Below are 115,343 nucleotides of genomic sequence, written 5' to 3'. Positions count from 1 at the left end.
AGGGGTTTCAAATTTACAAGCTGGAGGGGAGTTTGGTCGAGTTTGGAAGATTACCGCCTTGAGTTGTGTGACCACTACAACGCTTGCACTGATCTTAGGAATCAGTTGTGCACATCTTTTTGATGTTGGGAAGGGCGTTGATATCACACTTTTTCAGTCAGCAATGCAAAATCATCAAACGCCTGATACGCTTACACCTTCTAGTTTTCTTACCAATTTTATTCAAAATACCTTAATCAATCCTTTTAAAGCATTTAGTGAAGGGAATGTACTCGCTGTTGTGGTTTTTGCACTTTTCTTAGGCGTTGCTCTCGTTAAAGGTGGTGAGCGTTTTAATACAGTTCGTCAACTCAGCCAACAATTCTTTGAAATGATGATGATGCTTGTCAGTTGGGTAATGAAACTCGCGCCGCTTGGGATTTTTGCATTATTGGCGAAGTTGATTGCGACTGAGGATTTATCTGTATTAAGTCGTCTTGCTGAGTTTGCATTTGTGGTGACTGGAACAACGATTTTTCATGGTTTAGTAGTTTTGCCTACACTGCTTTGGATTTTTGGAAAAATGAATCCTCTGACGTTCTTCAGAGGTGCGCGAGCTGCATTGGTGACGGCATTTGCAACAAGCTCTAGTTCAGCGACCATGCCACTGAGTATGCGTTGCGCACAAGAGAATTTAGGGGTAAGACCGCAAACGGCAGGCTTTGTAATTCCTTTGGGTACGCAGTTAAATATGGACGGTACCGCACTTTATGAGGCTGCAGCTGCACTTTTTATTGCCAATTTAATGGGTTTGGATTTAACCCTAACCCAACAGTTTATCGTTTGTCTCACCGCAATGATTGCATCATTAGGTGCGCCAGGGATTCCAAGTGCGGGCATGGTAACGATGATAATGGTGTTGCAATCAGTTGGTTTACCTGCGGAAGCGATTGCAATTTTACTGCCGATAGATCGGTTGCTGGATACCGTTCGAACGGTAGTTAATGTACAGGGAGATATGATGATCAGTGTGGTTGTCGATCGTTATGCAAAGCAAACGGAAATAGAGCCAAGTTAATCGAGTTGTACGGACATAAAAAAAGCAGGAGAAAACTCCTGCTTTTTCTTTCTCTTCACTTATGCAGCATGTTGTAGTGCACGCTTAGCAGCAGGTGAATTATTTAAATAATTCACAGCATCTTTGGTACTTCCTTCTTTCACAGGATCATACCAAGGCATCAAATAATCAATTTGTTGTGATACTAACCAGATTGGATTTGGAAGAATTTGATTGTCTTTACGACTAATCTTATACCATTCCAACCATATCCAAGGTTTGAATATACTTGTTTTTTTATCTGCAAAACGAGGATCTTGGCTCATGATGTGAGCAGCACCATCTACCCACAAACCAAGTACCAGAACGATTACCGCAACGCTGAGGTAGTAACGTGCAATATAGCTACCACCTAAATGACGATAAAGATCAAATGCTACGGTACGGTGTTCGATTTCTTCAGAACCATGCCATTTAATTAAATCGATCATCTCAGGATCAGCACCAAGTTCTCCCCAACGTTTGTTGTAGAGTGCGTATTTACCAAGAACACACGTCATGTGCTCAACGGTTGCAATCACACCTAGACGGAATAAATCCCATTGATGATCTAATATTTTAGGAACTTCTTTACCAAAAGGCTTATCAGCTAAAGCTTTGGTAAATAAGAAATCCATGATGTCTAAGTTGCGTTGAATATCGATGTTGCGTTGGCTGAGATATTCTTTATTCGCAGAGGTGTGAGCAACAGCATGCATCGCTTCTTGACGAATAAAAGCTTGTACATCTTCTTTTAATTTTTCATCAGTGATTTCAGGAAGTACTTTGTTGTACAAACGACAAAACCAGAACTCACCAGCAGGCAAAATATTATTAATTTCGTTAATAAAATAGCTAGCAAAAGGTTGATTTGGAATCCAATCTACAGGGGTTTTTTCCCAATCAAATTTTACTTTTCGAGGGAGAATTTTATAGTCAATCGAAGAACCAAGAACTTTGTTCTTCACAAATGATAGTAATTTCATCTTTAGTCCTAATCGATAGTGCAATGAACCAACACTAAGCAGTATATGAAAACTACCTAGTGTTTGTGTTTAGCAATTCAGGACAATTAAAAATTATTTTATGCATCAAGTTGCATGAAATGCATAATTTATTCTTTATCGTCAGTTTCTGATGCTTCTGGGATTTGATCGAGGTCAAATTCCACCGTTTGATCAAGTGTGTAATTTAAACGACCACCCATTACACTCGCTAACTCCTCTAGACCAATACGGTTAAGAGAAGAGAATAGTTGTATTGAGAAGTCGAGCTTCATTTTTTTCAATTGTTGTTTAACGTCGAGCAAGGTTTTATTTGCTGGACCTCGATTCAGTTTATCCGCTTTAGTGAGAAGAATATGAACAAACAAATGACGAGAATGCGCCCATTCCAACATCATTAAATCAAAGTGTTGTAAAGGATGGCGGATATCCATCAATAAAACTAAGCCTTGTAAGCTTTTGCGATGAATCAAATAATTTTCTAGTTCTTTTTGCCAAACAATTTTCATTGCTTCTGGTACAGCGGCATAGCCATAACCAGGTAAGTCTACCAAACGTTGATCAGGATTACCCAAGCTAAAAAAGTTGATCATTTGGGTACGACCTGGTCTTTTTGAAGCACGTGCCAATTGCTTTTTATTAGTTAAGGCATTAATCGCACTCGATTTTCCCGCATTTGAACGACCTGCAAATGCAATCTCATAGCCTGTATCTTCAACGCACAAAGCAAGTTTTGGTGCACTCATTAAAAATTCAGCTTGGCGTAACCAATTCAAAGACTGTACTGCATAAGCGGTTAATGCAGGATCAGTCTTTTTCTCATAACTGATTTTTTCTTTAGGTGCGAGTCTAGCTTTGGTGTCTTTCGATTTTTCACTACGGTGCATAGAAGCTTACTTTTGAATTTGAATAGCAATAAGCATTATAAAGGATGTATTGGATTCGTGCGAATCTTCATCCTAAATCTAAGCTTTTTGGACCAGTTCTAAGAATGTAATATCTGATCGAGTGGAAGATGGGAGTATACCGTGTTGAACCACTTCACCCAAAGTATATTGATCTAAGCTATGATAAAAGCTTTCAAGTGCTTGATCGAGAATGCCTTTCAGACCACATTGAGAGCGCAAGATGCAAGGGGGGGTATTGCATTCCACAATTTGCTGATGACCTTGTAAAACACGGACAATTTCACCAAGTCGAAGTGTCCGTGCTGACGGATTTAATCGAATTCCACCGCCTTTGCCTCGTGTAGTAACAATCCATTGTTGTTTACCCATGAAATGTACAATTTTAACGAGGTGGTTTTGTGAAACATGCAAATCTTTTGCAATATCAGCAATAGTGTAGGGTATCTCTCTCGGGCGGGCGACATACATCAGGATTCTGAGTGCATAATCTGTAAATTTATTGAGTTGCATTGTTTCACTCAATCTATTGCGATAAATAGAAAAGGCTAGTCTATCATAGGCTAGCCTTATACAAAACGCAGCATTAATTAGCTAAGTTTTACACCACCTGTGCCAAATGCTTCGCTATGAATATTTTCAGCAGGGATGCCTCGTGCAACAAGTGCTTTGTGTTGTTCAGCCATAAATGGCATCGGACCACATAAATAATAATCAGCAGTTGTTGGTAATAGTGCTGCATCCATAGACCCTAAATCTAAACGACCAGCTGCTTCATAATCCACGCCTAATACATCCCCATCATGTGGAAATTCATACGCCGTAAATGTGCTTAGACGAGGAAATTTAGCTTTAAGATCATGAATATGTTGTTTCATAGCATGAACTTGACTGCTACGACATGCATGTATAAACGTTACTGGTTGTGGCATATCTAAAGTAACTAATTGATTCAGCATAGCTATCATTGGGGTTAAACCTACACCACCACTGATAAATACATTACGTTTTTTACTATCTATCAGATAAAAGTTACCTGTAGGAGCAGAAACTTCGATTTCAGAACCTTCCGCTAAACTATGTAATGTATTTGATACCCAGCCTTCGGCAAGCTCACCTTTCGCATCTTCACGTTTCACTGAAATACGTAAATAGTCTGCTTGTGGACTTGTTGATAAAGTGTATTGACGAGGTTGTCTCAAATTGAGTTCTGGGACAAAAACACGTACTGAAATATATTGGCCAGCTTCGTAGTTTGGTAAATCACCGCCATCGACAGGTGCTAAATAAAACGACGTAATTTCGTCACTTTCAATCACTTTTTTAGCGATTTTAAAATTACGCCACCCTAACCAACTGCCTTTAGTTTGTTGATGTTGGTCGTAGATCGCTTTTTCAGTGCTGATAAACAAATCTGCTAGTTGTCCATAAGCGGCAGCCCATGCCGCAATCAAGGGATCTTCCATTGAGATATTCAGTACTTCACTGATCGAATGTAATAAATTTTCACCCACAATATTGTAATCAGGCGCTTGGATATTGAGGCTGACATGTTTATGAGCGATCAGTTCCACCACAGGCAAAAGCACAGATGGATCTTCAATATTTTCTGCGTACGCTAAAACAGCTCCTGCGAGTGCTTGAGCTTGAGCACCACTGCGTTGATGACCCATGTTAAAGGTTTCTTTGAGTGCAGGATTATTTCCTAACATACGATTATAGAAATAACCTGTTAATGCGACACCATTTTCACGTAAGACAGGAACAGTTGCTTTTACGAGTTCAATTTGCTGTGGAGTCATGAGTGATCTCTCTGGACTATCATTTTATAAGATATATTTAAAATACACCTTATAAAATGTATTTGCAATACATCTTATAATAAAAACCATAAAAAAGATAAGGGATAATTAATTATCCCTTATTTTTGAGATTTTTTTATTTTCCGAATAATGAGCCGAGTAATCCACGCACTATTTTTTGTCCAGTGCTACCACCTAAGCTTCGGGCAGCACTTTTTGCAAATGTACCGACAATGTCTTGTGTGAGCTTTTCACGATCACGTTGCGCTTTTTCTGCCGCTTTTTGTTGCTCTTTGGCAAATCGCTCTTGTTCTTTTGCTTGTTGCTTTGCGAGGGTTTCTTGTTCCTTTACTTGCTGCTTAGCGAGTTCGTCAGCTTGCTTTTGCTGAGACTGTTGTAATACTTTTTTCTGTAAAAGTTCGTAAGCGCTGTCACGATCTAAGGCTTGATCATAAACCCCAGCAACAATACTTTGCCCCATCATCACCTGTCGTTCTTCAGGGGTGATTGGGCTAAAAGAGGAATATGGGGGCATCACCCAACCACGCTCAACAATCTGAGGGGTGCCTTGTTCATCCAAACAACTAATCAAAGCCTCACCTACAGCTAGTTCAGTAATCGCTTGATCAACCTTAAAATCAGGATTGGCTCGGAAAGTGTCAGCTGCGGTTTTGACCGCTTTTTGATCTTTAGGTGTAAAAGCACGTAAAGCATGTTGTACTCGATTTCCGAGTTGACCTAGAACACTTTCTGGTAAATCAAGTGGGTTTTGAGTGATAAAGTAGATTCCTACACCCTTCGAGCGAATTAAACGAACCACTTGTTCAATTTTCTCTTGCAAAGCTGGACTAGCATTGGAAAACAATAAATGTGCTTCATCAAAGAAGAAGACAAGTTTAGGCTTATCCATATCGCCAACTTCGGGTAGTTGCTCAAATAATTCTGAGAGCATCCAAAGCAAGAATGTTGCATAAAGTTTTGGGGTATTCATCAACTTATCTGCAGCGAGAAGATTGATATAGCCATGACCTTGAGTATCTGTTTGAATAAAATCTAGAATATTCAAACTTGGTTCACCAAAAAACTGATCTCCACCTTGATCTGCTAACGCAAGCAGATTGCGTTGTATCGCACCAATACTGGCAGGAGAGAGATTGCCATACTCATTTTTCAGTTCAGCAGCATTTTCACTGACATAAGTTAGCATCGCCTTTAGATCTTTAAAGTCGATGAGGAGAAGCCCTTGATCATCTGCGATTCTAAATACTGCGGACAATACACCTTCTTGTGTATCGTTTAAATTTAGCATCTGCGCTAATAATAAAGGGCCTATTTCAGAAATTGTGGTTCGAATAGGGTGTCCTTGTTGACCAAATAGATCCCAGAAAATAACAGGTGAAGCTGCAAATGGAACAGAATCCAGATGCAGACTTTTAATGCGTTCATCAAATTTGGGGCTGCTTGAACCTGCTTTGGCTAGGCTTGAAACATCACCTTTCGCATCTGCTAGAAAAACAGGGACACCGATACGAGAAAAACTCTCAGCAAGTACTTTTAGAGTTACTGTTTTTCCTGTACCGGTTGCACCAGCAATCAGACCATGGCGGTTAGCAAATTGAGAATGTAGAACAATATCTTGTGTTGTATCTGTGGTTTTTTTTGCAATTACGATGGTTGTACTCATTCTTCACCTATTATAAGAGTCATTCCAGTTGTTTTAATGCGTTTTGAATATCTTGAATTAAATCCGCAGGATCTTCTAGTCCTATACAGAAACGAACCAATAAACCTTGTTGTAAATGTGTATTTTCCAATGCACGCATCTGTTTTAAATCATAGAGCATCACCAAACTTACAGGTCCACCCCAACTAAAACCAAGTTTGAATAGTTTTAAGTTATCGCAAAATCTACGAACTGCATGCATATCATATCTTGAATCAAAGATTACACTTGCCAAGCCAGCACTCTTGCCTGTGGTGCAAACCTCTTTCCAAAATTGATGTCCAGCTGAATCAGAAAGACTTGGGTGTAAAACTTGAGTAAATTGAGGCTGTTGTTTTAGCCAATCTAATAATCTTAGTGTGCTTTGAGATTGCTGTTCATAACGTAGCGACATATGCGCCAAACTACGTTGAATTTGCGCAGTATCATCACCTGAAACAGATATGCCTTGGATTGCATGCATGCGATAAAGTTTATGATGTAAATTTTGATCGCGTGTTACAACCGAGCCCATGAGGATGTCTCCACCACCACTTGGATATTTGGTAAGAGCGTGTACTGTTACATCAACCGATAAATGTTCATCAGAGAAATCAAATGCATTAAATGCCAGACCAGCCCCCCAAGTGTTATCTAGGGCGGTGAGGAGATTAAATTGCTTGGCTTTTTTGACTAGTTTTTTTAAATCAGGAAATTCTAAACTGACAGAACCAGCTGCTTCGAGCCAAATTAGCTTCGCTTTTTCTGAAGGTGTGAAACTATCAATATCAATCGGATTATAAACTTTAACTTGAATGCCATAACGAGTTTGAAGGTTGTTGAGGTGCTCTAAATTTGGACCATAAATATTATCTGCAATCCATACCTCATCGCCTGAATTTAAAAGAGTACTATTGACTAAATTGATCGCAGATAAACCACTCGGTGCAAGTAAGCTAAACAAACCGCCTTCAATTTGAGCGATGTTATCGCCTAGCGTAAATGTTGTTGGTGTGCCATGTGTGCCGTAGCTATAGTCATAGGGATCTGTCCAATGACGATCAAAAAGGTGCGATGTGCTTTTAAAAATAATGGTAGATGCACGATATAGGGGAGGTTGAACAGTTTCTATATATTGAGGGGCTTTTCTTGGTGCGTGAATAAGGTTGGTTTGTGCATTTTGGTGCTTAGTCATGGTGCTAAATCAAATCAATAGATGGATTTAGGTTAAGAGAAAAACAACAATTCTGCTAGTTGTTCAGGTGTTTTGTACACAATCGTTACAGATCAAATAGATTGAATGAAACTGGCTTTATTTTTGCTAAGACTTAATATCATTCTAACGATAATAGGTTTTAGCGCATGAAGTCGCATTTAAGAGTGCATTATTTTCAGCACATCGCAGGTGAAGGTTTTGGTAGTTGTTACAATTTCTTGAAAGCACATAAAGCAAAAATCACGGCAACAGAGTTTTTTGCTTTGCCCGTCGACCTGCCATTGGAATTGGAAGCATTGCCACATGTAGATGAGGTGGATTTGTTAATTATCATGGGTGGTACGATGAGTGTGAATGATGAAGCAAATTACCCATGGTTAAAATTGGAAAAAAGATGGTTGCGTCGTTATTTGGCATCAGGAAAGCCTGCTATAGGCTTATGTCTCGGTGGGCAGTTAATTGCAAATGCACTTGGTGCTGCGGTTAGCCGTAATCAATATCAAGAGTTGGGGTGGATGGATGTTGGTCGAGCTTCACACATACCTGAAAATTGTTTTCAAATTCCAGAGAAAATTAACATTATGCAATGGCATAGCGAGACCTTTGAAATACCTAGAGGTGGTATCCGTTTAGCAGAAAATGAAGTATGTAGAAATCAACTTTATCAAATCGGTCGTAATGTTTTAGGTTTTCAGTTTCATCCCGAAATGACGCCACATGCATTGCAATTGTTGATCGAAAATGAAGAAGACATGGCTGTGTTTAATGGGGAATTTGTTCAATCAATCGCTGAGCTCAAAAAAACAAACCAAAATAAATTTCAACAAGGCAACGATTTGCTTAATCAAGCAATTGAATATGTTGTAAGCGCTTAAATTGATTTTTTAACGGTAAAAAATAAAAGAAGAATTGCATAAGACTTAAACAATCGCTATAATGGGCGACCCTCAAATGGAGGGCGTTTTCTACGAAGAAAGTAGTTAACGCATTACAGTCGTGGCATCGATCACGACCATAGTGATTTTCACTGCCCTTGACACTTGCCAAAAGGTGAGGTGCGTCATGGGTGATTCTTTATATATTTGGCTTGGAGTTTACTGGTATGTCTAACCAGAGAATTCGTATCCGTTTGAAGTCTTTTGATCATCGTCTGATTGATCAATCTGCTCAAGAGATCGTAGAAACCGCTAAGCGTACTGGCGCACAAGTGTGTGGTCCAATTCCGATGCCTACTCGCATCGAACGCTTCAACGTTCTTACTTCACCACACGTCAACAAAGACGCTCGTGATCAGTACGAAATCCGCACCTATAAGCGTTTGATCGACATCGTTCAACCTACAGATAAAACTGTTGATGCATTGATGAAGTTGGATCTTGCTGCTGGTGTTGATGTTCAGATCGCTTTGGGTTAAGGCTTTCGGTTAATTAACTCTAAGTTAATTAAGCCGCTTTTTTAGAGGTTTATGCACATGGCTATTGGTTTAGTCGGTCGCAAATGTGGTATGACTCGCATCTTTACAGATGCTGGTGTATCTGTACCTGTTACAGTTATCGAAGTCGATCCAAACCGCATTACGCAAATCAAAACACTTGAAACTGATGGTTATCAAGCAATTCAAGTAACTACTGGTGAACGTCGCGAATCGCGCGTAACTAGCGCTCAGAAAGGTCACTTTGCGAAAGCTGGTGTTGCTGCTGGTCGTTTAGTTAAAGAGTTCCGTGTTACTGAAGCTGAGCTTGAAGGTCGTGAAGTTGGTGGTTCTATCGGTGTTGACTTGTTCACTGTTGGTCAAATTGTTGACGTAACTGGTCAGTCTAAAGGTAAAGGCTTCCAAGGTGGTGTTAAGCGTTGGAACTTCCGTACGCAAGATGCTACACATGGTAACTCTGTATCTCACCGTGTTTTAGGTTCTACAGGTCAAAACCAAACACCTGGTCGCGTGTTCAAAGGCAAGAAAATGGCTGGTCACTTAGGTGATGAACGCGTAACAGTTCAAGGTCTTGAAATTGTATCTATTGACGCTGAACGTTCAGTTTTAGTTGTTAAGGGTGCTATTCCTGGTTCAACTGGCGGCGACGTTATCGTGCGTCCTACCATCAAGGCCTGAGGGGAAATACTGTGAATTTAAAAACTGTTTCCGGCTCTGCTGTTGAATTGTCTGAAGTTGCTTTCGGACGTGAATTTAACGAAGCTCTTGTACACCAAGTTGTTACAGCTTACTTAGCTGGTGGTCGTCAAGGTACTCGTGCTCACAAATCACGTGCAGATGTTTCTGGCGGTGGTAAAAAGCCATTCCGTCAAAAAGGTACTGGTCGCGCTCGTGCTGGTTCTATTCGTAGCCCAATCTGGGTAGGTGGTGGTAAAACTTTTGCTGCTCGCCCACAAGATTGGTCTCAAAAAGTTAACCGCAAAATGTACCGCGGTGCAATGCAATGTATCTTAGCTGAACTTGTTCGCCAAGATCGTCTTGTATTAGTTGAAGAGTTTGCTGTTGCGGCTCCAAAAACTAAAGAATTGCTTGCAAAACTTAACGACTTAAATGCAACTCGTGCATTGATCGTTACAGATGCTGTAGATGAGAACTTGTATCTTGCAGCTCGCAACCTCCCACATGTAGATGTGGTGGACGCAACTGCAATTGATCCTGTTAGCTTGATCGCATTCGATAAAGTTGTCATGTCTGTAGCTGCTGCTAAGAAAATTGAGGTAGAACTCGGATGAACAACGAACGTTTATATCAAGTCCTACAAGGACCAGTATTCTCAGAAAAAGCACAAGTTTTAGGTGATACTGCTGGTGTTCAAGTATTTAAAGTTGCATTAAATGCAAACAAGCTTGAAATCAAGAAAGCAGTTGAGCAGCTCTTTGGTGTTGAAGTTGTGAAAGTAAATACAACGATCACTAAAGGTAAAACAAAACGCTTTGGTCGTACATTAGGACGTCGTTCTGATGTTAAAAAAGCATACGTCACCCTGAAAGCTGGCCAAGATGTAGAAATGGCTGACTTGGGCGATACCGCTGAAAACGCAGCGGAGTAAGGACGAAAATTATGCCGATTCAAAAATGTAAGCCAACGTCTCCAGGACGTCGCTTTGTAGAGAAAGTGGTTCATGACCATCTTCACAAAGGCGCACCTTATGCACCGTTGGTTGAAGCTAAAAAACGTACTGGTGGTCGTAACAACAACGGTCACATTACGACTCGTCACGTTGGTGGTGGACACAAACAACACTATCGTCTCGTTGACTTTAAACGTAACAAAGATGGTATTCCAGCGACTGTAGAGCGTATTGAATATGATCCTAACCGTACTGCACACATTGCATTAGTTTTGTATGCTGACGGTGAGCGTCGTTACATCATCGCACCTAAAGGTTTGCGTGCTGGCGATAAAGTACAATCTGGTAACGATGCTCCAATTCGTCCAGGTAACTGCTTACCGCTTCGTAATATGCCTATCGGTTCTACACTTCACAACGTTGAACTTAAAATCGGTAAAGGTGCTCAATTAGCACGTTCTGCTGGTACTTCAGTTCAGTTGTTAGGTCGTGATGGTTCTTACGCAATCGTTCGTTTACGTTCTGGTGAAATGCGTAAAATCCACGTTGAATGTCGTGCTGTAATTGGTGAAGTTTCTAACCAAGAAAGCAACCTTCGTTCATTGGGTAAAGCTGGTGCTTCACGCTGGCGCGGTGTTCGTCCTACTGTTCGTGGTATGGCGATGAACCCGGTTGACCATCCACACGGTGGTGGTGAAGGGCGTAGCAAAGGTATTCAACCTGTAAGCCCATGGGGTCAAAAAGCTAAAGGGTACAAGACACGTACCAATAAGCGTACGACTAAGATGATTATTCGCGACCGTCGCGTCAAGTAAAGGAATCTGAATAATGCCTCGTTCATTAAAAAAAGGTCCATTCGTCGACGCACACTTGTTCGCTAAAGTTGAAGCAGCAATTGCAGCTAACAACCGTAAGCCGATCAAGACTTGGTCACGTCGTTCAATGATCCTTCCAGATTTTGTTGGTTTAACAATTTCTGTTCACAATGGTCGTAACCATGTTCCAGTAATTGTTACTGAGCATATGGTTGGTCATAAGCTTGGTGAATTCGCACCAACTCGTACCTATCGTGGTCACGGTGTTGATAAGAAGTCTAAACGTTAATAGGTGCTATGATGGAAGTAACTGCAAAATTACGCGGTGCCGCTATCTCGGCACAAAAAGCACGTTTAGTTGCTGATTTGATCCGTGGTAAATCGGTTGCGCGCGCGCTAGATATTTTGAACTTCAGCAACAAAAAAGCAGCTGTGCTTGTTAAAAAAGCGCTTGAATCTGCAATTGCAAATGCTGAACACAACAACAGCTTAGATGTTGACGATCTTAAAGTAACTACGATTTACGTTGATGAAGGTATGAGCCTTAAACGTATTTTGCCACGTGCTAAAGGCCGTGCGGATCGTATTACAAAGCGTACTTGTCACATCACCGTTAAGGTAGGGGTTTGATATGGGTCAGAAGGTTCATCCAATCGGTATCCGCCTAGGTGTTGTGAAACGCCATAACGCTAACTGGTATGCGAGTCCGAAACAATACGCTGAATACTTGCTTAAAGATCTTCAAGTTCGTGAGTTTTTAACTAAAAAACTTAAGAATGCGATGGTAAGCAATATTCTTATCGAACGTCCTACAGGCGCTGCTAAAGTAACTATTAGCACTGCTCGTCCTGGTATCGTTATCGGTAAAAAAGGCGAAGATATTGAGAAATTACAGCGCGAACTCACCAACATTATGGGTGTTCCAGCGCAAGTTAGCATCAACGAAATTGATCGCCCAGACTTAGATGCTCGTTTAGTTGCTGAAGCAATCGCTTCTCAATTAGAAAAGCGTGTAATGTTCCGTCGTGCTATGAAGCGTGCGGTTCAAAACACTATGCGTGCTGGCGCGAAAGGTATCAAAGTTGAAGTTTCTGGCCGTTTAGGTGGTGCAGAGATTGCTCGTACTGAATGGTATCGTGAAGGTCGTGTTCCTTTGCATACTCTTCGTGCTGATATCGACTATGCAACTATGCGTGCTGAAACAACTTACGGTACGATCGGTGTTAAAGTTTGGATTTTCCGTGGCGAGATCTTAGGTGGCATGAAACAAGTCATGAACCCTGCTCCTGCTGAAGAGCGTCCAGCTAAACGTGGTCGTGGTCGTGGTGAAGGTCAAGAGCGTCGTGGTCGTCGCGGTGACCGTGCTGCTGACAAGGGAGAATAATCCATGTTGCAACCTAAACGTACCAAATTCCGTAAAGTGCACAAAGGCCGTAACACTGGTCTAGCGCATCGTGGTAGTACAGTATCATTTGGTTCGATTGCGATTAAAGCGACTGAACGTGGTCGTATGACTGCGCGTCAAATCGAAGCTTGTCGTCGTACCATTAGCCGTCGTATTAAGCGTGGTGGTAAAATCTTCATCCGTGTGTTCCCGGATAAACCAATTACCGAAAAACCATTAGAAGTTCGTATGGGTAAAGGTAAGGGTAGCGTGGAATACTGGGTTTGCCAGATTCAGCCAGGTAAGATCCTGTACGAAATTGAAGGTGTGAACGATGAATTAGCGCGTGAAGCTTTTGCTTTAGCTGCTGCTAAACTTCCGTTTAAAACCACTATCGTGACTCGGACGGTAATGTAATGAAAACTAAAGATCTACGTGAAAAATCGGTAGAAGAGTTGAAAGCGATGCTTGATGAGCAACAGCTTAACCAATTCCGTCTTCGTATGGCGAAAGCAACTGGTCAGTTGGGCAAATCGCACGAAGTGCAAATTGCTCGTAAGACAATTGCTCGTATCAAGACACTCCTTACCGAAAAACAGGGGAACGGACAATGAGTGAAAAAACAGTCCGCACGTTAACCGGCAAAGTCGTAAGCGACAAAATGGACAAATCTATTGTTGTGCTTATTGAACGCCGCGTTCAACACCCGTTGTATGGCAAATCAATCCGCCGTTCAACTAAATTACACGCTCATGATGAGAACAATGTTGCTAAATTAGGCGACTTGGTAACCATCAAAGAAAGCCGCCCAATTTCTAAAACTAAAGCTTGGACTTTAGTGGAAGTAGTTGAAGCTGCTGCTGAGTAATTAGACGTTCTTGTTGCATCATCGGACAATTTCGAGTACTCTTTGAGCCTTTCGAAATTGTGACCGGTGATGCTCGGTTTTGGAGTAGGGCAATGATTCAAACCGAAAGTATGCTCGACGTAGCAGACAACAGTGGTGCACGCCGCGTACAATGTATTAAAGTACTAGGTGGTTCACATCGTCGTTATGCTTCTGTTGGCGACATTATTAAAGTTACTGTAAAAGAAGCAATCCCACGCGCACGTGTTAAAAAAGGTGACGTGATGAATGCTGTAGTTGTTCGTACAAAATTCGGCATCCGTCGTCCAGATGGTTCAGTTATTCGTTTCGACGATAACGCAGCTGTTATTTTGAATAACAACAAAGCTCCGATTGCTACTCGTATCTTCGGACCAGTGACTCGTGAACTTCGTACTGAACAGTTCATGAAAATCATTTCATTGGCTCCTGAAGTTCTATAAGAGGCAATCATGGCTAAGATTAAAAAAGGCGATCAAGTAATTGTGATCGCAGGTAAAGAAAAAGGCAAACAAGGTGTTGTTTTGTCTGTTTCTGAAGATCGAGTTAAGGTCGAAGGTCTTAACTTGGTGAAGAAGCATCAAAAGCCAAACCGTGTAACAGGCGCTGAAGGCGGTATCGTTACTCAAGAGGCGACGCTTCATATCTCTAACGTGGCAATTTTTAATGCTACAACCCAAAAGGCTGACCGTGTTGGTTACCAAGTGATTGATGGCACGAAAACTCGTGTTTATAAATCAAATGGTGAATCAGTGGCGGCAGCGAAGTAATAGGTTGAAAAGGCAATGGCCAGACTTAAAGCACGTTACAATGACGAACTTAAAGCAAAGTTAAAAGAAGAACTTGGCATTAAGAATGTGATGGAAATTCCACGCATCACAAAAATCACTCTTAACATGGGTGTAGGCGCAGCTGCAACTGATAAGAAATTATTAGACGGTGCTGTTGCTGATATGCAACTCATTGCTGGTCAAAAACCAGTTGTGACACTTGCTCGTAAATCAATCGCTGGTTTCAAAATCCGTGATGGTTGGCCAATTGGTTGTAAAGTTACTTTACGTGGCGACCAAATGTACGAATTCTTGGACCGTTTGATCTCTATCGCGATTCCTCGTATCCGTGACTTCCGTGGTTTTTCTTCAAAATCATTTGATGGTCGTGGTAACTACTCTATGGGTTTAAAAGAGCAAATCGTTTTCCCTGAAATCGATTTTGACAAGATTGATCGTATTCGTGGTTTAGATATCACAATTACGACAACTGCTCGTAGCGATGACGAAGGCCGTGCGCTTATGCGTGCATTCGGCTTCCCGTTCAAATAAGAGGTCGATATGGCTAAGAAAGGTATGATTAATCGCGAATTGAAACGCGAAAAGACAGTTGCTAAATACGCTGCAAAACGTGCTGAATTAAAAGCAACGATTGCAAATGTAAACGCAAGTGACGAAGAACGTTTCGAAGCGATGTTAAAGTTACAAGCATTGCCACGTAATGCATCTCCAGTACGTCTTCGTAACCGCTGTGGTTTAACTGGTCGTCCTCATGGTTACTTCCGTAAGTTCGGTTTAAGCCGTAACAAATTACGTGACACAGTAATGCAGGGTGATGTACCAGGCGTTGTTAAGGCAAGCTGGTAAGGAGCGACTAAATGAGTATGCAAGATACCGTTGCCGACATGTTAACACGTGTTCGTAACGCACAAATGGCGAAGAAACAAGTTGTTTCTATGCCTTCTTCTAAGTTGAAAGTTGCAATTGCAAACGTACTTCAACAAGAAGGTTATATTTCAAATGTAGAAGTTGCTCAAGATGATGCAAAATCTACTTTGACTATTACGCTAAAATATTTCGAAGGCAAACCAGTTATCGAAACGGTTAAGCGCGTAAGCCGTCCAGGTCTACGTCAATACCGTGGTAAAGATAAACTTCCTAGCGTTAAGCAAGGTTTGGGTATTGCAATTGTTTCTACAAGCAAAGGCATCATGACTGATCGCGCTGCACGTGCTGCGGGTGTTGGTGGTGAAGTTATTGCTTTTGTTTCTTAATAGGTGATTCCTCATGTCTCGTGTGGCTAAAGCCCCAGTAACTGTACCTAATGGTGTAACAGTTACTCAGAACGGCCGGCAGGTCGAAGTGAAAGGCAGCAAAGGTACATTGTCTTTCAACCTGCATGCGCTGGTCGAGCTAAAACAGGAAGAAGGTAAACTTCAACTTGCTCCAGTAAAAGAATCGAAAGATGCTTGGATGCAAGCTGGTACTGCTCGCGCTGTATTGAACAACCTTGTAAAAGGTGTTAGTGAAGGCTTCGAACGTAAACTACAACTTGTTGGTGTAGGTTACAAAGCTGCTGTTAAAGGTACTGTTGTTAACCTAGCATTAGGTTATTCACACCCGATTGACTACGCTTTACCTGAAGGTGTAACAGCGGAAACTCCAACTGCAACTGAAATCATTTTGAAATCAGCAAACAAGCAGTTGTTAGGTCAAGTGGCAGCGGAAATCCGTGCATACCGTTCTCCTGAACCATATAAAGGTAAAGGTGTTCGTTATTCGGATGAAGTTATTCTTCGTAAAGAAGCTAAGAAGAAATAAGGCGCGAGGTTCTTATGAACGAAAAGAAACAAACCCGTTTGCGTCGTGCGAAAAGCACACGCTTGCACATCCGTGCATTGGGTGCGACTCGTTTGTGTGTAAACCGCACTCCGCGTCACATCTATGCTCAGGTTATTTCAGCAGATGGTGGCAAAGTTTTAGCGCAAGCTTCAACTTTAGATGCATCTTTACGTAGTGGTACTACTGGTAACGTTGAAGCGGCTACTAAAGTAGGTGCTTTGATCGCAGAACGTGCTAAAGCAGCTGGTGTTACTAAAGTTGCATTTGACCGTTCTGGTTTTAAATATCATGGTCGTATCAAAGCCTTGGCTGATGCTGCTCGTGAAGGCGGCTTGGAGTTCTAATCATGGCGAAAGTTGAACAAAACGAAGGTCTCGTTGAAAAGCTGGTTGCCGTTGATCGTGTAGCCAAGGTTGTTAAAGGTGGTCGTATCTTCTCTTTCACAGCATTAACTGTTGTGGGCGATGGTAATGGTCGTGTAGGTTTTGGTCGTGGTAAAGCACGTGAAGTTCCAGCTGCTATTTCTAAAGCACTTGAAGCTGCTCGTCGCAACATGATTACTGTAGACCTTGCTGGTACTACTTTACAACACCCTGTGAATGCTCGTCATGGTGCAAGCCGTGTATACATGCAACCTGCTTCTGAAGGTACTGGCGTAATTGCTGGTGGTGCTATGCGTGCCGTTTTAGAAGCTGCAGGTGTACATAACGTACTTGCTAAATGTTATGGCTCTACTAATGCTGCTAACGTAGTAAACGCAACTTTCAAAGGTTTGCGTGATATGACTTCTCCTGAGAAAGTCGCTGCGAAACGTGGTCTTTCAGTAGAACAAATTCAAGGGTAATCAATCATGAAAACGATTAAAGTTACCCAGACTAAATCTTCTTCGCATCGTTTAAAAAATCATAAACTTTGCCTACAAGGTCTAGGTCTGCGTCGTATTGGTCATACTGTAGAAGTGCAAGATACGCCTTCTAACCGTGGTATGATCAACAAAGTTTACTATATGGTTAGTGTAGAGGAATAAGCCATGACTCTGCGTTTAAATGAACTTTCACCTGCTGAAGGTGCAAAGCGTGAAAACCGTCGTTTAGGCCGTGGTATCGGTTCTGGCGTTGGTAAAACTGGTGGTCGTGGTATCAAGGGTCAAAACTCACGTAAAAGTGGTGGTACTCGTCCAGGCTTTGAAGGCGGCCAAACTGCGTTATATCGTCGTTTACCTAAATTCGGTTTCACTAGCCAAATCGCTTTGAAAACTGCTGAAGTGCGTTTGTCTGAGTTGAATAAAGTGGAAGGCGACATCGTTAGCCTTGAAACTTTAAAAGCTGCGAATGTTGTTCGTCGTGACCAGATTCGTGCTCGCATCGTGCTTTCTGGTGAAATCACTCGCGCGTTCACTGTACAAGGTGTTGCGTTGACTAAAGGCGCTAAAGCTGCTGTTGAAGCTGCTGGCGGTAAAGTCGAGGAGTAATCTCGAGTGTCTATGACTCCTAGTTCTACTGGTCATGTTAACATGATGAAAGGCCAGCCGTTTCATGTGAAATATCGTGAAATTATCCGCCGATTAATGTTTTTAATTGGCGCGTTATTGGTCTTTCGACTAGGAGCGCATATTCCGTTGCCGGGTATTGATAATGTAGCGCTGGCACGTTTTTTTAAAGCTAATGAAGGTACCTTCTTAGGTTTATTTAACATGTTTTCTGGCGGTGCATTAGAACGCATGTCGATTCTAGCGTTAGGTATCATGCCGTATATTTCTGCTTCGATTATCGTGCAGTTAATGTCGACAGTGATCCCTTCGTTAGAGGCTTTGAAAAAAGAAGGCGAGCAAGGCAAACGCAAGATTAATCAATATACACGTTACGGAACTTTATTCCTTGCACTAGTGCAAGGGGTGGGGATGTGTGCTGGTCTCATTAGTCAGGGTATTACTTTGACTTCGGGATTGGCATTTTATGTTCCAGCGGTAACTTCATTGGTTGCTGGAACAATGTTCTTGATGTGGTTAGGGGAGCAAATTACTGAACGTGGTGTCGGTAATGGTATCTCAATGATCATTTTCGCAGGTATTGTGGCAGGCTTACCAAACTTGGTAATTCAGTCATTTACAACAGTACAAAATGGTCAAGGTAGTTTAATTGGTTTAGCTGTATTTGGATTATTATCTTTAGCAGTTTTAGCTGCGATTGTGTTTATTGAAAAAGCACAACGTCGTATTCCAGTGAACTATGCTCAAAAACAGCAAGGGCGTCGTGTATTTACTGCACAGCAAACACATTTGCCATTGAAAATTAATATGGCAGGTGTAATCCCAGCAATTTTCGCAAGCTCATTGTTATTATTTCCAGCGAGTTTGGGGCAATGGCTAGGTAGTGCTGATCCTAATGCAGGGATTATTAAGCGTAGTCTGCAAGACTTGGCATTGGTGTTATCGCCTGGACAGCCGTTATATTTAATGCTCTTTGGTGCGTTAATTATTTTCTTCTGTTATTTCTATACCGCGCTTGTTTTTAGCCCGAAAGAAGTTTCAGAGAATTTGAAACGTAGCGGAGCGTATGTGCCTGGTATCCGCCCAGGTGAGCAAACGGCTCGTTATTTAGATCATATCCTTAATCGTTTGACGTTTATTGGTGCAATCTACATCACCGTTGTGTGCTTAATGCCGATGGTTTTACAAAGTTCATTTGGTATTCCATTCCATTTGGGTGGAACATCATTGCTTATTGTAGTTGTTGTAGTGATGGATTTTATGGCGCAACTTCAAGCGCATCTAACTTCGCATCAATATGATAATCAAACGTTAATGAGAAAAACGACTGCTCATCCTCAGGGATAAGCGCACTTAGAGGTTTCATCATGAAAGTACAAGCTTCTGTAAAGAAAATCTGTGGTAGCTGTAAAGTTATCCGTCGTAATGGGGTTATTCGCGTGATTTGTAGCGCAGAACCTCGTCATAAGCAGCGTCAAGGTTAATTTAATTAAGACCTGTTGATTTCAGTAGGCTAATTAGGTTATTATCCGCCCCTCAAGATTTTTGTGGGGCGGTTGATTATCTTGACTGCCTTTTTGGAGAAAATTGAATGGCTCGTATTGCCGGTGTAAACATTCCGGATAACAAGCATGCTGTTATCTCTCTCACGTATATTTTTGGTATCGGCCGCCACACTGCTAAGAATATCTTAGCTGCTGTAGGTATCACTGAGACTACAAAAATTCGTGAATTAGATGATGCTCAGCTTGATGCGATTCGTGCAGAAGTTGCTAAGGTTCCGACCGAAGGTGATTTACGTCGCGAAATTTCCATGAACATTAAACGTTTAATGGATTTAGGCTGCTACCGCGGTCTTCGTCATCGTCGCAGCTTGCCTGTTCGCGGACAACGCACCAAAACTAACGCACGTACCCGTAAAGGTCCGCGCAAACCGATTAAAAAGTAAGATTTCTGGAAGCTAAAAGATGGCTAAAGATACTCGCACACGCAAGAAGGTCACTCGTACCGTCTCTGAAGGTGTTGCACACATTCACGCGTCTTTTAATAACACCATTGTAACGATTACCGATCGTCAAGGTAATGCATTGGCTTGGGCTACCTCAGGTGGACAAGGCTTCCGTGGTTCACGTAAATCAACTCCGTTCGCTGCTCAGGTAGCTGCTGAAGTTGCTGGTAAAGCAGCTTTAGATTACGGTTTGAAAAACCTAGACGTCCTTGTAAAAGGTCCTGGTCCAGGTCGTGAGTCTGCGGTTCGTGCATTAGGCGCAGTGGGTTATAAGATTAACAGCATTACCGATGTGACTCCAATTCCTCACAACGGTTGCCGTCCACCTAAAAAACGTCGCGTGTAAGGAGAAACATTCATGGCTCGTTATATTGGTCCAAAATGCAAACTCTCTCGCCGCGAAGGGACAGACCTGCAACTTAAATCTGGCGTTAAACCATTTGACGTCAAAACAAAAAAAGCTAACAAAGCACCTGGTCAACATGGTCAGGCACGCGGTGGAAAGCAATCTGAGTACTCACTACAATTACGTGAAAAACAAAAAGTACGTCGTATGTACGGTGTGTTAGAGCGTCAATTTAGTAATTACTATAAAGAAGCAGCTCGTGTTAAAGGCGCAACAGGTGAAAACTTGTTGAAATTGCTTGAAAGCCGTCTTGATAACGTAGTTTATCGCATGGGTTTTGGTTCTACACGTGCAGAAGCTCGTCAGTTAGTAAGTCACCGTTCTATTACTTTAAATGGTCGTCGTGTAAACATTGCGTCTATTCAAGTTAAAGCGGGCGATGTAATTGCAGTGCATGAAGGCGCTAAACAACAATTGCGTATTAAAAACGCGATTGAATTAGCTGCTCAACGTGGGATCCCTGCTTGGATGGAAGTTGACCATTCTAAGTTAGAAGGTACGTTCAAAGCTGCTCCAGATCGTTCTGATTTACCTGCTGAAATCAACGAAAGCTTGATTGTAGAATTGTATTCTAAATAATCCTTGAGGTAGCAATAAATGACGCGTACTGCAAACGAGTTTCTAACTCCGCAAGCGATCAAGGTCGAAGCGGTGAGCGGGACCTCGGCAAAAGTGATTCTGGAACCTTTAGAGCGTGGCTTTGGTCATACTCTAGGTAATGCTTTACGTCGCATTCTATTGTCTTCTTTACCTGGCGCTGCTGTGGTTGAAGTAGAAATAGAAGGTGTCGAGCACGAGTACAGTACTTTAGAAGGCTTGCAGCAGGACATCGTCGAGCTCTTGCTGAACCTAAAAGGATTGTCTATTAAGCTGTTCGATCAAAACGAAGCATATTTAACATTAGAGAAGCAAGGTGCAGGTGACGTAACAGCAGCTGACCTTCGTTTACCTCATAATGTTGAAGTGGTTAACCCTGATCATTTAATTGGTACTTTGAGTTCTAGTGGTTCATTAAAAATGCGCCTTAAAGTTGCTCAAGGTCGTGGCTACGAAACTTCTGATTCACGCTTCCCAGAAGGCGAAACTCGCCCTGTAGGTCGTTTACAATTAGATGCTTCATATAGCCCGATTAAACGTGTTTCTTATACCGTTGAAAATGCGCGTGTAGAACAACGTACTGATCTTGACAAGCTAGTGATCGATCTTGAAACAAACGGTACTGTTGATCCAGAAGAAGCAATCCGCAAAGCGGCAACAATCTTGCAACAACAAATTGCAATTTTTGTTGATCTTCAGAAAGATCAAACTCCAGTTGCTCAAGAACCTCGCGAAGAAGTTGATCCAATTTTGCTTCGTCCAGTAGATGATCTCGAGCTAACTGTTCGTTCTGCTAACTGTTTGAAGGCAGAAAATATTTACTACATTGGTGATCTTGTTCAACGTACCGAAGTTGAGTTGTTAAAAACTCCTAACTTAGGTAAAAAATCGTTAACTGAGATCAAAGATGTTTTGGCATCGAAAGGTTTACAACTCGGCATGCGTTTAGAGAACTGGCCACCTGCTAGTCTCCGTATGGATGACCGTTTTGCCTATCGTAGCCGTTAATTAAGTAGGACTATCACCATGCGTCATCGTAATAGTGGTGTGAAATTAGGCCGTACAAGCAGCCACCGTAAGGCGTTGTTCCAAAACTTAACAAATGCTTTAGTTGAGCATGAGTTAATTAAAACAACTTTGCCTAAAGCGAAAGAACTTCGCCGCGTTGCTGAGCCTTTAATCACTTTAGCTAAAAACGATACAGTAGCAAACCGTCGTTTAGCGTTTGCTCGTACTCGTTCTGCAGCAACTGTTGGTAAATTATTTACCGTTCTTGGCCCTCGTTACAAAGAGCGTAACGGCGGTTATCTACGTGTTCTTAAAGCGGGCTTCCGTGCAGGTGATGCTGCACCGATGGCTTACGTTGAACTCGTTGACCGTGAAGTAAAATAATACTTCTACGTGTAGAACAGTCAGTTGTTCCAAAAAAGGTCGGTGTAATAACCGACCTTTTTTATTGTTTAAGGTTAAGGACATTGTATTCAAATGTATTGATGGAGCATTAAGTGTAAGCGTCCGCTGAACACACCTTATGAATTCGTCCTATAAGCCTTAATTTAGTCCTGACTTAAAAACAAGTGGGAACTTAAATTTATGACTACAAATAACCAGACATCCATCGCATCTCTTACGATAAAACTAAGAACATATAGTGCTGAATTTAAACAGCAGATCGTTCAGGCGTGTAAAGCATCGGAGGTTTCAATTGCTTCGGTCGCTTTGCAACATGGATTGAATACAAATCTTGTATCCAAATGGATTCGCTTAATTGATGCTAAGCCAGGGAATGATCGCTCACTACTACCGAATAAACCTGCATTTATTACCTTATCTTGCTCCGCACCATTAGATCCTATCCCTACTGGCATGTTAACGGTTCAAATTACTTTACCCCACTCAAAAGCAGAAATTGGCTTGAAATGGCAAGTATCAGAAATATCTGCTTTAGCAGAATTACTCAAGGCACTTACAACATGATCCGTATCGATGAAATCTGGTTGTCTACTCAGCCCATGGACATGCGTGCAGGTATGGATACGGCCATGGCTCAGGTGGTGAGAGCCTTTGGCTACATCAAACCGCATTGTGCTTACCTGTTCTGTAATAAACGTGGCCATCGCATGAAAGTGCTGGTACATGATGGACTGGGCATCTGGCTGTGTGCCCGGCGGTTGGAACAGGGAAAATTTCACTGGGCTAAAGTTCACCAGGGTGAAAGCGTAGCCCTCAGCCCAGAACAGTTACAGGCACTGATCCAGGGTTTGCCTTGGCAGCGCATTGGACGACAGCAGGTGGTGACGATGCTCTAAACTAGCTTGGTCCATTCTGCTATTCTCCAAACGTTCTATTTCCTCTGCGTCATGACCTCAGGCATACTGCGGTCATGAATACGCTGCCTGATTTAAGCCAACTGACCCATGAACAACTGCTGGAATTTACCCGGCAGTTGGCAATGCAGCATCAGTCTTTGGCACAATCAAATCAAGAATTAGAAAAATCAAACCAGCAATTGGATGCCAAAGTTCAACATCTTTCCATTCTCACGCAAAAATACGAGCATGAGCTCGCACTATTTAAACAGCACAAATTTGGCAGTAAAAACGAACATCTCACCGCAAAACAAATCCATCTGTGGGATGAAGCGGTCGAAGAAGATATTGCCGCTGTTGATCTGGAACTGGAACGGCTGAATGCAGATAAAACTGATGCAGCGACACACAAAGCCACAGTCAACAAACCTAAACGTCGACTGCTGCCCGATCATCTACACACCATCCGTATCGAGCATGAACCAACATCAACCCAATGTGCTTGTGGCTGCACCTTGCGTCGTATCGGCGAAGATATCAGTGAAAAACTACATTTCAGACCGGCACAGTTCTATAAGGAACAGCATGTGCGTGGCAAATGGGTCTGTGATCAGTGTGACACCCTGACTCAGCAAGCGATGCCTGCCTATGTGATTGATAAAGGCATTGCTTCACCTGAACTGCTCAGCCATGTGCTGGTATCGAAGTATGCCGATCATTTACCGCTGTACCGTCAACGTCTGATCTATCAGCGGGCGGGAATCGAGCTTTCTAGATCAACGTTATCTGACTGGATAGGTCGCTGCGGTGTGGAACTGGAACCTCTGGCCAATGCCTTAAAACAGGTGGTGCTGCAACAGCGGGTGATCCATGCCGATGAAACGCCGGTCACCATCATGCGGATGGGTGATGATGAGAAAAAACCGAAGAAAGGTTATGTCTGGGCCTATGCCACTACACAGTACAATCCAGTTCAAGCGGTGATCTATGACTTTCAGGATAGCCGTTCAGGTCAGCATGCAGAAGAGTTCCTGAATGGCTGGCAGGGCCATCTGGTCTGTGATGATTACAGTGGTTATAAAGCACGCTTTAAATCAGGCGATGTCATAGAGGTGGGCTGCATGGCGCATGCACGTCGTAAATTCCATGAGCTACATGTGACCGGGAAAAGTCAGATCGCTGAACAGGCATTACTGATGATTCAGAAACTGTATGCGATAGAAGCAGAACTCAGGAAAAAGACCGATGGTACAGCAGAACACCGCCGCGAATACCGACAACAGCACAGCCAACCGATGATGCAACAACTGTGTGAATGGCTCAACCAACATTATCTGACGGTGCCATCGAGTTCTCCAACCGCCAAGGCCATCAATTACAGTCTGAAGCGTTGGCCAGCCTTAAGCCGCTATCTGGATGATGGCAATCTACCCATTGACAATAACTGGGCAGAGAACTCAATGCGTCCCTGGGCATTGGGCCGTAAGAACTGGTTGTTTGCAGGTTCGCTGCGCAGTGGACAGCGAGCGGCAAATATCATGACTTTAATCCAGTCAGCAAAGCTGAATGGGTTGGATCCGTATGCCTATCTCAGTGATGTGCTGAAAAGGCTGCCGACGCATAAAGCGACCCAAATAGAAGAATTACTACCACATCGCTGGAAATCCAACTCAAATTAAAAAATAGGCATGGGGTTCAGCGGACGCTTACCATTAAGTTAAGCAATTATTTTTAAATTATTCCTTTCAATTGGCGGTAAGTAGATCAAGAAACCTTGAATAATTTGGTCTGAATATTCTTCTGAGTACGCTATTCTGTAGTTTGTTTCTATCTCAACAGGAATAATTTCTCCAGCCAGGCTACTATCTTCCGTATATTCAAGATAATGTCTATCACCTTCAAATTGAAAGTTATATTGAATTTTGACTGAATCTAACCGATCTCCTATTCCTAACAAACCTAATAATTTTCCACGATATCCTTCGCCTACATAGATGAATTCTAGTCTATTTGTATCTGCATTGAATGTTAGCGTAATGCTTTTATTCCAATAACAACATATTTCACTAATAGGATGTTCACTTGGCTGTACTAAATTTCGGTGTAAAACTAGCCATTTATTTTGCTCATAAGATAAGTTGTCTGATTCTTCATAATCATGAATGATTTGAAAATCTGAAACTGCTTTAAAGGTGTTGAAATTTAACCCTAATGCAATTCCTGCAGCAGATTGAGCTGGTATAATTTCAGCAAATAAATTCGGAATCAATGGTACACACTCTTCACGGTTTGTTTATAGGATTATTCGCTTTCAAAACAAGGTATATGAATTATTTAAGCTTCCTATTTACATTAAAATTTCATTATAAATTGCCTCTACATTTGATGTGCTTAATCTATTTTATGTTCTATAAATATTAATTAGTTAAATTAATTTTTTTGTAATAAAGTAAGGATGTATTCTTAATTTCCAGTTTCAGAAATTAGCAAATCCAAGCAAAAATCTCAGGATTTTTTTACCCTCTTTTTTTCAAAATGTCCCGAACTGATATAAAAAAACCTATGAATGACTAAACTTGACATTGTGTATTGTCAAATTTGTGCTTTAATAAAGACATGGTTTATACAGGGTATAAAAAAAATGGAAAAGCAAGTTGATGTTTTAATTATTGGTGCAGGTATCTCTGGGATTGGGTTAGCTGTGCATCTTTCTAAGAACTGCCCGCAACGCCAATTTGAAATTTTAGAGCGTCGTGATAGCTTTGGCGGGACTTGGGATTTATTCCGTTATCCTGGTATTCGTTCTGATTCAGACATGTCTACTTTTGGTTTTAACTTTAAACCATGGGCAAAAGAAAAAGTTTTAGCAAGCGGTCCTGAAATTAAAGGTTATTTAGGTGAAGTCATCTCTGAAAATAAATTAAAAGAGAAAATTCACTTTGGTCATCGTGTACTTTCTGCAAACTATGATTCTGCTAAGAAAAAGTGGTTGGTTGAAATTGAAGACAACAACAAGAAGAAGCAGACTTGGTCAGCTAATTTTGTGATGGGATGTACTGGTTACTATAATTATGACCAAGGTTATGCACCACAATTCCAAGATCAAGATAAATTTAAAGGGCAATTTATCCATCCACAACACTGGCCTGAGAATTTAGATTATAAAGGCAAAAAAGTTGTAATTATCGGTAGTGGTGCAACTGCAATTACACTTGTTCCTTCAATGGTAAAAGGTGGGGCAGGTCATGTAACCATGTTGCAACGTTCTCCAACTTATATCGCAACAGTGCCTTCAATTGACTTTATTTATGAAAAGACACGTCGATTCATGTCTGAAGAAACAGCATATAAATTTACTCGTGCTCGTAACATTGGCATGCAGCGTGCAATTTATGCATTAGCACAAAAGCATCCTAAAACTGTTCGTCGTTTGCTGTTGAAAGGAATCGAGTTGCAGTTAAAAGGTAAAGTGGATATGAAACACTTTACTCCAAGCTATAACCCATGGGATCAGCGTTTGTGTGTTGTTCCTGATGGTGATTTATTCAAAGCTTTACGTGAAGGTCAAGCAAGTATTGAAACAGATCAAATTGAAAAATTCACCGCAAATGGTATTCAGTTAAAATCTGGTAAACACTTAGAAGCAGATATTGTGATCTCAGCAACTGGTTTAGAGATCCAAATCTTGGGTGGTGTGCAAGGTTCAATCGATGGTAAGCCACTTAATACCTCTAAACACATGTTGTATCAAGGTGTGATGGTGAGTGATGTACCGAATATGGCAATGATTATTGGTTATATCAATGCTTCTTGGACATTAAAAGTTGATATCGCAGCTGATTATATTTGCCGCTTGATTAATCATATGGATAAGAATGGCTATGATGAAGTGATTGCTCATGCTGACCCAAGTCAGTTTGAACAGGATACTATTATGGGTAAATTGTCTTCTGGTTATATCGCACGTGCAGCTGATGTTATGCCAAAACAAGGTAAGCAAGCGCCTTGGAAAATTACCAATAACTATCTTGCAGATCGTAAAGATCTAAAAGATGCTAAGTTTAACGATGGCGTATTGCAATTCCATAAACGTGGTGAGCAAGCGGATCGTAAGCCTAAATTAGTTTCATAAATTTTTTGTTTGATAAAAAAAACCTATGTTAATACATAGGTTTTTTTATTTCTAAATTTTAATTTCTGTTAAGAATTCGAGTATATTGATTCAAAATTTAAATAACGATCAAGGAATAAATCATGAGGTTAGGCTTGCTTTTAATAACTTTAATGTTAAGCACAGCGACTTTTGCAGACGATATTAAAAAGAAAGAGACGGTTGCACAGAAGCTAGTATCCATGGACGGAACTGAACAAGGTTTACAGAACACTGATAAAATGATTATTGAGCAAATTCGTATGCGACTGCCGAAAGATATTCCTGAGCAGTTTTATGTTGATTTGAGTAAGAATTTGAATAGTGAAAAACGAAAGCAGTTTATCGTTCAACGTTATGTGGAAACTTTTAATCAAAAAGAATTAGAAGCAGCATTGAAATTCTATGAATCTGCTGAGGGAAAGGCTTGGGCGAAGAAAGCAAGTGGTATTGGTGGTGAGATTGCTCATTTCACAACTCAAGATGCTCGTGCAGCACTGAATACTACGATGCAACAAAATGCTGATCATGCCACTATAAAGAAGATCATGATGCGTATGAATGCTCAAGATGCACAACACTCAGAAAAAACAGAACAGAGGTGATTTAAAAAGGGATAGCATTATCGATAGTGCTATCCCTTTAGATCTTATTATAGGGTGCGAGAAATCAGCTCTTTCATGATTTCATTGGTTCCAGCATAAATACGGTTTGCACGGTTGTCGATGTAGGCACGTGCGATTGGGTATTCAAGCATATAACCGTATCCGCCATGCAATTGTAAGCATTCATCTACAACTTTAGAGAACATGTCTGAAATTTTGTATTTGGCAGCCGCAGCAGCATCGACACCTAGACTTTCTTCTAACTGTAATTCCATGCAACGATCTAAATAGGTACGACAGAAATCAATTTCAGTTCTTAGTTCAGCTAGTTTAAAGCGAGTATTTTGGAAAGTCCCAATTGGTTTTCCAAATGCTTTACGGTCCTTAGTATATTGAACTGTATGTGCAAAAGCTGCTTCAGCACCTGCTTGGCAAATAATCGCAACTAACATACGTTCCCATGCTAATTCTTTCATGAGCATGATAAAGCCCATGCCTTCCATACCTAGTAAATTTTCTTTTGGTACGCGGACGTTGTCAAAGAAGAGTTCGCATGTATCTTGTCCTTTCATACCAATTTTGTTTAAAGGTTTACCTTTACTAAAACCTGCACGATCTGCTTCGACAATAATTAATGAAAGATTGGCTGAACCTTTGTCGCTGTTACCTGTTTTGCAAACTACAATTGCCATGTCGCAAAGATAGCCATTGGTAATGAAAATTTTAGAACCATTGATAACGTATTCATCACCATCAAGTACAGCCGTTGTACGAACAGCTTGCAAATCTGAACCTGTGCCTGGTTCTGTCATAGCAATAGCTGTAACCGTTTCGCCTGATGCCATTTTTGGCAACCATTTTTGCTTCTGATCTTCATTACCAAAATTATTAATGTAATTAGCAACGATATCTGAATGTAAAGAAAAACCTGTGCTTGAATCCATCGCATATGCTTGTTCTTCTATCAGAATCATACTGTAGAGTCGATCAACACCTGAGCCACCATATTCTTCAGGCATCGTTGTGCATAACAAACCTAGCGCACCAGCTTTGTTCCATAAATCGCGATCTACGTGCTGCTGTTTCTCATACTTTTCGATATTGGGAACAACTTCTTTTTCGTAGAACTTACGAACAGTTTCACGGAATGCTTCATGGTCTGGAGTAAAAAGTTTACGTGGAAGCATGTTTGGAATTGGACGAATTGCACCTGATTGCATTTGTTATTTTTTCCCTAGTTCATTGGATTAAATGATCATCATGAAGATACAAGAAAGCTGAATTATTCAACAATGTGATCAATGCTCATTTTGATTGATGTATTTGGTCACCTTATAAAAATCTATGCGCAGATAAAACTGGATCAGGTACACTATGCTGTCTTTGTTGCAAGTGGAATAAGTAATGTCTGATGAAATGACACTGGAAGAGCGCAAGGTGATTTATCGTGCACGTCGTGGGTTAAAAGAAATTGATGTGTACTTTGATCCTTATGTTAAACAATATTATTTGACTGCAGACCCAACAGAAAAAGCATTATTTGCAGAGTTGGTGGATCAAGAAGATCCTGATTTGTTGGATTGGTTCATGGAGGTGGGTGAGCCACCACGTGAAGAGTTAAAAGCGTTTATTTTAAAATTAAAAAAATATGTACACGGCTAAACGTATTTTTGAGCTGCAATCTAGTCGATTTTCGCTAGGATTGCAGCTGTTTTGTTTTTTGGGTATCAATATCCTACTTTATCAATTATTGTCAGCTTTTTTATGGTTAGTGTGCTTGTTGATTATGGGATGGGCGGGCTGGTCGGCATTAAACAAACCGAAAATAAATCAAATTGAGTATCTCTGTGACGATGATTGGTCGATTCGTTTTGATGGAGTAGAGCCTAATATCGAGCAAGGAAAATTACTCAAAATTGTTGATCATCATTTATATATTGTGCTGCATTTTTCTAATATTGAATCAAAAACATGTGTAATTTGGTGGGATCAATTGTCTTTAAATCAATGGAAAATGCTCAAATTACTCTCAAAAATTGCATAATTGTTAGACAGGTCTACATTTGTATAATTAAATTAATTTAATATAAATCATTTAGATAGTGTTTTTTTACTCAAATTTAAAAACAATTGTTAGATTAAATACTCTAAAAATAATGAAAATTATGATTGTCAGACAATCTGAGCATCAAGATCGTTACCTTTTCGCTAAAGTACAAACACCAACGTAAAGTGTGGTGGAGGTCCTAAAATGATGGAAATTCCAACATGGTCGTTTCTGGTGATTGCAATCGTTTTTGCAATTGTAATAGGAAGAGCAGGAACTTTACTCAGGGAACTTCTTGAATCACATCAACGTAATGTTGCAGTGACCAAGAGAAAGAGATTGAAGGTGTCATCAATATATCACAATCCCGTTAATGCTGATGTCGAACGTCGATCTAGTATCTATCAAAAGTAGATACAAAAAGTGTAGGAGGTCTCTATGGAGATTTCAATGTGGATGTTTCTAGTAATTGCAGTCGTTATGGCGATTGTTATAGGAAGAGCTGAAACATCACTCAAGGATTACTTTCAACAAAACTAAAAGATAAAGAGTTTCAAGTTTTTACCAGTTAATAAGTAGCATGTGCTGAACCGTCGCAATGCTACTTTTTTTTGCCTAAAATTTTTGTATTTTCAACTCTCTGTCAATTCTCTTATCTGTGAATTGTGTCAGAATGCACATGTTAAATTAGAGCAATTACTCTTTAATTCAAGTATTGCATCTGATAAGGTACGTCTAAAAGGAAAAACAAATTAATTAGAGGACAGGAAGAATGTCTAAATTCCAAAAAATGGGACAGGGTGTGGCGGTTGCGTTACTCACAACATCAATATTATCAGGGTGTTCACAAATCATTAAAACAGGGGCTAATGTCGCATTAAGTTTTAGTGAAAATCATATTGTTCCACCAATTTTGGCGATGGATGACGCCGAAATGGTGTGTAATTCAGGTAATGCCTTAACTCCAGCGGTGATGTCAACCAAGGATATGGGTGCTGATCCAACACGTATGGCGGTGTTATTGTATACCTCAGCAGGTATTTGTGCTGAAAATAAAGCCTTAGAAGCGGAACTCCGCTATTTGCGTGCTTCGAAAGCAGGTCAAGTTTCTGAAGCTCAAGATGCTCGTATTGAACAAAAACGTTGGGCGGGGATTGCTGCTGAACGTCAATATGCAGGTTATCAACTTTTTGCAAATCGTTGGGAATCAAAATATAAATATAAATTGGGTGATTCATGCCCAACAATGCGCAATGATTTAGATCAGACAGTTTACCTTTTAGGGATGGTAAGTGGTCTGCAAGCGATGACCAATGATATTAACTCTGGTGGTGCAATCAATGTACCGAAAGATATTGCGGGTATTGTAGAACGTGGTATGGCATGTCTAGATAATGAAAAGTTCTGGGGCGCTCCAATGGCGACTCGTGCTGTGATTTGGACATTATTACCAGGTGCTGGTGATGGTAAACCTGAACCTTATGCAACGATGAAAGAATCGATGCAAATTGGTGAGAAAAAAGGTGTTCGCTTAGCACATGCACTTTATGCTGTTGCTGCACAAGCAAGTGGTGATGATGCAAAACTTAGAGATGCATTCCGTTCATATGCTGCTGCAACAGGGGAAGATAAACCTGCAAACCCTCAATTTAGATTAATTGACAAAATGGCAGGTCTAATGGTTCGTGGAATTGCGGATCGTTACTGGACAGAAAATACTGGCATACGTGCTACCGATGAAGGTCTATCAACATTCTGGGATGATAAACAAGAAAGTTCTTCAGAATTAGATGAGCTATTTGATGGTGGTGGGGATGGTGCGTCTGCTCCTGCAGAAGAGACCCCACCTCAGTAACCTAGATTAAACGACCTTTTACATTATTTAAGTAGATTACTGGTTAATGTTGAATGTAAAAGGTTCGTTTTAAAAGAGGGGTACGTAAATGAAAGATCAAATATGGATACGGAAAGTCATATTGATCGCAGTATGTATTTCGATCTCTGCAAGTCTGCAAGTTTTTGCTGATCATTTCATCTATTGGAAGCCTAGTGTACTGGTCGAAGTCTGGCGTTTATGGACAGCCCATTGGGTACATGTTGGATGGATGCATTTCTTTTTGAATATGCTTGCATTTGCTTGTTTACCTTTTATTTTTCCACATGCGCGTAATAGACATCTAGTTTGGTTGTTATTACTGTTACCACCATTTATCAGCCTCATTTTTTATTTTTACTTTCCTTATATTGAAGCTTATGCAGGTTTATCAGGCGTATTGCATGGTCTTTATACAGCGGTAAGTTTGGTTTATCTAAAATATCCAAAGGAAAGAACATTCGCAATTTTAGTTTTAGTGCTCATATTTGCCAAACTTGTTTGGGAAAATACCTTTGGTCAAACAGGTACAGCACAATTAATAGGAAGTCCTGTACTAACAGAAGCACATTTGATTGGAGCAATTGGAGGTGTATTTTGTGGACTTGGTTATTTGCTATTAAAAAGGATTAAGAAATAAAAACATTAAGTCACTTTCATACAAACTTATCAACAACTTAGACGGTTTAAATAGGGATTGGTTATCAAGAGGGTGTTATTTCTCTATCAACCATATACATCGCATGATTCAACATCTTTGGATGGATGTTGAGAACAATAAAGTGGAATAGACATGCAACATGATCAAGAGAAAAAATCTGGATTAGGTCTGCTCAGCCATATATGGACAGAGTGGATTTCGACCTTTGTCATACTTTTCTTGCTTCTAATGACATTGGTTATTGGAACAGGTGAGATGATTCATGGTCAGCTTTTACGTATGGGGGAGCGCCTTTATGGTGATCCTGATACTGGAATGCAATATTCATTTCTACGTGCTGAACCAGAGAAACCAACCTGTGACAGAAATCCAAATATAGATGCACAAGTTCAAGAGCAAATGAAAATCAATGCTGCTGATGAGTTTGCGAGTATGTTTGGTGTAGCCTCTGAGGCAGATGTTCGAGCTTCGCTGATAGCGGCTCAGCAACAATGTGATGAGAAATACCAATTCTACGATAAGGCAATGAAGCATATCGAAGCCAATCCTAGTGTTCGTACTTATCGTAAAATTGAAACTAGTTTCTTTGGTATCTTTAAATTAGGTGCAGAGAACCGCGCGTTATTCCTCGTTATTATGGTTGTATTTGCTGCAATCAGTGCAACATTGAAAGCGCATCACATTGGTTTACGTAGTCCTGCTACTAAAACTGATTTCCGTGTTTATGGTATTGCGATGTTGTTGGGTAATGCATTACTCACATCATCTGTGATTAGCCAATATAAATCGGTCATGAATTCAGGTGTTCCGATCACACCAGAAATGAACGTGATTTATTGGTTGTGGATGATATTGTTTGGTGTGCTGACACTCATCAGTTTATTTCAAATGATCAAACCACCAGCTGCAACTCGTGAAGGTGGTAATGTCGGTTTAGCCATCCTCAGTATTCCTTTATATGCCTATATGGCGATTATCACCGGGGTTGCATTTACTTTCTTCATGGATTATCCAATGGGGCAAGGTATTTATCTGGGACAGTTGGTTGAATTGTCGAATATTTTCTTGAATCTAGCCTTGTTTATTTGGGCTGGTATGTTGCTCAAGCAAACACGTATTGTTGATTTATTCCTCAATATCTTACGTCCTTGGAATCTGGCTCCAGAGACTTTAACTTGGTTGATCCTTCTTGCAGCGGCATTACCAACAGCCTATACAGGTGCATCAGGTATTTTCGTTATCGCTGCGGGTGCGATTATTTATAAAGAAGTGTGGAATGCGGGTGGACGCCGTCAGTTTGCTTTAGCAGCAACGGCGCTATCGGGTTCAATGGGTGTAGTTCTACGTCCATGTTTATTGATCGTAGTAGTCGCTTCACTGAACAAAGAAGTAACGACTGATTTGCTTTATAAATACGGGATGTACACATTCCTATTAACCTCAACGTTATTCTTGGTGATTGCATTATTCTTTGCAGAACAAAAATTCCGTATTGCACCATTTAAAGTTGCATTGCCTAAATCATTACGTGCATTCGTACCTGTATCACCATATATCGTGATCTTTGTTTTGATTTGGTTATTCTACAAACATGCATTAGCAACTGATCTCAATGAATTTACTGCACCTGTAATGATGCCTGTGATTCTATTGATGATGGTATTGTTTGATAAGTTACGTAAAGAACCTGCACCGTTGGCGCCTGTTGGTCATTGGGACAGTACTTTGAATAGCTACACATTGCCTGCGGATGGTAGTCAACCTGCACCAAAAATTAATCCAGAAGATGACCCACGCAAACCAGAGCGTAATATCTCCTTTGCTAAAGCATTGCATGCTTCTTCAAGTGAAACAGTAGGGCATATCGGTGCACTTGTGATTCTGATGGCGCTTTCAGTGAGTGTCGGTGGTTTCCTTGAGCAAATTCATATCATGGAAGCATTCCCGCAAGATATTAATAATATTGTTGTCGTGATTACGTTGATTGTATTATTGATGATCTTCGTAGGTATGATCATGGATCCATTTGGTGCTGTGATTCTGATCACGGCTACAGTCGCACCTGTTGCATATCAATATGGTATTGATCCTGTTCATTTCTGGATGATTGCGCTTATTGGTTTTGAGTTGGGTTACGTCACACCTCCAGTTGCGTTAAACCATCTCTTGGCTCGACAATCGATTGGTGATGCGGAAGTGGCTGAAGCAGATGCAGAAGTTCGTCATTTGTCTTTCTACTATCGATATGAACGTTGGATATTGCCTTTATTGGTGATGGTACCTGCAATCTTAATTATTGCTTACGTTCCGTATTTCTTTAAATTATTTGGTTGGTATAACTAAACTAACAATAAAAAAAGCACCTTCGGGTCACTGCTGTCCCACAAATATCACAAGAAGAACCTCAATTGAGGTTCTTCTTGTTTTCGCCATTTTTTATCAGGCACAAAGAGTGACCTTAAAAGTTTCCTTTCAAATAAATTGACCTGAATAATTCTCAGTAAACGCTGAACACTCCATCCTTCTTGTGCCATGTGTTTAGCGAAGTTCACCAGCAAATAGGCAATTAATGCAATCCATATTTGCGTTTGTATCGCATTGCGGCTTCGACCTAGAAATGACTTCAGTTTTAAATTCTGCTTGATGGCTTTAAAGAATAACTCAATCTTCCAGCGGTCTTTATAAATTGCAGCAATGGTGGATGCTGCCAGATGAAAGTTGTTGCTCAGAAATTCGAATGTTCTTTTCTTATCTGTATCATAAAACTCTATACGTCTTAATAATTCAGGTGCGCCTCTTTTCTTGGCATACGCACTGCTCAATTCAATACATTCATCCGCAATAATCCCTTTAGTCGCTAATACGCTGCGGCTTGATTTAACTTGATAAACTGTCTTTGGGCGTAGCCGGGTTACAAAGCTGACGTTCTGAAGTGTCAACTGAGCAAACCATTGATAATCAACATATCCTTTATCAAAGACGATAATGCTGCCAGCAGGAAATTTAAATGCTCTGCCTTGCACCATATCATTTTCAATACCATCCCCAAGCGCTACAAATTCAGGAATGGTATTGTTGTGATTTAAGCCAACACTGAGTTTAATACTGGCTTTGGATTCATGCACTTTTGCCCATGCGCACAATGACAGTGAAAGATCAATATGACTGGCATCTAGTGAATACAGTGGATTCTTGAATCTAAATTTATGTGCAGTTTTAGAGTTTTCACAGCGCTGAAGCAGCTGTGTGAACAATTGCTGATACAGGCTGGCGGGCTGTTCTTCGTTGAGTCTTGCTAAGGTGCTTCGCGCAATTCTCTTCGCGCCAAGATGATAGAGCTTTTCCTGCTGGGATTCGAGATTGGATTGAATGTCTCTTAAGCTTTGCCGACAAGAAAGTTGGGACATCAATATGGCAACAAACTGATCCCAGCGGGTGGCTGATCTTAATTTTTGCCCAGAGTGGTGCAGTTTAGCCAGACGTTCAAAATCTTGTCTTAGAATGGGTTTGAGTAATTGATGAAATACGGTATTCTGATGTGACAAAACCTGAGTCCTTTATAGTTAAAGTGTTTGTTTGCACTCATATTTTAACTATTTAGACTCAGTTTTTTTTATTTAGAGCAAACTATGGGACAGTAGTGCCTTCGGGTGCTTTTTAATTTGTGCTTTATTAGAGACTTTTTCTTTGCCTTTGACTCAAAGGACTACATAAAATAATTGCCAGTAATATTAATCCAAAACCGAATAAACTATAAAAATCAGGTGTTTCTTGCCATAGAAAGAAGCCCCAAACACCCGCAAAAATGATCGCCATATAATTGACTGGTGCTATCTGTCCCGCTGGAGCAAGGCGATAAGCATGAGACATAAAAATTTGGCTTACATTTGCAAGTATTCCTGCAGCAATAAGAAAAAAAAGTTCTTTCAATGCATATGGTCGCCAAACCCAAAACATCGGTATGGCTGAAAGTACGGAGCCGATCAAGCAAAAATAAAACACGATACGTTCTGGAGGTTCAGTTTTGGTTAGTGCTCTTACGGTTACAAATGCCATTGATGCAAGTAGGCTAGATGCTATGCCTATCGCAGATACCCAATTCCACAATCCTTGATCAGGTTTTGCAACACAAAATACGCCCAAGAATCCTAATGCAGCTGCCATTAACATTGCTTTAGTAATACGTTCTTTTAAAAATAGCCAAGCAATCAATGGAATAAAAATAGGTGAGGAATACGTAAATACCATGGCATTGGACAATTTCAAATGTGCAATCGCATAGAAAAAACCATACATTGCTGCAAGCCCAACCAGACTTCGCCAAGTATGCATCCACAATTTTTCTGTTTTAACAAAGCTTGTACCTTGTTTCATAATAAATGGTAGGAAAAGCATCAACCCAACGAAATTACGGAAAAAAACAATCGTGTAATTATCTACAGTTTGAGATGCGTATCTGATGCAGATGCCCATGATGGAGAAAAGAAAAGCCGAGATGGTCAGGCAGCTAATCGCTAAGAAGAGCTTACGATTAGGTTGATTCAGCGTCATAATCATTGTGAGAGCAAGGATGCAGCTTGTATTCTAAGCCTCTGCTGCCTTTAAAGAAATGTACGATTATTATTTTCGATTGAATTATATAAAGTAGAGAGGTTAAGACCTCACATTAAGGGATGAACTAAATCAAGCATGGCCAACAAATCATCGAAGACGTTAAGGCTATAACCCATTTTAAAGCCTTACTTATTTATGATTTATTTTGTGCTGCAAGTTGAGCTTCAAGAAGCTTAATTTGATCTTCTTTCAGTTTTACTAAAGTATCAACATCAGTGTGTTGTTGCTTTAGCTCATTTTGCTGATCTTTAAGTTGTTGATGAATATCATCCAGTTTAGCAATTTCTTCTTTGGCTAAAGTGTCATTTGCAGGAATTGGATCTTTGATAATTGACTCTTCAACTAGTTGGATAGGTGCAGTAACTTCGCTTGCAGCTTGTACAGTTTCAGTCGTTTCGACTGGACGTGCTGACGGTGCAGCTTTACTAATCGTTGGCACCGTTGGTGTAACAGTTGCCTCATGATTTTTTTGAGATAGAAACCACTGTACTGCAAAAATCAGCACCACGACGATACTGATTACACCGATGATCATCCATAATAATTTAGAGTTTTCATTTTGATACGAGGACATCATTTTTTAACCTTTCTAGTCAAAATGACGAGGCTTGAATTGTATCACCCCAATTTCATCTGGCTCAGCGGGTTCAGCTGGTTCTACGTGAGTAGGACGCTGTTCACTATAAGCACATTCGATACATTCAATCCATTCGTCATCCACAGAGATGATCTTAACCACACGATCTAAGGCTCCACATTTTGGGCATTTAGCACCCGCGATGAACTGTCTTTTCATGTCAGTTAATTACATCCTGTGAACAATAATGACGTAGTTTAAGCGGTTTTATGCGTATTCGTCCAACCTTGATGACGTAATAATGCATCTATTTTTGGTTCTCTTTTTCGGAAATTGCGAAACGCATCAAGTGCTGTATCTTTTCCGCCAACTGCTAGAATAAACTTTCTAAATTCTTTTCCAGTCTCGGTGTTAAAAATACCTTCATTTTCGAAACGATCAAAGGCGTCGCTCGCCAAAACTTCCGCCCATTTATAAGAATAATAACCTGCTGCATAACCGCCAGCAAAAATATGACTAAAGCTGTGTTGGAAACGGTTATAAGGAACAGTCGGAACAACCGCAAATTTAGCACGAATTTCATCTAATGTAGTTTGGATTTGCTCGCTGTTTAAAGCGGGTGTTTGACGGTGAATGGTTAAGTCAAACAGAGCAAATTCAATCTGACGCAGAGTTTGCATACCTGACTGGAAGAAACGTGCATTCAACAAAGCAGATAGCAATTCTTGCGGTAAAGTTTGCTTAGTTTCAGTATGTTCGCTGAGTACATCCAAACTTTCATTATCCCAAGCCCAAAATTCCATGAACTGGCTTGGTAATTCAACGGCATCCCATGCAACACCATGCGTACCTGCAACTGAGATATTATCCACTTCGGTCAGCATGTGATGTAAGCCATGACCAAATTCATGAAATAGCGTAATCACTTCATCATGAGTCAATAGCGCAGGCTGATCGCCAATCGGTGGGGTAAAGTTACATACCATATAACAAATTGGTTTTTGTAGACCATTCGCAGTTTGCACACGAGAACGGAAACCACTCATCCATGCGCCACCACGTTTGCCATTACGTGCATAAAGGTCGAAGTAGAAACCACCAACGACTTGACCTTGATCTTCAATTTCAAAATAACGAACATCATTCTGCCATACAGGAGCATGGCGCTCGATGATTTGAATACCATAAAGACGTTGAACGATTTGGAATAAACCATCCACAACTTTGGGTGCTGGGAAATACGGTTTAAGCGCTTCTTGAGACAAATTGAACTGTTGTTGTTTCAATTTTTCAGAATAGTAGGTTGCATCCCATGGTTTTAATTCTTCAACACCATCTTGTTGTGCAATTGCTTTCAGTTCAGCGATTTCAGCAAGGGCTGGTGTGCGGGCATGTTCTGCCAAGTCGACCAAAAACTTATCGACGGTATCAACATCAGGTGCCATTTTGCTAGCCAATGAATATTCAGCAAAATTATTGAAGCCAAGCAGTTGAGCCATTTCTTGACGCAAGCTCAGAATTTCTTCCATCACAGGAGTATTATCGAATTCAGTTTTTTCTGATTGTTCTGAGGCACGAGTCACGTAGGCTTTGTAGAGTTCCTCTCTAAGTTCTCGATCATCGGCATAGGTCATAATCGCAAAATAAGCAGGGAAGTCGAGTGTGGCAACGGCTTGCTCAAGCTCACGTTGTTGACCGTATTGCTTTAATAATTCAACACTACTTTGTGGTAGGCCTTTGAGCTGTTCCTCGGTTAATGGTTTGAAGTAGGCTTGTGTTGCATCGAGTACATGGTTAGAAAAATCTGAAGATAATTGTGATAAACGTGCTGAGATTTCGGCATAACGTTTTTTGGCTTCGCCTTCAAGAGCAACGCCTGATAGTTTGAAATCACGTAAAGCGAGTTTAATTGCACTTTGTTGTGCTTCGCTCAGCGTTTGAAATACTGCACTATCATGAATATGTTGATAAGTTTGATACAACGCCGTGTGCTGTCCAAGCTGAGTGTAGTATTCGCTTAAACTTGGTAAAAGTGCCTGATACACCTCACGGGTTTCGGCATTGTTCATGACCGCATTGAGGTGTGACAAGATTCCCCATGATTCACTCATATTATTTTCAAGCTGATCGACTTCCGCCAAGGTTGCCAGTTGGTCTTCAGGAGCTTGTGGAACTTCTTTGAGTTGATTTAAGAAGTTTTGACCATTTTGAATAGTCTGTTCAATCTGTTGTTTTAATTCTGCAAGTTGAATTTGATCAAACTGGGGAGTGGGGAGTGTCGCTTGCTGTAGTGTCATTGTATTTTTGCCATATTCATCTTTAAACATAGTTATAGATGTAGGGCTTAGCGGGGGAGAAATCAAGTGTAACTATGCTTCATCTCTTATATCTAGATTCATTTTTTATTTATAAATGCCTGTATGTGGTTTAGGATTGTGGTTTGAAATATTGATAAGCAATTATAATTTAAAAGAAATTTTATCTGCGGTGTAAATGTCTTGATGAAAGCCGATTTCTTGCTAAACTCATGATCAAAGAAAATCTAACGAAGAATTTTTTGTAGCGCGATGCGTAACTAGATAGGTTAAACCTAATCATGAGATTAAAAAATATCAGTGTTTTTTTCTTAACTTTGTGTGTTTCTGCTCACTCCAGCGCTACGATAAACAATGCGGTATATGTGGGCTCTAGGGGGATTGGAAGTCCATCTGCCAATAGTCCAGCTTCGACGTTGTTCTTTCTTGTGTGTGGTGCTGGGGCACTCTATGTCTACTATAAGTTATTCCTAAGCTGGTTTAAACGTAAGAAAAGTGGTGAAGAACCGGAACGGTTATATGGTTTTACGGACTGGGCAACCATGCTGGCAATATTTGCACTACTTGCATTGTTTGCCTCTGGACTGGTCTTTGTAATACTCAGCCTTTTTGGGGGAAGGGAGCTGGTACAACAAACCTGGTACATTATTTATCCTGGTTTTATGGGGCTGCTTTTGTTGTTACATCGAACCTGATCGATAAAAAATTAAATCGGAAAAAAACAAGAGAGCCGAAGCTCCCTTATCTCTTATCCATTACTCAGCCTTTGCTTTCGCATTCGACTTTTTCTTTTTCACTTTCTTTTTGGCCTTCTCTTTCGTATCAGGTTTAGCTGAAGCCTTCTTAGCTGGCTTTTTACTATAAGAACTTGGTTTGTTCTTATCTTTTTTCTTGCGTACAGGCTTTTCGCCATCTTCACTGACTTTAGCTTTCGTCGATGAAGGTGCTTTGCCAAAGACCTCTTCAGTTGTTGACGCACCACGATTCGAGCTAGAAGGATTTGCAGTGCGAGGTGCTTTTTGACGAATCACACGACCTAAATGAGTGAGTTGTTGTACCAATTGGAAGTCGATTTTACGTTCTTCCAAATTCACACCTGCTACTTTAATTTTTACTTCATCACCGAGGCTAAATGACTGTCCACGATTCTGACCAATTAGACTTTGGCTAGCTTGATCATAGAGGAAGAAATCTTCACCCAGCTGGCTGACATGAATCATGCCATCTACATAGAGGTCTTTTAAGGTAACAAATAAGCCAAATTCTGTTACTGCACTGATGATACCGACAAATTCATCACCTAAATGCTGTTGCATATAGTGGCATTTTAACCAGGTTGTGACACTGCGTGATGCTTCATCAGCACGACGTTCAGTTTGTGAGAAATGCTCACCTGCATCATCTAGTGCTGCACCTGAAAGAGGATAAACCTTTTTATCTAGATAGGCTTTAATCGCACGATGCAACAATAAGTCTGGGTAACGACGAATTGGTGAAGTAAAGTGCGTATAGGCTTCGTATGCTAAACCGTAATGCCCAGAATTCTTGGCACCGTAATACGCTTGCATCATTGAGCGTAGTAACACGGCATGAATACTTGGCGCATCTAGACGATCTTTGGTCGCTTCAATAACACGTTGATAATCAGCCTGAGCAGGTTGTTCTGGGAATGGTAAACCAAGTAATTTTACGAAATCACGAACTTTCTGGATACGTGAAAACTCAGGAGCCTCATGTACACGGTAGAGCATTGGGATGTCATGTTCTAAAGCATATTCCGCAGCAGCGACATTGGCTAATAACATACATTCTTCAATGAGCTTATGCGCATCATTACGTGAGCGAGGCAGGATTTCTTTGATTCCACCTAACTCATCAAAAGTCATGTAGGTTTCGATGGTTTCGAATTCCATCGCATGACGCTTAGCACGTAACTCTTTGAGGGTCTGATAAAGCTGGAAAAGAGTATTTAGTGATTTATGAATAGTTTTATCTTCAGGGATAGCATCGGTTACTCCCTCAAAATATCGACCAACCTGTGTGTAAGTCAGACGCGCTTTAGAATGCATTACCGCAGGATAGAATTCATAACCTGTCACTTTTCCAGCACGAGATAACTTTAAGTCACAGACCATACATAGACGATCTACATGTGGATTTAAAGAACACAAACCATTTGATAATGCTTCAGGAAGCATCGGCAAGACAAAGTGTGGGAAATAAACTGAGGTACCGCGTTCTTCTGCTTCTTCATTTAAAGGTGAATCTAAACGAACGTAATGGCTTACGTCAGCAATCGCAACAACCACACGATAACCACCACCTGAACGTTTTTCAGCATAGACAGCATCATCAAAGTCTCGTGCATCTTCACCATCAATAGTAACTAACGGTAAGTCACGTAAATCAACACGACCTTTAATATCTTGTTCAGAAGGTTCTTTAAAGCTTTCAGCTTCTTTGATTACTGCTTCAGGAAACTCATAAGGCAAGCCAAATTCTAAAATAGTCTGCGGAATGATAATCTCTGTATCTGCTTTATCTGCCATGGATTGAACGACATGGCCTGTTGCCAATTCTTCACGGGTCGGGTAGTCATCAATCGCAACACGTAGCATATCGCCAACTTTGGCATTGGCATGCTCAATTAATTCTTTTTCTAAAGTTATCGGTTGGTGCTGATTCGGATTACTCGGTTGAATAAAGTATTCACCTTCATGCTCAGCGACTTTACCAATAATCTGTTTGACACGACGTTGTACAACTTCAGTAATAAAACCCCAAGGTTTACCTTTGCGATCAACTGAAGTCTGACGTACTTTAACGCGATCGCCGTTAAAAACGAGTCTTAATTCACGTTCAGGTAATAGCACATCATCGTGTCCAGCAATATTCGCTGTACCTAAACCTTTACTATTAATATAAACCGTTGCTTCGTGTGTTGGTAAATCTGTTGCAGGTTGATATTTAAAACCATCCTTCATGAGCTGACCATCACGTACCATTGCGCTTAAGCGATGATTTAACGCATCAATACTTTTTTGATCTGGTAGGTTGAAATGATCAACAAGTTCCGCATGAGATTTTGCAGTTTGTAATTGTTCTAATGTAGTTAAAATAAGAGTTCGGCTAGGAATAGGATTATCGTAACGTTCAGCTTCTGCTTTTGCTTCGGGATCAACCCAATTATTAGTCATATCGTTCCATTTCACATCTGGCAGATCACTTTAGCATAAGTCATCCAAACTTGGACTGCACATCAAAGATTGCAAGATTCTGTTTATGTAAATGATCTAAATAAATAAAGAGAAGACTATCTTAACAAGCGTTGGACGAAAAAATGCTGAAAAAATACAGAAATTGTTTAAAAAATATTTGATTGATTTAAAAAAGATGAAAAAAACAGGATCATCCCTTGTGTAATGTGGTTTTAGTTTGTATTATTGCGCTCGTGTTACGGTGAGATGGGTGAGTGGCTGAAACCACATCCCTGCTAAGGATGCATACGGGTAACTGTATCGAGGGTTCGAATCCCTCTCTCACCGCCACTTTACTTAAGGCGCTCATAGCTCAGCTGGATAGAGCACTTGGCTACGAACTAAGGGGTCGGGAGTTCGAATCTCTCTGAGCGCACCAAGTAAAGATTAAAGTAACACATGCCGAAATAGGCACATAAGTAATGCGCTCATAGCTCAGCTGGATAGAGCACTTGGCTACGAACTAAGGGGTCGGGAGTTCGAATCTCTCTGAGCGCACCAACTTAAACAATTAACCGCTTAATCGCGGTTTTTTTGTGCCCAAATTTTGAAGATATTTATTTTACAGTATATTTAAATAGCAAAGGCCGCTAATGATAGCGGCCTTTGTTTTCAATTTAAGCTTTTAGAATAAGCTTAATGAATGGAAGAGATTGTCTGATAGATTAGTTAACGATGTTTGTGGAGTCACAGTTTCAGTTAATGGTGCAGTTGAAGTACTTGTATCCGTAACTGAAGTAAGTGTAGATGTCGAACCTGTGATTGCAGTCAAGATACTATCAACACCGCCATCACAACCACAATCATCACCACTTTCAACGCTTAAGCTAATCAAGCTACTAATACTTTCAAACGTACTATCGCTAAATATCGGAGTAGAACTTTCTTGAACACTATCAATTACAGAGTTACCACTACTGATAATCGTTTGTGTTGGTTCTGATACTCCGAGAATAATACTTTCACTATTAAGATCAAAACCAATATCACTACAGAATCCGTCAATCTCACCTGTGATTGGATCTAGAGAATCACCGTTCAGGCTTCCACTGATTGTGTTTGTAAGATTTGTGATCTCACCTAATGCTCCACCATTCAAATCACCTGTGATGCTACCAAGTAAATCTGTAATCGTGCTCAATTATTCATCAGTGTTTGTAAATTCACTTACAGTTTCTGTGATCAATACAGATGGATGGAGAGGCTATGATGGTTTAGTTGATATTGGTTTTGACAAACATTTAAGAGTGAATCATGGGAACAACGAATTTGCATGCGGGGAGCGTCATATTAACGGCATAGAATCATTCTGGGGATATGCTAAAAAGCGACTCGTCAAGTTTAATGGAATTGACAAAAAGATGTTTTATTTGCATCTTAAAGAAACGGAGTATCGCTTCAATCATCGGAACGGTAATTTATATCTCGATTTGCTTAAATTACTCCGTAACAATCCTCTTTAACTTCCTAAGCCCCTAAATATTTAGGTGTTAAGGTTTTTAGCAATGTGTTTTTATTTGAATTTAAGATTGATAGGCGAATCTATCACCATTTGACGACGATAAGATGAAAAAACGCTTATCAATATGAAAAAAGTGCGTATAATGCCCCCTATCAAATATGCGCTCATAGCTCAGCTGGATAGAGCACTTGGCTACGAACTAAGGGGTCGGGAGTTCGAATCTCTCTGAGCGCACCAATTTGAAGAATTAACCGCCTAACAGCGGTTTTTTTGTGTCTAAAATTTATGTTATTTGCATAATAAGTTTATAAATCCAAAAACTGAATCTGTTGCAAAGTTCATAGCAAAAAAAACAACAGTGATAGTGTGCCAAAATTAATTTATGTTCTAATAGGGCACGTCTTTCAAATGTAAGAAATAAGAAATGTCTGAACAACGTCCAACACTATCACTGCGTTATTATCTCAATTTAGAAGAGTCTCAAGATGGTTTTGCTTTAGTGACTTTTGGCAAGAAAACGATCACTCGTTTTCTGACACCAGTGATTAGTATTGCAGTGATTCTATGGGGATTCTATTTAGGTTTAACGGGTGTTGGTCGTTATTATGTTGCATTGGGTGTTTTTTTCTTGCTTATGCAAGGGTTAATGCGTTATTGGTTATTACCATTGCTGTTTAAACGACAATTTGTTCGTTACCAGTTTGGCAAAAGTGAACAGGGAATTGATTTATATCAAGACCAATTTGAGCTTTACGCAGCAGGGAAAAAGCAAACAGTACAATACACAGAGGTTCAATCTTTTGCGATTGGAAAGCTGACGTATATGTTGGAGTTAAAAAACCATACTGTTGTTATTGTGCCTAAACGCGCATTTACAGATTCTATTGATCAAAATAAGTTTGAAAATAGCTTTAAAAAATAAATTTTTCATCGGTTATAAAAGCAAGGAGCTTTCATGAGTACACATCCTTCAAAAATTGTTTGTGTGGGGCGAAATTATGCAGAACATGCAAAAGAATTAGGAAATGCTATTCCAGATCGCCCGATTTTATTCATGAAACCTCCAAGTAGTTTAGGTTCCTTAGAAAAAGGAATTGATTGGAATAAAGCATTGGGTGAATGTCACTACGAATGTGAAATCTGCGTACAAATTGCACATCCACTTTCAAAAGAAACTGACATCTCAAAGGCATTAGAAGCCGTAGGTGCAATTACTTTAGGTTTGGATTTGACTCTTCGTGATCTGCAAAGTGATTTAAAAGAAAAAGGGCAGCCTTGGGAGCGAGCAAAAGCATTTGATGGCGCTTGCTTGCTTGCGGAATGGATTGAGATTGATGAAATTGGCAATTTGCAAGAGCTAGAACTTATTCTGATTATCAATGGAGTTGAACGTCAACATGGATTTAGTCGCGATATGCTATTTGATATCGGCGCTTTGTTAGTTGAGATCAATCAATCATTTAGTTTACAAACTGGTGATGTGATTATGACAGGTACTCCAGCAGGTGTAGGGGCATTGAAACCCCATGATAAATTGACAATGAAATTGATTACTCAGACTGGTGAGTATGATTGGGATACTTTTGTTAATGCATAATGCATGATCTTATGGCATTGATTTGAATGAATTAATGCCATTTTTAATATAAAGAATGAAAAATAAAATGAAACTGTATTTTTTCCTTGTGATCTTATTGATCACAACTATCAGTCATAGCAAGCAGCTGGCTTTAAGTTTTGATGATGGGGTCAATCCTGATCTAAATCCGAACGCCCAACAAATTAATCAAAGAATTCTAGAACAACTTAAACAAAATCATATACGAAGTATTGTTTATCCAAGTGTAATTAAAATCGGTGATTATAAAGGCTTGAGTTTGGTTGCCGCATGGGGAAAGCAAGAGCATAAAATCGGTAACCACAGTGAATTGCATTCCAATTTAAATAAGGAACAGGTCACAACGCAGCAATATATTGATCAAATTTTCAGAGCCGAACAAGTATTTAAACCATTGACTGGTTGGGTTCCCAGGTTTCGTTATCCGTTTTTGAAAGAAGGCAATACCATAGAAAAAAGAGATACAGTGGCGCATTATTTACAACAGCAGGGTTATGAATCAGGTGCTGTGAGTATTGATGCTAGTGACTGGTTTTATAATTTAAAATATCTTTCTTATACTAAAAATGGACAAACAGCTGATCTTGAAAAATTAAAGAATGCTTATATTGATCATTTATTGGATCGAGCAAATTATTATGATCAATTGGCGATACAGACTGTCGGGTATTCTCCAAAGCATGTATTGCTACTTCATGTGAATGCAATCAATGCAGCATTTCTCAATGATGTAGTCGAGGCATTTAAGCTGCATCAGTGGCAATTTATAGATAGTGAAACTGCTTACCAAGATCCGATATATCGATTAAAAACAAATGTTTTGCCAGCAGGGGAAAGTATTGTTTGGTCTTTAGCTAAACAACAAGCCAAGACTCAGTCGCGTTATCCTGCTGAAGATGCGCCATATGAACTTGAGCGACTAAAACGGTTTGGTTTGGAATAAATTTAGCGTCCCTGATAGTATTTTCTAAACTGATCAGGGGTGTAATTCATCCAACGTTTAAACATATAAATAAAGGCTGATGAACTTGCATAACCTAAGTCTAGAGCAATACTTTCAATCGTGTAACCTTGATTTAATAAAGACATTGCTTTCATCACTTTTAAACGTTGTCGCCATTCGTGTAAGGACATCCCGAGTTCTTTTTGACAATGTCTTGCCAATGTTCTTTCAGTCATATTTATCATCGCTGCCAGCTCAGCTAGAGTGCTGTTGTCAGCAGGATGTAAATGTAGGTGATTTAATATTTGAGCTAAAGCAGGGTGCTCTGTACTGGGTAAATAACTCCCGATGATTTCGGCATGGCTTAAGGTATCAAGTAGAACATGCAATATTCGCAAATATTCCGGATCGTGATCTTTAAAAGCATATTTTTGTATATGTTCAAGTAGTGCTGGCACCAGTGGTGCGGTCAGTAAAATTCCTGCCTGTTGGGGCATCTTTTCACAAAGTGATTCATGAACATAAAGGGTGCAATGCGTTACATCATTTCGATTCACACCACTATGTTGAGTATGTGGCGGTAACCAAATCCCATACGGTGGTGGAGTGAGATAATGTACCTGATCAATATTTACTTCTAAAACACCATCAAAAGCATAGATAAACTCTCCCCAAGCATGCGCATGTTGTGGATAAACCGTTGCAGCAGGTGCATCCCGTATGCTGAGCCACAGAAGTTCAGGTATTTCGTTATATGCAGGGAGTTCCTGAAAATCTTGAACTCGCTGTGCTGATTTTTTCATAGAAAGAATTGCCTGAAAACACACATATTTTGTCTGTTTTTCACTATATCATTAAAATACGACAGTCTTATAGTGGTTCAATATCGTGTATATGGAGCTTGCTATGGACGAGCGTAAAGCCCTAGATCAGACAGCCTCAAGTCTAATGATCGTGTTGTGTATGGTTTGGGGGCTACAGCAAGTTATTTTAAAAATGGCAGCTTCAGACATTAGTCCTTTGATGCAAATTGCTTTGCGATCTGGGTTAGCAGCATTACTTTTATTGCCGTTGGTGTTGCTTGATCAAAAAAGTCAATTAATGAATCCCAAGAACGTGAAAGCTGGAGCATTAGTCGCTGTTCTATTTTCTCTAGAATTCTTTTTACTCGCACAAGCACTCCAGTTGACTTCTGCTTCGCATGCAGTTGTTTTGCTTTACACAGCACCTATCTTTGTGGCGCTAGGTTTACATTGGAAGTTACCATCTGAGCGCCTAACGCTATTGCAATGGACTGGCATTGGTATCGCTTTTATCGGTATTGTAGTGACTTTTATTCGTCCGCAACAGATAGGGGTCAATACATTTCAGCAACAGATGTTATGGGGAGATTTATACGCCTTAGCTGCGGCAATTGCTTGGGCGGCCACTACAGTTACGGTACGTTTATCCTCTTTGGCTCAAGCTGCAGTCACCCAAACTTTATTTTATCAGTTGGCTGGTAGCTTTATTCTGTTGCTAGGTTTGGCATTTTTCTTGGGACAAGCAGTTGTACAGTGGACACCATTAGTAATAGGGAGTTTAGCTTTTCATACTTTAATCGTGTCTTTTGCTAGTTTTTTAGCATGGTTTTGGTTATTACGAAATTATTTAGCCTCTCGACTGGGAGTATTTTCATTTCTCACTCCTTTGTTTGGAATCATATTTGGCGTATGGCTGTTAGATGAGAATATAGAAGCAAATTTCATTTTTGGGACGGCATTGGTATTACTTGGAATTTTAGTTGTGAGTTTGCAGGGATGGTTGAGGAAATAAAAAGACCTCCGAAGAGGTCTATTCAATTATTTCTGTTCAAAAATAGTTGAAAGTGGGATGGAGAGTTTTGCTGCTAAGTAGTCATTACTTTCCACTAGCGATGGCCCAAGGCGTTCAATCCATTTATCGTCTTCATGAATATTGGCAACATCATGGCGTAATGGCAATGGATACGGTAGAGCTGTAAAAAAGCTCCAAAAATCGACTTGTGCTAGATTTCGTACCAGAACATATTCGTCCGTATCGGTGCGTTTAATCAGATTTTGCTTTTCAAGCTGAAGGATGTAAGAGGGTAAACGACCAAGCTCACCACGACCAATAATATTGAGTAGCTCTTGTTCGCTAACACTTTCACCGATTTGTTGCTTACGGTAAAACAATTCTAAAATATCCAATAACATCAAAATTGGATGGCGCTTTTTTTCTTTACCAGAATGAAAGGCGGTGAGTGCATAACTTACTTCTACACCCAATAAAATGATATTCCAAGACAAATAGATCCAAAGTAGAAAAATAGGAACTGCTGCAAAAGCACCATAAACGATTTCATAGCTGGTGAAATTACTCATGATCCAGCCAAATAAATGTTTTAAAATTTCAAAAACGGTCGCGCTGAAACATGCCGCAATCACAGCTGAAAAAATTGGTACCGTCCGATTGGGGATCGTCCAATATAAAATGAAGAATCCGACAATGGTCAAAATAAAGGAAATGAGCCATAAAATTAACGCACCATCAAGCTGATAACCCGCAAAGTTATTACTTAAAACATTCATTGATGCGACAGTTGAAGAAAGTACAAACGCACTTCCCAGCACAATTGGACCTAATGAAATGATTGTCCAATAGCGCATAAAGCCGACAAGACCAGTTCGTGTTTCTTTTACACGCCAAATGCGATTAAATACTGTTTCAATCGAAGTCAACATTAAGACTGTGGTCACAAATAAAAACAACACACCAATCACAGTCAAATTACTGGATTTTTCAGTAAATGCATTCAGGGCTTTGTCAAAGGCGATTGTGCTTTTAGGTAAAAAATTACTATAGATCAGTTGTTGTAACTGTTGTCTTGCTGGTTCTAATGCTTTGATGGAGGAGATGATGACTAAAAAAACTGTCAACATCGGAACAACAGCAAAAAGGGTCGTATAGGTAAGTGATCCAGCTTGCTCTCGGCATCGGTCAGCCTCAAAACGTCGTAACACAAATACAATAAATTGAAACCATGTTTTCTCTAAAAACGCTCGGTTTTTTAGATAACGGTCTAAGATCATGGGTTCTATCCTAATTATTTTTAATCAAATCCTATGCATACATAGGAATTACTACCGCGAAAAGTATAAAAAATGTCGTATAGTGTTCTTTTTAACAAAATACTTGAAAGCGATGCAACCTTACGTTCTTGTACTTTATTACAGTAAATATGGTTCAACCAAACAAATGGCACATTTGATTGCTGATGGTGTAGAAGCAACTGGCGTTACGGCTCGTATCAGAACAGTCCCCAATCTTGCGACTGTTGTGACTCAAGCGGAAGCAAGTATCCCTAGTGAAGGCGACATCTATTGTACTTTAGATGATTTAACCCACTGTTCTGGTTTGGCGCTTGGTTCACCAACTCGTTTTGGAAATATGGCAAGTGAAATGAAATATTTTTGGGATCAAACGACCAGCTTGTGGTTGAATGGCGCATTACATAATAAACCTGCCTGTGTATTCACCTCTTCTGGTTCGATGCATGGTGGACAGGAAAGTACATTACTAACAATGCTGCCTCCTTTGTTTCATCACGGCATGATCATTTTAGGTCTACCTAATTCAATCCCTGCATTATCAAATACCAAAACAGGTGGTACACCTTATGGGGCAAGTCATGTCAGTGGCCCTCGTCATGATCAAAGTTTGAGTGCAGATGAAAAAGTATTATGCGAAGCGCAAGGTAAACGTTTAGGTGAAGTGGTCAAGGCGTTGGCTGCAAAGTGATAAAATAAAAGCCATAGCAGAATAGTTTTCCGCTATGGCTTTTATTTTTATATCTCTACTAATACGGTGTCTATTTCTTGCATGATCCGATTTGTTTCGGTCAACGCAACAATGATTTTTTGATAATGCAAAATATCTTCAAAATCTAAAGCCCGATCTTTACGGTCTTTGAGCCATTTTTGAGCAGGTTGATAACCGCCAATATAAAAAGTCCATGCCACTTCAGGCACATTGGCAAAGTATTGCGTGTCGTTAATGTAAACATTGCCATGTTTATAGATTGGTTTTTCGACGATATTGCTGCCGTCTTCTGGATATTGAGTAATGTATTGTTCAACACTTGGACTTTCGAGCAAGTGAATGCGCCGTAGTTCGCCGCCGAGTTTGACCAATTCAATAAAGGTTTTGGTATGCGTTGGATAGGGCACGCGTGGAAAGTCGATTTTTAGAAATTCCTTATAGCTTTCTCGATAATTGGGTGAGTGTAGCACTGCATAAATATAATCTAAAATATCTATTGGGGCAAAAGTACCATTAATGTTTTCTTTTTCATCGGTAAAGGTTAGGCTAATCGTTTTAGCGATTTTATCGACAATTTCTCTGTTTAAATTGGGGCTGCGAATCGGTTGTTCTTCTAAATCTGATTGTATATTGTCGTTGTAAAGGTAAAGGGGGAATAAATACGGTGTCCCATTGGTGCTATACATGGCTCTATCTGTCATCACAGTTTTGGTGAGCATGACTACACATGTTTGTTTTGTACCTGCAATTTGTCGAAGTGTGGCGAGTGCAATATTATCGGGTTGTAATAAATTATCGGTTAATTCTTTTCTAGGTCTGCCTAAAAATCCACTAGATTTACCTGTGTAATAAGAGTATCTAATATCAAAAGGTTTAAAGTGTATTTTAAAAACTTGTCCAAAATTTGTCATCACGTCTTCTTTAGCTGATGATATATTCCAACTTGGTCTATCTGGTGGAAGACTATACTTTTCTTTTAATGATGACTCGGATATATTTTTTAAATCTGAAATAATTTCTTTGATGTCATTAATATTGTGTTGAATGGTAAAAATATCATTTTTAGTCTGCAATCCAGAATTAAAATAATTAAATAATTCATCCATTTTGAATCCTTTTTTGTATTTATCATCATCTGAAAAATTTTTAGGTACAAAAAAGTAGTTTTCCATATCATAATTTAATTTTTTAAATTTTATATTAGGTAGTGCATTATTTTTAAGGAAATCATATTTATCTTCACGTTTACCATATACATCATAATGAAAAACTTTGCCAAGTTTTGTGGTTTTAGCTGTTTTTACAAAAATATTAATACTTACACCCTGCATAATATCAAAAACATTTTCATCTTTATGACCATCAGGTGTGGTTTCTTTTTTCTTAGTATTTCCATGTAAATCAATAATGTAAATTTTATCAAAGGTTTCAAGTAAATTTTTACGCATTTGACGATGGGTAATCCCATCAATAAAGCTATTATTAGAAATGTAGGCTAAAACACCTTCACCATTTTTTTCAATAAAATATTGACCATAGCGAATAAATTTAATGTAATCATCATCAAGATTAATTTTTCGTTCGTTTAAATCCTTTTTATAATCTGCAATAAGGTTTTGAATCCATTCACCTTTATTGGTTGAACTTACAGAATACGGCGGATTCCCCAAAATACACATGACTGGGGTATCACGTTTTATATGGTTGGCTTCATTGGCTTCGCTACTTAACCAGTTGGCAAATAGTGTGCCTGTATCAGGGTGGCTTTCTTCTAAACTGTTGGTTAAATACACTCGTAAGCGTTGCGCTTGCTTGGGTTTATAACCTGTATCGGTTAGCAACAAATCAAGTTGCAAATGCGCCATCGCATAACTTGCCATGAGCAGCTCAAAACCATTTAAACGTGGTAATAAATGGCTTTCGACATAGTTACTCCAAATGCCTTGCTGACCTGCAAATTTTTGATGAATATGTTTCACCACTTCGGCAAGAAACGTCCCTGTACCTGTGGCAGGGTCAAGAATTTGCACTTTATGCACTTCTTTGGTTTCGGTAATACGCTTGCCTTTGGCTTTACCTTTGGTAATGGCTGTACCTGTTGCTTCTACTTCAATCGTGGTTTTACTGGTATCGGCTAAACCTTGTGATAATCCAAACTCAGTTTTTAAAATATCATCCACTGCACGCACAATAAAATTGACCACTGGGGCAGGGGTGTACCAAACGCCACGAGCTTTACGCAATTTGGGGTCATATTCACTCAAGAAAGTTTCGTAAAAGTGAATAATCGGGTCTTCCATTTTGGTGGAACGCCCATAATTTTTAAGGATTTCATGTACATTACAATGTAGAAAAACATCAACCAAGCTATCGACAATCCATTTAATACGGTCATCAATATCAGGGCCCGCAATATAGCCAAATAGTTTGCGTAAAAATGGATTGGTTTTAGGAATCAGTTCCGCCGCTTCCTGTCGGCTAAAAGTCGCTAAGGTCGGGTCATGTAAACGTGCGGCAAACATACCGTAAGCAATAGTTTGAGCATATACATCAGCAAAACCTTTCGGGCTAATGTCATGTATCAGGATTTGTTTAAAGGCTTGTTTTTGGTCTTTTAATGTACTGTCCTCAAAGCTATCTTCATCACTGGTTAAGGCTTTTTCAATCACATCAGAAAGTAGACGCGCTTTTGCTGCCATCATTTCTGCAAGTTTTTTAGGACTTTTAATGGTTTGTCCAATATGGGTACAAAAATTCTTGATGAGATTTTCAAAGACAGTAAAGTTCTCAGGAAGCGCTCGGATATGATTGCCAGTCACCTCAGCAATGGCGATTTTAGTGATAAATACGCCATCCTGATAAATATGAAAATTGAGATAGTCCGTAAAAATAAGATTGTTTAATGATGCTTTGTAACGATCAAATTGTTCTTTATTTCCTGTCTTTTTCAATCCGTCTAAGTCTTTATCACCGATATCTTTTGCTTCAATAAACCCAATGGGAATATTTTTCTTTGTCAAAATATAGTCAGGTGCGCCACAAGATTGCCTTTTAGGTTCATTGGTCGCAGTAATATCTGGGACTATCGATTCAATCAGTTGGGCAAGATCGCCACGAAAGGTATGTTCTGTCGCATTGCCAAGTCGATAACGATGATTAATACGGTCTATATAGGTTGAAATAAAGTGACTCATATTGTTGTCTCATATTTGTTTAAGCTAACAATATAATTTATATAATAAAAAATCCATAAAAATGGGAGCATCAGCTCCCATCATTTTTATTTGGTTATTTGCCAATCATAGATATTTTTACGGTAGGCATACCAAATCATCCAGAGTCCAATGATGATCATTGGGAAGCTGAGAATCTGTCCTTTGGTCATCCAGCCGAATAAGATAAAACCTTGGTCTGCATCGGGTTGACGGAAGAATTCCATAAAGAAACGAGCGACTCCATAACCAACCAAGAATAAAGCAGATACTGCCATGCGAGGGCGTGGTTTAGAGCTAAACCACCATAAGACGATAAATAGAATCAGACCTTCACAGATTGCTTGATAGATTTGCGATGGATGACGAACCAAACCTAAAGGGTCAGTTGGGAAAATCATACCAAATGCATAGTTCGGATCTTGAACTTGGCGACCATAAAGTTCACCACCAATAAAATTCCCAAAACGACCAAACATCAAGCCTGTCGGTACGCATGGAGCGATAAAGTCTAAAGTCTCGAACCAAGTCTTTTGATATTTTTTACACCAAAATAACATGGCAATAATGACACCAAGGAAACCACCATGGAAACTCATACCGCCTGTCCACACTTGGAATAACCAAAGTGGATTTTCCAGAAATTTCCCAAACTCATAAAATAAGACGTAACCGACGCGTCCGCCGAGCACTACACCTAATGCACCGTAGAACACAAGGTCGGAAATCATATCTCCTGTCCAGCCATCACGTTGTTTGGCACGATAGGAGGCGAGTCCCCATGCAAAAAGAAATGCCAATAAATACATAAGTCCATACCAATGTACTTTGACAGGTCCTAAACTCAATGCAACTGGATCTATATTTGGATAGGTCAGCATTGCTGTTCCTCAATTTTGAATTTGAAATTAAGTTTTGAGCAGATTGTAGCGGAATGATCTGAAAAATGTTGTACATTCAATGTGTAAAGATGTGAGAACAAAATAATGTGTATTGTTGCTTTTGCATGGCATGTGCTTGAAGACATGCCACTTTGTTTACTTTCAAATCGTGATGAATTTTACCATCGACCAAGTGCAATGCTGCATTCATGGGAGCATAGTTCGATCATTGCAGGCAAAGATTTGCAATCGGGCGGAACATGGATGGGGGTCACAGCTTCAGGTCGCTGGGCGATTGTGACTAATTTTCGTAATGGACGAGATCAAAATCATTACGAAACTTCACGTGGCAAACTCATTCAAGATTTTTTAGAAAGTGATTTAGCACCTATACGTTTTGCTCAACAATTGGAAGGCAAACAACAGGATTATGCAGGATTTAACCTATTTGTAGGGGATCGAGAACAAGCTGTTTACATGAGTAATCGGGGAGAAGCACCACAGGTTTTGGCAAATGGTGTATATGTCGTTTCAAACGGTCTAATGTCAGAGGACTGGGAGAAAACGAAGCATTTGCGTAAGCGGTTTACCCAAGAATTTTTGCCGATGTTACAGCAGACTCACATTCCTCAACATGATCTAAATTATGCTGCATGGGATATTTTGGAAGATGAGCGGAAAATTATCCCAGATCTATTACCTGATACGGGGATTAGTAAAGAAATGGAAGAGTTACTTTCTTCGACTTTTATTCAAAGTCCGATATATGGCACACGATGTTCCAATTTTTTAAGAATGACAACTGATCAATGGCAATGGATTGAAAAAACACAACAAGGTGAACAGCAAGGAAAATTCATCGAATTAACTATTTCATTAGTAAAATAAAAAAGAGCCTATTATTGTAGATAGGCTCTTTGGGGGGGGATTTTAGGGTTTAGCCTGCAATCACACCACCATCTTTACGAGTGATCACAACAGTCGCTGAACGTGGACGTGCAGTTTTGTTGCTTGGGTTCGTTTGAGTTGCTGGCCAGTTACTTGAAGGAGATGCATAGTCTGCAGAGTCTTCACCTGGATGCTGAACATTAATAAAGATTGCTTTGTAATCTGGTGTCATTGTTACACCTGTAATTTCACACTCTTTAGGTCCTACAAGGAAGCGACGCAAAGTTTCATCTGTTACTTTCTTACCAACTAAGGTTTCAGTACCATTTGAAGTCGTTGCTTTTGCTCCATCTCCAACTTGACCTGGAAGTGCAGCAAGCATCATACAGTTCGTTACATCAGTATACGCGCCGTCATCTGTTTGAATCCAAAGTACACCACGTGGGTCAAACCACATACCATCAGGGCTTGAAAGATCATTATTATCTGTCAAACCTGAAAGGTTGATGTTTGCAGCTCCAGATGCCTCAGCACCAAATAGATAGATATCCCAGTTGAAGCTTTCAGCAGTTGTTTTATCAGCTGTTTCACGCAAGCGAATAATATGACCGTTTACATTACCTTTATTGGTTTTTGTACCTGCATATTGGTCTTCATAATTACGTGGATTTGCTGCATCAGTTGGATAGCTAGTACCGCGGTTCGAGTTGTTGGTTAATGTAACGTAGACTTCACCATTTTCTGGGTTAACCGCACACCACTCTGGACGATCCATTTTTGTTGCGCCAACTGCATCAGCTGCTAAACGAGCAAAAGTGACAACATCAGCTTGTGAGCTAAATGGATAGACTGAATTGCTTTGGTTCAAACCATTTTTACCAAAGGCTAACTCAATCCATTGACCCGTACCGTCATTATTGAATTTGGCAACATAAAGTTTACCTGCATTCATGTATTTATCACCAGCAGCATAGCCACCATTGATATCTTTTGGATCCCATTTTGCATCAGATACAAACTTGTAGATATATTCTCCACGAGAGTCATCACCCATATAAAAAGCAAGATTTTCTCCTGCAATTACACGGCTAGTACGGCAATCCTCATGAGCAAAACGACCTAAAGACGTACGTTTAACCGGATTTTGACGACCATCGAATGGATCAATTTCTACCATCCAACCAAATGTATTTGGTGCATTACGATAATCTTCAGCTGCTGTAGTAGCTTTTACATCCGCATTCCAGCGATTATAAAGATCTTGTGAAAGTACACCAGCTTTTACTGTTTCCCAGCCATAACGAGAGCTTGAACCTGCTTTTAAACCATAGCGTTTAAGTGCAATGATTTCTTCTGGACGACGCAAGGTGTCATCTGTCGCACTACGAGCAAAGTAACCAATAAAGTTTTCTTCAGTCGTCAGGTAAGTTCCCCAAGGTGTATAACCATTACCGCAGTTATTATGTGTACCACGAGTTTGACGAGCTGCTGGAGAGTAGGCAGTAGCTAGAAGGGTTGAACCTGCAGCAGCACCAGCAAAATCCATCACTGTAGAACCTGTAATACGACGGTTAAAAACTGAGTTTTTAACCACTTCTACTTTTTGCGAAGTTTTGTCTTTTTTGATTTCGATTACCGAAACACCGTGAGCATTCACTTCACGAATGACTTCATCTTCAGGTCGACGACCATCAACTTTCGTTGGTCCCTTAGGATGAAGGAAGGTTGGATTGATATATTCATGGTTCATAACTAATAAACCACGTTCAGATACATTGGCATCGTAACGTTGAGTTGAGCTATTTAAACCAAAGAATGTCATACCATCATGGCAATCACCAGAACGATATTCAAAACTTAAACCTGAAGGAATATTGTTATCATCCCACGCACCGTAAGCAGGATTGATTGAATCCCCTAAAGCATAAAGTACAGTTGCTTCATAACCTTCAGGCACTGTTACGATGTCATTTAGATTTTTAGCAACAGGAGAGAAGTTTAATTTTTCTGGTTTTTTATTTGGATCAACAGGTGTTGGCGGTGTTCCACCATTATTGCTCGAGTTATTATCGTCGTCGTTACAGCCAGTTAATGTCGATGCTAAAGTTAATGCAACAGCACCACTCGCAGTTTTAGTGATGAGACTACGGCGGCTAATGTGCTGTTCTAAAATGTCACGGAAATGAATATTATCCGATGTGTTGTTATCCAACTCTTGATCTTCATGATATGGCGATAGCTCGGTCATGGAATTTTTCCTAAAAAATATAACAGTTGTTCTAAAAGTTTTCCCCCAATAAACTTAATGTTTAAATGTGACGAAGCCTTGACACTTGTGTGACAGCTTTGTGAAAAATCAATTAAAAATTAAAGTAATAAAATTAAAAAAAACAGGCGAGAAGCCTGTTTTTAGTAATAAGAACTAAGTAATCAAGCTGTTTTTCTTTTTTCGATAATCTTGCCAAAAAATAATCCAATCTCAAACAATAACCACATCGGAACGGCTAACATGATCATAGAAATAGCATCAGGCGGTGTAACAAACATTGCTACGAAAAAACAGCCAACAATGATAAATCTTCGTTTCTCAATCAGACTTTGTGTACTCACGACTCCAATCAGAATCAAAAGTAGTGTAATCACTGGAATCTCAAAGGTTAAACCAAATACGAGAAATAGTTTTAAACAGAACGCTAGATAGCTATTGATATCTGTCATTGGCGCTACAGTTTCAGGTGAAACACTGATGAAAAAATGTAAAATCGAAGGTAATGCAACAAAATATGCAAAGGCAATTCCTGCGTAAAATAGAAAAATACTGCTTAGTAATAACGGAAGAGCAAGTGTCTTTTCGCGTTCATATAATGCAGGTTTAGCAAATGCCCAAATCTGATAAATTATAAAAGGCATTGCTAACATCAGTGCAACAAAAAAGTTCAGCTTAAAGGGTGCCATAAATGTTGCAGTCACATCTGTTGCGATCATTGATGAGCTAACAGGAAGCTGAGCTCGCAAAGGTTCAGAAAGTAACTGATAGGTAGGATTTGCAAATGGTAATAAACAAAAGAATAAGAGTAATAAAATTCCAACGATCTTGAATAAATGCTGACGCAAGATCATTAAATGCTTGGTAATCGGCATTTCTTCAAGTTCAATCTTTTGCTTTGATTCTTCAATCAATTGAGCAGGTAACTGAGAATGAGAGGATGTACTCATACGGCCACCTTAAATTCAGGTTGATGATCTGGTGCAGGAAAAATAGTGGTCTGAGCCTTTTGAATATTTTTTTCCACATATACAAATGAAGAATGCTCTTTCACATAGTGATAAGTAGGATAACTAATGTTATCTGTTGTTTGTTCTTGTTTGCTTGGTTGAACAAACATTTCTCGTTTTTGTTGTTCGAGCTCAGACATTTGAGCTTGCATTTTTTGTTCTAGTTCAGCAATACGTTGTATTTCTTGCTGCATCTGCTCGCGTAATTCAGATAGGCGTAATTCACGATCAATATCGTTTTGCACATTACTGACAAGGCGCTTCACTTTGCCATACCATTTCCCGACAAAGCGAGCTGCTTGAGGTAATTTATCTGGTCCAAGCACAAGTAAAGCAATAATGCCGAACACCAAAAGTTCGGACATTCCAACATCTAACATATTGTTGCTCGCTTAACTTTTGATTGAGCTTTCAGTATTTTTTACTTGTGCATCAATCGTACGGGGTTCATTTAGAGATGCTGCCGCTTCGTCATCTTTCATTGATTTTTTGAAATCTTTAACTGCACCACCGACATCTTTACCTAAGTTTTTAAGCTTTGATGTACCGAAAAGTAAAATAACTACGATTGCGAAAATGAGTACGTGCCAAATTGATAAACCAGCCATAATTTTATTCCTATACAAACTTTGTATATATCTCAACAGCTTGGCATGACAAATATGTGACACTTATATTGCAATTTTGCGACAGAGGGATAAATAGCTTTAAATAGTTGAATAGATAATTTTACTTTTTGGTTTGTAATCAAGGTTTAATACAAGGTTTTTGTTATTCTAAATTCAGCGTGTTTGATTTTTATTTTATTTAAAAGTGCTCTAGTTTTTATTAACTAGAGCACGCAGTTCGATTTATATTAAGCTAGCTTTGAAGAGCTGCATCGCTTTACCACGATGACTAATTTTACTTTTTTCTTCTTTGCTGAGTTCAGCACTTGAACAGTTTCGTTCAGCTACCCAAAAGAGGGGATCATAACCAAATCCATTTTCTCCGCGAGCAGTTTCTAAAATTTCACCTTTCCAAATACCTTGAAAGATTTGTGGTAGAGGGTCTTCGGCAAGGGTGACCAGTGCTAATACGCAAACAAACATACCCTCAATCGCTTCACCCTCTTTGCGGAATGGTACAAGGTCAGCCAAAAGCTTCTGGTTATTGGCAGCGTCATTGCCATGTTCGCCTGCATAACGTGCGGAGTAAATGCCAGGTGCTCCCCCTAAGATTGGCACACATAAACCCGAGTCATCTGCAATAGCAGGTTTGCCTGAAAGTTTAGATGCATGGCGAGCTTTAATAATTGCATTTTCAACAAAGCTTAAACCATCTTCAATCGCATCTTCAATGTTGAGTTTTCCTTGGGGAATGATTTCGACGGGTAGATTGAGTTGTTGAAATAGATGATCAAATTCAGCAATTTTACCTTTGTTATTGCTTGCAAGCACAAGGCTGCCTTGATTAAGCCATGATGGAGTAGACATATTTATTTTAGATTAGCTCAGATTGAGTGGAATTTTAGAGTTTTTTTTTAGAATAGGGTAGAGCTACGTAGCCATACTTTGAGATAGCTAGAAATACAATTTTCTGAATTTGCCTTTGTCATCTATTAACTATTTGCTATTTCCTCCTTTTTTTCCAAATGCTGGCTGTAAGCTATGAGATAAATTATCTTCGATTAACTGCAATATGCTAGGTGGAACTTGATAAGTTCTAATTTCAATTTCATATTGACCTTGAAACCAGTGTTGCAATCTGAGAGCGTAGGTTTTTGTATGGGTACCTAAAATATGCTGTTTTAAGCGATTTATTACATTCGTAGAAGAGGAGCCAACATACAATACATCAGAAGCGTTTGGATTTAGTTTTGGACAAGCGACATCTTCATTATTTTTATATTGTATGAATCTTGATCGGGTTTCTTTCGAATTACCATTGATTTCTTTGATGATGTAAATTGCACAACTATCTTGTTTCAGCTCATTGCCGTAGAGCATAAAGAACTTTTCTAAATTTTCATTACTTGAATAAATATAGGTTTTGATTGGTTCTGATTTCTTTGCTATTTCACAATCATTAATCAGTTTATCTAAGTAAGTGTAGTCCATCATATTACCAAAAGCGTGCATTATCTTTGAATAAAAAAACCGACTCTCAACAGTCGGTTTTTTTAAATAAATCAGGTGATCTAAACTAGTTTACTGCGCTTGAATCCATTTATCAGCACGGTCTCGTGCGGTACGGATTTGCTCTTGAGTTAAGTTTGCAGCCAAAGCTGTTTTCTTACCTTCAGAAAGACTAATCACTTTAGTATCGAGCATGCCATCACGTGTTGAAAGCTCATACCACTGATACGCACCTACGTAGTTTTTCTTTTGCTCTTCCATCATGGCAAGATTGAAGCTTGCACGATTGTCGCCGTTACTTGCTGCTTTTTCGAAATATTTGCGAGCCAATACTTCATCTTTCTTTGTGCCAATGCCATCTGCATACATACGACCAACATTCAGTTGAGCCGCAGAGATACCTTGATCGGCAGCAGCCTTAAACAATGCAAAAGCTTGTTTCTCGTCTTTAGCGACATCTTTACCATATTGATAGCGTGTAGCTAGATAAAACTGCGCACCAGCTTGACCAGCTTTTGCAGCGCTTTGTAACTCACCAATACTCATCACAGAGTATCTAGCTGCTTGTGTTGCTACTGACTGTGGTTGAGCAACATAGTCTGCATGCGCTTGAAAGCTGACTATGCCAAATAAAAACGTGCTGATTAATGTCTTTTTCATAGAGCGCTCACTCGATAAATTGCGACTTCACCAAATAGGTTCGGCATATGCTTACTCAGCACACTACCTTGTTGGTCACCATTAACGGCAAGTCGATTAATAATTTTAATTCCGTTTTCTGCACATAAGGCTTCGAAATCACGGAAAGTACATAAATGAATATTTGGGGTGTTATACCACATATAGGGTAAAGCTTCAGAAACAGGCATTTTTCCTTTCAAAGCAAGAAAAGAACGAGTCTTCCAATACGCAAAGTTTGGAAAAGTAATAATTGCCTGTTTTCCGACACGCACCATATCACGAAGTAATACATCGGGCGCATCTACAGCTTGCAAAGCTTGTGCCATAACCACAGAGTCAAACGACTGGTTGGCAAAACGGCTTAAACCCAAGTTTAAATCCTGTTGGATAATATTTAACCCTCGACTGATGGCAATTGCAATCTTTTCTTGATCAATTTCTAAGCCATAAGCACGAATATTGTGCTGTTTGCTCATATGAGCCAACAGTTCGCCATCACCACAACCCAAGTCTAGTACGCTAGAATTAGGGCTAATCCATTTTTCAGCGAGTCGTTGATCTATACGCATTAGTGAAGCTCCTGCGGTGTCGATTGCAACTGTTGTTCTCCACCTAAAAATGCTCGAAGTGTTTTGACATAAAGCGGAATTGGGAATAGGAACGAGTCATGCCCTTGTTCAGCATCGATATCTAAATAGCTAACAGGTTTATGATTATCAATCAAAGCATCAACCAATTCTTGTGAGCGACTCGGGCTAAAACGCCAATCTGTAGTAAATGAAATCACCAAAAATTTGCATTTAGGCTTGCTCATTGCTTTAGTCAATGAATGTTCATACTCACGAGATGGATCAAAATAATCCAAGGCTTTGGTCATAATCAAGTAAGTATTTGCATCGAAATTGCGACTGAATTGTTCACCTTGATAACGTAAATAACTTTCAACTTGGAATTCGACATCAAAGCCGTACATAAATTTGCCAGATTTCAAATCACGACCAAATTTCTGTTTCATGGCTTCTTCAGACAAATACGTAATATGACCGACCATACGTGCCAGAATCAGGCCACGTTTTGGGTAGCTGTCATGTTCCAGATAACGTCCATGATGGAAATCGGGATCAGACAGAATTGACTGACGGGCAACCTCATTAAAGGCAATATTTTGTGCCGATAATTTTGGTGCACTGGCAATAATGACACATTTTTTTAAACGATCAGCATAGTCCAATGACCATTGTAGTGCTTGCATGCCACCTAAAGAACCACCAATCACGGCATACCACACATCAATTCCGAGGCGATCAGACAACATGGCTTGGGTTTTGACCCAGTCACGAACAGTGACTAATGGAAAATCTGGACCATAAGGACGATTTTCATTTTCAGGGTTTGGCGATGTTGGGCCTGTTGAACCATTACAACCACCAATATTATTCAGTGACACCACAAAGAAGTGGTTGGTATCAATGGCTTTTCCAGGTCCAATACAGCTATCCCACCAACCTGCTTTTTTATCATCTGCATGATGATAACCCGCAGCATGATGATGTCCTGACAATGCATGGCAAATGAGAATAGCATTGGATTTATCTGCATTAAGTGTTCCATAGGTTTCAACCATTAAATCAAAACGCGGCAATACACGCCCACACTCAAGTTCTAAAGGTGCTTCAAATGAAAATTTTTGTGGACTGACTAAGCCCACAGAATCCGATGGAAAAGACACTGGAATCGTTCGTCCTATAAATCTTTTATCAATAATAAAAAGGATACCAACTCTGGTATCCTTTTTAAATGATTGTTTTTGTTAAACGGCTGCGGCAACCACTTGCTCAGTGGTCAACACACCCTGTTCAATCAGGCGGTTGGTACAGGCAATAATCGCCTCAATGGATGAGGTGACAATGTTGTCATGTACCCCTGCACCAAATGCGCTCTTACCAGTACCTTTCACTTGAAGCTCAATCAAGGCAAGTGCTTTAGCATTTGCACCTGAACCAATGCTGCGCTCTTCATAGTTCACCACATCAATTGGTAACTGTAATGCATTCAGCATGGCAGAGATTGGACCATTGCCCTCACCGCGTAAACGTTGTACTTCACCGTCAATTTCAATATCTAATTCAATGATTTGTGTGCCATTGATATCGGATAACTGATAATGCCTGGTTTGGTAATGACGATTTTTCACATCAACATAAGTATTTTGGAATAATTCCCAAATTTGATGTGCACTGATTTCTGTACCGTTTTCATCGGTATGCTGTTGCACGATCTGGCTAAACTCAATTTGCACACGGCGTGGTAAAGCCACGTTATAGTTCGACTCCAACAAATAGGCAATACCGCCCTTACCAGACTGACTATTCACACGAATCACCGCATCATAATCACGACCTAAATCTTTAGGGTCGATTGGTAAGTACGGCATATCCCAGATTTCTTCATTTTTCTGGAACTCAAAGCCTTTCTTGATTGCATCCTGATGTGAACCAGAGAATGCGGTAAAGACTAAATCACCTGCGTATGGATGACGTGGATGTACAGGCAAGCCCGTGCATTCCTCAACGGTTGCAATGATTTCATTGATGTTGGAGAAATCCAGGTTTGGTGCGACACCTTGTGTGTACATGTTCAACGCTATCGCAGCAACGTCAACATTACCTGTACGCTCACCATTACCAAACACACAACCTTCGACACGGTCGGCACCCGCCATGATCGCCAATTCTGAGGCAGCGATACCACAACCACGGTCATTGTGACAGTGAACTGAGATAATCACGCCATCACGACGCGCCAAGTTACGGTGCATCCATTCGATTTGATCGGCATAGACATTGGGTGTAGACACCTCAACCGTTGCAGGCAAGTTTAAGATCACTTTATTGGTTGGAGACGCTTCCCAAATTTCCGTGACCGCATCACAGACATCTTTGGCAACTTCCAATTCTGTTGCAGAGAAACACTCTGGGCTGTACTGGAATATCCATTCAGTTGCAGGATATTGCGCTGCGTATTCTTTCACTTTATTCGCAGCATTGATCGCAAGTTGTTTAGCGCCATTTACATCTACATTCAAAACTTTTTGACGGAAAGTCGGAGAGTTCGAGTTATAGATATGCACAATTGCACGTTTAGCACCAATTAATGACTCGAAAGTACGCTCAATCAAATGATCACGAGCTTGAACCAAGACTTCGATATAAACATCATCAGGAATCAAATTTTCTTCGATTAACATACGGGTAAAATCGAAATCAATTTGAGACGCAGATGGGAAACCAATTTCAATATGTTTAAAGCCGATTTTGACTAACATTTTGAACATCTTTAATTTTTGATCCATATTCATTGGTTCAAAAATCGCTTGGTTACCATCACGAAGGTCGGTACTCATCCAAATCGGTGCTTGGTTGATTTCGTTATTCGGCCATTGACGATCTGGTAAATCCACTCGTTGATACATACGGCGGTATTTTTTGCTTGGGTCAGCCAACATCATGAGGTAACTCCTTGTCATAGCAGGGGTCGCGGATTTTTATAAATGCAACGTACTATAAATATATATGGTGTCTATACGAATAAATTAAAAGAGAATATTTGGATCGAATGCCTTCAAACTTAGGCAATAAAATTTATACGCGCGCGAGGCGCAGCATCAGGAGAGCAGCAAGATGGTTTATATTCGACGGATGGGTAAAGCCGTAATTTGTTTTCATCATCAACCATTCAAAATTATGATTCGGTTTTGCAGCTATATTAATCATCTAATAAAAATCAGTCTAGGTGAAAATAAGCTGGCTGCAAAGGTCTATAACACCATTCTAGCTCTTAATTGTGGAAAATGTTTTCCTGTTTTTTGCAAGAATTGATAGTTGAGTGGGATATTTTTTCTAAATTAGTCTATTTTTTAATAAAAATTATAGAATTTATTCAGCATGACGAAAAATGAAGTGGTCAGAGTTCTGACCACATACGAATGAGATTGTGATAAATATTGGTGAGTTTCATTACTTCTGGATATGCATCACCATGATCTATGCGAAGTTGACGAATACTTTCATCCAAATTAAAGAGCATATGACGCTTTTGATCATCTCTAATCAAACTTTGTACCCAAAAAAATGAAGCAAATCGGGTACCACGCTTAATACTACTGACTTCATGCAAGCTTGTTGAAGGGTAGAGTACGACATCACCTGCTGGTAATTTCACTTCATGGTAGCCATAAGTATCTTCAATAACGAGATCACCACCATCATATTCTTCAGGTTCACTCAAAAATAAAGTACACGATAAATCTGTGCGAAGTTGTTGATGAGTCCCTCTCACTAAACGAATTGAATTATCAACATGAAAACCAAAACTTTCGTGTTCATCGTAGCGATTAAACAAAGGTGGAATCATTTGCTTGGGGAGTGCAGCTGCTTGGAAAGTTGGATTTTTCCAAATTGCATCCATTACAAGTGCACTAAGTTGGTGGGTTAAAGGGTCACTCTCTGAAAGTTGTTGATTACGTTTTACGGAAGCTGAGAGTGTGCCTGCTGTAATTTTTCCACCGACCCAATTTGCTGCTTCCATTAATTTACGGAATTCGGCGACTTGTTCTTTTGTCAAAACATTCGGAATGTGATGGATCACTGAGCATATCCCTTTCAATTGATTATTATAAAAAAATAGCCTCATAGAGAGGCTATTTTAGATGAGTTTAAGTAAATACCCTAATTTTTTTAAGGGATTTAGTACTTAAAGTTGATCGCAAGAACTGCGTTGCGGCCATCACCTTCGTTTGCATAGTGTGAAGCATGAGCACTTGTAAAATAACGCTTATCTGAAATGTTATTTACATTCAACTGTAGGTTTACATTCTTGTTTACATCATACTTTGCCATCGCATTATAGATAGTAAACGTTGGTAAGATTTTCGTTGAAGTGGTGGCTGTGTTTGGATTGGTATTCGCAAAAACTTGATCGCGATATTGAACGCCTGCACCAAGTGTTAATTTTGGAAGTACTTGGTATGTACTCCACAAGTTAGCACTCTGTTTAGCAACGAATGGAAGAGGGCCACCTTCTTGAGCAACTAAGTTATAAGCTGCTTTGGTTAATTCGCTATCTAAGTAGCTATAGCCAAGTGCCATTTCCCATTTATCAGTAATGTGACCTGTCAAAGCAAGTTCAAAACCATCAACTTTACTTTCACCAGCATTAGTTACTGTATTCGCATCTATATTAATACGTGTATTTTGCTTCTCAGTACGGAAGATTGCAGCTGTCGCATTGGCACGGTTGTTCCAAAGACTCCATTTCGTTCCGATCTCAAATGTACGAGCTTTTTCTGGTTCTAAGTCTTTATTTGAAGCACTAAGTGAATCAAGATCAGGATCGATACCTACAGGGTTGGCAGCAGTTGCGAAACTTGCATAGATACTACCATGCTCTGTTGGGCGGAATACTACACCTGCTTGATAGGAGAAGTAGTCTGTATCATTTGAATACACAGTACCTGCTGGCGTTGTTACACCACGAGCTGTTACATCTTTGTTATATTTTAATTCTGTATCAAATTGATCCCAGCGTACGCCAAGATTTAATAACCAATATTTATTGAACTCAATACTGTCTAATGCATATACAGATACTGTTTCGTTGGTCATTGTAGTCTGTTTAGTATTTGGTGTGAGAGTGCCTAACCATAGATCATTCGCATTGGGATTATTTAAATCCGTGCACCAGCCATTATTAGCTTTACAGTCTTCATTGAAGCCAGCAGTTGTTAAGTTTGTATATCCAGGATAGCTAATATTATAGTTGCCGCGATTGGTCTCTTCGCGATTATATTCAGCACCGACATTGAAGCTATGTGCTAATGCTCCAGTTTTAAATTTTCCAACTAAAGAAAGTTGGTCGGTAAATGCATCGGTGTCACGAATGGTTTGTGTAGCACGACGATAGACTTTGCCGTTATAGATATTGCCTTTTGAATCATCTGGATTTGTATACATATAGCTTGCTTTAGAATGGCTATATGTTGCAGTGTTTGAAACCGTTAAATCATCATTAAAATCATGTTCAAGCTTCAATGAGCCTATATGATTTTCACGCTTATCAAAATCACGATCTTTCCAGCCATAGTAAGAGCCTTGTTTAACTGAAACAGGTTTACCATCGCCTTTAACAGCATCTAAGGGGATATGTTTTTTTCGAGTTACACCATCATTTTCATAGATATTCGGATTGTTAAATGGAATGCCTGAATCTGGCTCATCATTACTTTTGATAAAGTAGTAACTTAAGGTCGCACGGTTTTCAGTTCCTAAACCAAAAGCTAGGCTAGGTGCAATACCAACACGAGCGTATTCTGCACCATTGTGCTGTCCCGGTTTCTCATTTTCATGACCCATCGCAATAACACGACCCGCGATTCCATTACCAAAGTCTTTGTTTGCGTCAAGTACGATATGCTTATAGTTATCTGTGCCGCCTGCAACACTTCCTTGATATTCATCACCTTCATGCGCAACTTTTGGAATCATGTTGATACTGCCACCAACACCACTTCCGCCAGTTAAAGCAGAGCTTGAGCCTTTAGTTACTTCGACTTGTTCAATCGCAAACATATCACGTGTTTGAGTTGTTGAGTTGCGCACACCATCTACATAGATCGCGCTTTGTCCGTTATAACCACGAATATAAGGAATATCTGTATACGGAATGCCGCCTTCACCAGCACCTAGTGTGATACCAGGCTCATTACGAAGAGCTTCTAATAAAGTATTTGAATTTGTTTCTTTCAATAACTTTTGAGATAAGACAGACACTGTCTTTGGTGTGTCTTTTAATGGCGCAACATATTTCTTGTTTGCAGATACATCAACTTTTAATTGTTCAGCAGTTGCTTCTGCATGAATCGTTGGGAGTTGAACCACATTTTCTTTATCTTGCGCGATTGCTGCAGTTGCAATCATAGAAAGAGATGATGCAATCGCAGATGAAACAAACTTCTTACGTGTTCTGATAAAAGAAGACATATCGTATCCATGTAAACCTTAAAATTCATGCAAATAATAATTATTCTTATTCTTATATGCAATTTTTCTCGATTGGATTTAACGATGCTTAGATCATATAAATTTGGAAAAAGAAATAGAATAGTGTAGCGAAATGTAAAATTGTGTTGTAATTGATTGGGTGAAAATTAAGCATTTTGATCTAATAGAATTCTTCACGAAATTACCCAAGAACAACCGAGTTTATTCATAAACTATGAAAAATAATAAATCGTGGATGACTTGCTGATATGTTCAGATCAACTTTTACTGCTAGAATGCTTGTCGAATTTTGTATATCAGCAAAGTTGTCATATAATGTGGCACTTTAAAAATTGTTACTACTAACTATATATCGAGGAAGCCATGCAAGTAACGACTGAAGCGGTTTCGGGCGTTGCCCGTCGTTTAAATGTTTCTGTACCGACGAGCCGTGTTAACGAGCAATTTGAAGCTCGCTTAAAACGCACTGCCAAAACTGTGAAGATCAACGGCTTCCGTCCAGGTAAAGTGCCTTTAAATGTTGTTCGCCGTGAATATGGTGCGAGCATCTATCAAGAAGTTGTGAATGACCTTATTCGCGATACAGTATTCGAAGCAATTCAACAAGAAAAAATCAATGCTGTAGGCATGCCGAACATTGAAAAAGTTGAAAACAAAGATGACGCTTTAGTTTATGAAGCGACTGTAGAAGTGTATCCAGAAGTAGAAGTTAAATCTTTTGCTGACTTAGAGATTGATCGTAAATCATCTGAAATCAACGATGCAGACGTTGATGTAATGATTGAAAACTTACAAAAGCAACGTGCTTCTTGGACTGAAACCAAAGGCATGGCGAAAAAAGATATGCAAGTGACTTTCGATTTCGAAGGTACTGTTGATGGTGAGAAGTTTGAAGGCGGTGCAGCTGAAGACTTTAAACTTGTTCTTGGTTCAGGTCGTATGATTCCTGGCTTTGAAGACGGTATCGTTGGCATGAAGAAAGGCGAAGAGAAAGTTATTGATGTAACTTTCCCTGAAGACTACCAAGCTGAAAATTTAGCAGGTAAAGCAGCTCAGTTTAAAATCACTGTGAAACTTGTTGAAAAACAAAAACTTCCAGAGATTGATGCTGAATTCTTAAAAATCTTTGGTTTAACTGAAGAAGAAGGCTTAGACAAGTTAAAAGCTGACGTTCGTAAAAACATGGAACGTGAAGTTCGTAACGGTCTTCGCAACCAAGTTAAACAAGCTGCGTTTGATGCGCTTGTAGCTGCGAACGAAATCGAAGTTCCAGCATCAATGGTTGCTCAAGAAATTGATCGTCAACGTCAACAAATGATCCAACAATTCACTCAACAGTTTGGTGCTCAAGGTGCAGGCGCATTTGACAGCAGCATGCTTCCGGATGAATTGTTCAAAGAACAAGCTGAGAAATCAGTGAAGCTTGGTGTATTGGTAAGCAAAGTATTAGCTGATGCTAAACTTGAAGTTGACCAAGCACGCGTTGATGCTTATATCAATGACATGGCTTCTTCTTATGAAGATCCAACAGAAGTTGTTGAATACTTCAAAAATGACAAACAACAACGTGCTCAAATCGAAGCAGTTGTGTTAGAAGACCAAGTTGTTGATCACATCTTGGCTGCTGCTAAAGTAAATGATGTGGCTGTAAGCTACGAAGACTTATTAAAAGAACAACAAGCTCGCCGTGGCTAATCTTTTAAAAGTTGAAAAGAAAGGCGCGTAATGCGCCTTTTTTTATATGTGTTATGAATGTGTTAATTTGTCTAAAAAATGCCAGATTTTAGTCTAAATATTCGAATATTTCAGATTGAACCTTTTGCAATTTCAGCGATTATCCCTCATATTGTTGGCATAGATCGAGTCACAATAATTTAGGAATAAGTAAACATATGTATGTTCCAACAATTGAAAATGCTTTAGTTCCTGTTGTCGTTGAACAATCATCTCGTGGTGAGCGTTCTTTTGATATTTACTCACGTTTGTTACGTGAGCGTGTTATTTTCTTGACAGGTGAAGTTGAAGATAACATGGCGAATTTAATCGTCGCGCAGATGTTATTTTTAGAAGCAGAAAACCCAGAAAAAGATATTCACCTCTATATTAACTCTCCAGGTGGTTCAGTAACGGCAGGTATGGCAATTTACGATACCATGCAGTTTATTAAGCCTGATGTTGTGACATACTGTATGGGGCAAGCTGCCTCTATGGGTGCATTCCTTTTGAATGCTGGTGCAAAAGGTAAACGTTATTGCTTGGAAAATGCACGTGTGATGATCCATCAACCATTAGGTGGTTTCCGTGGACAAGCATCTGATATTGAAATCCATGCACGTGAGATTTTGTTTATTAAAGAGCGTTTAAATCGTTTAATGGCGCAACATAGCGGACAGGATTACGAGACAGTTGCTCGTGATACTGATCGTGATAATTTCATGACGGCTGAAGCTGCAAAACAGTATGGCTTGGTTGATCAAGTACTTAGTAAGCGTCCGTAATTTTTAAGATTCAAGATTGGAGTAAATATGTCCGAACATCCTCAAGGACAAAAACATTGTTCATTTTGCGGTAAAACGCAGTCTGAAGTCGGGAAACTGATTGCAGGTGAGGACGCATATATTTGTAATGAATGTGTAGATGTCTGCTTAGACTTAGTTCAAACAAGTCAACAGGTTGAAGCGGGTGATTGGGCAACCAAAGCACTGCCAAAGCCACATGAAATACGTGCAGCGCTTGATCAATATGTCATTGGGCAGGATCTTGCGAAGAAAACGTTATCTGTTGCGGTGTATAACCACTATAAGCGTTTGAAAGTTGGGCAAACACATCATGCACATCAAGACATCGAAATTGCTAAGAGTAATATTTTATTAATTGGACCAACAGGTTCTGGTAAGACTTTACTTGCTCAAACACTTGCACGTTTACTTGATGTCCCTTTTGCTATGGCGGATGCGACAACACTTACCGAAGCGGGTTACGTGGGTGAAGATGTTGAAAATATCGTGCAAAAATTGCTGCAAAAGGCAGATTATGATGTAGAGAAAGCTCAAAAAGGCATTATCTATATTGATGAAATCGACAAGATCACGCGTAAGTCTGAGAATCCATCGATTACTCGTGATGTTTCGGGAGAGGGTGTACAACAAGCATTATTAAAAATGATTGAAGGTACAGTGGCTTCGATTCCTCCACAAGGAGGGCGTAAGCATCCTCAACAAGAATTTATCCAAATCGATACTTCAAATATATTATTTATTTGCGGTGGCGCATTCTCAGGTTTGGAAAAAATTGTACAGCAACGTCAGGAAAAAGGCGGTATAGGTTTCACAGCTGATGTGAAAAATAAAGATGACAGTAAAAAAGTCTCTGAGTTATTCCGTCAAGTTGAAGCAACAGATTTGGTGAAATTTGGTTTAATTCCTGAATTTATCGGTCGTTTGCCAGTGATTGCAACGCTTGATGAGTTGGATGAAGAAGCATTGATGCAGATTTTGACTGAACCAAAAAATGCATTAACTCGCCAATATCAGTATTTATTCACGATGGAAGATGTTGACCTTGTATTTGATGAGTCTGCATTACGAGCAGTGTCGAAGAAAGCCCTTGAGCGTAATACTGGCGCACGTGGTCTACGTTCTATCTTGGAAAATGTACTACTTGAAACAATGTATGATTTACCAAGTCGCAAAGATGTCGGCACGGTTATTGTTGATGAGGCTGTGATTAATGGAACAGCTAAACCGACATATAAGCCAGAGCGTTTACCACAAACGACAGCGGCTGAATTGATTGAGAAGAAAGATTTGAAAGTTGTAGATTCAAAATCTGCTTAATTCACATTCATCTAAAAAAGCATGAAAGGCTTAGCTTTTCATGCTTTTTTTATTTGCAATTGAACGATGAGGTGTTAATCTTAAAAATTGAATAATCCGCATAGTTTTGCGCTGTTAAAAATAAATCCAAGAAAACGCCTTGAGGGATGTCATGCGTTATTTAATATTGTCATTATGTTGTGTAGAGATTTTGGCGGGCTGTCAAAGCCATAAAGCAGTTGAAGAAAATCCAGCCGTCTTAACAGCAACTTTACCTCCTGTCGATACAGATAAGAAACCAGGTTTATTTGATCAATATCATGTGGGTGGTTTTGCTGTCGGTGGATGGGTAAACCAAAAATTAGGTCAATATTACGCTCCTATCAAGCCACAAAATGAGCAAGCCGCGGTAGTCTATTTATATCGCCCAGACACTCGCTGGAATCGCCAAGAAATTGCTGCTGCTAATCTATTTATCAATGGTCATCGCATTCCAAGTCTATTACATAATCATTATTATTGGTTGGAATTACCAGCTGGAACTTATCGCTTAAGTGTAAGTCGTCCTCTAGCAGGTTTGCATTTTCAAAAACCGAAATATTTAGATTTTACAGTTGATGCAGCTCAAACTTATTTCATTAAATATGACGAAGAGAATAAGTTACCAAGAAGTGAACCAACAGGTCCATTTATGTCAATGCCAGAGAAAGTGGCACGTCAAGAAATTGCATTTACTCGATTATAATCATCTAGTTATAATTTTGTTGCGCAAGATGCTTCAGGTAAAGTTCGTTCTAAGCCTCAGGAGTTAAAACCTGCCAAATATGATCAAAAGTCTGAGGTTCACTTGGTTAAACCATTTAAACTTTGGAATCCTTTAACTTGGTAATTGATAGTATTAATGAGCAATTTCTATTCCTGTTGAATTAGTGGTTGAATGATAGATAGAAATTGCTCTTTCAATTGAATGCTTTGTTCAGGATCGCTTAGCGTTTTTTGACTTAGAGTATTCATATATTGAAATACATTTGTACTAATCTGTAAGTTTTTCTGATTGATTGACTTACCTTCAGGAGTTTTTAAAAACTTTAAATAAGCCTGAATTTCTTCTTCACTGAGTGTGTCTTTATAAATTTTTTCAATCGCTTGAATTGTTTCTGGTCGAGCAAATAATTTTGAACTGGTCTCTTTTAATAATTGGCTGAGTTCTAATACTGCTAAGAGTTCTTGATTGGTTGTTAATTTTTCTTTATTTAAAATACCTAAAATAATCCTTTCAGCTTCTAAGTCTAAAGCAGGTTGCATTTCTTCAAAGGAGTTATTCAGTACTTTTTCTAAGTCACTGGCTTTAATTAATTCTTGAACAGATTTAGTTTGCGCAGGAGTAGCTGATACATCCTGTGAAGTACAAATAGCAAGGCATAGCAATAGATAATGGAATGGATTTATGTTCATATTTGCCTCGTTATTCTTATTCATTTTTATAATTTAACAGAAGCTTTAAATAAAAAAATAGCCGAATGCAGTGATTCGGCTATTTTTTTGATGAGCGGATTATTGTGCCGCAGCATCTACAACTGGAATTTTACCAATTTTTGCTTGCCAGATTTTTGGAGCAGTTGCGTGGATAGACGTACCATTCACATCAACGGCAACAGAAACAGGCATATCTTCAACCACAAATTTGTAGATTGCTTCCATACCTAGGTCAGCAAATGCAACAACTTCAGCTTCACGTACAGCTTTAGAAACGAGGTAAGCAGCGCCACCCACAGCCATTAAGTAAGTTGCTTTATTGTCTTTGATTGCTTCAACAGCCGCTGGACCACGATCCGCTTTACCGATCATGCCGAACAAGCCAGTTGCTTCTAAGACTTGACGTGTAAATTTATCCATACGCGTTGCAGTTGTAGGACCAGCAGGACCAACGACTTCATCACGAACAGGATCAACAGGACCAACGTAGTAAATGAATTTACCTTTTAAGTCGACTGGAAGTTCTTCACCATTATTTAACATGTCGACCATGCGCTTATGTGCAGCATCACGACCTGTATAAATTGTACCGTTAAGAAGTAAAGTATCGCCTGGTTTCCAAGAGTTCATTTCTTCTTGTGTAATGGTATCAAGATTCACACGTTTTGATTGAGATGAATCCCAAGTTACAGCAGGGTAGTCTTCAAGTTTAGGTGCTTGGATGTGTGCTACACCTGTACCATCTAACTGGAAGTGTGCGTGGCGTGTGGCAGCACAGTTCGGAATCATACCCACTGGTTTACCCGCAGCGTGACATGGGTAATCCTTGATTTTAATATCAAGAACAGTCGTCAAACCACCAAGACCTTGAGCACCAATACCCAGTGCATTTACTTTTTCGAAGATCTCGATACGGAGTTCTTCCATCTTGCTTTGTGGACCACGACGAAGTAATTCGTCCATGTTGATTTCTTCCATGAGTGCTTCTTTTGCAAGCATCATGGCTTTTTCAGCAGTACCACCGATACCAATACCGAGCATACCTGGTGGACACCAGCCTGCACCCATTGTTGGTACAGTTTTAAGTACCCAATCTACGATTGAATCAGATGGGTTTAGCATCGCAAGTTTGGATTTATTTTCTGAACCACCACCTTTAGCTGCAACGGTAATATCAACTTTATTACCTGGTACGAGTTTGTAGTGGATGACAGCAGGTGTATTGTCTTTAGTATTCTTACGACCAAAAGCTGGATCAGCAAGCACTGAAGCACGAAGTACGTTTGAGTTTTCTAAGTAACCTTGGCGTACACCTTCGTTCACTGCATCGTCTAAGCTCATGGTTAAATCAAATTTAACATCTAAGCCGACTTCAAGGAAAACGTTGACGATCCCTGTATCTTGACAGATTGGTCGATGACCTTCAGCACACATACGTGAGTTGATGAGGATTTGAGCAATTGCATCTTTTGCAGCTTTGTTTTCTTCACGATCATAAGCACGGCTCATCGCTTGGATGAAGTCTTGAGGGTGATAGTAAGAAATAAACTGGAGGGCATCCTTGATTGATGTAATCAAGTCATCTTGTTTGATGATCGTTGTCATATCAAAATTCTCTTGAGCGGGCGATAAGCTGGCGGGCTAAATTATATGACAAAAAGCTTGGATTGTGGGAGTTTTAAACGACTTTTGGCTAAAGGTCTATATACAAAAGTAGATTTTAAAATATGTGAAACTTCAATAATTAGTTTTGATTTTTTCGCAGCAGTGAAGGTGCGTATCCAAAATGTTTTTTAAAACGATGGCTAAAATGACTGCTCGAACTAAAGCCATATCGCATTGAAATTTCTGTTAAATTTAATTTAGTTAAGTGTAGAGCTTGGTGGGCTAACTCAAGTCGACGTTGCATGACGTATTGGTGGGGTGGCATTTTCATGGATTGTTTGAACATATGCGCAAAATGATATTCACTTAATTGCGCTTGTTCGGCTAAATCCGTGAGCGTCAAACTTAAATGCAAATGTTGATCAATCCATTGCAAAACTTGTTTGATCACATATGGTGAAAGCCCACCTTTTACGACAGGTGCTTGCCAGTGTGCATGACTATAATTCTTGATGAGATGATTAAGCAATAGCGTAGTTGCTGTACTCATCTGTAAATGATTTTCGCGGTTTTCCCATTCAGCATTGAGTAAAAAATGCCGATAGATCATTGAGATTTGGGGATCGGCGACGAAGATTTGTGGATTTAAAATAATTTGGCTAGGTTCTTTATCCCAAACTTGTTCTGCTACACGTTTTAGATGTTGTTCTGTGTAGTAAAGATGAACAAAAGTTAGCGGATCACGCAAGTCCCATGTCGACTCATAATCTTGGGGCATGAGGCATATACGGTCAGGCCCACCGCCATTGTGCCAACCTTGAGGTGTCTTTTGATAACTTTGATAACCACCGTGAATATACATACTTAAAGTATGGTGATTGCTACAGACATTGACGCGATCTTGATTATTTTCCCACATGGCCAATTGCATACCTGAACCCAATTCAACTGAGTCAAGCAATTGAGCTTTGTGTTGCTGTAATTGATCTAGAATCTGATATTTCATCTTCTATACAAAGTGTTAAGTATGATTGTATTAAGTGTAGGACGTTCAGCCTTAGTTGTCATCTGAATATAACGAACATTAAAAAACGCAAGTAAATGACAATCATCACAAGAAAATGAAAGAAATGAAATGCTGCAAAGATGCAAACTTTACAGTGTGGTATTGAGTTTGGTTAAAAAGCTATGAATGCATTGTTATATGCTCTTGTTGTGGTGATCTGGGGGACGACATGGATTGCAATTACACTGCAACAGCAAAGTGAAATATCGACCACAGTTGCGGTGTTTTGGCGATTTTTTATTTCAGCAATTGTCTTGTTTGCTTTTGTTGTGATGAGTCGCAAGTTGCAAAAACTGGCAACTCGAGATCATTTATTTTGCATGTTGCAGGCATGCTGTATTTTTGGATTTAACTTTGTCTGTTTCTATTATGCAGTGCAATACATTAGTAGTGGCTTGGAAGCAGTGATCTTTTCAATGGCTGTGATTTTCAACACGATCAATGCCAAAGTATTTTTTGCTCAGCACATATCGTCACGTTTTTATCCTGCTGCATTATTTGGTCTGTTTGGGATCATCGCTTTGTTTTGGCACGATGTCATGGGTACAACCTTGAATAGCAATACGTTGATGGGTATTGGACTATGTATTTTAGGGACTTATGGTTTTTCTCTAGGAAACATGATTAGTACGCGCCATCAAAAACAAGGATTGGATATTTTTACGACTAATGCCTATGCCATGTTGTATGGTTCTTTGCTAATGGCTTTAATTTCATGGTTTAAGCATGACAACTTTTTTCCGAGCATGTCAGGGAGTTCGGTTAGCGCATTACTGTATTTAGCGATTTTTGGTTCAGTGATTGGCTTTACGGCTTACTTTTATTTGGTTGGTCGAATTGGAGCGGGGAAAGCTGCATATAGCACCTTGTTATTTCCTTTGGTGGCGTTGGTTATATCGACTATATGGGAAGGTTATGATTGGCAAATGAATGCGGTGATTGGTGTGATTCTCATTTTATGTGGTAATGCGATTTTCTTTATCAAACTGCCACGATTCAGAGCAATTAAAACTTCATAGCCAAGAACATAAAAAGCCATCAACTTTGATCAAGTGATGGCTCTTTCTTTATTTTAAAGAGATCGGACTAGTCTTGTTGCTTTGCCTGAATCGCAGTCAAGGCAATGGTAAACACAATATCATCCACCAAAGCGCCACGAGATAGGTCATTTACAGGCTTGTTTAAGCCTTGCAACATTGGACCAACACTGACGACATTCGCAGCACGTTGCACTGCTTTGTAGGTCGTATTACCTGTATTGAGGTCAGGGAAGATAAATACGTTGGCACGACCAGCTACTTGTGAGTCAGGTGCTTTTTGGCGTCCGACACTTTCAACGGATGCTGCATCGTATTGTAAAGGACCATCAATCAATAAATCAGGGCGGCGTTGTTTTGCAATTTTAGTCGCTTCTGCAACTTTTTCCACATCCGCACCAGTCCCCGAAGTTCCTGTTGAATAACTGATCATTGCAATACGAGGGTCGAGACCAAAAGCTTTTGCAGAATCAGCCGATTGAATCGCAATCTCTGCAAGCTGTTCAGCATTTGGATCAGGATTAATTGCACAATCACCGTATACATAAACTTCATCAGGCAATAGCATGAAAAAGATTGATGAAACCAGTGAGTAATTTGGTGCAGTTTTAATTAATTGAAATGCTGGACGTACAGTATTGGCCGTTGTATGAATGGCACCTGAAACTAAACCATCAACCTGATCAAGTGCCAGCATCATCGTACCGAGAACCACAGTGTCTTGCAGTTGAGCTTTAGCTTGTAGTGCATCAAGCTTACCTTTACGCAATTCAACCATCGGTTCAATATATTGGTCACGAATGCTGTCAGGGTCAATAATTTCTAAATCACTTGGTAGTTGAATGCCACGTGCTTTTGCAACCTCAGCAACTGATTCTGGTTTTGCAAGCAAGATACAGTGCGCGATTCCGCGAGATTGACAAATTGCAGCAGCTTGAACAGTGCGTGGTTCATCACCTTCGGGTAGAACGATACGCTTTTTGGCTGCAATCGATTTTTGTACCAACTCATAGCGGAAAGCAGATGGGGATAATCGTGGATGTAGATTATTCTGAGTGTGTTGATCAAGCCAGTTATTATCAATATGACTAGAAACAAAGCGAGTTACTTGTTCAGCACGCTCAGTATCATCGACTGGGATTTCATTACCAAAATGGTGTAAGCGCTGAGCTGTTTCTAGCGTATCTAAAGGTGTGTGTAAAATAGGTAAACCTTGTTTTATGGCACCTTGGCAGAACTCTAGAACGTTATTCGCTGGGGCCGATTGTTCTGTTAAAACTAATCCAGCTAAAGGAATCCCGTTGCTAGTTGCGACACTGGCTGCAAGTAAAGTGTCAGTTCGCTGTGCTGCACTGATGATCAGCTCACCAGCAACGAATTTTTGCAATTCGGCTTCGATATCTGAAGCAATCAGGCTGGTATGTAGAATTCGGCGTTGCTTCGCTTCACCCTCGTGTAACCAAGTCCCATCAACCACCGATGCAATGTCTAAACTGCGTGGAACACTAAGAATGTTGCTAAAAGGGACTAAACCAATAATCGGTAAGTCATCTGTGCCCATAAAACGATTATAACGTTGCAGTTCTTTTGAGAATTCTGCAATTTTTTCATCTAAACGTAAGCTTGGGTCGAGTGTAACAGGAATCTCAGCCGTGCCTTCAGGAAGTCCTTTAGTGCGCATAAAGAGCACACCTGTAGTACGTGCTGATGCAGCACCACCAAATTGACGTAGATGTGCATCAACTTTTTCAGCTGTTTTACGTGGGTCTGCAAGATCAGCTGTACTGACTAATACGACTTGTGCATCTAGCGCTTGTGCAAGTGCGGCATTGATTTCACTAGCAAAATGATCCTGACCATTTGGAACAAGTCCTTCAACAATAATGACATCATGATTTGCAGCGATTTGACGATGTAAGGCAACTGCTTCTTCGAGTAATTCGTCAGTTTCCCCTAAAGCAATCAGTTGAGTTAACTTTTCATAAATAATCGGTTCAACTGACTTATGTTGAAAAAGGTGACTATACAGCGTAGTAGTACGGTCAATGGTGGTATCTGCAATTTGTGAAAAAGGTTTTAGAAACCCTGCGTTAATCCCTTTGCAATCCAATGCGTAAATCATACCTAAGCATGCAGATGTTAAACCAACACCTTCACCTGTAGGGATCAATAAAATTGTATTCATAATGACCTTAATTTTTGTCTAACTGTTTTAGTTTAAGCAGTCTGTTCAATGACTTGACGTGTTTCTTTGGCAATACGCCCTTCTTCATCGGTTGGAACAACCCAAATTTGAGGACCCGTTCCAGCATCAATTCGTCCTTCAGTACCACGTGCTAGGGCATTGTTTTTATCTTGACTAAACTGTAAGCCAAAGTGTGGTAAATATCCCAACGTTTTTTCACGTACGTAAGCTGAGTTTTCACCGATCCCACCCGTAAATACTAAACCATCTAAACGTGGTAGACCGCAACTTAAAGCTGACAGAGATTTTGCTAAGCGATAACAGAACACTTCGATTGCTAAAGTCGCACCTTCATGACCATTTTCAGAAGCTTCCACAAGGGTACGCATATCATTGGATAAGCCTGATAAACCAAGTAAACCACTTTCTTTGTTTAGCATGGTGTCGATCTTTTGAATATCCCACCCTAAGTTACTAGCTAAAAATAAATGTAAGCTTGGATCAACATCTCCACTACGTGTACCCATAACTACACCTTCTAAAGGTGTCATACCCATAGAGGTATCAAGGCTTTGACCATTCCAAACTGCACATGTAGAACTGCCATTACCTAGGTGAGCGCTGAGCCAGCCGCCTTGATTTTTGGCACCTGCAAGTTCGCTGGCACGTTCAGTGACATAGGCATGGCTAGTTCCATGGAAGCCATAACGACGTACTTGATGTTCAGTATATAAATTTTGTGGCAATGCATAACGATATGCACGTTCAGGCATCGTTTGGTGGAATGCAGTATCGAAAACAGCAACTTGCGGTAATTCTGGGAATAAGCGCATGGTTGCTTCGATTCCTATCAAATGCGCAGGGTTGTGTAGTGGTGCAAGTGGTGTGGCAGCTTCAATACGCTTCACGATTTCAGGTGTTAAAAGTTCGGCTTTCGTTAGATTTCCACCATGAACCACACGATGTCCAATTGCTTGAGGATTATAATTTGCTAAACGAGCTAATAACGTTTCCAGTGCTTTGGCATGGTCTGCATGTGGAATTGATAATTCAAGCGGTTCGCCACCGACCGTTACCCCCTTAATACGCGCATCAGCAGAGCCTAAGTTTTCTGCCAAGCCATAAATACGATCTTCACGACGTTCTGAAACAAGCGCGTATTTGATCGACGATGAACCACAGTTAATTACAAGTACAGATTTAGCCACGTTTGAACACCTAACTGATTTTAAATTTTATGACGAACACTTTGATCTTGCTGCAACGCATGGGGCAGTGGAATCAAGCGCAATGTTTTAACATGGGTTGTAACTTAGGCGAAGATAGACTTTAGCCTATACAACTGATTTATAATTGAATCTGATCAGTATAGTCTGTAAATTAAAATGTTCTTTTAATTGATTTGTTTGTTTTAAGCGTATCTTTTGTATAAAAACACGATAAAGATCAAAATGATGCTTTATCGTGTTTGATCGATCTATTCTAGGATTATCTTATTGGCGAATTTGACCATCACCAAATACAATCCATTTTTGTGACGTTAAGCCTTCTAAGCCAACTGGACCACGTGCATGAATTTTATCGGTTGAAATACCAATTTCGGCACCGAGGCCATACTCAAAACCATCCGCAAAACGAGTCGAAGCATTGATCATGACTGAGCTTGAGTCAACTCGTGCAAGGAACTCACGCGCTAAACTGAAATTTTCAGTGATGATGGCATCAGTGTGATGTGAACCATATTTATTAATGTGATCAATCGCTTCATCCATGCCACTGACAACTTTAATCGCCAAGATTGGCCCCAAGTATTCTGTGTACCAGTCTTCTTCAGTCGCCGTTTTTACTGAACCGCCAAGAATACGTTGAGTTTCAGGGCAACCGCGTAGTTCAACTTGTTTTTCCGCGTAAAGTTCAGCAATACTCGGTAAGAATTCTTCAGCGATCACTTCATCGATTAAAAGTGTTTCCATCGCATTACACACACCATAACGATGTGTTTTGGCATTTAATGCAATTGGTAATGCTTTTTGTAAATCCGCTTGAGCTTCAACAAATACATGGCAATTGCCATCTAAGTGCTTAATCACAGGAATGCGAGCTTCATTGCTAATTCGTTCGATGAGGCTTTTACCACCACGTGGCACAATCACATCAACAAACTCAGTCATTGTGATCAAATGACCAACTGCAGCACGATCAGAAGTTTCAATAACTTGAACTGCATGTTCAGGTAACCCTGAAACCTGTAAACCATGTTGAATTGCTGTTGCAATCGCTTTATTGGATTCAAGTGCTTCAGAACCGCCACGTAAAATAATGGCATTTCCCGATTTTAAAGCTAATGATGCTGCTTCAAGTGTTACGTTTGGACGTGATTCATAAATCATTCCAATTACACCGAGCGGTACACGCATTTTTCCGAGTTGAATCCCTGAGGGGCGATAAGCAAGATCTGTGATTTCACCAATAGGATCGACCAAAGCAATGACATCTTTTAATCCTTGTAACATCCCTTTAAAACGAGCAGGGGTTAATTCCAAGCGATCTAAAAGCGCATTATCTAATTGGCGTTGGCGCCCATTTTCCATATCAATTTGATTGGCTGCTAAAATTTGCGCTTGGTTATTTTCCAAAGCCGTGTAAATAGCAGACAGTGCATGATTTTTCAAATGAGTGGATGCACTAGTTAAAACTCGAGACGCACGACGTGCCTGAGTACCAACCTGTTGCATATAGTTTTCAATAGAATCTTGCATAGCATTTTAACGATTGCATGTATTTATAATGATAGTAACAGTCAAATGAAGAACAATGAATAGCCTGAACTCATAATTCAAGAAATTATAAATTGTTAATTAGCGCAATTTTTCTTATATAAATGAGATGCACATGTTAAATATAAAATATTTTGCAAAAGATTATTGCTTTAAACAGGACGAGTGGTGAAGGAAATGATTGCGTATAAAACGTGCATTTGTATAGAATGAAAAATGTAGAGGATAAATGTAATACAAATTTTATAAATTTGTTAATTTGCAAGTAGAAATCGCCAAAAATGAGACTCTTGCAGCAGAAAAATAAACAAGGATGGAGGAAGGATATGAATTCCATTATCCAAATGGACTCGGATTTAAATCATACCTATACAGGTTTTGGTTTTTTCGACATTTACAATAAAAACAGTTTTAAACAACCAGCGCGTACAACATGGATAGATGGTTGGAAAATTGAATATATGGCAATTGCAGATCCTAAAACGATCAACAATACGCCAATTGTAATTGTCGGGGGCGCATTTCAAAACTTTAACTCTTATAAGTATTGTGTTGAGCAACTCTTTGAGAGTGGGCCTGTTATTTTAATCGACTTACCGTCAATGGGTGCAAATCAGCAGATTCGCAATGTTGATACAGGTGAGTCCGCTGGAATTTTAGAATTACCAGATTTGTCTAAGATGCTCGGTCAATGGCTTGATATCGTCGGAATTGAGAAAGTTTCCGTGATGGGAATGTCATTGGGTTCGGTTGTCGCATCATCATTTGCCTATCAACGACCGGAATTGGTTGACCGTATGGTATTGATGGGTGTGATGCAAAAGACCCGTAAAAGCTGGCGTATGCTACTTGAAGAATCACTTCACCTCATGCGAGAAGACCGCATGGAGGAGTTTGGTCAGGCGGTGATTTTGTACCTTGTAAATCATGCTAAGCTTGATAAAACGCGGATGTCTCCGACAGCTAAGCGCTTGTTCTTTAGACAGATGGCGGATTTTACCGCGACAGAGCGTGAGCGTTATGAAATCAACTGCAATCGTTTGTTGCGTTTAAGTGATGTACCTGTACCTCAGTGTAAAACTTTGGTAGCTGCAGGACAGTACGATAGTTTTACTTTGCCTCACGAAAATGCTGATTTTGCGCTTCAGTGTGAGAACATGGAATTTGCTTTAATTGCAAATGCTGATCATGTGCCTCAATTGCAGCGTCGCAAAGAAACCATGAATTTGTTTACGTCTTTTTTAAAGGGTGAATCCATCGACAATCTTGATGGAATTATCACCATGACACGTGATCAAATGAAAAAAATTGAACGTCGTGGTGAAGAGCGTATTCCTGTACTCAATCCTCATTCTAAATTATCACATCGCCATGATGTGACAGAAGCGCCAGTAGAAATTGTTGATATTACTTTCTTTGGTGTTTACTTAAAGTTAGAACAACTTGAGCAGTTAGAGTTTGTGAAGCAACATCCACGTGATCTTGCATTGCATTTATCTGATGAAGAGGGCGATTTTAAAATCGAATGCTTAATCTTTGGTGCAACTGAGCAAGGATTACGTATTTTATTTAAACATGGCAATTTTGAAGTTGCAGATCGTTTGCTTCGATTTATTGAGCGTCAGAAACAAGCTTAATTATTGTAAAAAAAGAAGTGGTCTATATGACCACTTTTTTATTTTAAGAATTTGATGCTTTAATCATCCATACAAGATCACCTAAATGTTGTTCTGAATTTTCTAACGTCACATTTTCAAAAAATTGTTTAGGCTGTTGCACGATAACTTGATGAAAACCTGCTTCGTGGAAAAAATGTTCAACTTCTTTTGGTGTTTTGAAATGAAAGCTAAAAGCGCTTCTCGATATCCATTTCAGTAATCTGCTGCTATTCCAAATAATTGTAGCTAGTTTATTTTGGGTGGGTTCGGGATAAAGGTCAGTGAGATAATGTAATTGTTTAAAATCACGACCGTAATTGGCAATAGCTTGAATGAGTTGTTGTAGTAATGGTTTTTCAAAATAGTTGATTAAACCTTCACTGATCACAACCAAGGGACGATGAGGATCAAAAACTGTAAATGCAGAAGCAAAGGCTTCGGTAAATAAATCGACAGAAAGTACATCATCAGCGTCGGTTTCAATTTGTTGTAGTGCCGCTTGTTTGGTGGCTGCCATATCAGGCAAATCTAATTCACGATAACAAATACTTGGGTGGTGCTGTCTAAACCACCATCCACGTGGAGATAATCCACAAGCAATTTCAAGCACTTGAAGGTCTGGATGCTTTTGAATAAGATCTTCTAAATGCTGATCAAGCATCGTATGGCGTTGTTTCAAAGTTGTGCGCATACTGCCACCAACATATTTCTCAGCCCAGCTTTCGATTGGATGTACAAGCGCAGCCAGTGTTTTTCCTTTCGCCGTAGCAAAGACAGGATGAGAAATCCCCATTTGATACCAAATGTATCCCGTATAGTGCGCAGTAAATGATATGTGGCGATGTTTTGAAAGTTGTTGTGTCATCTGTCTTAGACTCAATTCTTAATTTTATTCTATTTCCATGCACAACCTATTTGCGCGAGGATGTTGACCCATTCAATCCTGAACAGGTCAATCAGATGATGAGTTAAATCATCTTTTATTTATCGCAAGTTAAAACGAATTCTTAAACTCTTCAATGGCTTTTCTGACGTTGTTCCAATTTTCATCTAACACGAGTGTAGTACCCACTTCGATATTTGGAATTTTACCGCGCATACGTTCTAAACGTTGTTGATTTGGTAAAGCCAATGTTCCAATACCATCTAAAGCGATACATGCAGCTGCACGGTCATTACACACCAACCCCATGTCACAACCTGCATTTAATGCTGCTTGAATACGCGTATCTGCACCACCTGCAACACATGCGGCTTGCATGCTTAAGTCATCAGAGAATAGTACACCATCAAATTTTAGTTCTTGGCGTAAAATCTGTTGTAACCAAAATGGAGAAAAGCCTGCTGGATTTGGATCAACTTGATCATAAATCACATGTGCAGGCATAAGAGCATCTAATTGAGGCATAAGCTGAATAAAGCTTTGCATATCTTTGTCATAAATTTCTTGATATGAGCGACTATCAATTGCAGCTGCAACATGCGAATCGGCTTTGACTGAGCCGTGACCAGGGAAGTGTTTGCCTGTAGTTGCCATGCCTGCTTTTTTCATACCATGCATAAAGGCAGCTGCAAGAGGTACGATATCTTGCATATTTTTAGCAAAACCACGATCACCAATCACATCACTAATGTCATTTAGATCCAGTACAGGTGCGAAACTGAAGTCAATACCTACAGCCAGTACTTCAGTTGCCATCAACCAACCACATTGCTCAGCCAAAGTAACGGCTTGTTCTGGCTGGTCTAAGTAACGTTCTCCAAGTCTTCCCATTGCAGGAAGTAGGGTGAAACCTTGTCTTAAACGTTGAACACGTCCACCTTCTTGATCTACAGCAATCAAAATGTCAGGGCGAACTTGTCGCATATGATCGGTTAAAGCACGTACTTGTTGAGGTGATTCAATATTTCGAGCAAATAAAATCATTCCACCGACTTGCGGTGCTTGTAATAGTTCAATATCTTCTTGTGTAAGTTCTGTGCCAGCAATATCTAGCATCAATGCGCCGATCATATAGATTCCGTTTGAATTTTGATGTAAAAAACGATAGATAAATTGTGCAATGATTTGCTACATTTTGTCAGTACAGAATATGATAAAACTACATGATATTGATGATAAATACTTGTTGGTCACTTATTTAACACAGCCGATAAGTAGACACATTGGTTAAAAACGAATGAAATATGTTCATCTCGATTCGATCAGCGTGTAATAATTGCCATATCCAAGGAAGTACCAAAATTTTATGAAACTTCAAATGATAGCGTGTGCAGTTGCAATAGCGACTGGTGGATTATTTTTCTCTCATACTGTAAATGAGGCATTTGCAGCGACAGAGTCGCCAGTCGTTTCGACGGTAATTAAACCTTCACAAGAACAAGCATTGGTCGCACGCCAGTTAGCAACACTCGTTGATCGCCAACATTATTTAAATATGCGTTTAGATGCGGCAACATCTAATCGTATTTTGGATATGTATTTGGATAGTTTAGATCCAGATCATTCTTTATTTTTAAGCAGTGAAGTTGAAGACTATAAAAATAAATATGGCTCAAGTTTTGGTAGCGCTTTAAAAGCTGGGAACTTGACTGGACCATATGCCATTCATGCTCAATATCGTGAACGTTTGAAGCAGTTTTATGAATACATGTTGGCAGAGTTGAAGAAGCCACAAAACTTAAATCAAAAAGATGTTTATCTTGAGATTGATCGTGAAAAAGCGCCGTATTTCAAAACATCGGCAGATCAACAAAGTCATTGGCAGAAAATGCTAGTTTCACAGTTGATCAATTTGACGATCAGCAAAGAAGAAGAGCAAGCGAAGCAAAAGGCATTAAAGGCAAATCCTTCTCTTGCCAATGGTCAAGATTTGACGGGTCCAGAAGACCTCACGCCAGTTCAAACGCTCACTAAGCGTTATACACGTCAGTTAGAAAGAATAGGTCGTATAAAAAGTGATGATGTTTTAGATAAAACTCTAAATGCAATGTTGGCGACCTATGATCCACATAGCAATTACTATCCACCAATTGATGCAATGGAGTTGAATCGTCAAACAACTTTGCAGTTGGAGGGAATTGGTGTATCGATTCGTCCTGAACGTGGCAATGAAGATTACACCAAAATTGAAACCATCGTAGAAGGTGGACCAGCAAGTAAATCTGGTCAAGTCAAATCAGGCGATCGTATTATTGGCGTAGCCCAAGATGGCGAAAAAATGGTTGATGTCATTGGTTGGCCGAGTTCAGAGATTGTTGGTCTGATTCGTGGTAAACGTGGAACAAAAGTCGTTGTGCGCTTACTTGGTCCAGGGGCATCTATGAGTCAGGCTCGTAATGTTACTTTAGTGCGTGATGTCATCCAAGAAGAAGATGCAGGTGTTCGTTCACGTACCGTTGAAATCAATCGAGATGGCAAAAAGCATGTCTTTGGTGTCATAGAAATTCCATCATTCTATTTTGACTATCGTTCACGTCGGGCTGGTGCTGAATATCGCTCTGTGTCTGAAGATACTGCAAAAGCGTTTGAATCATTAAAAGCACAAAAAGTAGAAGGTGTGTTAGTCGATCTGCGTAATGATCCAGGTGGTTCTTTAGAAGAAGTTGCTCGTATGCTTGGACAAGTGATTAAATCTGGACCAGTGGTACAAATCAGAGATGGCAACGGTAATGTGAATGTCTTTGAAGATACTGATGGGGGCGAGCAAATTTATGCAGGACCTATGGCGGTTCTAGTTAACTTAGCATCTGCATCTGCAAGTGAAATTTACTCTGCAGCGATCCAAGATTATGAGCGCGGTATCATTATTGGTAGTACTACCACAGGTAAAGGTACAGCCCAAGTTCAACTAGATTCTTTGGCACATGGTCAGGCGACCTTAACACAGCGTAAGTTTTATCGCGTTACAGGTGGAAGTACTCAAAATAAAGGCGTGATTCCTGATATTAAATTGGTCGATATTTATAACGATGAATTTGGTGAGCGTAAAGCTAAGAATGCCTTGAAATGGGATACCATTCCTACTGCGCCATTTAAACGTGAAGGTTCAGTTCAGCCGTATACAGTGAAGTTAACTCAGTTATCTCAGCAACGTGTAGCACTTGATCCGCAGTTTAAGTATTTAGAGGAGCGTAAAGCAATTTCACAAAAAACGGCTGATCAAAAGAAAGTAGTATTGGATATTGATCAACGTCGAGCGGAATTGATAGATCTTGAGAAGCAAACTTTAGATGCAGAAAACCAACGTCGTAAAGCGACGGGACAGGCTCCTTATGCAAATTGGGAAAGTTATCAAGCTTCAATAGATGCTTTGGTTGAGTCACGTGCAAAAATGAAAGCTCATCTTCGTCCATCGCTACCTGAGGAAGAAACTTTTATTACTGAAGCTGCAAATGTTTTATTGGATTATGCAAAATTGCAAGGTCGATAATCTTTAAATGTCATAGAAAGAAGCCCTGATCATCAGGGCTTCTTTTGTATTATTCGGCAGCTTTATTATTATTTACTCGAATCCAGATCTGGCTGCGTCCCAATACAGAAACCCCGACATAGCCCCGTAGATGTAGGCGTTGTCCATTTGAGCTGAGTTTTGCTGCCAGGCTATATACACGGCCAGTATTGGGGTCGAGAATTCGTCCACCTGTATAGGTGAGGTCTCTCTTGTGCTTAAGCTTGGTAATTACATTTAAACCGACAATCGGTTTGTTGGTATAAGGGGCAGGGCAGCCCGTACAGAACTCTTTCGGTGTGTAACCTGTACGTGGGGTGATTTTGGTTATTTTGCCTGTATAGGTGCCATCCGCTTCCTGGGTAATTTCGACCTGGCCTTTAGGTGCACCCGTAAGGTCATCAATACTTTGCCAAATACCCGTAATATCTTGAGCAAAAGCGAAATGGCCAAGACTAAATAAAATGAAAAATGTAATACCTTTTTTATACATGTTTGAGCCTCTCAGCCATGATTGTTGTTTAGCTATTATTTCGGATTACTAACAATAGATTCAATCATTATTTTACAATTGTTAATTATTTTAATATTTGAAATTTCAATGATTTTTTACTAGAAATAAAAAAGCCTCATGATGATTAAATGATCATTAATGAGGCTTTTTTAGTGCTGAACCGTAGTCTTAAATAAGTTGTAGTATGGGACTAGATGCTCGATATTCTTCAAGATTTAATCATTGCGGATCCAAATTTGATTACGACCAAGAGCAGAAACACCGAGGTATCCACGTAAGTGTAATCGTTTTCCATTTGAACTTAATTTCGCTTTCATACTGTAAATCTTGCCCGTATTTGGATCAAGAATACGACCATTGGTATAGTTCAAACCTTCACCATGCTTTAAACCTGTTACCACATCCATACCTAAAATAGGTTTGTTGGTATATGGCGCTGGACAATTTACACAAGTTTCCTTAGGTGTATATCCTGCACGAGGCGTAAGTTTGATGACTTTTCCTGAATATGTGCCATTCGCTTCTTCACGAATTTCAATCAATGCTTTAGGTGCGCCAGTTTTGTCATCTATGCTTTGCCAAATTCCTGTAATGTCATTTGCAAATGAAAAACTGCTGATCACTGATAAAAATAATGCACCTATAAGTTGTTTGCCCATCATTAAAAATCCTTTTAACGTTTGATATTCTATTATGTAGGATTTGTGGCAACTAGTTCAATCTTTATATGATATTTGCGGCAAATTTTAAGATAAAGACAAGATAAATGTAGGCAGCCAAATCGCTGTAAATACACCGTTTACAGCCATACCAAAAGCAGCATAGCGTCCAGTGACAGGACCACGTTGCCAAGCTTGTGCTGTACCAATCGCATGTGCAGCTAAACCTAAAGCCAAACCTGATGCACGCTCATCATGAATATGCTTCAGAATCCATGGAGAAAATGCAGCACCAATCACGCCAGATAAAATTACAATCAAGGTCACCATCATTAAAGGAGCATGCAGTAAGGTTGCAATATTTAATGCGATAGGCGTGGTGACTGCACGAGTTGCAAAAGCCAAGATTGTCGGTTCAGACATATGCAAAAGATATGCAAGTCCCATTGGTAAAGCGACCGCACTGATACTGGCAAAACATAAAATACCGAGCATAGACTTGAGGGGTAAATCATCATAGCGCATTGCAGCCAATGGAATTGCTAATGCAACGGTGACATAACCTAGTAAATGATTAAAAACATCATTTACACTTTTCATGTATTGCTCGTAGGGGATTCCTAAGACAGCCAGAAAACCAATCACGATAAACATCGCAAAGACAATCAGTGGAATTTGTGGCATACGTTTATTCAGTGGTTTAGCGATCAGATAGCTAACTAACGTGATTATAAAGCCATAAATAATCATGAACATATTTAGAGACTCCTATAACCAGCGTTTTGCCATTTTTGCGTAAATCCACAATGGCAATAAAGTACTGAGAGTTAATACAAACAAAAACATTGGAATTTCTTTGCCCAAATGTACCAACATAATTAATGAACCAGCACAAATGGGAAGAAAGGCGAAAGCACTCTCTTTCATAATTTTGTTATTGGTATCAATGAGACGATTCGAGATTTTTCTGAAACGTCTCCATATTAATAATGTGACCAATAAACCTATAAGACCTACTAAATTACCTAATTCAGGATGGTGAAAGACTTTGGTAATTGCAACAGCACCTTCACGAAACACAATAATTAACAGGATCGTGCAAAACCAAGCTGTCCAATCTATATCTTTCATTTCTCTTAAACTCGTATCTATATTCTCAAGGTCGCTGTTAATGCGATATGGTGGTGTCATTTAGCTCGAACTCTTCCAATGGTCGTTGGAAAAGAGTCGTTTTTTGTCCCAGAATTTCATCGAATGGCAAATGAGCTTGTTTAATCAGCTGCTCAAGTTTATTAGGTGCCATACACACGGTTAACTGTAAATTACCTTGCTCATCATAATGTTCTGATTGAATAACATTCAGAGTGTATAGCTGAGTGCGTAGTTTACCGTAGGCAGGTTTAAGAACTAAATCGAAGTGTTGTAACTGTCCCATAAGGCATTGTTGAACAGCTTGACTCAATAATTCAAGTCCTTGTCCTGAATGTGCTGAGACATAAACTCGATCTGGAACATCGGGGGCTTTGTAGATGATTTTTGCTGCATCACCACTGAGATCAATTTTATTATAGACATGCAAAATAGGGGCATCTGCTCCGATTTCTTTTAACACGCTTTCAACGGCTTCAATTTGTTCATCCATATTGGGACTACTGCTATCAATAACATGTAATAGCAATGTTGCTTCTAAAGTTTCTTCTAAGGTTGCTTTGAAAGATTCAACTAAGTCGTGTTGAAGATTGCGGACAAAACCAACTGTATCAGCTAAAACAACGGTACCAATACTATCCCATTCCAAACGTCTTAAAGTTGGGTCTAAGGTTGCAAATAATTGATCTGCTGCATAGACATCACTTTTTGCCAAGATGTTAAATAAAGTCGATTTTCCAGCATTGGTATAACCGACTAAAGAAATGGTCGGTATCGCCGCTTTCTGACGTGCTGCACGACCTTGTAATCGAGTTTGTTGTACTTTAACTAACTTGTCTTTGAGTTGAGTAATTCGAACACGAATCAGACGACGATCTGTTTCTAATTGTGATTCACCTGGACCTCGAAGACCAATACCACCTTTTTGTTGTTCTAAATTCCCAGTGAAACCGCGAATTAAGCGAGTGGATAAGTGTTTGAGTTGTGCAAGTTCAACTTGAAGTTTACCTTCATGTGTACGGGCACGTAAGGCGAAAATATCTAAAATAAGTCCAGTGCGATCAATTACACGACATTTCAGGATGCGTTCCAAATTCCGTTCTTGAGCAGGAGAGAGCGAATGGTCAAAAATGACTAACTCAGCTTCTAATTCTTGTACCAATTCAGCAATTTCATCTACCTTACCAGAACCAATAAAGAATTTAGGATCTGGTTTATTTCTTTGTACAGAAATATGTTCAAGAATTTCTGCACCTGCGGATTGTGCGAGCAATTGGAACTCTTCAGCATCAAGGTCATCGAGCATTTGAACAGAGATACTAACTAAAACTGCTCGCTCACCACTTTGTCGCTGTGTAATATTTTCCACGCTGTATCTTATCCTAGGTATTGAACCCCTATTCTAGAATAAACTTCAACGAAAGGGCAAAAAGTTAGACTGTTTATATGAGATTGCGACGTAATAACTCAATAAAGCCAATCAGGGTGCCCATATATAAAATTGACCAACCTAGAAACATTTTAAGAGCGTATCCATAAGAAATTTTAACGTCTTCGTGGTGAGTGCTCATTTCGGGAGTCATAATCTTACCTTTTGATCAGTTATTTCGATTTAATTATGGTAATCAATCTATTTATTCATTTAAAATTGAAAAAAATTATCTCCACGTTCGCTTTTTGTCATCAATGGAACTTTTATCTAAAGATATTTGCGTGATATAACAAGTTAATAACATGCAGACTTGCATACGGTTTTAGTGATTTATGACTCAAGAAACATCAGCAGTTACTGGTACACCTTTAAATTTGTTATCAAAATTTAGTTTATACAGTAGAAAATTGGCTTCGGGCTTAGAAACGATTGGTGAAGGTTTTTATCTCATTTATCGTCACGGCTTATATAAAGATCCTAATAACCCTGTTAACACACGTTATGTACAGTATTTTTGTCGACGTTTATGCGAGGTTTTCAATATTGAGGTACAAGTTCATGGAACTATTCCTCGTGAGTCAGCGCTTTGGGTGAGCAATCATATCTCATGGTTAGATGTAGCGGTGCTTGGTTCAGGTGCTCGCATTTTCTTTTTGGCAAAAGCTGAAGTTGAGAAATGGCCAATTTTAGGCAATCTTGCAAAGGGCGGTGGAACACTTTTTATTAAACGTGGTTCAGGTGATTCTCTCCGAATTAAAGAACAGATCACTGAGTTTTTGAAAAAAGATATTCCTGTTCTTTTTTTCCCAGAAGCCACCACGACAGATGGTCGTAAAGTCAAAAAAGTTCATGGTCGATTATTGGGGGCAGCGATTGAAGCTCAGCGTCCTGTGCAGATTTGCGTGATTTGCTATGTCAACCAACAAGGTGAATTGGACATGATCGCACCTTTTATTGGTGAAATGTCTTTTGCAGAGCATGTACAAAGAGTTTTGGAAATGCCTCAAGTCACGGCTCACTTACTAACTTTACCTGCAATTCCTGTAACTGGACATACAGTCGATACACTGACCAAAGAAGTTGATCAAAAGATGAGAGAGGGACTTGCTGAGTTACATCGTAAGGTATTAAAAGTGATGCCTGACAGCGATGTTACATAAAGCCTTCTATAGGTAGCCATGACAGGAATTTTACACCAGCTTTTTGCCACCATTTCATTCGAGGCTCTTTGGTGTGATTAATCATGCCTTCATTAGTTTGACGTTGCCAATTAATTTTTTTGTTGGCATCGAGCACCAGTTTATATGCATACTTGCTTAAATTTTGATCCATCGTGTTATGAACAGCTTGGGCTAGAGGTGGGCTATTTAATAAAACCCCGATTTCTGTATTGAGATAAGCTGAGCGTGGATCGAAATTAAAGGAGCCAATAAATACCTGTTTTTCATCTAAAGCCATCAGTTTGGCATGTAAACTTGAACGGCTTAAACCTTTCATATTGACCTTGGCTTTTTTTGCCAAATCATCGGTATGCTTATCCAAATCTTCTTTGTCTAAAGCTGGTACAAATTCATAAAGTTGAACGCCGTCTTCAAGCAATCTCTGACGATACTTACCATAAAAAGCGTGTACTACAGCGACATCATTGGCTTTAAAAGAGTTCGTTAGAACTCTAACTTTAACACCACTTTGCGCTAAGTCGCCTAATGTTTTCGCACCCTTTTTTTCTGGAACGAAATAAGCAGAGATCAAGTCGATATTTTTTTCAGGTTTTTCTAGGTGATTGATCAGCTGAAAGTTTAAATGTTCATGCTTTTTTGCTTTTGCTTTCACTTTGTCGGGAGAGTCTTTTACTACTTCAGCTTTAACCCAGTCTAATGCAATCTCGCGATTCATTAGTGACTTGATCGCGGTGGATTCGCTGGTTAAATCAAGATAATTCTGCACTGTTGATTTTTTATAGTGATCATCTAATTGTTGTTTTAAACTTTCGTAGCTCAAGCGATGTGATTTGGGATTGACGATTTCTCTAACATCATAAGCATATTCATGATTCCAATAATCATCAAAAGATTGGGAAATATCATTGACTGCCGTACCGAAAAGCATGACATCAACATCAGAGAACTGATAACTATCACTAACATTGTAGTACTGATTTGTCATATTTCGACCACCGATCAGGGCAACTTGATGGTCTGTAATAAAGCTCTTATTGTGCATCCGACGGTTAATGCGTTTTAAGTCAAAAATCATATCTAAAGCACGGTATTTGCGAAAACGATATGGATTAAATAATTTAATTTGAATATTAGGGTGCTGTGCTAAGGCGAGGAAAATCCCTTCAGTTTGTTTGGCATTATTATCATCAATCAATAAGCGTACTTTGACGCCGCGATCCGCTGCTCGAATCAGTGCATGTAAGGCGAGTGCACCGACTTTGTCATTATCCCAAATATAATATTGAAGATCTAAAGTTTTTTCAGCTTTATCAATTAAACTTAGACGAGCCGCCAATGCTTCTAAAGGTTCAAAAAGAACATGATACCCAGTCAAATTTGGGTTTTGTTGCTGTAAAGGCTCGATGATTTGAGCTAAAGTGGTTTCTGAAGTGTCAATAGGTTCTACGGCAACTGAAGCTGTAGGCAAGGTTTTATGTTCAGGTAAGGTACTACAGCCACTAACGCCGATCGCAATACTGCAATAAATCGCAAGCATAGTTTTATTGTAAGTAGTTGTACTTATATGTGTATGCTGACTATTTATCTGAGAAAATTGCGTCATAATTATTACTGATTAAATGTTGTGCTTGAGTATAGCATTTCATCAAAAAAGATAAATATAAGCATGCTGTCCTTAGGTGAGGTTGATGAAGTCTGTAATGTATAGTTCAGATACAGTTATTTTTATTTTCTATGCTATTTTTGCACTTCTAGCACTTTGGGGATTAATTCAAGCTTGGATTCATCAATCTCGGACTGAAACTATACATCCTTTTAAAGCGTTTATTCATTTATTAGCCTTTTATTTATCCTATTTGTTAATTCCACTATGGTTTTTTAGCTTATATACAGGTTGGTCTGACTATTATAGTCTGCACCAAAGTACTTTCGTATTTTTATTGAGTAGTTTGTTAATTTACGCTCGATTTATTGAACCTCATATTGTTCAAGTGAAGCATCATCAATATCGTTTACATCCAGACCGAGAGTTTACTAGACCAATAAAATTGGCAGTTGTTGCCGATATGCATGTTGGATTATTTTCAGGACATGAACGCCAATTAAAAACCATCGTTAAAAAACTGAATCAGCAACAACCAGACCTTGTTGTCGTTGCAGGTGATTGGACTTATGAGCCTGAAAATAGATTGGTTCAAGAGTTAGCAATTTTGCGTGAAATCCATGCGCCAGTTTATTCAGTACCTGGTAATCATGATGAGCAATATCCTGGGCCACCGATTCAAGCGTTGTTGAAACAAGCATTAGAACACAATGATGTTATAGATATAGAGGGGAAGATTGTTGAGTTTGACGAGTTTCGATTGATCGGTGTTGGAGATCTTTGGGCAGGTAAAGCGAACATGCGATACATGCCTGAATTACCACAGAATAAACCATGGCTAATATTGTCTCACAACCCTGATACCGTAGATATGGTTCCAGAATTGCCTACACGACCTTTGATGGTTTCTGGACATACTCATGGTGGGCAAATTGAATTGCCGTGGATTACTAATTATATTATGAAGCGAGTCTCGATTTTAGGGCATAAAAAGGGCTTTTATACCCACGAACATGCTGATGTATTTGTGACCGTAGGTACAGGTATGGTTGGTGTACCATTTCGATTCAGAGTTCCACCGACAATAGATATCATTGAGCTAAAATAAAAAAAGCCAACATTACAGTTGGCTTTTCTCAGTAAGTTTTACTTTAAGGAATAATAATAATCGCTACACGACGATTACTAGCTCGATTTTCATCTGATGTGTTAGGTACGAACGGTTGATTTGAACCACGACCAATCACATTTAAATTTGTTTGTTTAAAGCCTTCGTTCAAGAAAATGCCTGCAACACTTTGAGCTCGCTCTTCAGAAAGCTTCTGATTGTATTCAGGGTTTCCAATATCATCTGTATGACCCACGATTTTGAGTTTTTGTAGATCATACTTGTTAAGTTGTTTGGCCAAGCGAACAATTTCTTTGCCATTCTCAGGTTTAATATCTGATTTATTAAAATCAAAAAGTAATCGTTCAGGTAATCCTAAGCTCCAGCCTTCTTCTGTCAGCACAAAGCCTTCTTTTTTTAACATTTTGACCTGACGATACTTCAATGGACCAAAACTCAAGCAGCCAGCCAATGTTAGGCAGAGTAACGCTATAAATGAAATTTTAATGGTTTGAGCGCGCATAACATGTCCTAAATTTCTGGTTTATATAAAAACCAATGAGGGATTAAATTTTTAGCTTTATACATCGCTTGATCTGCTTGCACTACCAAATCTTCTGGATTCTCTGCATACTGGGAGAAAGCGATACCTAAGCTAAAACCAAAGTGAATAATTTCACCGTTAAAATCTAAAGGTTCCTTACAACTTGCGAGTAAACCTTCAGCAATCGCTTCGAGATGATCAGCGTGATGAATTGAATGCAAAATAATCGCAAACTCATCACCACCTAAGCGAGCAATAAAATCTTCTTGTCTGACAGATTGTTTTAAACGTAGTGCCATTTCTCTTAAAACAGCATCACCTGCTAAGTGTCCATAACGATCATTAATGACTTTAAATTTATTGTTATCAATAAAAATTAAAGCAGAATTTTCTCTATAACTTGGATTTTCAAAGATATTCAATAATTCTTCATAGAAAAAATGACGATTAGGAAGTGTCGTAAGTTGATCATGATGAGCTTTGAAGGATAACTGCCTGTTTTCCTTTTGTAGGTTCGTATTCCAAATTTGAATTTCCTCTAATAGCTCATTAAATACATTGTTCAAATTTTGGAATTCTTTAATGTGATTATTAGGAAATCTTAAGTTATAAGCTTTTTGATCACTGACTAGCTGAGCAATATGTGTAAGTGGTTTGATTGCTTGCATAATTTGACGATAAGTTAAATTGACTGACCAAAGTAATGCAATCACGATAAAAAACATTGAAATTGCTAAACCAATAATAATCGTCTTTAAAAAGTGAACAATATTTTCTGAGCTACCATAAAGAACCAATTCTCCGACCTTCTTTTGGTGGTGGAAAATCATCAGTTTAATTGGATCATGCAGGAACCATTCATCCAACATTTTTTGTAAAAAAGACGTACTGGCTATTTTTTTTGTACTTTCTGCTAACAATTGTTGTTGTGGATCATAAACATGAATACTACGTATGGCGTGTTCGGTTGTGTAATCCTTTAAAATTTGATCAATTGCCCCTTTATCCTTAAACACGACTGCTGGTTGAATCCGTTCAATAACCGTTTGGCTTAACAACTGCAGATTTTGTTTGGCGTAGGTTTCCATTGTAAACATAGAAATCGTAGCGAAAGTACATGAGCAAATCACAAAAGTAATAGCAAAAATAGTAAATTGAGATTTACGGAATAATGCATGTAATGAAGTAGATCGATATAAATTTGAAATCACTTTAACTACTCCGTGTTCTTCGCCAAGATTAAGACTCGAGGGTCGATGTGAACCTTGGAATAACTTAATGCATCCAAATTAACTTTAAACGTAGGAAATGATTTTCTATTGTAAAGACAAAAAATACTGCCTATTTCACATGCAGGATTATTAGTACTCAGTGAAAGTAAATAGCGAGATGGGTAAGACTGAATTAAAGATTGTTGTTGTTGAGGTGAGGTATTTGAAAAATACGCCACATGACATTCTGTTCTAGGAAATTCTTTTGTATTAACAGATTGAACCTGATAGTCGTACGTGAGCAGCTTAATACTCGTTTGAAATTGATTGGCTGCTTCTGGATTATCTAAAACACAAATCACGGGTTTAGATGTGTTCGGCCATTTAGTATAACTTAAGATAGTTAACGTCAGTTCATAAAAGGTATGATTTGAACGAGCGTAACAAAGGTGACCTATAGTTATTGAAACTATAAGCAATATAAATTGAGCTGTTGCATGTAAAAACCGTACTTTCAATCAAAAAAAACCAAAAATGTGAACCAAGTGGCACATTCTACTGGAGTTAATTGTTTAAAAAAAGTTCTTAATACCAAATCTAAATGATAAAAAATTACTATTCAGTCTAAAAAGTGTTCTGTTGAATAAGTTTTTTTTGGAAAGGTATTGCAAGCGATTAGAAATACTGTAGAATGCACATCCATCGGCGGTGATGCGGATAAAAACTTGTTGAGAAACAAGGATTTGGCTAAAATGGTTGGATTCTTGGGTTGGTTGATAAGTTTTAAAAATATCTAAATTACCTGTTGACTTTAAAGAAATTTAGAGTAATATAGCCGACCTAGCTTGATGATGACGAATCATCGAGAAGATCATTAAGAGAATAGAAGAACAACTTGTGTGGATTTTTACTGGTTGATCGATCGAAATAATTTTCATTGATTGAATGGTAGAAATTTCTCGAAGTTTATTTGAGCGAATTTTTAGTCAGAAAATTGATGAGCCAGAATTAGCACCTTGTCTTAACTAAGGTGCAAAATGATTTTAACTGAAGAGTTTGATCATGGCTCAGATTGAACGCTGGCGGCAGGCTTAACACATGCAAGTCGAGCGGAGATGAGGTGCTTGCACCTTATCTTAGCGGCGGACGGGTGAGTAATGCTTAGGAATCTGCCTATTAGTGGGGGACAACATTCCGAAAGGAATGCTAATACCGCATACGTCCTACGGGAGAAAGCAGGGGATCTTCGGACCTTGCGCTAATAGATGAGCCTAAGTCGGATTAGCTAGTTGGTGGGGTAAAGGCCTACCAAGGCGACGATCTGTAGCGGGTCTGAGAGGATGATCCGCCACACTGGGACTGAGACACGGCCCAGACTCCTACGGGAGGCAGCAGTGGGGAATATTGGACAATGGGGGGAACCCTGATCCAGCCATGCCGCGTGTGTGAAGAAGGCCTTATGGTTGTAAAGCACTTTAAGCGAGGAGGAGGCTACTGAGACTAATACTCTTGGATAGTGGACGTTACTCGCAGAATAAGCACCGGCTAACTCTGTGCCAGCAGCCGCGGTAATACAGAGGGTGCGAGCGTTAATCGGATTTACTGGGCGTAAAGCGTGCGTAGGCGGCTTTTTAAGTCGGATGTGAAATCCCCGAGCTTAACTTGGGAATTGCATTCGATACTGGGAAGCTAGAGTATGGGAGAGGATGGTAGAATTCCAGGTGTAGCGGTGAAATGCGTAGAGATCTGGAGGAATACCGATGGCGAAGGCAGCCATCTGGCCTAATACTGACGCTGAGGTACGAAAGCATGGGGAGCAAACAGGATTAGATACCCTGGTAGTCCATGCCGTAAACGATGTCTACTAGCCGTTGGGGCCTTTGAGGCTTTAGTGGCGCAGCTAACGCGATAAGTAGACCGCCTGGGGAGTACGGTCGCAAGACTAAAACTCAAATGAATTGACGGGGGCCCGCACAAGCGGTGGAGCATGTGGTTTAATTCGATGCAACGCGAAGAACCTTACCTGGCCTTGACATACTAGAAACTTTCCAGAGATGGATTGGTGCCTTCGGGAATCTAGATACAGGTGCTGCATGGCTGTCGTCAGCTCGTGTCGTGAGATGTTGGGTTAAGTCCCGCAACGAGCGCAACCCTTTTCCTTACTTGCCAGCATTTCGGATGGGAACTTTAAGGATACTGCCAGTGACAAACTGGAGGAAGGCGGGGACGACGTCAAGTCATCATGGCCCTTACGGCCAGGGCTACACACGTGCTACAATGGTCGGTACAAAGGGTTGCTACACAGTGATGTGATGCTAATCTCAAAAAGCCGATCGTAGTCCGGATTGGAGTCTGCAACTCGACTCCATGAAGTCGGAATCGCTAGTAATCGCGGATCAGAATGCCGCGGTGAATACGTTCCCGGGCCTTGTACACACCGCCCGTCACACCATGGGAGTTTGTTGCACCAGAAGTAGGTAGTCTAACCGCAAGGAGGACGCTTACCACGGTGTGGCCGATGACTGGGGTGAAGTCGTAACAAGGTAGCCGTAGGGGAACCTGCGGCTGGATCACCTCCTTAACGAAAGATTGGTGACCGGTAAGAATCCACAACAAGTTGTTCTTCGAAGATGTATCTGAGGGTCTGTAGCTCAGTTGGTTAGAGCACACGCTTGATAAGCGTGGGGTCACAAGTTCAAGTCTTGTCAGACCCACCACTACTGACGAAGTGATGAATAATCACAAGCTGCTAGATAAAAAGATATGTCGTTCATTATGATTAAAGCTGGGGACTTAGCTTAGTTGGTAGAGCGCCTGCTTTGCACGCAGGAGGTCAGGAGTTCGACTCTCCTAGTCTCCACCAAATTCGAGGGTAAACAAAGCAACGCTTTGTCCGAGAATTTAAGCAAACAGCTATGCTGTGCGCAGGCACACATAGAACGAAGCTTGGAGCTAAAGATTACAGAACTTAGTAAGCAAATAGCTTCTTAACTTCTGTGATTTATCACAGTTTACTACGCACCGACGAGGTGGTAGTTAATCATTAACAGATTAGAAAATTGAGTCTGAAATAAATTGTTCAAACTCGATTAAATAGGAAGATAACAAGTAATTGTTAAATTAATATTTAATCTGAGAACTAGCAAAAACACTGAATCAAGCGTTTTGGTATATGAATTTAGATTGAAGCTGTATGGTGATTAAATTCACAGACAACAAACCAGTAGCAATTAAGTTTGCAACGATAACACTCACTTGTATGTGTTAACGACTGTTTGGGGTTGTATAGTCAAGTAATTAAGTGCATGTGGTGGATGCCTTGGCAGTCAGAGGCGATGAAAGACGTGATAGCCTGCGAAAAGCTCCGGGGAGGCGGCAAATATCCTTTGATCCGGAGATTTCTGAATGGGGGAACCCACCCGCTATAAGGCGGGTATCATAAACTGAATACATAGGTTTATGAAGCGAACGAGGGGAAGTGAAACATCTCAGTACCCTTAGGAAAAGAAATCAATTGAGATTCCCTTAGTAGCGGCGAGCGAACGGGGAGCAGCCCATTAAGTTATGTGTGTTTTAGTGGAACGCTCTGGGAAGTGCGAACGTAGAGGGTGATATTCCCGTACACGAAAGGGCACACATAATGATGACGAGTAGGGCGAGGCACGTGAAACCTTGTCTGAATATGGGGGGACCATCCTCCAAGGCTAAATACTCCTGACTGACCGATAGTGAACCAGTACCGTGAGGGAAAGGCGAAAAGAACCCCTGTGAGGGGAGTGAAATAGATCCTGAAACCGCATGCATACAAGCAGTGGGAGCCGACTTGTTCGGTGACTGCGTACCTTTTGTATAATGGGTCAGCGACTTATATTCAGTAGCGAGGTTAACCGAATAGGGGAGCCGTAGAGAAATCGAGTCTTAATAGGGCGTTTAGTTGCTGGGTATAGACCCGAAACCAGGCGATCTATCCATGAGCAGGTTGAAGGTTGGGTAACACTAACTGGAGGACCGAACCCACTGTCGTTGAAAAGCCAGGGGATGACTTGTGGATAGGGGTGAAAGGCTAATCAAGCCTGGTGATAGCTGGTTCTCCCCGAAAGCTATTTAGGTAGCGCCTCGGACGAATACCATTGGGGGTAGAGCACTGTTTCGGCTAGGGGGTCATCCCGACTTACCAAACCGATGCAAACTCCGAATACCAATGAGTACTATCCGGGAGACAGACTGCGGGTGCTAACGTCCGTAGTCAAGAGGAAAACAATCCAGACCGCCAGCTAAGGCCCCAAAATCATAGTTAAGTGGGAAACGATGTGGGAAGGCATAGACAGCTAGGAGGTTGGCTTAGAAGCAGCCACCCTTTAAAGAAAGCGTAATAGCTCACTAGTCGAGTCGGCCTGCGCGGAAGATGTAACGGGGCTAAAACTATGTGCCGAAGCTGCGGATTTGACATTAGTCAAGTGGTAGGGGAGCGTTCTGTAAGCCGATGAAGGTGTATTGAGAAGTATGCTGGAGGTATCAGAAGTGCGAATGCTGACGTGAGTAACGACAAAACGGGTGAAAAACCCGTTCGCTGAAAGACCAAGGGTTCCAGTCCAACGTTAATCGGGGCTGGGTGAGTCGACCCCTAAGGCGAGGCCGAGAGGCGTAGTCGATGGGAAATTGGTTAATATTCCAATACTTCTGTGTAATGCGATGAGAGGACGGAGAAGGTTAAGTCAGCCTGGCGTTGGTTGTCCAGGTGGAAGACCGTAGGCATGCATCTTAGGCAAATCCGGGGTGCTCTATGCTGAGAGTCGATAGCAAGCTGTACTTGTACAGTGAAGTGGCTGATACCATGCTTCCAGGAAAAGTCTCTAAGCTTCAGTTACACAGGAATCGTACCCGAAACCGACACAGGTGGTCAGGTCGAGTAGACCAAAGCGCTTGAGAGAACTCTGCTGAAGGAACTAGGCAAAATGGTACCGTAACTTCGGGAGAAGGTACGCTGCTGACGGTGATGGGACTTGCTCCCTGAGCGGTTGGCAGCCGCAGAAACCAGGCCGCTGCAACTGTTTATTAAAAACATAGCACTCTGCAAACACGAAAGTGGACGTATAGGGTGTGATGCCTGCCCGGTGCTGGAAGGTTAATTGATGGGGTTAGCGTAAGCGAAGCTCTTGATCGAAGCCCCAGTAAACGGCGGCCGTAACTATAACGGTCCTAAGGTAGCGAAATTCCTTGTCGGGTAAGTTCCGACCTGCACGAATGGCATAATGATGGCGGCGCTGTCTCCAGCAGAGGCTCAGTGAAATCGAAATCGCTGTGAAGATGCAGTGTACCCGCGGCTAGACGGAAAGACCCCGTGAACCTTTACTGCAGCTTGACATTGAACTTTGACCTTACTTGTGTAGGATAGGTGGGAGGCTTTGAAGTTGGAACGCTAGTTCCAATGGAGCCGTCCTTGAAATACCACCCTGGTAATGTTGAGGTTCTAACTCTGTCCCGTAATCCGGGACGAGGACCATGTCTGGTGGGTAGTTTGACTGGGGCGGTCTCCTCCTAAAGAGTAACGGAGGAGTACGAAGGTGCGCTCAGCGTGGTCGGAAATCACGCGTAGAGTATAAAGGCAAAAGCGCGCTTAACTGCGAGACCCACAAGTCGAGCAGGTACGAAAGTAGGTCTTAGTGATCCGGTGGTTCTGTATGGAAGGGCCATCGCTCAACGGATAAAAGGTACTCTGGGGATAACAGGCTGATACCGCCCAAGAGTTCATATCGACGGCGGTGTTTGGCACCTCGATGTCGGCTCATCTCATCCTGGGGCTGAAGCAGGTCCCAAGGGTATGGCTGTTCGCCATTTAAAGAGGTACGCGAGCTGGGTTTAGAACGTCGTGAGACAGTTCGGTCCCTATCTACCGTGGGCGCTGGAAATTTGAGAGGATCTGCTCCTAGTACGAGAGGACCAGAGTGGACGAACCTCTGGTGTACCGGTTGTCACGCCAGTGGCATCGCCGGGTAGCTATGTTCGGAAGGGATAACCGCTGAAAGCATCTAAGCGGGAAGCCTACCTCAAGATAAGATTTCCCTAGGAATTTATTCCTCTAAAGAGCCGTTCGAGACTAGGACGTTGATAGGTTGGGTGTGGAAGCACGGTGACGTGTGAAGCTGACCAATACTAATTGCTCGTGAGGCTTGACTATACAACACCCAAACAGTTGTTGTATTCAAGATAAATTCAATACATAACTTGATTTAGTGTACAAACTAGTTACAATACAGACCAATTATCTAATCCGTTAATAACTCTTTGGATCGTAAGTAAGGCAAACATTATTAATTAATGTGAATAAGACCCGAAAACACCACAACAGTTTGCTGGCGACAATAGCAAGAGTGAACCACCTGATCCCTTCCCGAACTCAGAAGTGAAACCTCTTCGCGCTGATGGTAGTGTGGCGTTTGCCATGTGAGAGTAAGTCATCGCCAGCTTTTAATTCTAAAACACCCCCTCCGCATACGCAGAGGGGGTGTTTTTTATTGAAAAAAAGAAAATAGAATTTATGCTAATATCCTAGGTGCTTAGGAAGTTAAGCATATCAAAAAGTATGGTAACTTCCTTATATGAAAGCAAAAAATAGATACTATTCCCGTTCAAGAATCACAGAGGCAAAATTCAGACAGATCATTCGCTTTTTTGCCATGGATTTAACTGCTTCAGATACAGCTAAACTCACCAATATTTCTGTACGTTCCATCAATACAATTTACATCAGGTTGCGTAAAAAGATTGCGGCTCAATGTGAGGAAATATCTCCTTTCAACGGTATCGTTGAACTTGATGAATCCTACTTTGGTGCTCGTCGTATTCGAGGAAAACGTGGACGTGGTGCATCAGGAAAAACCATTGTATTTGGACTACTCAAAAGAGATGGATGGAGAGGCTATGATGGTTTAGTTGATATTGGTTTTGACAAACATTTAAGAGTGAATCATGGGGACAACGAATTTGCATGCGGGGAGCGTCATATTAACGGCATAGAATCATTCTGGGGATATGCTAAAAAGCGACTCGTCAAGTTTAATGGAATTGACAAAAAGATGTTTTATTTGCATCTTAAAGAAACGGAGTATCGCTTCAATCATCGGAACGGTAATTTATATCTCGATTTGCTTAAATTACTCCGTAACAATCCTCTTTAACTTCCTAAGCCCCTATCCTAATAAAGACTTAGACTATTTATAATGATGATTCAAAAGAATATTTTATGGGTAGATTGTTGTGCGGCTGTTTTAGCCGGTTTAATAGTTTTGCTTGCAGCACAATGGTTGAGTCAAATTTATCATTTACCAAAAAACATTATCATTTTCATTGGTTGTACCAACTTATTGTATGCATGTTATTCATTTATATTAGCAAATTATAGAAGGCGATCAGCTACTCTCATCAATATTCTTGTGATAGCAAATGGATTTTGGTGCATTATTTGTTTGATTCTAATATGTTGGTTTTGGCATGAAATGACGACATTGGGAATTATGCATATTTGCGGAGAAGCAATTTTTGTCGCTACTTTGGCTAAATTCGAGTATCTCTGGAGAAATAGGCTAATAGTTAGTAACTTTATTTCGTAGTTAATATTAAATCTAAGAACTATAAAAATAATTAAGCTAGGACTTACGCACTATTATTTATAGATTCTCTGTGGTAGCAGATGATTTTTATCGAGAATAAAGTCATCAATGAAGTTTTTGATCATTGGTCTAAATAATTTCTTCTGCCAACGATATACATTTTCAAAGATCCGCTCAAACTGGTTCTTTTGTATCTCCACGTAGGCCATCAAGGCTGAAAAAATATGATTCAAAATCAGTTTAGACCGTCTTACTTGAAACTTTTCAATATGACAAACCTGTTTAATCACTCGGTGATATTGTTCTATTTTCCAATGACTTGAATGTAATTCATGAAAACCCTCAAAGGACAATAAATCATCTTCATCTTGATACACAATATAAAACCTCTGCTGTTCTTTTAACTGAGTCTTAAATAATTGTACAAAGCCAAAATCTTTGAGCCAGACCACTTGACCCTGATGGAAATTCGGCAATAAACGCAGTTGAAACCATTGTCCTTTTTCTGGGGAAACCTTACGGTTACAGTCGATACCAAACATAAATCGAATACCATGTTTTCTTATGGTTTTTAGATTTCCAGTCGATGAATACCAACTATCACCTGTAATAAATTGAATCTTTGCACCCCAACTGAGTACTTCACTTAACATATCCATAAAGTAATCATTCTTGGTTTTACCCTCAGATTTGTCATAAATTCGGAAATTAATTGGAATATTTTGACCATTCTGATCTGTCGCATACAAGGTAATGAGATTAATCCCCTTGACGGATCGGTGGTGTTTGCCTGACCAAAAATAGCTAACTAAGTCCATATGCTGACTATATGGTTTATCTAAAACAGTATCATCAATACTGACTATAAGTTTGTTATTATCTTTATCAATATGTTGAATTGATTCTTGATATAGGTCGTGAGGTGTGTAATCTTCACGCTCTAGAAAGCGATTTACACTATCATGCGAGATATTATAAGTCTCGGCAAGTTGTGTGCAGCTAATAGAGTTCGGTTCTGTCATGAGAAAGCCCATATAAATGGGTAGAGTACAAGTTGCTGTAGAAGCATGTTTAATTCGTCTGATCACAGATACTTTATAAAGTATTTTAGTACTTTTTTGAATCCGTCAATGCGTAAGTCCTATAAGCTTAAATAAATCAAAAATATATCTAAAAATTCTGAACTCAAATTTCTATAATAGCTAAAAAGTCAGGTGTATTTTTTGTTCTATTTTTAATCTAAATATTTATAAAATGGATCATTTAAGTGAAAATTTGATTAGGTGGTTATTCTAGTTTTCATCATTTACTATAGATATAAATAATAGATTATTGATAAAGTGGAGTGTAAATATAATGGAAAAAAATTGGATGAAAGACAAAAGAATGTTTTATTGGATAAATTAAAAATTCGTTTTGAAAACAACATGCATCGACATTTGAACTTAAGTTGGTATCAGGTTGAGGAAAGATTAAAACAAGTACCAAATAAATTATGGTCATTGCATCAAATGGAAGAAATAGGTGGAGAACCTGACGTAGTATCAATAGATTCAGACTCATCTGAGATCATATTTTATGATTGTTCATTAGAATCACCCAAAGGTCGCAGAAGTCTTTGCTACGATCGAGAGGCACTAAATTCACGGAAAGAACACAAACCAATTAGCAATGCTGTTGATGAAGTAGAAGTGATGGGAGTTGAATTACTGACAGAAGAGCAATATAAGCAATTACAGTCTATTGAGCATTGTGATTTAAAGACGTCGAGTTGGGTGAAAACGCCAGATGATATTCGGGTGAAAGGAGGAGCTATTTTCTGTGATTGTCGTTATGGACGAGTTTTCACTTATCACAATGGTGCTCAATCTTATTATTTAACTCGAGGATTTCGTAGTTTGTTAAAAATCTAAGTTCCATTGGGATAAATGATTCCTTGTAGGAAGTTAAAGTAAACGAACCAATTGAATATTTTTTTAATCTTAAATTTTGCCAAGCGCTTGCTTGGTTTTTGTGGTTTTGATACCTTAGTGCTCACTAAATATTCGAAAACAATGACCAATAATCGTCAGGAAGTAAGCATGCAACTTAATCCCATATATTATACTGAGCAACATTTAGCATTTGCTGAGAGTGTTAGGCGCTTTACTGAAAAAGAGATTAGCCCTTTTATTAATGAATGGGATGAAGCAGAAACCTTTCCTCGAGAGCTTTATAAAAAAGCAGCCGATATTGGCTTGCTCGGCGTTGGCTTTGATGAAAATTATGGAGGTATTGCGGGGACGGATGCATTCTATACTCTACTTGCTTCAGTCGAGCTAGCGAAATGTGCATCAGGTGGTTTGGCTGCATCTTTGCTTTCACATACGATCGGTACACCACCAATTCAACATTTTGCTCAAGAAGAAGTAAAAGTTGAAGTATTACCAAAAATTTTATCGGGAGAGAAAATTTCTGCATTGGCAATTACTGAACCGAGTGGTGGTTCAGATGTTGCGGCTTTAAAAACTAAAGCGGTGCGAGATGGTGATGATTATATTGTCAGTGGTGAAAAGACCTTTATTACATCAGGTATTCGTGCAGATTATTATTCTGTTGCGGTGAGAACTGATCCCGATGCGAAGGGTGCTAATGGTATTTCAATGTTGCTGATTGATGCACATAGTGAAGGCATTACAAAATCAAAACTAGATAAAATGGGTTGGTGGGCATCGGATACAGCTCATTTGCATTTTGATAATGTGCGCGTGCCAGCTAAAAATTTACTCGGCGCAGAAAATATGGGCTTCTTCGTCATCATGAACAACTTCAACATGGAGCGTTTTTTTCTTGCTGCCAGTAGCTATGGTTATGCATTGGTTTGTTATGAAGAAGCTTTGGATTGGGCCCAACAGCGTCAGACTTTTGGTAAACGCTTAATTGATCATCAAGTCGTTCGTCACAAGTTGGTGGATATGGCGACACGTTTAACTTCAACTCGCGCATTATTGGAAGATACAGCCTACCGTTTAGGAAAACCTGAATTACAGGGAAATGAACTGATTGCGCAAATTTGTATGCTTAAGAATGTTGCAACACAAACTATGCAATTCTGTGCTGATGCTGCGGTACAGACATTAGGCGGTATGGGCTTTATGTGTGGCACGAAATCCGAACGTATTTATCGTGAAGTGAAAGTTAACATGATTGGTGGTGGGGCAGAGGAAATCATGAAAGATCTTGCTAGCCGTCAACTGGGCTATTAATACAAATTTTAAAGGCTTTAAATCAAGAGGAAGTTGGTTTAAAGCCTGATCCGCATAACAAGAATGAGTTAAATAATAATTTAGGAAAAAGGCATGGATGGTTTATCACTTAACCCAATTTATTACACATCTGAACATCTAGCTTTTGCAGATAGTGTTAAACACTTTGTTGAAAAAGAAATTTCACCCTATGTAAATGAATGGGATGAAGCAGGCACTTTTCCGCGAGAACTTTATCAAAAAGCTGCTAGCATTGGTTTACTTGGTTTAGGTTTCGATGCAGAACATGGTGGAATTCCTGACGCTGATGCATTTCATGTATTGCTTGCTGCAATTGAGATGGCAAAAGCAGCATCGGGTGGGGTTCATATTTCATTGATGATTCATAGCATTGGTACTCCACCGATTCATCACTTTGCACGTCCTGAGATTCGTGATGAAGTTATGCCGCAAATTATTGCAGGTGAAAAAATTTCAGCCCTAGCGATTACTGAACCGAGTGGTGGTTCCGACGTTGCCGCTTTAAAAACAAAAGCGGTTCGTGACGGGGATTATTATATTGTGAGCGGAGAGAAAACCTTTATTACTTCAGGTATTCGAGCTGATTATTATACGGTTGCAGTACGTACAGATCCGAATGGACAAGGTCCAAAAGGGATCTCGATGCTTTTGATGGATGCGCATAGCGAAGGGATTACAAAATCACCTTTAAAAAAGATGGGATGGTGGGCTTCTGACACAGCACACCTACATTTTGATGAAGTGAGGGTACCAGTAAGTCATTTGCTCGGTCAGGAAAATGCTGGTTTTAAAGTAATTATGAATAACTTTAATATGGAGCGTTTTTGGCTAGGAGCTATAGCCTATGGTTATGCATTGGTTTGCTATGAAGAAGCTTTGGAATGGGCACAACAACGTAAAACCTTTGGTAAGCGCTTAATTGATCATCAAGTGGTACGTCATAAACTTGTCGATATGGCTACGCAACTTACAGCTACTCGTGCTTTGTTGGAAGATACTGCATATCGTATGGGAAAAAAAGAACTGCAAGGTAGTGAGCTCATTGCACAGATATCAATGCTTAAGAACGTTGCTACTCGTACGATGAAATTCTGTGCTGATGCTGCGGTACAGACCTTGGGTGGTATGGGATTTATGCGAGGTATGAAATCAGAACGTATTTATCGTGAAGTGAAAGTGAATATGATTGGTGGTGGTGCGGAAGAAATTATGAAGGATTTGATTAGTAAGCAGTTGAAATATTAATTGGTAAAAAAGGGGGTGATCACTAATTCATCCCCTTTTAAAATTATGTGGATTCAATCCACTCATGATTTAAAATCGCCCAACGCTCATGATCTTTCCATTCTTTACCACCAACGCGTAAATATTGGCGTGAAAACCCTTCTTTAACAAAGCCTGCTCCTGCCACAAGGTGAATGGAGCGAGAATTTTCAGGTTGGATATTCGCTTCTAATCGATGCAAGTTCAGTGTTTGAAAAGCTTCTTGTAAAATAAGTTGAAGCCCATGTCGCATATATCCAAGACCTACATATGGATAAAAGGCTTCATAGCCTATATAAGCAGAATGAAAGTGACCTCGAATGATATTCGATATATTAAAGGTTCCTACAATTGTATGGTTTTCAGTTAAACAGACAAAATAACGATATTCTTGCTGTAGGTATTGTTCAAAATCTGTAGGAGGATATGTCCATGGTTGATGTAGATGAACACTATTTTGGTAGGCTTTTTTGATTTCAGCTAAATCACTGAGTTGAGGCTTACGTAAATAGATCTGACTCATTTCAAAGCCATTTCCCAGACCATTTCCGTCAATTCATCAATTTTAACTTTACCTTCAGGTCTGTACCATGTGACTGTCCAAGAAATAGAACCACCGACTAAACGTCGCCAAATAAATGCATCATGTTTGACTTTGCCTTGAGCACGTAATTTTTCAATCACATCAAGCCAGATTTGCTCATATTCATTACGCATTTTCAAAAGATAGTCTTGTTTTTCTTTAGAAAGAGCAAACCATTCATGAACCAACACTGCCATAGCCGCACCAGTATCACCAGTAATTGAGATCAGCTCAGCTCTGATTAAATCACGCAATTGTTGTTCAGGATCATTTGAGCGTTCAGCTGCTTCTTTAAGCCGTGCAAAGTTATAAATAATGGTTTGTTCCATCACAGTAGCAAGAATGTCATCTTTACTTTTAAAGTGATGAAAGAGACTACCTGATTGAATACCAATAAATTCACCAAGTTGGCGAACCGTGGTTTTATCATAGCCTTGCTTATAAAACAGATAGGCGGCACCTAAGAGCAAACGTCCACGTGGGCTATCGTCAAAACATACGATTTTTGGTATTTGCTCAATTGAAGTTGCGATCATGCCTGTCCGTCTATCCCGTTTAATCAAAGTGTATTGTAGCAAAATTCATTTCATGAATTGTCTTATCTTTTTATAACAAGCATTTGCTTGAATTTGTCTGTTTTTGCTAATACAGCATATCATTCTGCACTTTACAAACCAAGCACTTGCTTGGTAATGTTGTGTTGTTTTTAATAATAATGAGAAAGCTCATGACAAGCGTCAAGCAGGATGACCAAAAGTTAGTAAAAATTGGATGTGCTTCTGGGTTTTGGGGCGATACCAATACAGCTGCTTTTCAGTTGGTGCATTTGAGTGATATTGATTATCTGGTCTTTGATTATCTATCTGAAATTACTATGTCAATCATGGCTAAAGCAATGATGACTGATCCTAATCATGGTTATGCATTGGATTTTGTTAGTCGTGTGATGTCTCCATTGATCAATAAAATTGCTGAAAAGAAAATCAAAGTAATCAGTAATGCAGGTGGGGTAAATCCCTTAGCTTGTCGTGATGCTTTACAAAAAATCATCGATGAAAAAGGCTTAGATTTAAAAGTAGCTGTGGTACTTGGTGACGATGTATTGCCAAAGCACACTGAACTACAGCAAAAAAATATCAAAGAAATGTTTAATGGTGAGCCTTTGCCTGCACATGTGGCGAGCAGTAATGCCTATTTAGGTGCTGTTGCTATTCGTGACGCTTTAGATTTGGGCGCGGATATTGTGATTACAGGTCGTGTTGTTGATTCGGCTGTGGTACTTGCACCGTTGTTGCATGAATACAAATGGTCATTGGATGACTATGACAAACTTGCACAAGGTTCATTGGCTGGGCATGTAATTGAATGTGGTGCTCAATGTACAGGCGGTAATTTTACCGATTGGCGTTTGGTACAAGGCTTTGACAACATGGGCTTTCCAATTGTAGAAGTCAGTGCAGATTCCTCTTTTGTTGTGACTAAACCACAAGGTACAGGTGGTTTAGTGTCGACTGCAACGGTCGCAGAGCAAATCGTTTATGAAATAGGTAATCCACAAGCCTATTTACTTCCTGATGTGACAGCTGATTTTAGCCAAGTCCATTTAGAACAAGTGGGTGATGATCGAGTTAAAGTCACAGGTGCAACAGGTCGAGCACCAACTCAACAATATAAAGTGAGTGCCACTTATGCTGATGGTTATCGTGTTTTAGTCAGTTTCTTAATCACAGGCCGCGAAGCGCCTGAGAAAGCACAAACCATTGCCAATGCCATTATCAATAAATGTGAGCGTGTATTGGCTTTACGTTCTGTTCCTCCATTCACAGAAAAATCGATCGAAATTTTAGGTATTGAAAGCACCTATGGGGCACATGCACGCATTAAAGAAAGCCGTGAAGTCGTGGTCAAAATTGCAGTCAAACATATGTTTAAAGAAGCATGTATGTTCTTCGCTTCGGAAATCGCACAAGCTTCTACAGGTATGGCACCTGCATTAGCGGGCATTGTCGGTGGTCGTCCTAAAGCTTCTGCAGTCGTGAAATTGTTCTCTTTCCTGATTGATAAAGATCAAATCAAGGTTGAAGTTGATTTTGCTGGTCAGCGACATCCTGTTGAGATTCCTACTGGCTCAGCTACACAGAATTTCGCTCCCCATCCAACTGGTGAAGTCGCAACTTATCAAGGCGATGAAATCGAAGTGCCTTTGATTGAGATTGCTCATGCTCGTAGTGGAGATAAAGGTAACCATAGCAATATTGGTGTGATTGCGCGTAAAGCAGAATATTTGCCGTGGATTCGAGCGGCGCTCACTGAAGCAAATGTTTCAGACTATATGCTGCATGTTTTAGATCCAGAAAAGTCAAAGGTCATTCGTTATGAATTACCTGCGATGAATGCACTGAATTTTATTTTGGAAAATGCCTTAGGTGGCGGTGGGATCGCAAGTTTACGCATTGATCCCCAAGGTAAGGCTTTTGCACAGCAATTGTTAGATATGCCAGTCAAAGTACCAGCGAAATTGTTAGAAAAATAAGTAAGGGATGTAAATCAAATGGGTTATCAATCAATTTTCAGAGCAGATGCATTTGACGACAAAGTGATTATCGTCACAGGTGGTGGCTCAGGTATTGGACGCTGTACAGCACATGAGCTGGCATCTCTAGGTGCTCAAGTTGTGATTACAGGTCGAAAAATTGAAAAGTTAGAAAAAACTGCAGCAGAAATTAGCGAAGATGGTGGAAAAGTCCATTTTATCGTTTGTGATAACCGTGATGAAGAACAAGTCAAAAGCATGATTGCTGAAGTCATTGAAAAATTTGGCAAGCTCGATGGTTTAGTGAATAACGCAGGTGGGCAATTTCCTTCGGCATTGGAAAATATTTCTGCTAATGGCTTTGATGCTGTGGTTCGCAATAACTTGCATTCTACATTCTATTTAATGCGTGAAGCCTATAACCAATGGATGGCTAAACATGGGGGCAGCATCGTCAACATGACTGCAGATATGTGGGGCGGTATGCCAGGTATGGGACATTCAGGTGCAGCACGCTCAGGTGTGGATAACCTGACTAAAACGGCTTCAGTAGAATGGGGTAAATCGGGTGTGCGCATCAATGCAGTTGCGCCAGGATGGATTATTTCATCAGGTATGGACAACTACAGTGGTGACTTTGCCAAAGTGATCATTCCAAGTTTGGCAGGTAATGTTCCGTTAAAACGTATGGGTACAGAATCTGAAATTTCTTCAGCAATTTGTTATTTGCTTTCTGATGCAGCGGCTTTTGTTTCAGGGGTAACTTTACGTATTGATGGTGCTGCATCTCAAGGAACACGCATGTATCCATTGGCAGATGCAACTAATAGCCAGTCTTTTAATGGTTTCCATCGTGCTTTTATTCCAGAAATTTTTAAAGACAAAGCTGGAGAATAAGAAGAATGACCATTCTCCAATCTGAAATTGCAGTCGGTAGTGAGCAATATCAACAAAACCGTGAAGCTTTGTTGAATCAAATTGCGGAAGTACGTGCAGTACAGCAAAAGAGTATTGATAAATCTTATGCGGCTAAACCAAAGTTTGATAAGAAAGGTAAAATTTTGCCGCACGAACGTGTGCGCTTACTATTGGATGCGGATTCACCTTTTGTCGAGTTATGTGGTCTAGTTGGCTACAACATGCATGATGATAAAGATGGCTCAGAAGCAGGTGGTGGGATTATTGCGGGTTTGGGTTTTGTTAGTGGGGTACGCTGCCTAGTCTCTGCTAGCAATAGTGCGATCAAAGGTGGCACTATGTCACCGATGGGTGTACAGAAAACCTTACG

114 protein-coding genes, 6 tRNA genes, 3 rRNA genes and 3 pseudogenes (2 of these 126 only partly in view) are annotated in these 115,343 nt (G+C 39.8%); 75 read left to right on the top strand and 51 right to left on the bottom strand.

Translation table 11 applies throughout. From position 1 onward, the window contains the following. Positions 1-1,057, top strand: the 3' portion of a protein-coding gene (locus tag R2H34_RS14555; RefSeq protein ID WP_282896698.1) for a dicarboxylate/amino acid:cation symporter. Its footprint begins 185 nt before the window's first position; 1,057 of the gene's 1,242 nt are visible here — the last part of the coding sequence; its start codon lies beyond the left edge, outside the window; the stop codon is at positions 1,055-1,057. 59 nt (positions 1,058-1,116) lie between these two features. On the opposite strand, the gene R2H34_RS14550 is transcribed toward R2H34_RS14555, so the two are convergent. The 6 genes from R2H34_RS14550 to R2H34_RS14525 form a co-directional block, all read right to left on the bottom strand. Continuing rightward, entirely contained in the window at positions 1,117-2,061 is a 945-nt protein-coding gene (locus tag R2H34_RS14550; RefSeq protein ID WP_282896697.1) for a metal-dependent hydrolase, read from the bottom strand. A gap of 128 nt (positions 2,062-2,189) precedes the next feature. Then, positions 2,190-2,966 carry a ribosome biogenesis GTP-binding protein YihA/YsxC gene (yihA, locus tag R2H34_RS14545; protein ID WP_004951767.1) on the bottom strand — a complete coding sequence of 259 codons (777 nt, stop codon included), beginning with the start codon at positions 2,964-2,966 and terminating at the stop codon, positions 2,190-2,192. Between the two features lie 78 nt (positions 2,967-3,044). Next, positions 3,045-3,497, bottom strand: coding sequence for an RrF2 family transcriptional regulator (locus R2H34_RS14540; protein ID WP_282896696.1), 453 nt, complete (start codon positions 3,495-3,497; stop codon positions 3,045-3,047). Positions 3,498-3,574: 77 nt separating this feature from the next. Beyond that, complete coding sequence (gene hmpA, locus R2H34_RS14535; RefSeq protein WP_279675935.1) at positions 3,575-4,786, bottom strand: NO-inducible flavohemoprotein; 1,212 nt, start codon at positions 4,784-4,786, stop codon at positions 3,575-3,577. A gap of 136 nt (positions 4,787-4,922) precedes the next feature. Continuing rightward, entirely contained in the window at positions 4,923-6,470 is a 1,548-nt protein-coding gene (locus tag R2H34_RS14530; protein WP_004964340.1) for a helicase HerA-like domain-containing protein, read from the bottom strand. Positions 6,471-6,489: 19 nt separating this feature from the next. Continuing rightward, entirely contained in the window at positions 6,490-7,683 is a 1,194-nt protein-coding gene (locus tag R2H34_RS14525) for a PLP-dependent transferase (protein ID WP_004964337.1), read from the bottom strand. A gap of 167 nt (positions 7,684-7,850) precedes the next feature. Between R2H34_RS14525 and R2H34_RS14520 the strand changes: the two genes are divergently transcribed. The 32 genes and pseudogenes from R2H34_RS14520 to tnpC all read left to right on the top strand — a co-directional run bounded on the left by R2H34_RS14520 (position 7,851) and on the right by tnpC (position 24,951). Next, the gene (locus R2H34_RS14520) at positions 7,851-8,579 is read left to right on the top strand and encodes a type 1 glutamine amidotransferase (RefSeq protein WP_004909373.1); all 729 of its coding nucleotides are present in this window, start codon (positions 7,851-7,853) and stop codon (positions 8,577-8,579) included. A 227-nt stretch (positions 8,580-8,806) separates the two neighbouring features. Further along, positions 8,807-9,118, top strand: coding sequence for a 30S ribosomal protein S10 (gene rpsJ / locus R2H34_RS14515; protein ID WP_000070912.1), 312 nt, complete (start codon positions 8,807-8,809; stop codon positions 9,116-9,118). 57 nt (positions 9,119-9,175) lie between these two features. Next, on the top strand, positions 9,176-9,814 hold the full coding sequence (gene rplC / locus R2H34_RS14510; protein WP_004909372.1) for a 50S ribosomal protein L3: 639 nt from the start codon (positions 9,176-9,178) through the stop codon (positions 9,812-9,814). Positions 9,815-9,825: 11 nt separating this feature from the next. Continuing rightward, a complete protein-coding gene (gene rplD / locus R2H34_RS14505; RefSeq protein ID WP_004909368.1) occupies positions 9,826-10,428 on the top strand; it encodes a 50S ribosomal protein L4 in 603 nt (200 codons plus the stop codon). Beyond that, entirely contained in the window at positions 10,425-10,745 is a 321-nt protein-coding gene (gene rplW / locus R2H34_RS14500; RefSeq protein WP_004877633.1) for a 50S ribosomal protein L23, read from the top strand. The genes rplD and rplW overlap by 4 nt, the downstream gene beginning before the upstream one ends. Before the next feature lie 11 nt (positions 10,746-10,756). Then, the gene (rplB, locus tag R2H34_RS14495; protein ID WP_004909365.1) at positions 10,757-11,581 is read left to right on the top strand and encodes a 50S ribosomal protein L2; all 825 of its coding nucleotides are present in this window, start codon (positions 10,757-10,759) and stop codon (positions 11,579-11,581) included. A 13-nt stretch (positions 11,582-11,594) separates the two neighbouring features. Further along, positions 11,595-11,870 (top strand): 30S ribosomal protein S19, encoded by a 276-nt coding sequence (gene rpsS / locus R2H34_RS14490; RefSeq protein WP_004641066.1) that lies wholly within the window; start codon positions 11,595-11,597, stop codon positions 11,868-11,870. An 11-nt stretch (positions 11,871-11,881) separates the two neighbouring features. Beyond that, entirely contained in the window at positions 11,882-12,211 is a 330-nt protein-coding gene (gene rplV, locus R2H34_RS14485) for a 50S ribosomal protein L22 (protein WP_004683272.1), read from the top strand. A gap of 1 nt (position 12,212) precedes the next feature. Beyond that, positions 12,213-13,029, top strand: a pseudogene (gene rpsC / locus R2H34_RS14480) (30S ribosomal protein S3). Beyond that, entirely contained in the window at positions 12,969-13,382 is a 414-nt protein-coding gene (gene rplP / locus R2H34_RS14475) for a 50S ribosomal protein L16 (protein ID WP_004641059.1), read from the top strand. The pseudogene rpsC and the gene rplP overlap by 61 nt, the downstream one beginning before the upstream one ends. Continuing rightward, positions 13,382-13,579 carry a 50S ribosomal protein L29 gene (gene rpmC, locus R2H34_RS14470; protein WP_004909358.1) on the top strand — a complete coding sequence of 66 codons (198 nt, stop codon included), beginning with the start codon at positions 13,382-13,384 and terminating at the stop codon, positions 13,577-13,579. Before rplP ends, rpmC begins: the two co-directional genes overlap by 1 nt. Continuing rightward, a complete protein-coding gene (gene rpsQ, locus R2H34_RS14465) occupies positions 13,576-13,833 on the top strand; it encodes a 30S ribosomal protein S17 (protein ID WP_004657679.1) in 258 nt (85 codons plus the stop codon). Before rpmC ends, rpsQ begins: the two co-directional genes overlap by 4 nt. A gap of 92 nt (positions 13,834-13,925) precedes the next feature. After that, positions 13,926-14,294: a 50S ribosomal protein L14 gene (gene rplN, locus R2H34_RS14460; RefSeq protein WP_004657680.1), complete on the top strand. Its 369-nt coding sequence runs from the start codon at positions 13,926-13,928 to the stop codon at positions 14,292-14,294. Positions 14,295-14,303: 9 nt separating this feature from the next. Beyond that, on the top strand, positions 14,304-14,621 hold the full coding sequence (rplX, locus tag R2H34_RS14455; RefSeq protein ID WP_004909354.1) for a 50S ribosomal protein L24: 318 nt from the start codon (positions 14,304-14,306) through the stop codon (positions 14,619-14,621). A gap of 15 nt (positions 14,622-14,636) precedes the next feature. After that, positions 14,637-15,173, top strand: a complete 537-nt coding sequence (rplE, locus tag R2H34_RS14450) for a 50S ribosomal protein L5 (protein WP_004909351.1) — start codon at positions 14,637-14,639, stop codon at positions 15,171-15,173. A gap of 9 nt (positions 15,174-15,182) precedes the next feature. Next, positions 15,183-15,488 (top strand): 30S ribosomal protein S14, encoded by a 306-nt coding sequence (rpsN, locus tag R2H34_RS14445; RefSeq protein ID WP_001074624.1) that lies wholly within the window; start codon positions 15,183-15,185, stop codon positions 15,486-15,488. A gap of 11 nt (positions 15,489-15,499) precedes the next feature. Beyond that, positions 15,500-15,895, top strand: coding sequence for a 30S ribosomal protein S8 (rpsH, locus tag R2H34_RS14440; RefSeq protein WP_004964328.1), 396 nt, complete (start codon positions 15,500-15,502; stop codon positions 15,893-15,895). A 13-nt stretch (positions 15,896-15,908) separates the two neighbouring features. Next, positions 15,909-16,442 carry a 50S ribosomal protein L6 gene (gene rplF / locus R2H34_RS14435; RefSeq protein WP_004909344.1) on the top strand — a complete coding sequence of 178 codons (534 nt, stop codon included), beginning with the start codon at positions 15,909-15,911 and terminating at the stop codon, positions 16,440-16,442. A 14-nt stretch (positions 16,443-16,456) separates the two neighbouring features. Further along, complete coding sequence (gene rplR / locus R2H34_RS14430) at positions 16,457-16,807, top strand: 50S ribosomal protein L18 (protein WP_004641044.1); 351 nt, start codon at positions 16,457-16,459, stop codon at positions 16,805-16,807. Positions 16,808-16,809: 2 nt separating this feature from the next. Next, positions 16,810-17,307: a 30S ribosomal protein S5 gene (rpsE, locus tag R2H34_RS14425; RefSeq protein ID WP_004657688.1), complete on the top strand. Its 498-nt coding sequence runs from the start codon at positions 16,810-16,812 to the stop codon at positions 17,305-17,307. Between the two features lie 6 nt (positions 17,308-17,313). Continuing rightward, positions 17,314-17,490, top strand: a complete 177-nt coding sequence (rpmD, locus tag R2H34_RS14420) for a 50S ribosomal protein L30 (protein WP_000849088.1) — start codon at positions 17,314-17,316, stop codon at positions 17,488-17,490. A 3-nt stretch (positions 17,491-17,493) separates the two neighbouring features. Further along, on the top strand, positions 17,494-17,934 hold the full coding sequence (gene rplO / locus R2H34_RS14415; RefSeq protein ID WP_004964322.1) for a 50S ribosomal protein L15: 441 nt from the start codon (positions 17,494-17,496) through the stop codon (positions 17,932-17,934). Between the two features lie 45 nt (positions 17,935-17,979). Further along, positions 17,980-19,299, top strand: a complete 1,320-nt coding sequence (gene secY, locus R2H34_RS14410) for a preprotein translocase subunit SecY (RefSeq protein WP_171053828.1) — start codon at positions 17,980-17,982, stop codon at positions 19,297-19,299. A 20-nt stretch (positions 19,300-19,319) separates the two neighbouring features. After that, positions 19,320-19,436, top strand: coding sequence for a 50S ribosomal protein L36 (gene rpmJ, locus R2H34_RS14405; RefSeq protein ID WP_000867907.1), 117 nt, complete (start codon positions 19,320-19,322; stop codon positions 19,434-19,436). 107 nt (positions 19,437-19,543) lie between these two features. Then, on the top strand, positions 19,544-19,900 hold the full coding sequence (gene rpsM / locus R2H34_RS14400) for a 30S ribosomal protein S13 (protein ID WP_000090815.1): 357 nt from the start codon (positions 19,544-19,546) through the stop codon (positions 19,898-19,900). A gap of 19 nt (positions 19,901-19,919) precedes the next feature. After that, positions 19,920-20,306 carry a 30S ribosomal protein S11 gene (rpsK, locus tag R2H34_RS14395; protein ID WP_001040166.1) on the top strand — a complete coding sequence of 129 codons (387 nt, stop codon included), beginning with the start codon at positions 19,920-19,922 and terminating at the stop codon, positions 20,304-20,306. A 12-nt stretch (positions 20,307-20,318) separates the two neighbouring features. Further along, positions 20,319-20,945 carry a 30S ribosomal protein S4 gene (gene rpsD / locus R2H34_RS14390; protein ID WP_004909337.1) on the top strand — a complete coding sequence of 209 codons (627 nt, stop codon included), beginning with the start codon at positions 20,319-20,321 and terminating at the stop codon, positions 20,943-20,945. 18 nt (positions 20,946-20,963) lie between these two features. Beyond that, entirely contained in the window at positions 20,964-21,971 is a 1,008-nt protein-coding gene (locus R2H34_RS14385) for a DNA-directed RNA polymerase subunit alpha (RefSeq protein ID WP_004660372.1), read from the top strand. An 18-nt stretch (positions 21,972-21,989) separates the two neighbouring features. Then, positions 21,990-22,355, top strand: a complete 366-nt coding sequence (gene rplQ / locus R2H34_RS14380) for a 50S ribosomal protein L17 (RefSeq protein ID WP_004641032.1) — start codon at positions 21,990-21,992, stop codon at positions 22,353-22,355. A 201-nt stretch (positions 22,356-22,556) separates the two neighbouring features. Continuing rightward, entirely contained in the window at positions 22,557-22,940 is a 384-nt protein-coding gene (locus R2H34_RS14375; RefSeq protein WP_318342317.1) for a transposase, read from the top strand. Continuing rightward, on the top strand, positions 22,937-23,272 hold the full coding sequence (gene tnpB, locus R2H34_RS14370) for an IS66 family insertion sequence element accessory protein TnpB (protein WP_004642106.1): 336 nt from the start codon (positions 22,937-22,939) through the stop codon (positions 23,270-23,272). The genes R2H34_RS14375 and tnpB overlap by 4 nt, the downstream gene beginning before the upstream one ends. A gap of 74 nt (positions 23,273-23,346) precedes the next feature. Further along, a complete protein-coding gene (gene tnpC / locus R2H34_RS14365; protein ID WP_318342316.1) occupies positions 23,347-24,951 on the top strand; it encodes an IS66 family transposase in 1,605 nt (534 codons plus the stop codon). Positions 24,952-24,989: 38 nt separating this feature from the next. Here the strand turns inward: tnpC and R2H34_RS14360 are convergent, their stop codons facing one another. Then, a complete protein-coding gene (locus R2H34_RS14360) occupies positions 24,990-25,541 on the bottom strand; it encodes a hypothetical protein (protein ID WP_004964313.1) in 552 nt (183 codons plus the stop codon). Positions 25,542-25,913: 372 nt separating this feature from the next. Here R2H34_RS14360 and R2H34_RS14355 point away from each other — a divergent pair, with 372 nt between their 5' ends. Continuing rightward, a complete protein-coding gene (locus tag R2H34_RS14355; protein WP_004909331.1) occupies positions 25,914-27,404 on the top strand; it encodes a flavin-containing monooxygenase in 1,491 nt (496 codons plus the stop codon). Positions 27,405-27,526: 122 nt separating this feature from the next. Continuing rightward, the gene (locus R2H34_RS14350) at positions 27,527-28,027 is read left to right on the top strand and encodes a DUF2059 domain-containing protein (RefSeq protein ID WP_004909329.1); all 501 of its coding nucleotides are present in this window, start codon (positions 27,527-27,529) and stop codon (positions 28,025-28,027) included. Positions 28,028-28,074: 47 nt separating this feature from the next. Here R2H34_RS14350 and R2H34_RS14345 read toward each other — a convergent pair whose 3' ends face one another. Further along, the gene (locus R2H34_RS14345) at positions 28,075-29,247 is read right to left on the bottom strand and encodes an acyl-CoA dehydrogenase family protein (RefSeq protein ID WP_004909327.1); all 1,173 of its coding nucleotides are present in this window, start codon (positions 29,245-29,247) and stop codon (positions 28,075-28,077) included. A gap of 184 nt (positions 29,248-29,431) precedes the next feature. Between R2H34_RS14345 and R2H34_RS14340 the strand changes: the two genes are divergently transcribed. The 6 genes from R2H34_RS14340 to R2H34_RS14315 all read left to right on the top strand — a co-directional run bounded on the left by R2H34_RS14340 (position 29,432) and on the right by R2H34_RS14315 (position 34,951). Beyond that, positions 29,432-29,689, top strand: coding sequence for a succinate dehydrogenase assembly factor 2 (locus R2H34_RS14340; protein ID WP_004909323.1), 258 nt, complete (start codon positions 29,432-29,434; stop codon positions 29,687-29,689). Beyond that, the gene (locus tag R2H34_RS14335) at positions 29,676-30,071 is read left to right on the top strand and encodes a hypothetical protein (RefSeq protein WP_004909321.1); all 396 of its coding nucleotides are present in this window, start codon (positions 29,676-29,678) and stop codon (positions 30,069-30,071) included. Before R2H34_RS14340 ends, R2H34_RS14335 begins: the two co-directional genes overlap by 14 nt. Positions 30,072-30,281: 210 nt before the next feature. Beyond that, positions 30,282-30,488, top strand: a complete 207-nt coding sequence (locus R2H34_RS14330; RefSeq protein ID WP_171053826.1) for a hypothetical protein — start codon at positions 30,282-30,284, stop codon at positions 30,486-30,488. A gap of 358 nt (positions 30,489-30,846) precedes the next feature. Beyond that, positions 30,847-31,929, top strand: a complete 1,083-nt coding sequence (locus tag R2H34_RS14325; RefSeq protein ID WP_004964298.1) for a hypothetical protein — start codon at positions 30,847-30,849, stop codon at positions 31,927-31,929. An 88-nt stretch (positions 31,930-32,017) separates the two neighbouring features. Next, entirely contained in the window at positions 32,018-32,587 is a 570-nt protein-coding gene (gene rrtA / locus R2H34_RS14320; protein ID WP_004951830.1) for a rhombosortase, read from the top strand. Positions 32,588-32,740: 153 nt separating this feature from the next. Next, positions 32,741-34,951: a TRAP transporter large permease subunit gene (locus R2H34_RS14315; RefSeq protein ID WP_004964294.1), complete on the top strand. Its 2,211-nt coding sequence runs from the start codon at positions 32,741-32,743 to the stop codon at positions 34,949-34,951. Between the two features lie 47 nt (positions 34,952-34,998). Here R2H34_RS14315 and R2H34_RS14310 read toward each other — a convergent pair whose 3' ends face one another. From R2H34_RS14310 to R2H34_RS14290, 5 genes are all read right to left on the bottom strand, one after another. Next, positions 34,999-36,153, bottom strand: coding sequence for an IS4 family transposase (locus tag R2H34_RS14310; RefSeq protein ID WP_108565296.1), 1,155 nt, complete (start codon positions 36,151-36,153; stop codon positions 34,999-35,001). Positions 36,154-36,280: 127 nt separating this feature from the next. After that, entirely contained in the window at positions 36,281-37,159 is an 879-nt protein-coding gene (locus tag R2H34_RS14305; RefSeq protein ID WP_039908708.1) for a DMT family transporter, read from the bottom strand. A gap of 196 nt (positions 37,160-37,355) precedes the next feature. After that, on the bottom strand, positions 37,356-37,799 hold the full coding sequence (locus R2H34_RS14300) for a hypothetical protein (protein ID WP_004909300.1): 444 nt from the start codon (positions 37,797-37,799) through the stop codon (positions 37,356-37,358). 12 nt (positions 37,800-37,811) lie between these two features. Further along, positions 37,812-38,018 carry a YheV family putative metal-binding protein gene (locus tag R2H34_RS14295; RefSeq protein WP_004964287.1) on the bottom strand — a complete coding sequence of 69 codons (207 nt, stop codon included), beginning with the start codon at positions 38,016-38,018 and terminating at the stop codon, positions 37,812-37,814. Between the two features lie 38 nt (positions 38,019-38,056). Beyond that, on the bottom strand, positions 38,057-40,096 hold the full coding sequence (locus R2H34_RS14290) for a M3 family metallopeptidase (RefSeq protein ID WP_042893212.1): 2,040 nt from the start codon (positions 40,094-40,096) through the stop codon (positions 38,057-38,059). Between the two features lie 299 nt (positions 40,097-40,395). Between R2H34_RS14290 and R2H34_RS14285 the strand changes: the two genes are divergently transcribed. Continuing rightward, complete coding sequence (locus R2H34_RS14285; protein ID WP_005403241.1) at positions 40,396-40,809, top strand: putative four-helix membrane protein; 414 nt, start codon at positions 40,396-40,398, stop codon at positions 40,807-40,809. A gap of 60 nt (positions 40,810-40,869) precedes the next feature. On the opposite strand, the gene rnr is transcribed toward R2H34_RS14285, so the two are convergent. Continuing rightward, positions 40,870-43,311, bottom strand: coding sequence for a ribonuclease R (gene rnr, locus R2H34_RS14280; RefSeq protein ID WP_318342315.1), 2,442 nt, complete (start codon positions 43,309-43,311; stop codon positions 40,870-40,872). A gap of 261 nt (positions 43,312-43,572) precedes the next feature. On the opposite strand from rnr, the gene R2H34_RS14275 reads away from it, so the two are divergent. The 3 genes from R2H34_RS14275 to R2H34_RS14265 all read left to right on the top strand — a co-directional run bounded on the left by R2H34_RS14275 (position 43,573) and on the right by R2H34_RS14265 (position 43,872). Then, positions 43,573-43,662, top strand: a tRNA-Ser gene (locus R2H34_RS14275). A gap of 11 nt (positions 43,663-43,673) precedes the next feature. Next, positions 43,674-43,750 (top strand) — tRNA-Arg (locus tag R2H34_RS14270). A gap of 45 nt (positions 43,751-43,795) precedes the next feature. Next, positions 43,796-43,872: transfer RNA gene (locus tag R2H34_RS14265), tRNA-Arg, on the top strand. Positions 43,873-43,996: 124 nt separating this feature from the next. On the opposite strand, the gene R2H34_RS14260 is transcribed toward R2H34_RS14265, so the two are convergent. Continuing rightward, positions 43,997-44,512: a hypothetical protein gene (locus tag R2H34_RS14260; RefSeq protein WP_228715704.1), complete on the bottom strand. Its 516-nt coding sequence runs from the start codon at positions 44,510-44,512 to the stop codon at positions 43,997-43,999. Between the two features lie 34 nt (positions 44,513-44,546). On the opposite strand from R2H34_RS14260, the pseudogene R2H34_RS14255 reads away from it, so the two are divergent. From R2H34_RS14255 to R2H34_RS14235, 5 genes and pseudogenes are all read left to right on the top strand, one after another. Continuing rightward, positions 44,547-44,834: pseudogene (locus R2H34_RS14255) on the top strand (IS1595-like element ISAju1 family transposase); the annotation flags it as partial. Between the two features lie 159 nt (positions 44,835-44,993). Then, positions 44,994-45,070: transfer RNA gene (locus R2H34_RS14250), tRNA-Arg, on the top strand. Between the two features lie 187 nt (positions 45,071-45,257). Beyond that, entirely contained in the window at positions 45,258-45,755 is a 498-nt protein-coding gene (locus tag R2H34_RS14245; protein ID WP_004909280.1) for a YcxB family protein, read from the top strand. A gap of 33 nt (positions 45,756-45,788) precedes the next feature. Further along, positions 45,789-46,430, top strand: coding sequence for a fumarylacetoacetate hydrolase family protein (locus tag R2H34_RS14240; protein ID WP_087540251.1), 642 nt, complete (start codon positions 45,789-45,791; stop codon positions 46,428-46,430). A 67-nt stretch (positions 46,431-46,497) separates the two neighbouring features. Next, positions 46,498-47,394 (top strand): polysaccharide deacetylase family protein, encoded by an 897-nt coding sequence (locus tag R2H34_RS14235; RefSeq protein ID WP_169045428.1) that lies wholly within the window; start codon positions 46,498-46,500, stop codon positions 47,392-47,394. A 2-nt stretch (positions 47,395-47,396) separates the two neighbouring features. Here R2H34_RS14235 and R2H34_RS14230 read toward each other — a convergent pair whose 3' ends face one another. Then, positions 47,397-48,197 carry an AraC family transcriptional regulator gene (locus R2H34_RS14230; RefSeq protein ID WP_087540254.1) on the bottom strand — a complete coding sequence of 267 codons (801 nt, stop codon included), beginning with the start codon at positions 48,195-48,197 and terminating at the stop codon, positions 47,397-47,399. 103 nt (positions 48,198-48,300) lie between these two features. Between R2H34_RS14230 and R2H34_RS14225 the strand changes: the two genes are divergently transcribed. Continuing rightward, on the top strand, positions 48,301-49,209 hold the full coding sequence (locus R2H34_RS14225) for a DMT family transporter (protein ID WP_087540256.1): 909 nt from the start codon (positions 48,301-48,303) through the stop codon (positions 49,207-49,209). A 26-nt stretch (positions 49,210-49,235) separates the two neighbouring features. Here the strand turns inward: R2H34_RS14225 and R2H34_RS14220 are convergent, their stop codons facing one another. After that, positions 49,236-50,486 carry a YihY family inner membrane protein gene (locus tag R2H34_RS14220; RefSeq protein ID WP_004909268.1) on the bottom strand — a complete coding sequence of 417 codons (1,251 nt, stop codon included), beginning with the start codon at positions 50,484-50,486 and terminating at the stop codon, positions 49,236-49,238. A 112-nt stretch (positions 50,487-50,598) separates the two neighbouring features. Here R2H34_RS14220 and wrbA point away from each other — a divergent pair, with 112 nt between their 5' ends. Next, positions 50,599-51,195 carry an NAD(P)H:quinone oxidoreductase gene (gene wrbA, locus R2H34_RS14215; protein ID WP_004909267.1) on the top strand — a complete coding sequence of 199 codons (597 nt, stop codon included), beginning with the start codon at positions 50,599-50,601 and terminating at the stop codon, positions 51,193-51,195. A gap of 47 nt (positions 51,196-51,242) precedes the next feature. Here wrbA and R2H34_RS14210 read toward each other — a convergent pair whose 3' ends face one another. Together R2H34_RS14210 and lgt are read right to left on the bottom strand one after the other, a co-directional pair. Continuing rightward, complete coding sequence (locus tag R2H34_RS14210) at positions 51,243-54,410, bottom strand: type ISP restriction/modification enzyme (protein ID WP_087540257.1); 3,168 nt, start codon at positions 54,408-54,410, stop codon at positions 51,243-51,245. An 86-nt stretch (positions 54,411-54,496) separates the two neighbouring features. Next, the gene (lgt, locus tag R2H34_RS14205) at positions 54,497-55,309 is read right to left on the bottom strand and encodes a prolipoprotein diacylglyceryl transferase (RefSeq protein WP_004909258.1); all 813 of its coding nucleotides are present in this window, start codon (positions 55,307-55,309) and stop codon (positions 54,497-54,499) included. Positions 55,310-55,414: 105 nt separating this feature from the next. Here lgt and R2H34_RS14200 point away from each other — a divergent pair, with 105 nt between their 5' ends. Continuing rightward, a complete protein-coding gene (locus R2H34_RS14200) occupies positions 55,415-56,197 on the top strand; it encodes an NRDE family protein (protein ID WP_087540259.1) in 783 nt (260 codons plus the stop codon). Between the two features lie 49 nt (positions 56,198-56,246). On the opposite strand, the gene R2H34_RS14195 is transcribed toward R2H34_RS14200, so the two are convergent. The 12 genes from R2H34_RS14195 to R2H34_RS14140 form a co-directional block, all read right to left on the bottom strand. Continuing rightward, positions 56,247-58,445, bottom strand: a complete 2,199-nt coding sequence (locus tag R2H34_RS14195; RefSeq protein WP_087540260.1) for a PhoX family protein — start codon at positions 58,443-58,445, stop codon at positions 56,247-56,249. Positions 58,446-58,627: 182 nt separating this feature from the next. Beyond that, positions 58,628-59,338 carry a twin-arginine translocase subunit TatC gene (gene tatC, locus R2H34_RS14190; protein WP_171488088.1) on the bottom strand — a complete coding sequence of 237 codons (711 nt, stop codon included), beginning with the start codon at positions 59,336-59,338 and terminating at the stop codon, positions 58,628-58,630. A 71-nt stretch (positions 59,339-59,409) separates the two neighbouring features. Beyond that, complete coding sequence (tatB, locus tag R2H34_RS14185) at positions 59,410-59,853, bottom strand: Sec-independent protein translocase protein TatB (RefSeq protein ID WP_042892019.1); 444 nt, start codon at positions 59,851-59,853, stop codon at positions 59,410-59,412. 12 nt (positions 59,854-59,865) lie between these two features. Then, positions 59,866-60,081, bottom strand: a complete 216-nt coding sequence (gene tatA, locus R2H34_RS14180; RefSeq protein WP_004760687.1) for a Sec-independent protein translocase subunit TatA — start codon at positions 60,079-60,081, stop codon at positions 59,866-59,868. 243 nt (positions 60,082-60,324) lie between these two features. Then, on the bottom strand, positions 60,325-60,948 hold the full coding sequence (gene rdgB / locus R2H34_RS14175) for an RdgB/HAM1 family non-canonical purine NTP pyrophosphatase (protein ID WP_042892016.1): 624 nt from the start codon (positions 60,946-60,948) through the stop codon (positions 60,325-60,327). Between the two features lie 129 nt (positions 60,949-61,077). Next, positions 61,078-61,575, bottom strand: coding sequence for a hypothetical protein (locus R2H34_RS14170; protein ID WP_042892029.1), 498 nt, complete (start codon positions 61,573-61,575; stop codon positions 61,078-61,080). A gap of 87 nt (positions 61,576-61,662) precedes the next feature. Continuing rightward, entirely contained in the window at positions 61,663-62,250 is a 588-nt protein-coding gene (locus R2H34_RS14165; RefSeq protein WP_004951899.1) for a tetratricopeptide repeat protein, read from the bottom strand. Then, complete coding sequence (metW, locus tag R2H34_RS14160; protein WP_039048178.1) at positions 62,247-62,840, bottom strand: methionine biosynthesis protein MetW; 594 nt, start codon at positions 62,838-62,840, stop codon at positions 62,247-62,249. The genes R2H34_RS14165 and metW overlap by 4 nt, the downstream gene beginning before the upstream one ends. Beyond that, positions 62,840-64,000, bottom strand: coding sequence for a homoserine O-succinyltransferase MetX (gene metX / locus R2H34_RS14155; RefSeq protein WP_087540263.1), 1,161 nt, complete (start codon positions 63,998-64,000; stop codon positions 62,840-62,842). The genes metW and metX overlap by 1 nt, the downstream gene beginning before the upstream one ends. A gap of 81 nt (positions 64,001-64,081) precedes the next feature. Further along, positions 64,082-65,779, bottom strand: coding sequence for a 2-isopropylmalate synthase (gene leuA, locus R2H34_RS14150; protein WP_318342314.1), 1,698 nt, complete (start codon positions 65,777-65,779; stop codon positions 64,082-64,084). Between the two features lie 455 nt (positions 65,780-66,234). Next, on the bottom strand, positions 66,235-66,918 hold the full coding sequence (locus tag R2H34_RS14145; protein ID WP_165395644.1) for a Fe2+-dependent dioxygenase: 684 nt from the start codon (positions 66,916-66,918) through the stop codon (positions 66,235-66,237). Positions 66,919-67,016: 98 nt separating this feature from the next. Continuing rightward, positions 67,017-69,308, bottom strand: a complete 2,292-nt coding sequence (locus R2H34_RS14140) for a TonB-dependent siderophore receptor (RefSeq protein WP_318342313.1) — start codon at positions 69,306-69,308, stop codon at positions 67,017-67,019. 384 nt (positions 69,309-69,692) lie between these two features. On the opposite strand from R2H34_RS14140, the gene tig reads away from it, so the two are divergent. The 4 genes and pseudogenes from tig to R2H34_RS14120 all read left to right on the top strand — a co-directional run bounded on the left by tig (position 69,693) and on the right by R2H34_RS14120 (position 74,033). Further along, positions 69,693-71,024 (top strand): trigger factor, encoded by a 1,332-nt coding sequence (tig, locus tag R2H34_RS14135; RefSeq protein ID WP_004909227.1) that lies wholly within the window; start codon positions 69,693-69,695, stop codon positions 71,022-71,024. A gap of 197 nt (positions 71,025-71,221) precedes the next feature. Continuing rightward, entirely contained in the window at positions 71,222-71,827 is a 606-nt protein-coding gene (clpP, locus tag R2H34_RS14130) for an ATP-dependent Clp endopeptidase proteolytic subunit ClpP (RefSeq protein WP_004909225.1), read from the top strand. A gap of 27 nt (positions 71,828-71,854) precedes the next feature. Further along, positions 71,855-73,165, top strand: a complete 1,311-nt coding sequence (gene clpX / locus R2H34_RS14125; RefSeq protein ID WP_087540269.1) for an ATP-dependent Clp protease ATP-binding subunit ClpX — start codon at positions 71,855-71,857, stop codon at positions 73,163-73,165. Positions 73,166-73,316: 151 nt separating this feature from the next. Next, a pseudogene (locus tag R2H34_RS14120) lies at positions 73,317-74,033 on the top strand (DUF2846 domain-containing protein). 23 nt (positions 74,034-74,056) lie between these two features. Here the strand turns inward: R2H34_RS14120 and R2H34_RS14115 are convergent. The 3 genes from R2H34_RS14115 to R2H34_RS14105 all read right to left on the bottom strand — a co-directional run bounded on the left by R2H34_RS14115 (position 74,057) and on the right by R2H34_RS14105 (position 77,231). Beyond that, entirely contained in the window at positions 74,057-74,599 is a 543-nt protein-coding gene (locus R2H34_RS14115; RefSeq protein WP_039908525.1) for a DUF2059 domain-containing protein, read from the bottom strand. Positions 74,600-74,698: 99 nt separating this feature from the next. Further along, positions 74,699-76,225, bottom strand: a complete 1,527-nt coding sequence (locus R2H34_RS14110) for a fumarate hydratase (protein ID WP_004909213.1) — start codon at positions 76,223-76,225, stop codon at positions 74,699-74,701. A gap of 139 nt (positions 76,226-76,364) precedes the next feature. Next, the gene (locus tag R2H34_RS14105; protein WP_087540272.1) at positions 76,365-77,231 is read right to left on the bottom strand and encodes a helix-turn-helix transcriptional regulator; all 867 of its coding nucleotides are present in this window, start codon (positions 77,229-77,231) and stop codon (positions 76,365-76,367) included. Positions 77,232-77,413: 182 nt separating this feature from the next. Here R2H34_RS14105 and R2H34_RS14100 point away from each other — a divergent pair, with 182 nt between their 5' ends. Next, positions 77,414-78,310 (top strand): DMT family transporter, encoded by an 897-nt coding sequence (locus tag R2H34_RS14100; protein WP_087540274.1) that lies wholly within the window; start codon positions 77,414-77,416, stop codon positions 78,308-78,310. A gap of 67 nt (positions 78,311-78,377) precedes the next feature. Here R2H34_RS14100 and pta read toward each other — a convergent pair whose 3' ends face one another. From pta to R2H34_RS14085, 3 genes are all read right to left on the bottom strand, one after another. Next, a complete protein-coding gene (gene pta, locus R2H34_RS14095; RefSeq protein ID WP_004909207.1) occupies positions 78,378-80,513 on the bottom strand; it encodes a phosphate acetyltransferase in 2,136 nt (711 codons plus the stop codon). A 32-nt stretch (positions 80,514-80,545) separates the two neighbouring features. After that, positions 80,546-81,721: an acetate/propionate family kinase gene (locus tag R2H34_RS14090; RefSeq protein WP_005403220.1), complete on the bottom strand. Its 1,176-nt coding sequence runs from the start codon at positions 81,719-81,721 to the stop codon at positions 80,546-80,548. A 285-nt stretch (positions 81,722-82,006) separates the two neighbouring features. Then, on the bottom strand, positions 82,007-83,272 hold the full coding sequence (locus tag R2H34_RS14085; protein ID WP_087540275.1) for a glutamate-5-semialdehyde dehydrogenase: 1,266 nt from the start codon (positions 83,270-83,272) through the stop codon (positions 82,007-82,009). Between the two features lie 344 nt (positions 83,273-83,616). Between R2H34_RS14085 and R2H34_RS14080 the strand changes: the two genes are divergently transcribed. After that, positions 83,617-84,927 (top strand): alpha/beta fold hydrolase, encoded by a 1,311-nt coding sequence (locus R2H34_RS14080; RefSeq protein WP_004909199.1) that lies wholly within the window; start codon positions 83,617-83,619, stop codon positions 84,925-84,927. A gap of 43 nt (positions 84,928-84,970) precedes the next feature. On the opposite strand, the gene R2H34_RS14075 is transcribed toward R2H34_RS14080, so the two are convergent. Both R2H34_RS14075 and nagZ read right to left on the bottom strand, forming a co-directional pair. Continuing rightward, positions 84,971-85,813: a class I SAM-dependent methyltransferase gene (locus tag R2H34_RS14075; protein WP_004909198.1), complete on the bottom strand. Its 843-nt coding sequence runs from the start codon at positions 85,811-85,813 to the stop codon at positions 84,971-84,973. Positions 85,814-85,942: 129 nt separating this feature from the next. Further along, the gene (gene nagZ / locus R2H34_RS14070) at positions 85,943-86,962 is read right to left on the bottom strand and encodes a beta-N-acetylhexosaminidase (RefSeq protein WP_042892006.1); all 1,020 of its coding nucleotides are present in this window, start codon (positions 86,960-86,962) and stop codon (positions 85,943-85,945) included. A 235-nt stretch (positions 86,963-87,197) separates the two neighbouring features. Here nagZ and R2H34_RS14065 point away from each other — a divergent pair, with 235 nt between their 5' ends. Beyond that, a complete protein-coding gene (locus R2H34_RS14065) occupies positions 87,198-89,381 on the top strand; it encodes a carboxy terminal-processing peptidase (protein ID WP_004909194.1) in 2,184 nt (727 codons plus the stop codon). A 49-nt stretch (positions 89,382-89,430) separates the two neighbouring features. Here the strand turns inward: R2H34_RS14065 and R2H34_RS14060 are convergent, their stop codons facing one another. The 5 genes from R2H34_RS14060 to hflX all read right to left on the bottom strand — a co-directional run bounded on the left by R2H34_RS14060 (position 89,431) and on the right by hflX (position 93,090). Next, positions 89,431-89,892 carry a DUF2147 domain-containing protein gene (locus tag R2H34_RS14060; protein ID WP_004909191.1) on the bottom strand — a complete coding sequence of 154 codons (462 nt, stop codon included), beginning with the start codon at positions 89,890-89,892 and terminating at the stop codon, positions 89,431-89,433. A gap of 236 nt (positions 89,893-90,128) precedes the next feature. After that, positions 90,129-90,572: a DUF2147 domain-containing protein gene (locus R2H34_RS14055; protein ID WP_017397357.1), complete on the bottom strand. Its 444-nt coding sequence runs from the start codon at positions 90,570-90,572 to the stop codon at positions 90,129-90,131. A gap of 87 nt (positions 90,573-90,659) precedes the next feature. Next, positions 90,660-91,328: an LrgB family protein gene (locus R2H34_RS14050; RefSeq protein ID WP_004909187.1), complete on the bottom strand. Its 669-nt coding sequence runs from the start codon at positions 91,326-91,328 to the stop codon at positions 90,660-90,662. Between the two features lie 12 nt (positions 91,329-91,340). Further along, on the bottom strand, positions 91,341-91,703 hold the full coding sequence (locus R2H34_RS14045) for a hypothetical protein (protein ID WP_005403212.1): 363 nt from the start codon (positions 91,701-91,703) through the stop codon (positions 91,341-91,343). A 37-nt stretch (positions 91,704-91,740) separates the two neighbouring features. After that, on the bottom strand, positions 91,741-93,090 hold the full coding sequence (hflX, locus tag R2H34_RS14040; protein WP_087540277.1) for a ribosome rescue GTPase HflX: 1,350 nt from the start codon (positions 93,088-93,090) through the stop codon (positions 91,741-91,743). A gap of 395 nt (positions 93,091-93,485) precedes the next feature. On the opposite strand from hflX, the gene R2H34_RS14035 reads away from it, so the two are divergent. Next, positions 93,486-94,313 (top strand): lysophospholipid acyltransferase family protein, encoded by an 828-nt coding sequence (locus tag R2H34_RS14035; RefSeq protein ID WP_004909182.1) that lies wholly within the window; start codon positions 93,486-93,488, stop codon positions 94,311-94,313. On the opposite strand, the gene R2H34_RS14030 is transcribed toward R2H34_RS14035, so the two are convergent. Beyond that, entirely contained in the window at positions 94,306-95,871 is a 1,566-nt protein-coding gene (locus tag R2H34_RS14030) for a phospholipase D family protein (RefSeq protein WP_017397356.1), read from the bottom strand. The two genes, R2H34_RS14035 and R2H34_RS14030, sit on opposite strands and share 8 nt — an antisense overlap. Positions 95,872-96,034: 163 nt before the next feature. On the opposite strand from R2H34_RS14030, the gene R2H34_RS14025 reads away from it, so the two are divergent. After that, positions 96,035-97,045, top strand: coding sequence for a metallophosphoesterase (locus R2H34_RS14025; protein WP_005403209.1), 1,011 nt, complete (start codon positions 96,035-96,037; stop codon positions 97,043-97,045). Between the two features lie 43 nt (positions 97,046-97,088). Here the strand turns inward: R2H34_RS14025 and R2H34_RS14020 are convergent, their stop codons facing one another. From R2H34_RS14020 to R2H34_RS14010, 3 genes are read right to left on the bottom strand one after another with little or no spacing between them, the layout of a single operon-like run. Continuing rightward, on the bottom strand, positions 97,089-97,568 hold the full coding sequence (locus tag R2H34_RS14020; RefSeq protein WP_004964195.1) for an OmpA family protein: 480 nt from the start codon (positions 97,566-97,568) through the stop codon (positions 97,089-97,091). 8 nt (positions 97,569-97,576) lie between these two features. Beyond that, positions 97,577-98,800 carry a diguanylate cyclase domain-containing protein gene (locus R2H34_RS14015; protein WP_004964192.1) on the bottom strand — a complete coding sequence of 408 codons (1,224 nt, stop codon included), beginning with the start codon at positions 98,798-98,800 and terminating at the stop codon, positions 97,577-97,579. Between the two features lie 5 nt (positions 98,801-98,805). Continuing rightward, a complete protein-coding gene (locus R2H34_RS14010) occupies positions 98,806-99,279 on the bottom strand; it encodes a YfiR family protein (protein WP_075696875.1) in 474 nt (157 codons plus the stop codon). Positions 99,280-99,844: 565 nt separating this feature from the next. Between R2H34_RS14010 and R2H34_RS14005 the strand changes: the two genes are divergently transcribed. The 7 genes from R2H34_RS14005 to R2H34_RS17970 all read left to right on the top strand — a co-directional run bounded on the left by R2H34_RS14005 (position 99,845) and on the right by R2H34_RS17970 (position 106,410). Beyond that, a 16S ribosomal RNA gene (locus R2H34_RS14005) occupies positions 99,845-101,381 on the top strand. Between the two features lie 59 nt (positions 101,382-101,440). After that, positions 101,441-101,517 (top strand) — tRNA-Ile (locus R2H34_RS14000). A gap of 70 nt (positions 101,518-101,587) precedes the next feature. Beyond that, a tRNA-Ala gene (locus R2H34_RS13995) sits at positions 101,588-101,663 on the top strand. Positions 101,664-102,087: 424 nt separating this feature from the next. Then, positions 102,088-104,978: ribosomal RNA gene (locus tag R2H34_RS13990) — 23S ribosomal RNA — on the top strand. Between the two features lie 174 nt (positions 104,979-105,152). Then, a 5S ribosomal RNA gene (rrf, locus tag R2H34_RS13985) occupies positions 105,153-105,267 on the top strand. The 16S, 23S and 5S rRNA genes sit together here with 2 tRNA genes alongside, the layout of an rRNA operon. A gap of 132 nt (positions 105,268-105,399) precedes the next feature. Next, positions 105,400-105,978: a transposase gene (locus R2H34_RS13980; protein WP_087541044.1), complete on the top strand. Its 579-nt coding sequence runs from the start codon at positions 105,400-105,402 to the stop codon at positions 105,976-105,978. 42 nt (positions 105,979-106,020) lie between these two features. Further along, the gene (locus R2H34_RS17970; protein ID WP_004909079.1) at positions 106,021-106,410 is read left to right on the top strand and encodes a hypothetical protein; all 390 of its coding nucleotides are present in this window, start codon (positions 106,021-106,023) and stop codon (positions 106,408-106,410) included. A gap of 53 nt (positions 106,411-106,463) precedes the next feature. Here the strand turns inward: R2H34_RS17970 and R2H34_RS13975 are convergent, their stop codons facing one another. Further along, the gene (locus R2H34_RS13975) at positions 106,464-107,498 is read right to left on the bottom strand and encodes a transposase (protein WP_318342312.1); all 1,035 of its coding nucleotides are present in this window, start codon (positions 107,496-107,498) and stop codon (positions 106,464-106,466) included. A gap of 339 nt (positions 107,499-107,837) precedes the next feature. On the opposite strand from R2H34_RS13975, the gene R2H34_RS13970 reads away from it, so the two are divergent. The 3 genes from R2H34_RS13970 to R2H34_RS13960 all read left to right on the top strand — a co-directional run bounded on the left by R2H34_RS13970 (position 107,838) and on the right by R2H34_RS13960 (position 110,921). Next, on the top strand, positions 107,838-108,323 hold the full coding sequence (locus tag R2H34_RS13970) for a DUF4256 domain-containing protein (protein WP_410487169.1): 486 nt from the start codon (positions 107,838-107,840) through the stop codon (positions 108,321-108,323). 168 nt (positions 108,324-108,491) lie between these two features. Further along, the gene (locus tag R2H34_RS13965) at positions 108,492-109,655 is read left to right on the top strand and encodes an acyl-CoA dehydrogenase family protein (RefSeq protein WP_004909075.1); all 1,164 of its coding nucleotides are present in this window, start codon (positions 108,492-108,494) and stop codon (positions 109,653-109,655) included. Positions 109,656-109,748: 93 nt separating this feature from the next. Further along, positions 109,749-110,921 carry an acyl-CoA dehydrogenase family protein gene (locus R2H34_RS13960; protein WP_004909073.1) on the top strand — a complete coding sequence of 391 codons (1,173 nt, stop codon included), beginning with the start codon at positions 109,749-109,751 and terminating at the stop codon, positions 110,919-110,921. A 43-nt stretch (positions 110,922-110,964) separates the two neighbouring features. Here R2H34_RS13960 and R2H34_RS13955 read toward each other — a convergent pair whose 3' ends face one another. Together R2H34_RS13955 and R2H34_RS13950 are read right to left on the bottom strand one after the other, a co-directional pair. Next, positions 110,965-111,462, bottom strand: a complete 498-nt coding sequence (locus R2H34_RS13955; protein WP_004909071.1) for a GNAT family N-acetyltransferase — start codon at positions 111,460-111,462, stop codon at positions 110,965-110,967. Then, entirely contained in the window at positions 111,459-112,058 is a 600-nt protein-coding gene (locus R2H34_RS13950; protein ID WP_004909069.1) for a TetR/AcrR family transcriptional regulator, read from the bottom strand. Before R2H34_RS13950 ends, R2H34_RS13955 begins: the two co-directional genes overlap by 4 nt. Positions 112,059-112,249: 191 nt before the next feature. Between R2H34_RS13950 and R2H34_RS13945 the strand changes: the two genes are divergently transcribed. The 3 genes in view from R2H34_RS13945 to R2H34_RS13935 are tightly spaced (at most 18 nt apart) and all read left to right on the top strand, a layout consistent with a single transcriptional unit that may run on beyond the window. Next, complete coding sequence (locus R2H34_RS13945) at positions 112,250-114,055, top strand: acyclic terpene utilization AtuA family protein (RefSeq protein ID WP_087539360.1); 1,806 nt, start codon at positions 112,250-112,252, stop codon at positions 114,053-114,055. An 18-nt stretch (positions 114,056-114,073) separates the two neighbouring features. Continuing rightward, a complete protein-coding gene (locus tag R2H34_RS13940) occupies positions 114,074-114,952 on the top strand; it encodes an SDR family oxidoreductase (RefSeq protein ID WP_087539362.1) in 879 nt (292 codons plus the stop codon). 5 nt (positions 114,953-114,957) lie between these two features. Then, positions 114,958-115,343, top strand: partial view of an acyl-CoA carboxylase subunit beta gene (locus R2H34_RS13935; RefSeq protein ID WP_087539364.1) — the start only. It continues 1,228 nt past the right edge of the window; the window shows 386 of its 1,614 coding nt (coding positions 1-386); it begins with the start codon at positions 114,958-114,960; its stop codon lies beyond the right edge, outside the window.

Origin of the sequence: Acinetobacter sp. 16, from assembly GCF_033439925.1 — a bacterium.
GTDB classification, from domain to species: Bacteria; Pseudomonadota; Gammaproteobacteria; order Pseudomonadales; family Moraxellaceae; genus Acinetobacter; species Acinetobacter junii.
The sequence above is the reverse complement of the archived record's forward strand: the minus strand, read 5'-3'. Positions and strand labels throughout refer to the sequence as shown.

Coding starts and splice junctions, on each gene's coding strand:
- rplB (WP_004909365.1), top strand. CDS start 10,757: ATGCCGATTCAAAAATGTAAGCCAACGTCTCCAGGACGTCGCTTTGTA.
- R2H34_RS13970 (WP_410487169.1), top strand. CDS start 107,838: ATGCATCGACATTTGAACTTAAGTTGGTATCAGGTTGAGGAAAGATTA.
- rpsQ (WP_004657679.1), top strand. CDS start 13,576: ATGAGTGAAAAAACAGTCCGCACGTTAACCGGCAAAGTCGTAAGCGAC.
- tnpB (WP_004642106.1), top strand. CDS start 22,937: ATGATCCGTATCGATGAAATCTGGTTGTCTACTCAGCCCATGGACATG.
- tatA (WP_004760687.1), bottom strand. CDS start 60,081: ATGGCTGGTTTATCAATTTGGCACGTACTCATTTTCGCAATCGTAGTT.
- tatB (WP_042892019.1), bottom strand. CDS start 59,853: ATGTTAGATGTTGGAATGTCCGAACTTTTGGTGTTCGGCATTATTGCT.
- rpsK (WP_001040166.1), top strand. CDS start 19,920: ATGGCTAAAGATACTCGCACACGCAAGAAGGTCACTCGTACCGTCTCT.
- R2H34_RS13965 (WP_004909075.1), top strand. CDS start 108,492: ATGCAACTTAATCCCATATATTATACTGAGCAACATTTAGCATTTGCT.
- R2H34_RS14330 (WP_171053826.1), top strand. CDS start 30,282: ATGGAAATTCCAACATGGTCGTTTCTGGTGATTGCAATCGTTTTTGCA.
- R2H34_RS14345 (WP_004909327.1), bottom strand. CDS start 29,247: ATGCAATCAGGTGCAATTCGTCCAATTCCAAACATGCTTCCACGTAAA.
- clpX (WP_087540269.1), top strand. CDS start 71,855: ATGTCCGAACATCCTCAAGGACAAAAACATTGTTCATTTTGCGGTAAA.
- R2H34_RS14520 (WP_004909373.1), top strand. CDS start 7,851: ATGAAGTCGCATTTAAGAGTGCATTATTTTCAGCACATCGCAGGTGAA.
- rplX (WP_004909354.1), top strand. CDS start 14,304: ATGGCTAAGATTAAAAAAGGCGATCAAGTAATTGTGATCGCAGGTAAA.
- R2H34_RS14375 (WP_318342317.1), top strand. CDS start 22,557: ATGACTACAAATAACCAGACATCCATCGCATCTCTTACGATAAAACTA.
- nagZ (WP_042892006.1), bottom strand. CDS start 86,962: ATGATCGGCGCATTGATGCTAGATATTGCTGGCACAGAACTTACACAA.
- R2H34_RS13940 (WP_087539362.1), top strand. CDS start 114,074: ATGGGTTATCAATCAATTTTCAGAGCAGATGCATTTGACGACAAAGTG.
- rplO (WP_004964322.1), top strand. CDS start 17,494: ATGACTCTGCGTTTAAATGAACTTTCACCTGCTGAAGGTGCAAAGCGT.
- rplQ (WP_004641032.1), top strand. CDS start 21,990: ATGCGTCATCGTAATAGTGGTGTGAAATTAGGCCGTACAAGCAGCCAC.
- R2H34_RS14200 (WP_087540259.1), top strand. CDS start 55,415: ATGTGTATTGTTGCTTTTGCATGGCATGTGCTTGAAGACATGCCACTT.
- R2H34_RS14110 (WP_004909213.1), bottom strand. CDS start 76,225: ATGACAACGATCATCAAACAAGATGACTTGATTACATCAATCAAGGAT.
- rpsJ (WP_000070912.1), top strand. CDS start 8,807: ATGTCTAACCAGAGAATTCGTATCCGTTTGAAGTCTTTTGATCATCGT.
- R2H34_RS13945 (WP_087539360.1), top strand. CDS start 112,250: ATGACAAGCGTCAAGCAGGATGACCAAAAGTTAGTAAAAATTGGATGT.
- rplP (WP_004641059.1), top strand. CDS start 12,969: ATGTTGCAACCTAAACGTACCAAATTCCGTAAAGTGCACAAAGGCCGT.
- R2H34_RS14530 (WP_004964340.1), bottom strand. CDS start 6,470: ATGAGTACAACCATCGTAATTGCAAAAAAAACCACAGATACAACACAA.
- yihA (WP_004951767.1), bottom strand. CDS start 2,966: ATGCACCGTAGTGAAAAATCGAAAGACACCAAAGCTAGACTCGCACCT.
- R2H34_RS13950 (WP_004909069.1), bottom strand. CDS start 112,058: ATGATCGCAACTTCAATTGAGCAAATACCAAAAATCGTATGTTTTGAC.
- R2H34_RS14225 (WP_087540256.1), top strand. CDS start 48,301: ATGGACGAGCGTAAAGCCCTAGATCAGACAGCCTCAAGTCTAATGATC.
- rplC (WP_004909372.1), top strand. CDS start 9,176: ATGGCTATTGGTTTAGTCGGTCGCAAATGTGGTATGACTCGCATCTTT.
- rplV (WP_004683272.1), top strand. CDS start 11,882: ATGGAAGTAACTGCAAAATTACGCGGTGCCGCTATCTCGGCACAAAAA.
- R2H34_RS17970 (WP_004909079.1), top strand. CDS start 106,021: ATGATGATTCAAAAGAATATTTTATGGGTAGATTGTTGTGCGGCTGTT.
- R2H34_RS14115 (WP_039908525.1), bottom strand. CDS start 74,599: ATGAACATAAATCCATTCCATTATCTATTGCTATGCCTTGCTATTTGT.
- R2H34_RS14340 (WP_004909323.1), top strand. CDS start 29,432: ATGTCTGATGAAATGACACTGGAAGAGCGCAAGGTGATTTATCGTGCA.
- R2H34_RS14065 (WP_004909194.1), top strand. CDS start 87,198: ATGAAACTTCAAATGATAGCGTGTGCAGTTGCAATAGCGACTGGTGGA.
- R2H34_RS14195 (WP_087540260.1), bottom strand. CDS start 58,445: ATGACCGAGCTATCGCCATATCATGAAGATCAAGAGTTGGATAACAAC.
- rplF (WP_004909344.1), top strand. CDS start 15,909: ATGTCTCGTGTGGCTAAAGCCCCAGTAACTGTACCTAATGGTGTAACA.
- R2H34_RS14045 (WP_005403212.1), bottom strand. CDS start 91,703: ATGAAAGATATAGATTGGACAGCTTGGTTTTGCACGATCCTGTTAATT.
- rnr (WP_318342315.1), bottom strand. CDS start 43,311: ATGACTAATAATTGGGTTGATCCCGAAGCAAAAGCAGAAGCTGAACGT.
- rpsH (WP_004964328.1), top strand. CDS start 15,500: ATGAGTATGCAAGATACCGTTGCCGACATGTTAACACGTGTTCGTAAC.
- R2H34_RS14035 (WP_004909182.1), top strand. CDS start 93,486: ATGACTCAAGAAACATCAGCAGTTACTGGTACACCTTTAAATTTGTTA.
- tatC (WP_171488088.1), bottom strand. CDS start 59,338: ATGCCGATTACCAAGCATTTAATGATCTTGCGTCAGCATTTATTCAAG.
- hmpA (WP_279675935.1), bottom strand. CDS start 4,786: ATGACTCCACAGCAAATTGAACTCGTAAAAGCAACTGTTCCTGTCTTA.
- R2H34_RS14230 (WP_087540254.1), bottom strand. CDS start 48,197: ATGAAAAAATCAGCACAGCGAGTTCAAGATTTTCAGGAACTCCCTGCA.
- leuA (WP_318342314.1), bottom strand. CDS start 65,779: ATGATGTTGGCTGACCCAAGCAAAAAATACCGCCGTATGTATCAACGA.
- R2H34_RS14325 (WP_004964298.1), top strand. CDS start 30,847: ATGTCTAAATTCCAAAAAATGGGACAGGGTGTGGCGGTTGCGTTACTC.
- R2H34_RS14030 (WP_017397356.1), bottom strand. CDS start 95,871: ATGCTTGCGATTTATTGCAGTATTGCGATCGGCGTTAGTGGCTGTAGT.
- R2H34_RS13955 (WP_004909071.1), bottom strand. CDS start 111,462: ATGAGTCAGATCTATTTACGTAAGCCTCAACTCAGTGATTTAGCTGAA.
- R2H34_RS13980 (WP_087541044.1), top strand. CDS start 105,400: ATGAAAGCAAAAAATAGATACTATTCCCGTTCAAGAATCACAGAGGCA.
- R2H34_RS14220 (WP_004909268.1), bottom strand. CDS start 50,486: ATGATCTTAGACCGTTATCTAAAAAACCGAGCGTTTTTAGAGAAAACA.
- R2H34_RS14550 (WP_282896697.1), bottom strand. CDS start 2,061: ATGAAATTACTATCATTTGTGAAGAACAAAGTTCTTGGTTCTTCGATT.
- rplN (WP_004657680.1), top strand. CDS start 13,926: ATGATTCAAACCGAAAGTATGCTCGACGTAGCAGACAACAGTGGTGCA.
- rplE (WP_004909351.1), top strand. CDS start 14,637: ATGGCCAGACTTAAAGCACGTTACAATGACGAACTTAAAGCAAAGTTA.
- R2H34_RS14210 (WP_087540257.1), bottom strand. CDS start 54,410: ATGAGTCACTTTATTTCAACCTATATAGACCGTATTAATCATCGTTAT.
- R2H34_RS14140 (WP_318342313.1), bottom strand. CDS start 69,308: ATGTCTTCTTTTATCAGAACACGTAAGAAGTTTGTTTCATCTGCGATT.
- R2H34_RS14025 (WP_005403209.1), top strand. CDS start 96,035: ATGTATAGTTCAGATACAGTTATTTTTATTTTCTATGCTATTTTTGCA.
- R2H34_RS14060 (WP_004909191.1), bottom strand. CDS start 89,892: ATGTATAAAAAAGGTATTACATTTTTCATTTTATTTAGTCTTGGCCAT.
- R2H34_RS14525 (WP_004964337.1), bottom strand. CDS start 7,683: ATGACTAAGCACCAAAATGCACAAACCAACCTTATTCACGCACCAAGA.
- R2H34_RS14315 (WP_004964294.1), top strand. CDS start 32,741: ATGCAACATGATCAAGAGAAAAAATCTGGATTAGGTCTGCTCAGCCAT.
- R2H34_RS14350 (WP_004909329.1), top strand. CDS start 27,527: ATGAGGTTAGGCTTGCTTTTAATAACTTTAATGTTAAGCACAGCGACT.
- R2H34_RS14075 (WP_004909198.1), bottom strand. CDS start 85,813: ATGACACAACAACTTTCAAAACATCGCCACATATCATTTACTGCGCAC.
- rpmD (WP_000849088.1), top strand. CDS start 17,314: ATGAAAACGATTAAAGTTACCCAGACTAAATCTTCTTCGCATCGTTTA.
- R2H34_RS14285 (WP_005403241.1), top strand. CDS start 40,396: ATGAGATTAAAAAATATCAGTGTTTTTTTCTTAACTTTGTGTGTTTCT.
- rrtA (WP_004951830.1), top strand. CDS start 32,018: ATGAAAGATCAAATATGGATACGGAAAGTCATATTGATCGCAGTATGT.
- clpP (WP_004909225.1), top strand. CDS start 71,222: ATGTATGTTCCAACAATTGAAAATGCTTTAGTTCCTGTTGTCGTTGAA.
- R2H34_RS13960 (WP_004909073.1), top strand. CDS start 109,749: ATGGATGGTTTATCACTTAACCCAATTTATTACACATCTGAACATCTA.
- R2H34_RS14050 (WP_004909187.1), bottom strand. CDS start 91,328: ATGTTCATGATTATTTATGGCTTTATAATCACGTTAGTTAGCTATCTG.
- rpmC (WP_004909358.1), top strand. CDS start 13,382: ATGAAAACTAAAGATCTACGTGAAAAATCGGTAGAAGAGTTGAAAGCG.
- R2H34_RS14295 (WP_004964287.1), bottom strand. CDS start 38,018: ATGAAAAGACAGTTCATCGCGGGTGCTAAATGCCCAAAATGTGGAGCC.
- rdgB (WP_042892016.1), bottom strand. CDS start 60,948: ATGTCTACTCCATCATGGCTTAATCAAGGCAGCCTTGTGCTTGCAAGC.
- rpsN (WP_001074624.1), top strand. CDS start 15,183: ATGGCTAAGAAAGGTATGATTAATCGCGAATTGAAACGCGAAAAGACA.
- R2H34_RS14080 (WP_004909199.1), top strand. CDS start 83,617: ATGAATTCCATTATCCAAATGGACTCGGATTTAAATCATACCTATACA.
- R2H34_RS14240 (WP_087540251.1), top strand. CDS start 45,789: ATGAGTACACATCCTTCAAAAATTGTTTGTGTGGGGCGAAATTATGCA.
- tig (WP_004909227.1), top strand. CDS start 69,693: ATGCAAGTAACGACTGAAGCGGTTTCGGGCGTTGCCCGTCGTTTAAAT.
- R2H34_RS14085 (WP_087540275.1), bottom strand. CDS start 83,272: ATGCAAGATTCTATTGAAAACTATATGCAACAGGTTGGTACTCAGGCA.
- R2H34_RS14170 (WP_042892029.1), bottom strand. CDS start 61,575: ATGATGGACTACACTTACTTAGATAAACTGATTAATGATTGTGAAATA.
- R2H34_RS14355 (WP_004909331.1), top strand. CDS start 25,914: ATGGAAAAGCAAGTTGATGTTTTAATTATTGGTGCAGGTATCTCTGGG.
- R2H34_RS14165 (WP_004951899.1), bottom strand. CDS start 62,250: ATGAAAAAGACATTAATCAGCACGTTTTTATTTGGCATAGTCAGCTTT.
- R2H34_RS14235 (WP_169045428.1), top strand. CDS start 46,498: ATGAAACTGTATTTTTTCCTTGTGATCTTATTGATCACAACTATCAGT.
- R2H34_RS14335 (WP_004909321.1), top strand. CDS start 29,676: ATGTACACGGCTAAACGTATTTTTGAGCTGCAATCTAGTCGATTTTCG.
- R2H34_RS14100 (WP_087540274.1), top strand. CDS start 77,414: ATGAATGCATTGTTATATGCTCTTGTTGTGGTGATCTGGGGGACGACA.
- rplR (WP_004641044.1), top strand. CDS start 16,457: ATGAACGAAAAGAAACAAACCCGTTTGCGTCGTGCGAAAAGCACACGC.
- R2H34_RS14385 (WP_004660372.1), top strand. CDS start 20,964: ATGACGCGTACTGCAAACGAGTTTCTAACTCCGCAAGCGATCAAGGTC.
- secY (WP_171053828.1), top strand. CDS start 17,980: ATGAAAGGCCAGCCGTTTCATGTGAAATATCGTGAAATTATCCGCCGA.
- rplW (WP_004877633.1), top strand. CDS start 10,425: ATGAACAACGAACGTTTATATCAAGTCCTACAAGGACCAGTATTCTCA.
- rpsM (WP_000090815.1), top strand. CDS start 19,544: ATGGCTCGTATTGCCGGTGTAAACATTCCGGATAACAAGCATGCTGTT.
- R2H34_RS14020 (WP_004964195.1), bottom strand. CDS start 97,568: ATGCGCGCTCAAACCATTAAAATTTCATTTATAGCGTTACTCTGCCTA.
- R2H34_RS14540 (WP_282896696.1), bottom strand. CDS start 3,497: ATGCAACTCAATAAATTTACAGATTATGCACTCAGAATCCTGATGTAT.
- R2H34_RS14105 (WP_087540272.1), bottom strand. CDS start 77,231: ATGAAATATCAGATTCTAGATCAATTACAGCAACACAAAGCTCAATTG.
- lgt (WP_004909258.1), bottom strand. CDS start 55,309: ATGCTGACCTATCCAAATATAGATCCAGTTGCATTGAGTTTAGGACCT.
- metW (WP_039048178.1), bottom strand. CDS start 62,840: ATGCGTATAGATCAACGACTCGCTGAAAAATGGATTAGCCCTAATTCT.
- wrbA (WP_004909267.1), top strand. CDS start 50,599: ATGCAACCTTACGTTCTTGTACTTTATTACAGTAAATATGGTTCAACC.
- R2H34_RS14300 (WP_004909300.1), bottom strand. CDS start 37,799: ATGATGTCCTCGTATCAAAATGAAAACTCTAAATTATTATGGATGATC.
- R2H34_RS14055 (WP_017397357.1), bottom strand. CDS start 90,572: ATGGGCAAACAACTTATAGGTGCATTATTTTTATCAGTGATCAGCAGT.
- pta (WP_004909207.1), bottom strand. CDS start 80,513: ATGAATACAATTTTATTGATCCCTACAGGTGAAGGTGTTGGTTTAACA.
- rpmJ (WP_000867907.1), top strand. CDS start 19,320: ATGAAAGTACAAGCTTCTGTAAAGAAAATCTGTGGTAGCTGTAAAGTT.
- R2H34_RS14290 (WP_042893212.1), bottom strand. CDS start 40,096: ATGACACTACAGCAAGCGACACTCCCCACTCCCCAGTTTGATCAAATT.
- rpsE (WP_004657688.1), top strand. CDS start 16,810: ATGGCGAAAGTTGAACAAAACGAAGGTCTCGTTGAAAAGCTGGTTGCC.
- R2H34_RS14305 (WP_039908708.1), bottom strand. CDS start 37,159: ATGACGCTGAATCAACCTAATCGTAAGCTCTTCTTAGCGATTAGCTGC.
- rpsS (WP_004641066.1), top strand. CDS start 11,595: ATGCCTCGTTCATTAAAAAAAGGTCCATTCGTCGACGCACACTTGTTC.
- R2H34_RS14245 (WP_004909280.1), top strand. CDS start 45,258: ATGTCTGAACAACGTCCAACACTATCACTGCGTTATTATCTCAATTTA.
- tnpC (WP_318342316.1), top strand. CDS start 23,347: ATGAATACGCTGCCTGATTTAAGCCAACTGACCCATGAACAACTGCTG.
- rpsD (WP_004909337.1), top strand. CDS start 20,319: ATGGCTCGTTATATTGGTCCAAAATGCAAACTCTCTCGCCGCGAAGGG.